General features: G+C 45.1%; 98 protein-coding genes, 2 tRNA genes, 1 pseudogene and 1 riboswitch (1 of these 102 running past the window's edge). Of the genes and pseudogenes, 61 read left to right on the top strand and 40 right to left on the bottom strand.

Annotated features, from left to right (window positions below):
- Positions 1-57 precede the first annotated feature (57 nt).
- Positions 58-675: an SPOR domain-containing protein gene (locus MWG72_RS03695; RefSeq protein WP_004281265.1), complete on the bottom strand. Its 618-nt coding sequence runs from the start codon at positions 673-675 to the stop codon at positions 58-60.
- 262 nt (positions 676-937) lie between these two features.
- Positions 938-2728 (bottom strand): arginine--tRNA ligase, encoded by a 1791-nt coding sequence (gene argS, locus MWG72_RS03700; RefSeq protein WP_005094951.1) that lies wholly within the window; start codon positions 2726-2728, stop codon positions 938-940.
- A gap of 259 nt (positions 2729-2987) precedes the next feature.
- Here argS and MWG72_RS03705 point away from each other — a divergent pair, with 259 nt between their 5' ends.
- Positions 2988-3275 (top strand): DUF2798 domain-containing protein, encoded by a 288-nt coding sequence (locus MWG72_RS03705; RefSeq protein ID WP_004647201.1) that lies wholly within the window; start codon positions 2988-2990, stop codon positions 3273-3275.
- An 88-nt stretch (positions 3276-3363) separates the two neighbouring features.
- Here the strand turns inward: MWG72_RS03705 and MWG72_RS03710 are convergent, their stop codons facing one another.
- The 3 genes from MWG72_RS03710 to MWG72_RS03720 are packed head-to-tail and all read right to left on the bottom strand — an operon-like array spanning position 3364 to position 5820.
- Positions 3364-4665: a DUF445 domain-containing protein gene (locus MWG72_RS03710; protein ID WP_168730599.1), complete on the bottom strand. Its 1302-nt coding sequence runs from the start codon at positions 4663-4665 to the stop codon at positions 3364-3366.
- Positions 4666-4676: 11 nt separating this feature from the next.
- Complete coding sequence (locus tag MWG72_RS03715; RefSeq protein WP_004647203.1) at positions 4677-5228, bottom strand: CC0125/CC1285 family lipoprotein; 552 nt, start codon at positions 5226-5228, stop codon at positions 4677-4679.
- A gap of 52 nt (positions 5229-5280) precedes the next feature.
- On the bottom strand, positions 5281-5820 hold the full coding sequence (locus MWG72_RS03720; protein WP_213686577.1) for a DUF924 family protein: 540 nt from the start codon (positions 5818-5820) through the stop codon (positions 5281-5283).
- A 211-nt stretch (positions 5821-6031) separates the two neighbouring features.
- On the opposite strand from MWG72_RS03720, the gene gshA reads away from it, so the two are divergent.
- Both gshA and MWG72_RS03730 read left to right on the top strand, forming a co-directional pair.
- Positions 6032-7609 carry a glutamate--cysteine ligase gene (gshA, locus tag MWG72_RS03725; protein ID WP_247143251.1) on the top strand — a complete coding sequence of 526 codons (1578 nt, stop codon included), beginning with the start codon at positions 6032-6034 and terminating at the stop codon, positions 7607-7609.
- A 19-nt stretch (positions 7610-7628) separates the two neighbouring features.
- Positions 7629-8156, top strand: a complete 528-nt coding sequence (locus MWG72_RS03730) for a disulfide bond formation protein B (RefSeq protein ID WP_247143252.1) — start codon at positions 7629-7631, stop codon at positions 8154-8156.
- 53 nt (positions 8157-8209) lie between these two features.
- Here MWG72_RS03730 and MWG72_RS03735 read toward each other — a convergent pair whose 3' ends face one another.
- Positions 8210-9541, bottom strand: coding sequence for a GPI inositol-deacylase (locus tag MWG72_RS03735; RefSeq protein WP_247143253.1), 1332 nt, complete (start codon positions 9539-9541; stop codon positions 8210-8212).
- Between the two features lie 246 nt (positions 9542-9787).
- Here MWG72_RS03735 and MWG72_RS03740 point away from each other — a divergent pair, with 246 nt between their 5' ends.
- The 7 genes from MWG72_RS03740 (at position 9788) to urtE (ending at position 18232) form a co-directional block, all read left to right on the top strand.
- Positions 9788-10381 carry a YqiA/YcfP family alpha/beta fold hydrolase gene (locus MWG72_RS03740; RefSeq protein ID WP_247143254.1) on the top strand — a complete coding sequence of 198 codons (594 nt, stop codon included), beginning with the start codon at positions 9788-9790 and terminating at the stop codon, positions 10379-10381.
- Position 10382: 1 nt separating this feature from the next.
- Positions 10383-12263 (top strand): DNA topoisomerase IV subunit B, encoded by a 1881-nt coding sequence (parE, locus tag MWG72_RS03745; protein ID WP_247143255.1) that lies wholly within the window; start codon positions 10383-10385, stop codon positions 12261-12263.
- Between the two features lie 360 nt (positions 12264-12623).
- The gene (gene urtA, locus MWG72_RS03750) at positions 12624-13904 is read left to right on the top strand and encodes an urea ABC transporter substrate-binding protein (protein ID WP_004729110.1); all 1281 of its coding nucleotides are present in this window, start codon (positions 12624-12626) and stop codon (positions 13902-13904) included.
- A gap of 94 nt (positions 13905-13998) precedes the next feature.
- Positions 13999-15630 carry an urea ABC transporter permease subunit UrtB gene (gene urtB, locus MWG72_RS03755; RefSeq protein ID WP_247143256.1) on the top strand — a complete coding sequence of 544 codons (1632 nt, stop codon included), beginning with the start codon at positions 13999-14001 and terminating at the stop codon, positions 15628-15630.
- A 4-nt stretch (positions 15631-15634) separates the two neighbouring features.
- The gene (gene urtC, locus MWG72_RS03760) at positions 15635-16708 is read left to right on the top strand and encodes an urea ABC transporter permease subunit UrtC (protein ID WP_247143257.1); all 1074 of its coding nucleotides are present in this window, start codon (positions 15635-15637) and stop codon (positions 16706-16708) included.
- A complete protein-coding gene (gene urtD, locus MWG72_RS03765; protein ID WP_005250261.1) occupies positions 16705-17523 on the top strand; it encodes an urea ABC transporter ATP-binding protein UrtD in 819 nt (272 codons plus the stop codon). Before urtC ends, urtD begins: the two co-directional genes overlap by 4 nt.
- A 10-nt stretch (positions 17524-17533) precedes the next feature.
- Complete coding sequence (urtE, locus tag MWG72_RS03770) at positions 17534-18232, top strand: urea ABC transporter ATP-binding subunit UrtE (RefSeq protein WP_247143258.1); 699 nt, start codon at positions 17534-17536, stop codon at positions 18230-18232.
- A 401-nt stretch (positions 18233-18633) separates the two neighbouring features.
- Here the strand turns inward: urtE and MWG72_RS03775 are convergent, their stop codons facing one another.
- The 3 genes from MWG72_RS03775 to MWG72_RS03785 form a co-directional block, all read right to left on the bottom strand.
- Positions 18634-19356 (bottom strand): hypothetical protein, encoded by a 723-nt coding sequence (locus tag MWG72_RS03775; RefSeq protein WP_247143259.1) that lies wholly within the window; start codon positions 19354-19356, stop codon positions 18634-18636.
- A gap of 172 nt (positions 19357-19528) precedes the next feature.
- Positions 19529-20041, bottom strand: coding sequence for a GNAT family N-acetyltransferase (locus MWG72_RS03780; protein ID WP_243474489.1), 513 nt, complete (start codon positions 20039-20041; stop codon positions 19529-19531).
- An 80-nt stretch (positions 20042-20121) separates the two neighbouring features.
- On the bottom strand, positions 20122-20847 hold the full coding sequence (locus tag MWG72_RS03785) for an outer membrane protein OmpK (protein ID WP_247143260.1): 726 nt from the start codon (positions 20845-20847) through the stop codon (positions 20122-20124).
- A 1005-nt stretch (positions 20848-21852) separates the two neighbouring features.
- Between MWG72_RS03785 and MWG72_RS03790 the strand changes: the two genes are divergently transcribed.
- The 4 genes from MWG72_RS03790 (at position 21853) to dsbD (ending at position 25526) form a co-directional block, all read left to right on the top strand.
- Positions 21853-22218, top strand: coding sequence for an HPF/RaiA family ribosome-associated protein (locus tag MWG72_RS03790; RefSeq protein ID WP_247143261.1), 366 nt, complete (start codon positions 21853-21855; stop codon positions 22216-22218).
- Positions 22219-22345: 127 nt separating this feature from the next.
- Positions 22346-22888, top strand: coding sequence for a hypothetical protein (locus tag MWG72_RS03795; RefSeq protein ID WP_004647221.1), 543 nt, complete (start codon positions 22346-22348; stop codon positions 22886-22888).
- A 21-nt stretch (positions 22889-22909) separates the two neighbouring features.
- Positions 22910-23665, top strand: coding sequence for a transporter (locus MWG72_RS03800; protein WP_004281287.1), 756 nt, complete (start codon positions 22910-22912; stop codon positions 23663-23665).
- 19 nt (positions 23666-23684) lie between these two features.
- Positions 23685-25526: a protein-disulfide reductase DsbD gene (gene dsbD / locus MWG72_RS03805; protein WP_247143309.1), complete on the top strand. Its 1842-nt coding sequence runs from the start codon at positions 23685-23687 to the stop codon at positions 25524-25526.
- 1 nt (position 25527) lies between these two features.
- On the opposite strand, the gene MWG72_RS03810 is transcribed toward dsbD, so the two are convergent.
- On the bottom strand, positions 25528-26751 hold the full coding sequence (locus MWG72_RS03810) for a GGDEF domain-containing protein (RefSeq protein WP_247143262.1): 1224 nt from the start codon (positions 26749-26751) through the stop codon (positions 25528-25530).
- Positions 26752-27091: 340 nt separating this feature from the next.
- On the opposite strand from MWG72_RS03810, the gene MWG72_RS03815 reads away from it, so the two are divergent.
- Positions 27092-27661, top strand: a complete 570-nt coding sequence (locus MWG72_RS03815) for an FMN-dependent NADH-azoreductase (protein WP_247143263.1) — start codon at positions 27092-27094, stop codon at positions 27659-27661.
- A gap of 62 nt (positions 27662-27723) precedes the next feature.
- Here MWG72_RS03815 and MWG72_RS03820 read toward each other — a convergent pair whose 3' ends face one another.
- A complete protein-coding gene (locus MWG72_RS03820) occupies positions 27724-28635 on the bottom strand; it encodes an alpha/beta hydrolase (protein WP_005105341.1) in 912 nt (303 codons plus the stop codon).
- A 155-nt stretch (positions 28636-28790) separates the two neighbouring features.
- Between MWG72_RS03820 and MWG72_RS03825 the strand changes: the two genes are divergently transcribed.
- Positions 28791-29228, top strand: coding sequence for a DUF2147 domain-containing protein (locus MWG72_RS03825; protein WP_005105342.1), 438 nt, complete (start codon positions 28791-28793; stop codon positions 29226-29228).
- Positions 29229-29301: 73 nt separating this feature from the next.
- Here MWG72_RS03825 and MWG72_RS03830 read toward each other — a convergent pair whose 3' ends face one another.
- Complete coding sequence (locus MWG72_RS03830; RefSeq protein WP_247143264.1) at positions 29302-29652, bottom strand: Spx/MgsR family RNA polymerase-binding regulatory protein; 351 nt, start codon at positions 29650-29652, stop codon at positions 29302-29304.
- 473 nt (positions 29653-30125) lie between these two features.
- Entirely contained in the window at positions 30126-30944 is an 819-nt protein-coding gene (locus tag MWG72_RS03835; RefSeq protein ID WP_247143265.1) for an exodeoxyribonuclease III, read from the bottom strand.
- A gap of 40 nt (positions 30945-30984) precedes the next feature.
- Here MWG72_RS03835 and pyrE point away from each other — a divergent pair, with 40 nt between their 5' ends.
- Positions 30985-31635 (top strand): orotate phosphoribosyltransferase, encoded by a 651-nt coding sequence (gene pyrE / locus MWG72_RS03840; RefSeq protein ID WP_004281297.1) that lies wholly within the window; start codon positions 30985-30987, stop codon positions 31633-31635.
- 461 nt (positions 31636-32096) lie between these two features.
- Here the strand turns inward: pyrE and MWG72_RS03845 are convergent, their stop codons facing one another.
- Positions 32097-32306 (bottom strand): cold-shock protein, encoded by a 210-nt coding sequence (locus MWG72_RS03845; RefSeq protein ID WP_004281299.1) that lies wholly within the window; start codon positions 32304-32306, stop codon positions 32097-32099.
- A 546-nt stretch (positions 32307-32852) separates the two neighbouring features.
- Here MWG72_RS03845 and MWG72_RS03850 point away from each other — a divergent pair.
- Positions 32853-33185, top strand: a complete 333-nt coding sequence (locus MWG72_RS03850) for a hypothetical protein (protein WP_005105347.1) — start codon at positions 32853-32855, stop codon at positions 33183-33185.
- A gap of 171 nt (positions 33186-33356) precedes the next feature.
- Here MWG72_RS03850 and MWG72_RS03855 read toward each other — a convergent pair whose 3' ends face one another.
- The 4 genes from MWG72_RS03855 to MWG72_RS03870 form a co-directional block, all read right to left on the bottom strand.
- Positions 33357-34304, bottom strand: a complete 948-nt coding sequence (locus MWG72_RS03855) for a copper resistance protein B (protein WP_005250305.1) — start codon at positions 34302-34304, stop codon at positions 33357-33359.
- Positions 34291-36057, bottom strand: coding sequence for a copper resistance system multicopper oxidase (locus MWG72_RS03860; RefSeq protein WP_247143266.1), 1767 nt, complete (start codon positions 36055-36057; stop codon positions 34291-34293). Before MWG72_RS03860 ends, MWG72_RS03855 begins: the two co-directional genes overlap by 14 nt.
- Positions 36058-36098: 41 nt before the next feature.
- Positions 36099-36521 (bottom strand): hypothetical protein, encoded by a 423-nt coding sequence (locus MWG72_RS03865; protein ID WP_005267669.1) that lies wholly within the window; start codon positions 36519-36521, stop codon positions 36099-36101.
- 124 nt (positions 36522-36645) lie between these two features.
- Positions 36646-36846, bottom strand: coding sequence for a DUF3565 domain-containing protein (locus tag MWG72_RS03870; protein WP_005250311.1), 201 nt, complete (start codon positions 36844-36846; stop codon positions 36646-36648).
- 143 nt (positions 36847-36989) lie between these two features.
- Here MWG72_RS03870 and gshB point away from each other — a divergent pair, with 143 nt between their 5' ends.
- A complete protein-coding gene (gshB, locus tag MWG72_RS03875) occupies positions 36990-37940 on the top strand; it encodes a glutathione synthase (RefSeq protein ID WP_247143267.1) in 951 nt (316 codons plus the stop codon).
- Between the two features lie 50 nt (positions 37941-37990).
- Here gshB and MWG72_RS03880 read toward each other — a convergent pair.
- Positions 37991-39191: pseudogene (locus tag MWG72_RS03880) on the bottom strand (MFS transporter).
- A 427-nt stretch (positions 39192-39618) separates the two neighbouring features.
- Between MWG72_RS03880 and murG the strand changes: the two are divergent.
- The 7 genes from murG (at position 39619) to lpxC (ending at position 47736) form a co-directional block, all read left to right on the top strand.
- Positions 39619-40725, top strand: coding sequence for an undecaprenyldiphospho-muramoylpentapeptide beta-N-acetylglucosaminyltransferase (gene murG / locus MWG72_RS03885; protein WP_247143268.1), 1107 nt, complete (start codon positions 39619-39621; stop codon positions 40723-40725).
- Between the two features lie 3 nt (positions 40726-40728).
- Entirely contained in the window at positions 40729-42177 is a 1449-nt protein-coding gene (murC, locus tag MWG72_RS03890) for a UDP-N-acetylmuramate--L-alanine ligase (protein WP_155861660.1), read from the top strand.
- Positions 42178-42234: 57 nt separating this feature from the next.
- Positions 42235-43164, top strand: a complete 930-nt coding sequence (locus MWG72_RS03895; protein ID WP_004729157.1) for a D-alanine--D-alanine ligase — start codon at positions 42235-42237, stop codon at positions 43162-43164.
- 2 nt (positions 43165-43166) lie between these two features.
- Positions 43167-44021, top strand: a complete 855-nt coding sequence (locus MWG72_RS03900; protein WP_247143269.1) for a cell division protein FtsQ/DivIB — start codon at positions 43167-43169, stop codon at positions 44019-44021.
- Between the two features lie 70 nt (positions 44022-44091).
- Positions 44092-45354 carry a cell division protein FtsA gene (gene ftsA, locus MWG72_RS03905; protein ID WP_005245712.1) on the top strand — a complete coding sequence of 421 codons (1263 nt, stop codon included), beginning with the start codon at positions 44092-44094 and terminating at the stop codon, positions 45352-45354.
- A 159-nt stretch (positions 45355-45513) separates the two neighbouring features.
- Complete coding sequence (ftsZ, locus tag MWG72_RS03910) at positions 45514-46707, top strand: cell division protein FtsZ (protein ID WP_247143270.1); 1194 nt, start codon at positions 45514-45516, stop codon at positions 46705-46707.
- Positions 46708-46833: 126 nt separating this feature from the next.
- Entirely contained in the window at positions 46834-47736 is a 903-nt protein-coding gene (lpxC, locus tag MWG72_RS03915) for a UDP-3-O-acyl-N-acetylglucosamine deacetylase (protein WP_004647241.1), read from the top strand.
- A 99-nt stretch (positions 47737-47835) separates the two neighbouring features.
- Here lpxC and MWG72_RS03920 read toward each other — a convergent pair whose 3' ends face one another.
- Complete coding sequence (locus MWG72_RS03920; RefSeq protein WP_247143271.1) at positions 47836-48276, bottom strand: DciA family protein; 441 nt, start codon at positions 48274-48276, stop codon at positions 47836-47838.
- Between the two features lie 107 nt (positions 48277-48383).
- Here MWG72_RS03920 and MWG72_RS03925 point away from each other — a divergent pair, with 107 nt between their 5' ends.
- The 10 genes from MWG72_RS03925 (at position 48384) to recJ (ending at position 61991) form a co-directional block, all read left to right on the top strand.
- Positions 48384-49067, top strand: a complete 684-nt coding sequence (locus MWG72_RS03925) for a M23 family metallopeptidase (RefSeq protein WP_004281322.1) — start codon at positions 48384-48386, stop codon at positions 49065-49067.
- Positions 49068-49395: 328 nt separating this feature from the next.
- On the top strand, positions 49396-52098 hold the full coding sequence (gene aceE, locus MWG72_RS03930) for a pyruvate dehydrogenase (acetyl-transferring), homodimeric type (protein ID WP_180180807.1): 2703 nt from the start codon (positions 49396-49398) through the stop codon (positions 52096-52098).
- Between the two features lie 2 nt (positions 52099-52100).
- On the top strand, positions 52101-54110 hold the full coding sequence (locus MWG72_RS03935; RefSeq protein ID WP_247143272.1) for a 2-oxo acid dehydrogenase subunit E2: 2010 nt from the start codon (positions 52101-52103) through the stop codon (positions 54108-54110).
- A 127-nt stretch (positions 54111-54237) separates the two neighbouring features.
- Positions 54238-54379: riboswitch (yybP-ykoY riboswitch) on the top strand.
- Between the two features lie 72 nt (positions 54380-54451).
- Entirely contained in the window at positions 54452-55027 is a 576-nt protein-coding gene (locus MWG72_RS03940) for a TMEM165/GDT1 family protein (RefSeq protein ID WP_005250339.1), read from the top strand.
- Between the two features lie 184 nt (positions 55028-55211).
- The gene (locus MWG72_RS03945) at positions 55212-56009 is read left to right on the top strand and encodes an oxygen-binding di-iron domain-containing protein (RefSeq protein ID WP_005250340.1); all 798 of its coding nucleotides are present in this window, start codon (positions 55212-55214) and stop codon (positions 56007-56009) included.
- Positions 56010-56105: 96 nt separating this feature from the next.
- Entirely contained in the window at positions 56106-56471 is a 366-nt protein-coding gene (locus MWG72_RS03950; protein WP_004281330.1) for a YkgJ family cysteine cluster protein, read from the top strand.
- Positions 56472-56695: 224 nt separating this feature from the next.
- Positions 56696-58162, top strand: coding sequence for an IMP dehydrogenase (gene guaB / locus MWG72_RS03955; RefSeq protein ID WP_004281332.1), 1467 nt, complete (start codon positions 56696-56698; stop codon positions 58160-58162).
- Between the two features lie 123 nt (positions 58163-58285).
- Positions 58286-59617, top strand: a complete 1332-nt coding sequence (glmM, locus tag MWG72_RS03960) for a phosphoglucosamine mutase (RefSeq protein ID WP_247143273.1) — start codon at positions 58286-58288, stop codon at positions 59615-59617.
- Positions 59618-59631: 14 nt separating this feature from the next.
- Positions 59632-60288 carry a pyridoxamine 5'-phosphate oxidase gene (gene pdxH / locus MWG72_RS03965; protein WP_044111354.1) on the top strand — a complete coding sequence of 219 codons (657 nt, stop codon included), beginning with the start codon at positions 59632-59634 and terminating at the stop codon, positions 60286-60288.
- Positions 60289-60290: 2 nt separating this feature from the next.
- Positions 60291-61991, top strand: a complete 1701-nt coding sequence (gene recJ, locus MWG72_RS03970; RefSeq protein ID WP_247143274.1) for a single-stranded-DNA-specific exonuclease RecJ — start codon at positions 60291-60293, stop codon at positions 61989-61991.
- A gap of 52 nt (positions 61992-62043) precedes the next feature.
- On the opposite strand, the gene MWG72_RS03975 is transcribed toward recJ, so the two are convergent.
- Both MWG72_RS03975 and MWG72_RS03980 read right to left on the bottom strand, forming a co-directional pair.
- Entirely contained in the window at positions 62044-62775 is a 732-nt protein-coding gene (locus tag MWG72_RS03975) for a putative porin (protein WP_247143275.1), read from the bottom strand.
- Positions 62776-62950: 175 nt separating this feature from the next.
- Positions 62951-63730, bottom strand: a complete 780-nt coding sequence (locus MWG72_RS03980; RefSeq protein WP_004647252.1) for a putative porin — start codon at positions 63728-63730, stop codon at positions 62951-62953.
- A gap of 500 nt (positions 63731-64230) precedes the next feature.
- Here MWG72_RS03980 and prfB point away from each other — a divergent pair.
- The 5 genes from prfB to MWG72_RS04005 all read left to right on the top strand — a co-directional run bounded on the left by prfB (position 64231) and on the right by MWG72_RS04005 (position 69196).
- Positions 64231-65326 (top strand): peptide chain release factor 2 gene (gene prfB, locus MWG72_RS03985; RefSeq protein WP_101627160.1). Its coding sequence is split into 2 segments (ribosomal slippage): positions 64231-64302 and positions 64304-65326, totalling 1095 coding nucleotides; the frame shifts between segments, so codons are not numbered across the junction.
- Positions 65327-65473: 147 nt separating this feature from the next.
- Positions 65474-65773, top strand: a complete 300-nt coding sequence (locus MWG72_RS03990) for an ArsR/SmtB family transcription factor (RefSeq protein WP_004281346.1) — start codon at positions 65474-65476, stop codon at positions 65771-65773.
- Between the two features lie 15 nt (positions 65774-65788).
- Positions 65789-66874 (top strand): alkene reductase, encoded by a 1086-nt coding sequence (locus MWG72_RS03995; RefSeq protein ID WP_005261558.1) that lies wholly within the window; start codon positions 65789-65791, stop codon positions 66872-66874.
- An 82-nt stretch (positions 66875-66956) separates the two neighbouring features.
- Positions 66957-68237: a 3-deoxy-D-manno-octulosonic acid transferase gene (locus MWG72_RS04000; protein WP_247143276.1), complete on the top strand. Its 1281-nt coding sequence runs from the start codon at positions 66957-66959 to the stop codon at positions 68235-68237.
- 245 nt (positions 68238-68482) lie between these two features.
- The gene (locus tag MWG72_RS04005) at positions 68483-69196 is read left to right on the top strand and encodes a 16S rRNA (uracil(1498)-N(3))-methyltransferase (RefSeq protein ID WP_005250352.1); all 714 of its coding nucleotides are present in this window, start codon (positions 68483-68485) and stop codon (positions 69194-69196) included.
- On the opposite strand, the gene MWG72_RS04010 is transcribed toward MWG72_RS04005, so the two are convergent.
- Positions 69170-70150 (bottom strand): mechanosensitive ion channel family protein, encoded by a 981-nt coding sequence (locus MWG72_RS04010; protein WP_004281355.1) that lies wholly within the window; start codon positions 70148-70150, stop codon positions 69170-69172. The genes MWG72_RS04005 and MWG72_RS04010 overlap by 27 nt on opposite strands.
- Before the next feature lie 106 nt (positions 70151-70256).
- On the bottom strand, positions 70257-70835 hold the full coding sequence (locus MWG72_RS04015; protein ID WP_005250357.1) for a DUF805 domain-containing protein: 579 nt from the start codon (positions 70833-70835) through the stop codon (positions 70257-70259).
- A 269-nt stretch (positions 70836-71104) separates the two neighbouring features.
- Here MWG72_RS04015 and acs point away from each other — a divergent pair, with 269 nt between their 5' ends.
- Positions 71105-73051 carry an acetate--CoA ligase gene (gene acs, locus MWG72_RS04020; protein WP_005250359.1) on the top strand — a complete coding sequence of 649 codons (1947 nt, stop codon included), beginning with the start codon at positions 71105-71107 and terminating at the stop codon, positions 73049-73051.
- A gap of 130 nt (positions 73052-73181) precedes the next feature.
- On the top strand, positions 73182-74363 hold the full coding sequence (locus MWG72_RS04025) for an acyl-CoA dehydrogenase family protein (protein WP_247143277.1): 1182 nt from the start codon (positions 73182-73184) through the stop codon (positions 74361-74363).
- Between the two features lie 60 nt (positions 74364-74423).
- Here MWG72_RS04025 and phrB read toward each other — a convergent pair whose 3' ends face one another.
- The 3 genes from phrB to msuE all read right to left on the bottom strand — a co-directional run bounded on the left by phrB (position 74424) and on the right by msuE (position 77854).
- Complete coding sequence (gene phrB, locus MWG72_RS04030; RefSeq protein WP_247143278.1) at positions 74424-75833, bottom strand: deoxyribodipyrimidine photo-lyase; 1410 nt, start codon at positions 75831-75833, stop codon at positions 74424-74426.
- A gap of 147 nt (positions 75834-75980) precedes the next feature.
- Positions 75981-77093, bottom strand: a complete 1113-nt coding sequence (sfnG, locus tag MWG72_RS04035; protein ID WP_247143279.1) for a dimethylsulfone monooxygenase SfnG — start codon at positions 77091-77093, stop codon at positions 75981-75983.
- Positions 77094-77119: 26 nt separating this feature from the next.
- The gene (gene msuE, locus MWG72_RS04040; RefSeq protein ID WP_247143280.1) at positions 77120-77854 is read right to left on the bottom strand and encodes an FMN reductase; all 735 of its coding nucleotides are present in this window, start codon (positions 77852-77854) and stop codon (positions 77120-77122) included.
- Between the two features lie 373 nt (positions 77855-78227).
- On the opposite strand from msuE, the gene MWG72_RS04045 reads away from it, so the two are divergent.
- Positions 78228-78878, top strand: coding sequence for a response regulator (locus MWG72_RS04045; protein WP_004281370.1), 651 nt, complete (start codon positions 78228-78230; stop codon positions 78876-78878).
- Positions 78879-78967: 89 nt separating this feature from the next.
- Here MWG72_RS04045 and MWG72_RS04050 read toward each other — a convergent pair whose 3' ends face one another.
- On the bottom strand, positions 78968-79729 hold the full coding sequence (locus tag MWG72_RS04050; protein ID WP_247143281.1) for a hypothetical protein: 762 nt from the start codon (positions 79727-79729) through the stop codon (positions 78968-78970).
- Positions 79730-80139: 410 nt separating this feature from the next.
- Positions 80140-83631 (bottom strand): hybrid sensor histidine kinase/response regulator, encoded by a 3492-nt coding sequence (locus MWG72_RS04055; protein WP_005108125.1) that lies wholly within the window; start codon positions 83629-83631, stop codon positions 80140-80142.
- A gap of 182 nt (positions 83632-83813) precedes the next feature.
- Between MWG72_RS04055 and MWG72_RS04060 the strand changes: the two genes are divergently transcribed.
- The 4 genes from MWG72_RS04060 to MWG72_RS04075 all read left to right on the top strand — a co-directional run bounded on the left by MWG72_RS04060 (position 83814) and on the right by MWG72_RS04075 (position 88959).
- Complete coding sequence (locus MWG72_RS04060; protein ID WP_004281374.1) at positions 83814-84146, top strand: DUF485 domain-containing protein; 333 nt, start codon at positions 83814-83816, stop codon at positions 84144-84146.
- A 1-nt stretch (position 84147) separates the two neighbouring features.
- On the top strand, positions 84148-85854 hold the full coding sequence (locus tag MWG72_RS04065; RefSeq protein ID WP_005261570.1) for a cation acetate symporter: 1707 nt from the start codon (positions 84148-84150) through the stop codon (positions 85852-85854).
- 245 nt (positions 85855-86099) lie between these two features.
- Entirely contained in the window at positions 86100-86816 is a 717-nt protein-coding gene (locus tag MWG72_RS04070; protein WP_039902516.1) for an ion channel, read from the top strand.
- 172 nt (positions 86817-86988) lie between these two features.
- On the top strand, positions 86989-88959 hold the full coding sequence (locus MWG72_RS04075) for a BCCT family transporter (RefSeq protein ID WP_247143282.1): 1971 nt from the start codon (positions 86989-86991) through the stop codon (positions 88957-88959).
- A gap of 68 nt (positions 88960-89027) precedes the next feature.
- Here the strand turns inward: MWG72_RS04075 and omp33-36 are convergent, their stop codons facing one another.
- A complete protein-coding gene (omp33-36, locus tag MWG72_RS04080; protein ID WP_257220113.1) occupies positions 89028-89942 on the bottom strand; it encodes a porin Omp33-36 in 915 nt (304 codons plus the stop codon).
- A gap of 1118 nt (positions 89943-91060) precedes the next feature.
- Between omp33-36 and MWG72_RS04085 the strand changes: the two genes are divergently transcribed.
- Positions 91061-92767, top strand: a complete 1707-nt coding sequence (locus tag MWG72_RS04085) for a GGDEF domain-containing protein (RefSeq protein WP_247143283.1) — start codon at positions 91061-91063, stop codon at positions 92765-92767.
- 122 nt (positions 92768-92889) lie between these two features.
- On the opposite strand, the gene MWG72_RS04090 is transcribed toward MWG72_RS04085, so the two are convergent.
- From MWG72_RS04090 to tenA, 4 genes are all read right to left on the bottom strand, one after another.
- Positions 92890-93720 (bottom strand): AbiJ-NTD4 domain-containing protein, encoded by an 831-nt coding sequence (locus tag MWG72_RS04090; RefSeq protein WP_180185355.1) that lies wholly within the window; start codon positions 93718-93720, stop codon positions 92890-92892.
- Between the two features lie 115 nt (positions 93721-93835).
- Complete coding sequence (gene uvrA, locus MWG72_RS04095) at positions 93836-96667, bottom strand: excinuclease ABC subunit UvrA (RefSeq protein ID WP_247143284.1); 2832 nt, start codon at positions 96665-96667, stop codon at positions 93836-93838.
- Between the two features lie 181 nt (positions 96668-96848).
- Positions 96849-97217 (bottom strand): hypothetical protein, encoded by a 369-nt coding sequence (locus tag MWG72_RS04100; protein ID WP_004729209.1) that lies wholly within the window; start codon positions 97215-97217, stop codon positions 96849-96851.
- Positions 97218-97439: 222 nt separating this feature from the next.
- The gene (tenA, locus tag MWG72_RS04105; RefSeq protein WP_247143285.1) at positions 97440-98111 is read right to left on the bottom strand and encodes a thiaminase II; all 672 of its coding nucleotides are present in this window, start codon (positions 98109-98111) and stop codon (positions 97440-97442) included.
- A 222-nt stretch (positions 98112-98333) separates the two neighbouring features.
- On the opposite strand from tenA, the gene MWG72_RS04110 reads away from it, so the two are divergent.
- From MWG72_RS04110 to MWG72_RS04135, 6 genes are all read left to right on the top strand, one after another.
- Positions 98334-99422: a DUF475 domain-containing protein gene (locus tag MWG72_RS04110; RefSeq protein WP_004647275.1), complete on the top strand. Its 1089-nt coding sequence runs from the start codon at positions 98334-98336 to the stop codon at positions 99420-99422.
- Positions 99423-99575: 153 nt separating this feature from the next.
- Positions 99576-100940 (top strand): MFS transporter, encoded by a 1365-nt coding sequence (locus MWG72_RS04115; RefSeq protein WP_035340698.1) that lies wholly within the window; start codon positions 99576-99578, stop codon positions 100938-100940.
- A gap of 51 nt (positions 100941-100991) precedes the next feature.
- Positions 100992-101579: a single-stranded DNA-binding protein gene (gene ssb, locus MWG72_RS04120; RefSeq protein WP_005245776.1), complete on the top strand. Its 588-nt coding sequence runs from the start codon at positions 100992-100994 to the stop codon at positions 101577-101579.
- 315 nt (positions 101580-101894) lie between these two features.
- Positions 101895-102458 (top strand): alkyl hydroperoxide reductase subunit C, encoded by a 564-nt coding sequence (ahpC, locus tag MWG72_RS04125; RefSeq protein WP_005105379.1) that lies wholly within the window; start codon positions 101895-101897, stop codon positions 102456-102458.
- Between the two features lie 619 nt (positions 102459-103077).
- Entirely contained in the window at positions 103078-104385 is a 1308-nt protein-coding gene (locus tag MWG72_RS04130; RefSeq protein WP_153566912.1) for an FAD-dependent oxidoreductase, read from the top strand.
- 3 nt (positions 104386-104388) lie between these two features.
- Positions 104389-105237, top strand: coding sequence for an SAM-dependent methyltransferase (locus MWG72_RS04135; protein ID WP_247143286.1), 849 nt, complete (start codon positions 104389-104391; stop codon positions 105235-105237).
- A 76-nt stretch (positions 105238-105313) separates the two neighbouring features.
- On the opposite strand, the gene MWG72_RS04140 is transcribed toward MWG72_RS04135, so the two are convergent.
- The 3 genes from MWG72_RS04140 to MWG72_RS04150 form a co-directional block, all read right to left on the bottom strand.
- A tRNA-Thr gene (locus tag MWG72_RS04140) sits at positions 105314-105389 on the bottom strand.
- A 204-nt stretch (positions 105390-105593) separates the two neighbouring features.
- Positions 105594-105821 (bottom strand): hypothetical protein, encoded by a 228-nt coding sequence (locus MWG72_RS04145; protein WP_247143287.1) that lies wholly within the window; start codon positions 105819-105821, stop codon positions 105594-105596.
- Positions 105822-106281: 460 nt separating this feature from the next.
- Positions 106282-106372, bottom strand: a tRNA-Ser gene (locus MWG72_RS04150).
- A 122-nt stretch (positions 106373-106494) separates the two neighbouring features.
- Between MWG72_RS04150 and MWG72_RS04155 the strand changes: the two genes are divergently transcribed.
- Positions 106495-108375 (top strand): potassium transporter Kup, encoded by a 1881-nt coding sequence (locus MWG72_RS04155; RefSeq protein ID WP_247143288.1) that lies wholly within the window; start codon positions 106495-106497, stop codon positions 108373-108375.
- Positions 108376-108456: 81 nt separating this feature from the next.
- Here the strand turns inward: MWG72_RS04155 and MWG72_RS04160 are convergent, their stop codons facing one another.
- A complete protein-coding gene (locus MWG72_RS04160) occupies positions 108457-109110 on the bottom strand; it encodes a hypothetical protein (RefSeq protein ID WP_004278668.1) in 654 nt (217 codons plus the stop codon).
- Positions 109111-109374: 264 nt separating this feature from the next.
- Here MWG72_RS04160 and MWG72_RS04165 point away from each other — a divergent pair, with 264 nt between their 5' ends.
- Both MWG72_RS04165 and MWG72_RS04170 read left to right on the top strand, forming a co-directional pair.
- Positions 109375-110457, top strand: coding sequence for a DNA/RNA non-specific endonuclease (locus MWG72_RS04165; protein ID WP_247143289.1), 1083 nt, complete (start codon positions 109375-109377; stop codon positions 110455-110457).
- 79 nt (positions 110458-110536) lie between these two features.
- Positions 110537-110782: a hypothetical protein gene (locus tag MWG72_RS04170; RefSeq protein WP_005250397.1), complete on the top strand. Its 246-nt coding sequence runs from the start codon at positions 110537-110539 to the stop codon at positions 110780-110782.
- A gap of 277 nt (positions 110783-111059) precedes the next feature.
- On the opposite strand, the gene MWG72_RS04175 is transcribed toward MWG72_RS04170, so the two are convergent.
- Positions 111060-112070 carry an AraC family transcriptional regulator gene (locus MWG72_RS04175; RefSeq protein ID WP_247143290.1) on the bottom strand — a complete coding sequence of 337 codons (1011 nt, stop codon included), beginning with the start codon at positions 112068-112070 and terminating at the stop codon, positions 111060-111062.
- 108 nt (positions 112071-112178) lie between these two features.
- On the opposite strand from MWG72_RS04175, the gene MWG72_RS04180 reads away from it, so the two are divergent.
- Positions 112179-112823, top strand: a complete 645-nt coding sequence (locus MWG72_RS04180; protein WP_247143291.1) for a sterol desaturase family protein — start codon at positions 112179-112181, stop codon at positions 112821-112823.
- Between the two features lie 285 nt (positions 112824-113108).
- On the opposite strand, the gene hisF is transcribed toward MWG72_RS04180, so the two are convergent.
- The gene (hisF, locus tag MWG72_RS04185; protein WP_004647284.1) at positions 113109-113867 is read right to left on the bottom strand and encodes an imidazole glycerol phosphate synthase subunit HisF; all 759 of its coding nucleotides are present in this window, start codon (positions 113865-113867) and stop codon (positions 113109-113111) included.
- A 113-nt stretch (positions 113868-113980) separates the two neighbouring features.
- Between hisF and MWG72_RS04190 the strand changes: the two genes are divergently transcribed.
- Complete coding sequence (locus tag MWG72_RS04190) at positions 113981-114928, top strand: homoserine kinase (RefSeq protein ID WP_004647285.1); 948 nt, start codon at positions 113981-113983, stop codon at positions 114926-114928.
- Between the two features lie 27 nt (positions 114929-114955).
- Positions 114956-115343: the 5' portion of a DUF1294 domain-containing protein gene (locus MWG72_RS04195; RefSeq protein ID WP_004278661.1), read on the top strand. Its footprint extends 239 nt past the window's final position; 388 of the gene's 627 nt are visible here — the first part of the coding sequence; its start codon is at positions 114956-114958; its stop codon lies off the right edge, out of view.

Genomic DNA, 115343 nt, shown 5'->3' on the forward strand with positions numbered 1-115343 from the left:
CGCAAGGGAGAGGTTCAAAAAAAAGCGCCATCAGGCGCTTTTTTTATTTCTAGAAATTTACCGTTTCACGACGATGGAATCGATCCCGCTATTCTGCAAGGTTTGCTGTGCGATAATTGCAGCTTCTGCAGAATCATAAGGGCCTGAAACCACGCGATACCAGACTTTGCCATTTTCTACACTGCGTACCACATCGGCAGATAAACCATTGAGAATAATTTCGGCGCGGCGGGCATCGGCCTGATCTGGGTCATCAAAGCTGCGGACTTGCAGAATATAACTGGCCGGAGCGGCAACAGGCGCTTCACTGGCTTCTAAGCCAGGCTCAGTTGTGGTCGCCTCAGGTGGAGCTACTTCAGGTCGAGGCGCTTCTACAATTACTACCGTATCCTGATTTTTGTTTTCAGGGACGGCCTGTTCAGGAATAGGCGTCACTTGTTGCTGTGGTAACAGGTCATAAAAACGGTAATCTTTATTGGTATCTTCTTCTTGGACAGATTCAGCACTTGTTTGAGTTTTCGGTTTGACCGGTTCCCATGGCTTCCAGAGCATCAGTGCCATTAAAAAACTTAACACGATTAAAATGATCACGAGTGTGCCGAGCCAGGTTGGAATAAGTGGCTTTTTAGGCTTATTCGGTCTTTCAGATACACCGCGCTGCGTTTTTCCAAACACTTGGGATTTTCCTCTTATTAATCGGGACATATAGAAAAGGCATAACAGCAGTTATGCCCCTACTATCACTTCATCCTATGTGATCAGGATACAAAAGTCATCCTCTAGATCACAAATCACACAGAATTTTAATTTATCTGTATCTTCAAGCACATAGCTGAAGTTACAAAATGTCTGCTCAGCAGATAAACGGCAGTGTTTTGCTTACATGCTCGCTTCGAGCCTAGCTCTCGCCTTGCGAGCATGCAAAACAGTGTTTTGCTTACATGCTCTCAGGAGCTGACACACCTAAAAGTTCTAAACCGTTACGCAGTACCTGACGCACGTTCACTGATAACAATAAGCGTGCTTGGGTCAATTCAGCATCATCACCGAGTACTTTATTGTCGTTGTACCAGCCGTGGAACAAGGCTGCCAGCTCTTTCAGGTAATTACCGATTTGATGTGGTTCATAGCTGTTTGCAGCACGGACCAGAATTTCCGGATAGGCCGCTAGTTTGGCCAGGATTTCAGTTTCAGCATCAAGCTCCAGCTTAGCCGCCAAATTACGTGCTGCTGTAGCATCAAAGTTGACATTGGTAGACGCTGCTTTTTCTAACATACGACAGATACGGGCGTGTGCATACTGGATGTAATACACTGCATTGTCCTTGCTTTGTGACACAGCAAGATCCAGGTCAAAATCAATGTGCTGTTCAGACTTACGCATTACGTAGTAAAAACGTGCAGCATCATTGCCAACTTCTTTACGCAGATCACGCAAGGTCACAAACTGGCCTGAACGGGATGACATTTGTACCATCTCGCCGCCACGCCATAGGCTCACGAACTGAACCAGAAGAACCGTTAATTTTTTCGAGTCATAGCCCAGCGCATCAATGGCCGCTTTTACACGTGCGATATAACCGTGGTGATCTGAACCCCAGATATCGATGATATCGGTATAGCCACGTTGTAACTTGTTCAGGTGGTAAGCGATGTCAGACGCGAAGTAAGTGGTCTGACCATTACGACGTTTCACGACACGGTCTTTTTCATCACCGAATGCAGTGGATTTGAACCAGATGTTGCCATCCAGTTCATACAGGAAACCACGCTGATCTAAGGTCTGTAAGGCTTCTTCAATTTTGTCTGTCAATGATTCTTCGCTGAACCATTGATTGAAGGTTACACCAAATTCGCCTAGGTCATCTTTAATATCATCTAAGATAGCTTTAAGCGCGGCTTGCAAGAATACGCGGTAGCCTGTGCCAATTAACGCTTGTGAATTAAAGATCAAACCATCGATGTGTTTTTCTTTATCGCCAGACAATATGACTTTATTGCCATCTGCATCTAATTCAGCTGCAAACTGTACATCTTCAGGCACGTTTTTATACACGTCAGCCACAGGACGTACATAGGCGTCGCCATCCTGATCAATAATGCTTTGCGCGATTTCTTTAACGTAGTCGCCTTGGTAGGCATTTTTTGGGAACACCAGTTCCTGACCCGTTAATTCTAGGTAGCGCAGATAAGTCGAAGTCGCCAGAATGTCCATTTGACGGCCAGCATCATTGACATAGTATTCGCGATCGACTTTTGCACCGGTCGCTTCAAGCAAGTTCGCAACCGTCATGCCATACGCAGCACCACGACCATGACCTACGTGCAGGCTAGAGGTTGGGTTGGCAGACACGAATTCAACCTGAATACGTTTATCCGCATTGACCTGGGTACGACCATAAGTCGCCTGTTGTGCCTGGATTTGATCAAGGACTGCAAAGCGCTGGTCAGCATTCAGGAAGAAGTTAATAAAACCAGGACCGGCAATTTCTGCCTTGCTGATATCTGCCACTTCAGGCAGGGCAGCAAGAATTTTTTCCGCTAAATCACGTGGCTTCATACCCGCAGCTTTCGACGCGATCATGGCAATATTCGACGCAAAGTCACCATGGCTTCGGTCTTTGGTACGCGTCAAATTACTTGTATTGTTCCAGTCAGATGGGAGTACGCCTTGTGCCTGTAAAGTGTGCACTGCATGATCGAGAGCTGCTTGTATTGCCGTATTCATAATCAGTCGAAAATAGAGATCGCAGAAAAACAGCAAATATAGCAAATTTCAGGCTGTTTAGGTAAAAGCATTTCTCGGGAATAAAAAGTGGAGGATCACTTCGTCAGAAGTTTTTGACTAAAGAAAGGGAAAATCAACGGATTAATCCCGTGAAAATAAAACCAGTTTTTAGCTCAACATTTCAGATGAAAAAAACAATGCTTCACCGTACAGAATTTGGCTTATATTAGTCATCTGAAAACAGTAAAAAGAGCATGTCGTGGCTGCATCACAACGTCCGACCATTATCGGTCATATTCCTAAACTCCCTGCAAAATGGGCATTGATTATTGTGCCTTTTATCCTGTCCTGCCTGATGAGTGGCATCATTTCCATGATCAATATGCTGCGCAATCTTGGCTGGATTGATGGATTTATGGCACTCTGGTTTCATAACTGGATGATTTCTTGGGCGATTGCTTTTCCGATTGTGGTGACCTTATTGCCATTCGTACGCAAATTCACTGGGCTATTGGTCGATATGTCCGGACCTCAGCCACCCAAGTGATCATTTTTTAAATCTTAAATTTGATCTGGCTGGAGTCAATTCTTGGATATTTTAAAAGTCGGGATGTATGGGACGAATAGCGTCATCTTTAAATTAAATGCTCTACCGCCGCCCGGATAATCCCAAGTACCAGACCGATACAGGCACCGACCACGACTCCATTGACCCGGATCATATGCAGGTCGCCGCCGACTTCATTTTCAATCTTGTCGATCATCTCGCTTGAATCCCATTCGTGAATGCGCTCGCTGATAAAACGAATCACTTTTTCACTATACTGGTCACTCAGGTCAACCGCGATTCCGCTGAGACGTTTATTCAGCAGCTCACGTACCGAGGCATTCGAGATAATATTTTCTCCGACCTGCTGGATGGCAATTCTAAGATTTTCCGCAATCCCCGAATCCGGTTTTTGCAAGTCAGCCTTGATCGCATCACATAAAATCACCACCGCACCGCTGATAAAATTCAGCACTTGTGGGCTATCCAGTAAGGCATCTTTGGTTTCATTCAGACGCTGGCTGGCTTCACTGTCATTATCCGCCAGCTGTAACATCCAGCTATGTCCCATGCTCTCAATTTTAAGTCGCCATGGATGATCTGGATCGGCCAGCATGGCTTCAACGCGCCCGATCACGGAATCAATACTGCGTTGCTGCACGTCAATCCCGATCCAGCTGGCGCCTTTGGCCAGTTTCCACACGCCCATTTCCTTAAACAGGTTGCGGGTCAGCTCGCGGGTTTGTTCCGGATGCGAGGTCATCCAGGCATGCACCACATCCAGTCCTCGCTGTAGCACATCCTGATGGAAATCATTGTCCAGAACGGCATGCAGCATTTCACTGGCCAGAGTATTGATCTGGGTATTTTTGACCCATTGCACGCTGTTGCTCTGGATAAATCCGGCAATCTGTTCCTGTCCCACAAATTCAAAGATTTTAGGCACCGTCTGTTGAATGACCTGAGTCACTTGGGCATTGTTTTGTGGATTGGCCAGCCAGCGTCCTGCAGCCAGACTCAGGTCGGTACTGTCCAGACTGCGCTGTACAATTTGCGGAGAAAGAAAATTTTCCTGCACAAAACGGCCCATCGACTCTGCAATACGGGCCTTGTTACGTGGAATGATTTCGGTATGGTCACGTAAAAACTTGGGAATAGGCAATCTGCCAAAAGGGTTACGAAACAGTACGGTAATCGCATACCAATCCGCCAGACCACCGACCACACCCGCTTCTGCCGAGAGCATCAGAATATGAATGAGCCAGACATATTCGGGTAGCAGTTTGGCTGCAACCATCAATGCCAACCAGATCAGTACGGCGACCACCAGGGCGATGGTCGCGAAACGTTTACTGCGTTGTAAGCTCGGGGAGATACGCTCTGTCTGCATAGATCATCCTGTCAGGAGGGATTGGCCGGTTGCGGTTGCAGCACTGCACCGGATGGACTTAAACCATATTTAGCCCCAAGTGACTGTAAAATCAAGCGGGCATCAAAGGCATCTTGAGGCGCCTGATTGGCCTTGAAGCATTCAATGGTATAAGCCACCTGGGCAGGATCCAGAGTCACGGTATAAGGACGGTCATAGAATGGGTCTGGCCAGAATCCCGGATATCGGCGGTAATACCCGTAAGGATAAAAGCTTGGCGCCGGATAGACGATGGCTTGCCGTGGAGGTTGCTGGGTGCGGTTACTTGGATCATTCAGTACCCTGAAGAATTGAAAACCATTTTGTACGGTAGTCTGTGCGGCTTTGAGCAGGGTAATTTCTTCAGCTGTGCCAAAGCTCATATTGGGACGGGCCTGAAAGCTGATACGGTAAGTGTTGCTATTGAGGGGAGTGGTACTGTAGCGACCTAACTGATCAAATGTTAAGGGCTTTGAGGGTGTGGTTGCACAGCCAGTCAGGCTGATGGCAGCAATCATACTCAATCCCAGTAGCATGTTTTTCATGTTCGATCTCCTGATGCAATGATCCAGTTCAGACAGCCGGTCTTAAAAAATCTTAAAAACTGCTATCGGGCTGGGTCAGGAAAGTAAGTTCTTCATTGGTCGATTCACGACCCAGGATTTGGTTCCGATGCGGGTAACGTCCAAAGCGGTCAATAATGACTTTATGCTTTTTCTCGAATTCCAGATTGGTCGGATTGCCCAGACGCTGAAACAGTTTTAAGGCGAATTCATGAATCAGTTTGGATTCGCTGTGCATAAATGGCATATACAGAAAGGCACGCTGTTCCGGACTGAGCTGTTGATCTAGATTCAGGCTGATGGTTTCCTGAGCCAAGGCCAGTGCCAGACTGTCTTGGGCAAAAGCTTGGGGAGAATCACGGAATAAATTTCGTGAAAATTGATCTAGCACAATAATTTCGGCCAGCCGACCTTCTGCTGTTTTACGCCAGCCCCAAAGTTCAGCCCGGGCTGCCTGCTGATGGGTGCTCATGAACTGCTGCGCAATACTTTGGTCGAATTCATGACTTTGGCTAAACCATAAGGGCTGGCTGTCCGCATGAAACCAGAAGTCTAAAATATCTTGATAATTCATAATATTTACAATTCATTAGCATCTATTTGTTAATAAAATCACAAATTTTCCATGTCTTATAGAGGAAGTTTGTGTTAAAAATTTGCCAAATTAAAAATCAATAGTTTGCCTGAAAACTAGGCAGCCTGTCATGTGCCGGCACGAAATCACGTTATACTGATTAAACCGATGATTTTAATTTAATAATTTAGCCCCCTTAAGCGAGATTGTAATGAGTCAACCTGAATCGACTTCCCAAAATGTGTTACCGACCTGGGTCGAGTCGTCACTCATCAAAGGCATGCTGCGTGGTATCGAGCGTGAAAGCTTACGTATGCAAAGTGATGGTTTCCTGTCACAGGCAGCGCATCCTCGTGCCTTGGGTTCAGCCTTGACTCATCCACATATCACCACGGACTATTCTGAAGCATTGATGGAGTTTATTACTCCGCCACAAGACAGTATTAAAAAGGCGCTGGACTATCTCAGCGATATTCATGCAATTGTACATCGCCATCTGGAAAATGATGAAAAGCTCTGGCCTTTGTCGATGCCGTGTATGCTGGACAGCCGCGATGACAGTATTCCGCTGGCACAGTATGGCAGCTCGAATATCGGTTTATTTAAAACCTTGTATCGTCATGGTCTAGGTGTGCGTTATGGCCGCCGTATGCAGACGATTTCAGGTGTGCATTACAACCTGTCTTTCCCGGATCATCTGTTCGAGGCCTTGCAACAGCAGGAACAGGACGAGGCGCTGCAAGCATTGAGCTTGCAGGATTATCGCAGTCATCGCTATATGGGCCTGATCCGTAACTTTATTCGTCTGACCCCACTGGTGATGTTCCTGATCGGGGCCAGTCCGGCGGTCTGCCAGTGCTTTATGACTGGCCGTGATCATTTCTTGCTGCCATTGGTCAAAGGTACCTTGTATTCGCCTTATGCGACTGCACTGCGTATGGGACGTTTTGGCTATCAAAACTCTGCGCAGAAACAGCTCGGTATTCATTACAATAATTTGCAGGACTATCTGGACGGACTGCAAAAAGCCGTCAAAACGCCGTATAAACCGTTTAGTCGTCTGGGACTAGATGATGCCAATGGTCAGCCGATCCAGATCAATGATCATGTGCTACAAATCGAAAATGAATATTACAGTCTGGTGCGCCCGAAACAGGTGCCACTCGCGGGTGAAACCCCGTCGCAGGCACTGGAAAATCGTGGGATTGCCTATGTCGAGTTACGTGCCGTCGATGTCAATCCCTATAGCCCGATTGGGATTAATGAAGATACGGCCGGCTTCCTCGAAGTGGTAGCTTTGTACTGTTTATTGCAGGACAGTCCGGCGCTCCTCAGCGATGAACAGGATATCATTGAGCAGAATCAGGCCGAGGTCGTGAATCGTGGCCGTGCGCCAAATGCGGCAATTATGGAAAATGGTCAGTCTTATCCGATTGAAGACTGGTGTGCCATGCATTTACAACGTATGCATCCTCTGGCCAAGCTGTTAAATTCGGCCTATGACACCACCTTATATACTGATGCTCTAAAAACCATGATGATCCGGGTTGATGAAGTCGATGCCACCTTGTCTGCCCTAGTGGTCGGGGATACGCGTGAACAGGGCAGTATGTGGCATTTTGGCCAACATCTGGCCCAGCAACACAGCAGTGTCTATGAAGCGCATCAGCTCAGTCCGGAAACACTGGCTTATTTTGAAGAAATGTCACAAAAGTCATTGCAGCAACAACAGCAACTCGAGCAAGATAGCAGCGTCAGTTTTGCTGATTATTTAGCCCAATATCGATAAAAAAATAAGAGGATTCACCATGCAATGGGGTTATCGCTTCGTGAGTGGTATGTTGTTTCTGGCTGCTGTCATCGGCATGGCATTTGCCTTATATCTTGAGCATGTACAAGGTCTGGCGCCTTGTCCGCTCTGTGTGTTTCAGCGTGTTGGATTAATCGGACTCGGGATCATCTCACTGATCGCATTCCTGCATAATCCTGCATCCAATCTCATGAAGCGGCTATATGCCTTGCTGGGTTCGCTCAGTATTTTGTGGGCTGTGGGCGTGGCTGCACGTCATGTCTGGCTACAGAACCTGCCACCGGATCAGGTGCCGAGCTGTGGTCCCGGTCTGGAATACTGGCTGGAAACCCTGCCGATGCAGTCTGTACTGCAACAGGTCTTAAATGGTTCAGGGGAATGTGCCGCGATTGACTGGACCTTCTTGGGTCAATCCTTGCCTGTCTGGTCTTTGATCTTTTTCAGTATTTTATTGCTGATTAGCCTGTGGCAACTACTGCGTAAATATAAAAAGGCACCGGTTAAACGACTCAGAGATAAATATTAATTCCGTATTTAATAAAAAAGCCCTCAATCGAGGGCTTTTTTATTTGCTTCAGTTTAGGTCAGGGCTATGCCTTCCAGACTGTCCAGATCCATCACATATTCATGAATCTGATCAAAGGCTTCATCTTCTACACTTGGATAGAACCAGCGCGCCACCTGCTCGGCCACTAGCGGATGATACTGAATTTCAAAATGGTTCAGGCCGTAAAAAATCGCCTTGTTTGCATCGGGGACTTTGAGCTGGAAACGCGGATTGGGATGCTCGCCCAAAGCACTTTTAATACTGACCAGATAATCACCAATTACATGTAAGGTCTTGTTTTTTCGGTTTTCAAACTCGATGGTACCGGCGACCAGATAGGTATCGATATGCGAGGGAATTGGGGCAGGTTTACGGTGATCATCCATAAAGCCGATCCGTAGCGGATTATGCTCCCAGTCATCATCCCGGACGCTGCCATGGCGTAAATCCAGAATACCGTTACTGCGAATATTGACCAGATGGCCAAGCAACCGGATCAGTGGAAAATGTCCGAGTTTGTCCTGCAAGCTAAAACCAAAACGTTCCAGTACCGCACCATGATGCGGTGAACCCATACAGACCAGATTCTCCACCATGTTGACCCAGCTATACACATTCTGCTTGCCATAGAACAGTGCGCTGCGTGACACCAGTCCACCCATGCTATGGCCGATCAGGTCAATACTGGTAATTCTAGGATTGCGAACAACCAGATCCTGTAAGGTATTCGCCAGACTGCGACCATTGGCAGAAATCCGGCGTCCAGTATTGTAATTCAGGTAGAGCATGGTATTGCGGTCGCGCTGCGCCAGTAATTTTGCCCCAATGCCTTCATATTTGCGATTTGACCAGTCGAGATGGTTCATGCATAAGCCATGTACAAACAAAGTAATACGACCGCTTAGCTCACCTTTTTGCAGCGAGCCATAATGGTCATAGATCACCATCGGCAGGGCTAGAGGGTTTTGATATTTCAGCAGATAATCCCCGATAATGCCATTTAAGACACTGACCAGAAAATGCAAGGAAGGTGTCAGCGGTTTATTATGCAGTTTAGGAAAGCGTTCAATAATCTGGCGCAAAGCAGGGGCAATCAGGGTATTGCCGTAATGAAATAGCATGTCATAAGACATTTGATAGAGCCGCACAATCGACGGAATATTCTGAATTTTTTCAGAATTATTTTCACTTAAACCGAAAATACTCATTAAAATTTCGCGTTGAATACTCTTGATCAGCTCCTGGATCACATCGTTAAAGCGCATCGTCACCAGCTGCGCCAGACCTTCCAGTACATCGGCCTGACTCGGCGGGGTCCGATCCCATCGACAATAGGTTTCATGTAACGGTGTCAAACTTGGCATCTGATCCTGTCCTTTCAATGAGCCGCATGTGGTGCCATCTTTCTTTTTAAAGAACTTCGCGGTATAAATTCTTTTTCTTGTTGAGTTTCCTGATTTTGAGGGCCTCAGCTTAAAATAACGAGAATGAGAGAAGATTTTGAGCTTTTTTGTCAGACAATTTAAGCAATTAACTGGTCTTATAACGTAGTGTACTTCACATTATTTAAATTAAATTTTGATGATTGATGGGTTTTTTGTTGGTAGTTCATGAATATCATTTATTTGCATGGTTTTAAGAGTAATTCGAACTCGATCAAGGGGAAATTGCTGCAACATTACTGTGCAAAGTATCCTGAAATTCAGGTACATTTACCCGATTTAAACATGTCACCGAAGGCTGCCATTGCGTATGTTTCTGGCCTGATTGAATCGATGCATGATGTGGCGTTACTGGGCAGCAGTCTCGGCGGATTTTATGCGACACATCTGGTCGCACAGCATGCTGTGCCTGCTGTACTGATCAATCCGGCAATGCGACCATGGCAACTGTTTCGTGAACTGTTTGACGAGCAACTGCCTTATCAAGTCCATCCGAACTGGTGTCTGGATGAGGCAGATCTGTTACAACTGCAGCAATTGGCCCTGCCTGTTGCACAAGATGCAGACAAAATACTGGTTCTGCTGCAACAAGGCGATGAAGTTTTGGATTATCGTGAAGCACATCGTTATTATAGTGCTGCGCATCCCCCTGCAATGCTGATGACTGAAGCGCATGGCAGTCACGGGATGGATGATTTTGCGGAAAAAATTCCGTTCGTCTTACAGTTTTTATTGGACTGCATAAAAAAGGAAACCGAATAACGTGTCTCAATATACGGCTCAATCTCTTGAAGTTTTATCTGGTTTGGATCCGGTCCGTCGTCGTCCGGGCATGTATACCGATACTTCTCGTCCCAACCATTTGGCACAGGAAGTGATTGATAATGCTGTCGATGAGGCACTGGCAGGGCATGCCAACAAGATTACCGTCACGGTCTATAAAGATGGTTCTTTATCAGTCGAAGACAATGGCCGTGGTATGCCGGTGGATATTCACCCTGAATATGGCCAGAGCGGTATTGAAATTATCATGACCAAACTGCATGCCGGCGGTAAGTTCAGCACCGATAATTACCAGTTTTCCGGTGGTTTGCATGGCGTCGGGATTTCAGTGGTCAATGCGCTTTCGACCCGTGTAGAGGTCGAAGTTCAGCGTCAGGGTAACCTGTACAGAATGGCCTTTGAAAATGGCGAACCGGTTGCACCGCTTGAAGTGCTGGCAGGTAAGGCACCGAAACGGGTATCAGGAACTACGGTACAATTCTGGCCTGAAGCCAAATATTTTGATTCGCCTAAATTTGCCCTCAAAGCGTTAAAACATAATCTCAAAGCCAAAGCTGTTTTGGCGGCGGGTTTACAGATCAATTATGTTGATCAGATCAATGATGAAAAAATCACCTGGCAATTTGAAAATGGTCTAGTCGACTATTTAATGGATGAGTTGGAAGACCGTGAAATTATTCCGGCACCAGCTTTTGTCGCCACAGGTGACGCAGAGCGCGCCAGCGCAGAATTTGCGATTTGCTGGAATGTTGAAGGTGGTGAAAGCGTCCAGGAATCTTATGTCAACCTGATTCCAACCGCACAAGGTGGAACCCATGTGAATGGTCTGCGTTCAGGTGTCACCGATGCGATGCGCGAGTTCTGTGAACTGCGTAATTTGCTGCCGCGGAATATGAAACTCTCTGCCGAAGATGTCTGGGACGGCGTCAACTATATCCTGTCGCTGAAATTTCAGGAGCCGCAGTTCTCGGGTCAGACTAAAGAACGTCTGTCGAGCCGTGAAGCAGCAGGGATTGTGCAGAATATTGCCAAAGATGCCTTTGCATTATGGTTGAACCAGAATTCTGACATCGCCATGCAACTGGCAGAAATGGCCATTTCCAAAGCCGGTCGCCGTCTCAAAGCAGCGAAAAAAGTAGAACGTAAGAAAATTGTCGCGGGTCCAACCTTGCCGGGGAAACTGTCGGACTGTGTAGGCCATGATCTGGATCAGTCAGAACTGTTTATTGTGGAAGGGGATTCTGCGGGTGGTTCGGCCAAGCAGGCGCGTGATAAGAACTTCCAGGCGATTATGCCAATTCGTGGAAAAATCCTGAATACTTGGGAAGTCTCTTCTGACGAAGTTCTAGCATCGCAGGAAGTACACAATATTGCGATTGCCATTGGCGTTGATCCGGGTTCGGATGACTTGTCTGAACTGCGTTATGGCAAGGTCTGTATCCTGGCGGATGCCGACTCGGATGGTTTGCATATCGCGACTTTGCTGTGTGCCTTGTTTGTGAAGCATTTCCCGACTCTGGTAGAAGAGGGGCATTTGTATGTCGCAATGCCACCATTATTCCGTATTGATGACAACAAAGATGTGCACTACGCTTTGGATGAAGATGAGCTGAATAGCATCCTGAAAAAATGCAAAACCAAGAATCCGCAAATTACCCGATTCAAGGGGCTGGGCGAGATGAATGCCAGCCAGTTACGTGAAACCACACTTGATCCAAACACGCGCCGTCTGGTGCAACTGGATCTGGATGATGCTCATCATACTGCAGGTTTATTGGATAAACTTTTGGCGAAAAAACGTGCCAGTGACCGTAAAGACTGGTTAGAACAAAAAGGTAATCTGGCAGATTTGGTGGTTTAAACTATCGAATTTAAGCAATAAAAAATCCCGCAAGCGCGGGATTTTTTTGTTTTAAAACAGTGCAAAAATTACTCAAGATGCTGCACTTTATTTGTACATCATCTTCTATCTCACTTCTGCTATGTTTTCATTGCTCTTTGCGCGACCTACTTAGAGTTAAGCTCGGATACAGCATTTAAATACAGGTTTAATTCTTTTTAGTATTACTAAATTCATGATTCATAATATAAATGATGAAATCTGTTAAATTAAAAATTTTTATTTTTTGAAGCCTTGGCACAGAAATTGAATCACTCCATCCAGATGTACAACAAGACAAGCATGAAAAATGCACCATTATAAAGTTTGGAGAAAAATCTGATGTTCCAACGCAATTTATTTTCAAAAAGTATTTTAGCCGCAACCATGGCAGGGGCTGTTGCATTAACGGGGTGTTCAAAATCTGCTGAAAAAGCAGAAGCCCCGGGCGCAGAAAGCAAAGTCGCAGACAGCGGCGACACGATTAAAGTCGGGATCCTGCATTCATTGTCAGGCACGATGGCAATTTCTGAGACCTCACTGAAAGATACGGCCTTAATGGCGATTAAGGAAATCAATGATAATGGTGGGGTACTGGGTAAAAAACTGGAACCTGTGGTGGTCGATCCAGCATCTGACTGGCCACTGTTTGCAGAGCAAGCACGTCAGCTGATTACCCAAGACAAAGTCGCGGTAATTTTCGGTGCATGGACGTCGGTGTCACGTAAATCTGTCTTACCAGTGGTTGAAGAGCTGAATGGCTTATTGTTCTATCCCGTACAGTACGAAGGCCAGGAACAATCCAAAAATATTTTTTATACCGGTGCTGCGCCTAACCAGCAAGCCATTCCAGCCGTGGAATACTTGATGAGTGAAGAGGGCGGTAAAGCGGAGCGTTTTGTTCTGCTCGGTACAGACTATGTTTACCCACGTACCACCAACCAGATTTTACGTGCTTTTTTAAAGTCTAAAGGCGTGGCTGATGCGGACATCATGGAAGAGTACACGCCATTTGGTCATAGCAACTATCAAACCATTGTCGGCAATGTGAAAAAATTCGCAGCTGGTAAAAAGACTGCGGTGATCTCGACCATCAATGGCGACTCGAATGTGCCGTTCTATCGTGAATTGGGTAATCAGGGCATTAAAGCCTCTGATATTCCCGTCATGGCGTTCTCGGTGGGTGAAGAAGAACTGCGTGGTATTGACACCAAGCCATTGGTCGGTCATTTGGCGTCATGGAACTATTTCATGTCAGTGAAGAATCCGGTCAATACAGAATTTACCAACAAAATGAAGCAGTATGCAGTGGAATTCAAACTGCCGAATGCAGACAAGCTCGTGACCAATGACCCAATGGAAGCAACTTATGTCGGGATTAACATGTGGAAGCAAGCCGTTGAAAAAGCAGGTTCTACAGAGGTCGATAAAGTCCGTGAAGCGATGGCAGGTCAGGAATTCAAAGCCCCATCCGGCTATACCTTAAAAATGGATGCGACGAATCACCACTTACACAAGCCAGTCATGATTGGTCAGATTCGTGGCGATGGACAGTTTGATGTGGTCTATAAAACGCCACAAGCCATCCAGGCACAGCCTTGGAGCCCGTACATTCCGAAATAACAGCTATCTTTTGCCTGCCACAGCCGTGGCAGGTGTCCTCTGATTTTTTTCTTACTCTCCACGGAAAATTTCCAATGGAATAGGGGTGAATATAATGAATATTCGCGTGAATATCGCCGCTATTTTTCTGGTATTTGTACAGGTTATTTGTGTGCAACTGGTATCAGCAGAACAATCCTCAAATAGCACTGCATTGACTGCAGCAATACAACAAGATGCAATCCAGCAATTTGTGCAAGGTGATTTTGCCCAGCGCCGTGCTTTACTGAAGCAATGGCCGGGCAGTATCGAACAGCTAGATCAGCTTGCAGAATATGTTGAAAACGACCAGCTTTATAGCGATTCTCAAGGACAAACCTATATTTTAGAAGCCGATGATCAGTTGCTCAGTTATCCAAGTTTAGATGCTGTTGCAGATTGGCCAAGCGACCTTGCACAAGTCACTTTGGTGAATACCTTGCGTAAAGCATTGACCTTTGGTTTGGCACAAAGCAAGTTGAAGTCGGATGATGCCTCTGAGCGTTTAGAAGCGATTGATATTTATGAAAGCAATCTTGCGGAACTTGATATAGCACATATCAATGCGCTGTATTTAAAAGAACAAAACAATAAAGTCAAAGCCCGTTTGGCACAACTGAAAGCGCGTCTGGATTATGAAAACTCAGATGTGCTCGTCAAAATTCAAGCCGCAAAAATTTTACAAGATTCTAATCGTCCTGATGTCTTGGCGATGATCGACAATGAGTTGTCACAGCCGAATATCCATTCTGAGCTGAAAGCGGCTTTGCTTGAAGCGAAAAACAGTATTAAAACCCGTATTCAAGCCAGTGAATGGACAGGACATTTATTTTCAGGTTTAAGTACCGCCAGTATTTTGTTGCTTGCTGCACTCGGTTTAGCCATTACTTATGGTTTGCTCGGTGTCATCAATATGGCGCATGGTGAGCTCATTATGATTGGCGCCTATACTACTTATGTGGTGCAAAGTCTGTTTAAAAGCTATTTGGGTAGCTATGTCGAGTGGTACTTAATCGCCGCTATTCCTGCGGCATTCTTGGTGAGTGGACTGATCGGTATGTTGATTGAACGTACCGTGATTCGTCCATTATACGGTCGTCAACTTGAAACCTTGCTTGCAACCTTTGGGGTCAGCCTGATTCTGATGCAATTGGTACGCATGACTTTTGGTGCGCAAAATGTCGAAGTTTCTAACATTTCCTGGCTGTCAGGCGGGATCTCGATTACTCCAAGCTTGATGCTGCCCTATAACCGTATTGCGATTATTGTCTTTACTATTGCAGTGCTTTTGTTGTTGGTTTACCTACTGAATAAAACCCGTTTTGGCTTGTTTGTACGTGCGGTGACGCAAAACCGTCAAATGGCGCGAGCAGTCGGTATTCGTTCAAGCCGTATCGACATGATGGCCTTTGGTTTAGGTTCAGGTCTTGCAGGACTAGCCGGATGTGCTTTGGCACAAGTCGGTAACGTCGGGCCGGATTTAGGGCAAAACTATATTATTGATGCCTTCTTGGTTGTAGTAGTCGGTGGTGTAGGTCAGGTGTGGGGTGCAGTCCTTGCAGCGCTTGGTCTGGGTATTAGCGGTACAGCCTTGGAAATTGGCATTGGTGCGGTACTGGCAAAAATTATTCTCTTGGTGCTTGTGATTTTGTTTATTCAGAAACGTCCACAAGGTTTGTTTGCCATCAAAGGCCGTTTTGTGGAGTAAGCACATGAAGATCACACAATTATTATCCGACAAACCGCATAGTGGCATTGCGATTGCCGTGTGCTTTGCCATTTTATTGGCATTGCCATGGTTACACCTGTTACCTGCCGATTCAACCCTGCATTTATCTGCGTATTGGGTCACCCTGATTGGCAAAATCATGTGCTTGGCCTTGGTCGCTTTGGCACTCGATTTGGTGTGGGGTTATGCCGGCATTTTAAGTTTGGGGCATGGTTTGTACTTTGCCCTTGGCGGTTATGCCTTTGGCATGTACCTGATGCGCCAGTCTGCAGGGGATGGTATTCCTGACTTTATGCGCTTCCTGAGTTGGACGGAAGTGCCATGGTTTTGGGTGGGGACTGAATACTTCCTTTGGTCACTTGCCCTTGTGGTGTTAGTACCGGGCATCATTGCCTTTATTTTTGGTTTCTTTGCCTTCCGCTCGAAAATTAAAGGCGTGTATTTCTCGATTATTACCCAAGCCATGACTTTTGCCGCTGCATTACTGTTCTTCCGTAATGAGACCGGCTTTGGTGGCAACAATGGCTTTACCGGTTTTAAAACTATTTTAGGTATGGATATTACTTCCGCATCGATGCGGGCAAGCCTGTGCTTTATCACGGCGTTGGTGTTGTTGCTGTGCTTTATCGGGTTACGTCATTTGATGAATAAACCTTATGGCCGTGTGTTGGGGGCGATTCGTGACAGCGAAAATCGTCTGCAATATTTGGGCTATCGCACGCTTTGGTACAAGCTCTCTGCTTGGGTGCTTTCTGCGGTTATTGCAGGGATTGCAGGCGCGCTGTATGTGCCGCAAGCAGGCATTATTAATCCAAGTGAAATGAACCCGGTGAACTCGATTGAAATGGCAGTTTGGGTGGCAGCGGGTGGACGTGGCACACTGATTGGCCCACTAATTGGTGCAGGCATCATTAACGGGGTAAAAACCTATTTTACTTCGGCTTATCCTGAAGCATGGCTGTTGATTTTGGGTGCGTTATTTATTGTGGTGACCATCTTTCTGCCAAAAGGCATTATTGGTCTGTTTGACCGTTTTAAAAAGGAGCGTAGCGAATGAGCGAGATCCTACAACCGCATGGTGGTCATGCTTCTGAAGGCTATGGTCGCCCAAAAGAACAAGGCGCGGACTTTACCCATGGCATTGCATTGTATCTGGAAAAAGTCAGTGTCTGGTTTGATGCCTTTCGTGCCCTAAATGATTTATCGCTGTATATCGAAGAAGGGGAATTACGCTGCATCATTGGACCGAACGGGGCGGGGAAAACCACCCTCATGGATGTGATTACCGGTAAAACGCGACCAACCGAAGGCACAGCATTTTTTGGGCAAAACTACGATTTAGCCAAAATGAGCACTGAACAAATTGCCGAAGCAGGCATTGGGCGTAAGTTCCAAAAACCGACCGTGTTTGAAAATTTCACCGTCATGGAAAATCTGTTACTTGCTGCACCCAAAGACAAACGGGTGAAAAAGAGTTTCTTTAGCAAACTCGATCCCGATGCACAAAATGCTTTGGATGAATCATTGACGCAGATTCGTCTGCAAGAGTTCATTAATAAACCTGCTGGCTTGCTGTCACATGGTCAAAAGCAATGGTTAGAAATCGGCATGTTGCTGATGCAACGTCCAAAACTGATTTTGCTTGATGAACCTGTAGCAGGCATGACCGATGCCGAAACCGAACGCACGGCGGAGCTGTGTTTAGAACTCAAGAAAAATCACACCCTCGTTGTGGTCGAGCATGACATGAGCTTCATTGACACCATTAGTGAAAAAGTCACGGTACTGGCGCAAGGGGCAATTTTGGCAGAAGGCACATTGGCAGAAGTACAAGCCAATGAAGATGTCATTGAAAAGTATTTAGGGCGTTAAGGAGCTTGCGATGTTAGAAGTCAAAGACGTCAATCAATTTTATGGTGGCAGTCATATTTTACGTGATGTGTCGTTGACTGCACCTGTGGGTGAATGTTCGGTGGTGCTTGGACGCAATGGGGTGGGGAAAACCACGCTCCTTAAATGTCTGATGGGTATTTTACCGATTAAATCCGGACAGATTTTGCTGGATGGTAAAGACATATCCAAGCTCGGTCCTGAACAGCGTGTACGTGAAGGTTTGGCTTATGTGCCACAAGGTCGAGATATTTTTTCAACGCTGACGGTGGAGGAAAACATTCTCATTGGTATGGCGAAATTTAAAGGAGCAAAGACACGCAAAGTGCCTGAGCATTTGTATGAAATTTTCCCTGTCTTGGAGGAAATGAAGCACCGCCGTGGAGGAGATTTGTCCGGTGGGCAGCAGCAGCAGCTTGCCATTGCACGTGCACTTGCTTCTGAACCGCATGTGCTGATTTTGGATGAACCGACTGAAGGCATTCAACCATCCATTATTAAAGACATTGGCCGGGTCATTCGTAAACTGGCGGATGGTGGTGAGATGGCGATTGTGCTGGTTGAGCAGTTTTATGACTTTGCTGAAGAACTTGCCGATGGTTATACCGTGATGGCACGTGGGCAGGTTGTGGCGCAAGGTGTGGGCAGTGAAATGCCGGAGAAGGGAATTCGGGAGTTGGTGGCGATTTAATGCTTTTAGCTCCTTCTCTTATGGGAGAAGGCGGGGGATGAGGGCTTATCTTTATTTACCTCTCCCTAACCCTCTCCTAGAAGGAGAGGGAAAAAGCCCCCCTGAGCAAGATATAAGCACTGCTTTATATCGAAGCGTAAGAAAGGGAGGTTTGGAGGGATTAGATTTTAAATCTCCTCTTACGAAGCAGAGCTTCTCATCTCTTAAAGAGAGAGGGGAATTTTCTTTTTGGAATAATGGAGGGATTAGATTTCTGTATTTTCATCCCAAAGGAAGTACATACCAAATTTTCCAGTTCTAAATTCACCGCCTATCGCTTTGCCCGTATCAGCCATATTTCCCCTATAATATTTTGAATATTATGTTTGTTATAGGGTAATAAGATATCGCTGAATCAGCAATCACTCAACCTTTAAATACATGCCATCCGCCGAGACATTATGGCCAAAACCGCAAGACATTGGATTGTTGCTATTCACTACAATCTGTTGTCCAATTTGAGCGTTAAACTGAAATTTCAAATCAATTTTGCAATTTTCTACGCTGTAATTGGCCTGAGCTTTATTCAGCGACATACGGGTTAAAAATTCTCCCATATTTGGTCCATAAATCAGACTGCGTAAACCCATATAGAGTCCATTAAACTCAATCTGGTAGGCATTAGAAGCTGGTTTAACTTCCATCGTATTCCACTGACCAAAACCTGCATAGCGGACATATTTTCCTGCAAAATTCTTCGGTTTTTCTGGTGCAGGTAACTGTTTTAGATTGAACTGGCTGGCTTTAGTATTCGGAAAAACGGAAAACCAGGCGCGTGCCCATTGCGGCTTTCCAAGCTTGGCATAACTTAAGCCAACATTATTAAATGCCGTGGTGATATCACGCTCAGAAAAAGCTGTAACGCCGTCTTCTACATTCATCGCACAAAAAGATGACCAAGCGGCTTGTTGCTCAAATTGCGCTATAGCCTTTTGATATTGTTTTTGGTCGTAGAATTTCTTGCCATTATTTGCATAGCTTTGCACTTTGCTACAGCCTGAACGGAGCTCTTTTTCAAAATATGAATCAGCAAAAGTGAGCATACTTAAACTTAAAAGACCAATAGACAATAGAGATTTATACATGGTGTTATTCAGTATGATTTTTAGCTGAATAAAACATAGCCGCTCGTATAAGTAAATAGAACTTGTGCTTATTAAACTGGATAACAACCAAATATCGTGATGGCCAAGTATTAAAAAGCTGAAGAGTAGTGTCCAGAAAGCAGTTCTGAAATAGTTTTAAACTAAGAATGAATCAAGCTTGATCCAGATTGAGTTGTAAGAGTACCAAATCACGCCATTGCCCAAACTTCTGTCCGACTTGCGGCATATAGGCAGTTTGAACGAAGCCCAGTTTTTCATGCAGACGAATCGATGAGTTGTTTTCAGAATCAATCGCCGCGACCATGATATGCAGTTTCTGTACTTGAGCCTGTTCAATTAAATATTGCAATAATTTAGAACCCAAACCTTGCCCTGCATAATCTGGATTTAAAAAGATGGAATGTTCTACCGTCTGTTGAAAGCCCTGAATACTACGAAACTGATCATAACAGGCATAGCCAGCAACGACTTGATTTTGAGTATCTTCAACCACAAAAACCGGGAAATTCTGATTTTTAAGCTGTTTAAACCAGATTTTGAAATAGTTCAAATCAAAGGCTGTTCTGTTCCAGGTCGCAGTACCATAGAGTACTTCCTGATTATAAATCTTGAGGATGGTTTCAAGATCATGTTCGGTCGCAGGTCGAATATCAAAATCAGGCATATTCTTGTTCTAGTAGAGGTGAGCTGAAATCACAGTTTAAAAAAAGCAGAACCGGAGTTCTGCTTTCGATCATACATCAATTAGAAATGATATTTCACAAGTGCGCTGACATTGTTTTCATCTTGATTTTTAAGACCAAACTTATTGTTCCACACTGAATGTTCAACACCGAGGTATAAACGGGTATCTGGAGAAATGTGTTTGCCCGCATTCCATTTCCACTGTGTAGTCCAGTTTAACTCGCTTGCTTGAGCGTCTTTTTCAGCAGTTGACCAATCAAGGAAGCCATCTACAAGAAAATCTTCAGCACCCAGTTTAAATGGCACACCATAGGTAAGCGTCATTTGATAATCGTCTTTATTGCCAAACACTTTTTCATTGTTTGCACGATAAAGATTTAAGCTTGCATATTGAAAGTATGGGATATCAAGGTCAAAGCCCACGCCATATAGGAAGTTATCAGCATTATCTGAACCTTCCCACGTTGTTGAAATAAGCACATCTTTCACTGGACCAAAGGCAAGTTTTTGGCCTGTAACTTCGCTTAAGCTTAAACGTGGTGATAACTCAAAGTACGTACTTTTAACATCATCGCCACCGCGCAGACGATCCATAAAGAAGAATACATCTGCATATTTAACTTTTGCAGCATATTCAATAGTTAAAGTAGTTTGCTGATCGTCTACAACTTCATAGTTTTCACCATAAAGACCTGTAACGCTAAAGTCCTGCCAAACTGGTTTTGCTTGAGCAAATGCTGCAGTTGAAGCCAATGCACAAAGTGCCGCAAGTTGTGTAAATTTCATTTAAATCTATCCCCCCGAGAAAGCAGAATAAGCATACAGATTAATAAGTAAAAATAAAGTTAAAAGTGATCGCTGACTTAAATATATTTCAGCCCCCATGAGTTGAATGAAGACGATCATCTTCCTCAATTTTCATTGCCTTTCGCTGATGATTTTCTAAAGCATTATTTTTTAAATAAAGTTGAATATGTAGTGCCTTAAAAGGCTGAATGTATAACTAAAAATATAAAATCACTTCAATTCACGATGATTAACTTAGAAAATCAGTAAAAATAGGGGGAGATACAGATTGTTTAGTAATTAATTTGGGCCTGAGGCTGAACAGCTTTGTTCTGTTTGTGTACTGAAGCTACTTTTAAAATCTCAAATAACCCTCGTTTTATAAGCCTATTCTCGGCATCGTAAAATAAGAGGGATCGGTCTTATATTTCATTAAAAAAATTATTTTGCAGGTTGTTATTTTAAAATGACGAAGGAGTATTTTCCTGGTTCTGCACAAGCAACTAAACAATGATAAAGCATATTATCTCTTCAGGACTGTAAGGCTGACTAGACGCTGATCTTATAAGAAAAATTATTAGATAAAAGTGAGCTAATTTCCATAAAAAAATACTTTTAATTTCTCTTTTTTTAGGTTTTCTGGTCGAGTGTTATTTAAGCGATTTATCGGTCTGGCTTAAAAAACATTTCAAACTAAATTGTGTGAAGAGTTGCGCAATTGCTGTTTGAAAAATCCTCCTTTTTTGACCTGAGTAAGCAGTTGTCACAATGGATTATTCTTTTGCTAAAAAATCAAAATATCACTTGCATATTTCCCAGATACAGCCGATATTCAAGATATAAGGACACGATTCTGCAGACTCAAAAATGTGTTCATCATTCAAAATGGAGGGTGTGATTCCAATCATTTGAAGAAGTGAAATGCGATGCGAAACAGCAAGCTACAAATGTGCCAAGATAAAAAATTTTGCACTCAAAAGTTACAAAGATTGAGGATGGTAATATATGAATATTGAACTTCGTACCGATAACCACATTCAGAATAGTGATCGTTTAATTACTTATGTACGGGAAGAATTAAATCAAGAATTCCAGCGCCACAGCGAACGTATTACCCATTTTTCAGTCCATCTCAGTGATGAAAATGGCGCCAAAGGCGGCGATGACGATATTCGTTGTATGATTGAAGCGCGTCCTGCAGGCTTGAAACCTGTCGTAGTCAATCATCGTGGCCATAATGTCGATACTGCGATCCATGGTGCAATTGACCGACTAAAACGTAGTCTGGAACATGTGATCGAGAAAAAAGACAATGTTCGTCCTGGTGCTCTCGAACTAGCAGACACAGATACTGCGGATATCGGAGACTAAGCCGAACCGATTTGAAAAAGCCCTGCGGGGCTTTTTTCGTATTAAACAAAAATATAGTTATGAGAAGCACAACAAATCCTGCTTTATTCGGCATAATAGTCGAAAACGAATCAAAGTGAGCTCCATCATGTTAACTGCGCAACAACAACTTTTTGTGCAAGCACTCGAAGAATTAAATCTGGACCAGGTCAAACAGCTGCTGGCAGATGGACTCAACCCGAATTTTATTGATCATGACAAAGGCCCGGTGATTTCGGTCTGGTCAGATGGCCTGTTTAAATGGTGGGAAGAAGTGTGTGAGCTGTATGAAGCCGGAACACCACTTTCAGAAGAGGAGAAACAGGCACGTTTGGCGGTACATTTACAAATTCTGGAAGAACTGATCCAGGCCAAAGTGAATCTGCATTTGTGGGATGCAGAAGAAATTTATGGTCCACTCTGGGATGCCGCAAGTGCCGCATGCGCGCCAGCTGTACAGCGTTTACTGGATGAAAAAGTTGATCCAAATAGCAAAGATGAAGATGGCATGACTATTTTATCTTCAATTAGTGATCTATTCTTTGATTGTGATTTTGATGAAATCAACTGGTCAGAAGCCTTGGATGAAGAAAAACAGACGCTAGAACTGCTTCGCAAGCATGGCGCAAAAATGACCAAAGAACTCAGTTAAATTTTAATAAAGAGCTCCAACATGACAACATTAAAAACCTTGGGTTTGATTGCACTGGCCGGTTGTAGTGCACAGCTTTTCGCAGCAGATTTTGAATTTGATCGACCAGGTGAGGGTCTCAGTACTGGAATTACTCCAGTCGGAAATGTCGCTTGGGAGCAAGGCTTGCCTACAGCGCGTTATAGCAAGTCGGGCGATCAGACCGCGACCACACTCAGTGCAGATATGTTGTTACGTACCGGACTCAGTGATGATCTGGAATTGCGTTTAGGTTGGGCTGGCCCGACCTGGACCCAAGTGAAATCCAATGGCCAGACCGAAGAAGATGATGGTCTGGGCGATGTTAGTATTGGTCTGAAAAAGGCCATTGATTTGGATGATGACAAACTCAGTATGGCTTTGCTGGCCGAAGCCATCATTGCAACAGGCAATGCCGGTTTCACCAATGAAGAAGATATTTACAGCCTAGGTTCTGTCGTGTCGTATCAATATAATGACTTGGTCAGTACCGCATTGACCATGCGTTATGAATGGCAGGACAGCAACTGGGCAGTGTCTGCGATTCCTTCTCTAGGCTACCGCATTACTGATCGCTGGTCAGGTTATTCTGAACTGATTTACCGTAAAGCTGAAAGTGTCGATAATCAATACGCGCTCGGTACCGGGGTTATGTATGCCTTAAACGACCGTGTCCAATTGGATGCGAATGTCGGTGTAGATCTGGATGGTGCAGATCGAAGTTACTTCTCAGGCTTAGGTTTCTCTGTGCTGTTCTAAGTTATTCAACTCACAGATGATGAAATACTCGCAGTTCCCGACCTGGGGGAAAATGCTTGCCCCGGTTATTTTGGGAAGCACCTTGTTCAGCAGTCCTGCTCAGGCGGAAACGGCATTGTTGTCTGCCGAGCAGGCTTTTCCTGTGAGCGTGATCTCCACCAGTCAGCAGCAGGCTGAACTGAGCTGGCAGATTCCGGACAACTATTATCTGTATCAGCATAAAATTGAAGTTTGGCAGGGCAACCAGCCGGTATCGTTTGAGTTGCCACCCGCTGAAGATTTGTATGATGATAACTATGGACATACCCAGGTTTATTATCAGCAGTTAAAGTTTCAGATCTCGACTCAAGCGGGGCAATCCTATCAGGTCAGTTGGCAAGGCTGTGCCAAAGACCGGATCTGTTATCCGCCACAAACCATTCAGTTCAAGACCGATTTGTCCGGTCTGGTGCAATTCGAAGCTGCCGGATCAGGAGCAAAGCGTTTACTTGATCTGAATACTTCATCACTGCAACACAATACCCTGTTTAATACAGTGGATTCCTCAGAACCTACAGCAGATGAAATCTCTGCATCAGCCAACACACAAACTGAACCTTATGCAGCACAAGACCAGAAATGGTCAGCCCAGTTGCTTGAGCGCTCTTTGGGCTATGGGCTTTTACTGTTCTTCGGCTTGGGAATTTTACTGGCTTTCACCCCGTGTTCCTTGCCGATGCTGCCAATTCTGACCTCGTTGATCGTACGTGACAGTAAAGGTCTGAAAGCCTGGATGATTGCACTGACTTTTGTCAGCAGTATGGCCGCTGTCTATGCAGTACTTGGCCTAATTGCGTCTTCAGCTGGTCTGAACTTCCAGCGCTGGTTGCAGCAACCGGGAACCCTGATCGCATTTAGCATCCTGTTTGTCCTGTTTGCGCTGAATCTGTTTGGCCTGTTTGAAATCAAATTGCCGCAACGTCTGGTTCATCGTCTGGATCGGGCACAGGCCATGCAGCAGGGAGGTAGTCTGGTCAGTGCCGGCGTTATGGGCATGATTTCGGCGCTTTTGGTGGGACCATGCATGACCGCACCGCTGGCAGGTGCATTATTGTTTATTTCCCAGACGCAAAGTCAGTGGCAGGGGGCTTTACTGCTGTTTACCCTGGGTTTTGGAATGGGGACGCCTTTATTACTGGCCAGTATTCTGGGTGCACGGATTCTGCCTAAAGCCGGGCACTGGATGAATCAGATCAAAGTGCTCTTTGCCTTTATCATGCTGGCACTGGCGCTGTATTTTATTCGCCCACTCATTTCAGAAGCGGCTTTACAATGGTTATCCTTAGCTTTGGGTATGACCTTCGTGGCTTATGTGCTGTTCCGGATTTTCTGGCATCGTACCGGTTTGAGATGGCTATATATCCTGTGTCTAGTACTGGCCGTGCCTTATATTGCTTATAGTCAATATCAGCACAGTCAGCGTTTTTTTGTGGAGCAGGCGAGCACAGAAGCCAACTGGCATGTAGCACGTAGTGCAGCAGAATTTCAGCAGATTTTGGACAGGGCACCACAAGGGCAAAAGATCATTATTGATGTCTATGCCGACTGGTGTATCGCCTGTCAGCCGATTGAACATCGTATTTTAAAATCTGCAGCGGTGCAGCAGGCGCTGGCGCCATATTTCCTGATCAAGCTGGATTTAAGCCAATATAATGCCTCTCATCAAGCGCTGTTAAACCAATGGGAAATTCTCGGGCCGCCAACGTATTTATTCTTGAATGCGCAGCAGCAGGAAATTCGTGGCTTGCGTTTGACCGGTGCCTTTAGCGAGGCAGAATTGCTGGCACAACTGCAAGCGCTGGCTCAAAGTGAAAATCCATAATCTAGTTCTTAAAAAAAGCTGAACCCGTTGAAGAAACCTGCATCTGTACTGGCGCCGGTTCAGCATAGGCTTTGACCAGATTACGTCCACCGGCTTTAGCCTGATAAAGCGCCTGATCGGCCTGACTCAATAACTGCTGCGGGCGTAATTCCGCGCTAGAAATGGCAATCCCGAAACTGGCTGTCACCGGAATCAGCTCACCCTCATCACTGAAAATCTGCAATTGCTGAATGGCGATACGGCAGCGCTCAGCCACTTGTTCGGCTTTTTCCAGACTGGTATTTTTAAGCACTAAAATAAATTCTTCCCCGCCAAAACGGCCGACTACATCACTTTCGCGCAATTGCTGATTCAGCACGGCACTCACTTCGACTAAGGTTTCATCGCCCTTATGATGGCCATAGTGATCGTTAATTTTCTTGAAATGATCCAGATCTAATAACACTAAAGCATAATTTGGAGTGGCTGCGGCATTCAGTTTATCCAGACATTGGTTGATACTACGGCGGTTAAACAGATTGGTAAGCGGATCGATCTGGCTCAGCTGTTTGATTAGCTGCTCGCGATGCCGCCACTGACTCAGCAGAATCTCGAATAACACCATGCAGACGGCCAGAATTGGCAAAATGAAATACAGCATCGATAACAGCCAGAAACCATTATAGAAAAGCTTGTCATCGATATTAAATAGCGGTGAATAAGGCAATTGATGACTGAAACTTAAATAGGCACATCCGCCCAGAAAAATGGAGGCAGGAATCAGCATGCTATACACCAACGTGCGATGAAACAGTACTAGACCGACCATAATTAAGCAGACGTAAGCGGTAGTAGCGACTGGACTGATCACACCGACGACATAGGCATCCCGGCATAGCGAAACCACAAAGGTGCCGACTGCCAGATAGGGCAGATAACGTTCCACCAGACGGTTGCCCTGAAATTTATAACAGGGATAAATCAGCACGGCTAAAATCAATAAAAAACTGCCGTTTAGCACGACTTGTGAATGAACCCGTTCAATCTGTACATATTGCCAATACTCCGGATTGAATAAAACAAACAGATCCCAGCCGAGCCAGGTCAGATGTACACCGCATCCCAAGGTCAGCATCAAGATGCATTTCTTCAGGATACGCCAGTTCATCACGACTTCATCTTCGACCAGATATTTCTTGATTCTGTGTCTTAGCACTTTTTCTAATACAGGCGATATTCGCTTCATGGTCCCGGTCTGACTTTAATTGTTATGGCAGATTTTTTAAGACTTATTGGATATTTATAGCTTTATTTACACAAGATAACATAAGTTTGAATGCTTGATAAACAACAATATTTAAAACATTTTTGTGATTTAGTTGATACCTCATCTGCTCAGTCTTTGCCTATAGCGCAAGCGATCTATGCGATACCAAAAGGTTCTAATCAAAATTAAAGAGGTTAAGAGGTATACAGTTTTGTTCTAAATTCAGGATGATGTGTTTTATTTGTGCTAATTATTTCAATATGGTCAATCGTTAAAATGGCTGCATTGTTAGAAACAACCAAAGATAAAGAGCGAAGCCATGAAAGTTTTACAGATTGATTCCAGTATTTTAGGAGATGCTTCTATTTCGCGTCAGTTGACTCAGGCTGTGGTGGAACAACTGCAGCAAAAATATGCTGAGGCCATTGAAGTTGAGTATCTGGATCTGGCTGCACAGCCTATTCCTCATCTTACCGCCGAAATTTTAATGGGCCAGAATGCAGAACAAACGGCATTGGGCGAGGAAATTTTAGATCAATATTTACAGGCTGATGTCGTGGTGATTGGTGCAGCGATGTATAACTTCGGTTTGCCATCAACCCTAAAAGCCTGGATTGACCGGATCTGTGTCGCGGGACGTACTTTTAAATATACCGAACAAGGTCCTGTGGGTTTGGCGGGCAATAAGAAAGTGTATATTGCCAGCAGCCGTGGTGGTGTCTATGGCGAGCAAAGCCCGGCTGATTTTCAGGAGGCTTTCCTGAAAACCGTGTTTAACTTTACCGGTGTGAATGATATCGAAGTGATTCGTGCTGAAGGAGTGAACATGGGCGAAGCGGTTAAAGCCCAAGCATTGCAAAATGCATTGCAGCAAGTTCAGGCCATTTAAAACCTAAAACCTCTTTTCAAAGGGTCAGCTACGGCTGACCTTTTTTATATGCTAAATCATGCTTAATCTCGGTCCAGACGATGGGCAAATTCTGCAAGATCGGTCAGGGCCTGTTTGGCTTCATCGAACCAGGCACTGAACATCTGGAAGTTGTGCCACATGCCGGTATACAATTTAAATTCGACCTCGACACCTGCCTGTTCCGCTTTTTCTTTAAAACGACTAGCATCATCCAGCAGAATTTCCTTGGAACCTACCTGAATATGAGTCGGTGGCAAGCCAGTTAAATCGGCGAAAAAAGGGGAAACTTCTGGATCACCACGATCAATCGAACGCGGCACATAATATTCAATCCCGGTTTGAACTGTTTCCAGAGACAGTAGGGCATCATGCTTCTGGTTATAACGTAAAGATTCACTGGTCAACGTTAAATCCAGCAGTGGAGACAGCAGAATCAGACCGCTGACCTGTGGCAGACTTTCCTGCTGTATTTTGAGTGCCAGCGCCAAGGCCAGATTGGCCCCGCAAGAATCACCGGACAGAATGATATCTTTGGCCTGAACACCTTGATCCAGCAGCAGATTATAGACATCAAACAAGGCTTCTAATGCTTCTGGATAGGCAGATTCGGGTGATAATGGATAATCTACATGCAGCACCTGCATCTGGGTTCGAGCTGCAATTTGAGTCATAAAGGCACGATGGGTATTTAAAGAACCTAAGTAAAATGCGCCGCCATGAATATGAAAAATCAGCTGGGTCGATTCCTGCTGCGGCTTAATTTCTTCCGCGCGCAGTCCGGCCAATCGAAGCGAGCGAATCTGTACCGTTTTATCCTGAGGAAAAAGTTTGCACATCTGTTCCAGTGCAATGCGCATCGAACTCGGTGGAAGACTGAATCTGCTCGGGGCACGAATGGCCGTTTTTAAAAAGCTTTCTGTAATTAATTGTTTCGTTAGCGGGCTTATCTTCATCTTCCTTCCATCTTTTTGTGCTTTTATTGATCGTATAGATTATTTACCAACCATATTTACAAGGTTACACTAAATAGTCACACCTAAAAATTGAAAAATTGTTGTGACTTTTTAATACTACATGGGTCTATTTCAGACTAAGGAAATGAAGAAAAATGAAAAAAATAGCGCTTACGTTAGGACTACTAGGCTTATCTGCATTGGCTAATGCCGCGGATCCTTTAAATGGCACGGTATGGAAAACCATTGATGATAAAACCAAGCAGCCTAAGGCCATGGTTAAATTCACTGAACAAAAGAACGGCACTTTGTCAGCCAGTATTCAGTCTGTGTTAACTCCAGGTGAAGAAAATGCCTGCAAGAAATGTGAAGGTCCATATCACAACAAATCTCTGAAAGGCTTGACTATTGTTAAAGGTCTGAAAAATGCTGGTGGTACCAGTTATGACAGCGGTTCGATTCTTGATCCGCAATCTGGTAAGACCTATAAGTTAAAAGGCCAGCTGGCAGATGGTGGCAAGAAACTTGAACTGCGTGGTTTTATCGGCGTAGCGGCATTGGGTCGTAACCAGACCTGGATTCGTGCCAACTAATTTATTTTAAGCAGATATACAAAAGCCTGACCGATGTCAGGCTTTTTTTATGAGTGTTATTCAATATAAGATATTAGCCGGCTAAGCCACGATAAACTGTTTCATCAAAACCAGCAATAAACCCTATAGAGGTCGCCAAGATTGGACGTTTGATTAAACTGGTATGGGTGGTTAATGCATTAATTAGGGCATCTTCACTCGACAGGGCGGTCTGTTGCTCTTCTTCACTGAGTTTACGCCAAGTAGTGCCTTTCTTATTCAGAACCACATCTTGACCCAAGGCATCCAGCCAGGTTTTGACGGTTTCAGCATCGATGCCCTGTTTTTTATAGTCATGAAATTCATAACTCAGACCTTGCTCCGTCAGCAGATCAAAGGCCTTCTTCATCGAACTACAATTTTTAATTCCGTAAATTTTTAACATAGCTGCCATCTAAAAAATTTAAATCATGAACTAGCTTAACTAAATTGGCAGCAGCAGACCATGCAAAAGCAAATGAAAAAAAGGAAAAAATTTTAAATAGCAGAAAAGTCATGTCATCAAAATGACATCAAGCAGCTTTAATATGAGCAGCAAGAAAAAGAACAATCTAAATAATAAGAAAAATAAAAATTTGGGAATAATAGAAATAGAAAACCCGCATTTAATCATCCTGATCATGCGGGTCTCAATCCAACGTCCAATGTCACATCCATGCAAAACAAGCTAAATCTATAGTCTGTTTTATTTTCGTCCTACGGCGTCCTGTCCTTATGTTGTCGTCCTGACATGTCCTTGTGCCGTAGCGCTATAATGCTATGTTATTACATTAAGATAAACCCAAAAAATACGTCATGTCATGTAAGAGATAAGCCTTAATTGAGTGAACGTATGTTCACTCAATTAAATAATGAAGATTATAGTTTGTAGTCGATAATCACGGGGGCATGGTCGCTAAACCATTGTTCTTTATAGACCCAGGCATTAATGGTGCGCTCTTTCCAGTCCGGAGAGCAGGCATGATAATCAATCCGCCAACCAACATTCTTGGCACGCGCCTGTCCACGGTTTGACCACCAGGAGTATAATTCGGCTTCTTTGCGGACTTCACGGAAAGTATCGACATAACCAAGCTCATCGTAGATATGATCTAGCCAGGCACGTTCGTGCGGTAAACAGCCCGAGGCTTTCTGGTTACCCGACCAGTTTTTAATATCGATACGTTTATGCACGATATTGTAGTCACCGCAGACAATTACCGATTTATTTTCATCGCGCCACTGTTTCAGGATTTTTGCGTATTCTTCCAGAAAGTGATCTTTACGCGCTTGTGCTTCATCGCCTGATGAGCCGGAAGGTAGGTACAGGGAACAGATCTGTACGGTTTGTTCTAGACCCAAGTCAAATTCAGCGGCAATAAAACGGCCTTGTGAATCGGCCAGTTCAAAACCCAGGCCATCAGTTAAAGACACAAAAGGCAGACGGCTATAAATGGCCGTACCGGCATAACCCGGACGTTCGGCAGGAAACAGGTGCGTGTACCAGCCTTCAGGCTTGAATTTATCGGTCCACTGCGCATGCGTGATCCGGCTTTCCTGTATGCAAATCACGTCGGCATCCGACTGTTCCATCCATTCCAATAGACCTTTGGTGACAGATGAGCGTAAGCCGTTGACATTAATTGAAACGACGCGAAGAATTTTTTGATCACCTGGATAGCTACTCTTTGGTATCATGCGCAAGTCTTACCTTAATTAATGGATTTAGGAGCACCTCATGTCAACGCCAGCTCAGTTTAACCCGCAAGCTTTTATCGAACTCGCATTATCACGCGGTGTGCTTAAATTTGGTGAGTTTACTTTAAAATCGGGACGTGTGAGTCCCTATTTTTTTAATGCGGGTCTGTTAAATGATGGTGAAGCCTTGACACTGCTGGCTTCTGGCTATGCTGCAAAACTGACTGAATGTGACCATGTTGAAGTGATTTTTGGCCCTGCCTATAAAGGTATCCCTTTTGTAGCAGCGACCGCGGTGGCTCTGTCGCAAAATCATGGAGTAAGTGTGCCGTGGGGTTTTAACCGTAAAGAAGCGAAAGATCACGGCGAAGGTGGTGTACTGGTAGGTGCTTCGGTTGCAGGTAAAAAAGTCTGGATCATTGATGACGTAATTACCGCAGGAACGGCGATTCGTGAAGTCGTCACCATCCTGAAAAATGCCGGTGCCCAAATTGCCGGTGTACTCGTGGCGCTTGATCGTCAGGAAAAAGGTCAGGGTGATTTATCTGCGATTCAGGAAGTACAGCAAGAGCTTGAGATCCCTGTACATGCCTTAATTACCATGAAAGATTTAATGGATTATCTGGAAGCGAAAGGCGACCTAGAAGCTTTGGCAAAAATGGAAGATTACCGTGTTAAATACGGGATCTAAGCCTGGATTGGCATAGAAAAGGAAGCTTGAGCTTCCTTTTTTTATAGATACTCGATTTTCTAAGCATTTGAAATTTATTATCTCTGTCTATTCTTGTAAGCATTGGCTTACATCGATTCCAGCACTTTGCGGCTGTTTTGAATAGTGGAAATTTCCTATGATAGCTTTAACAGGAACAGGAGGTTCCACACAAGAATAACAATAGATAAATACAAGGAAAGTAAGGTACGACAGGAGTTATACCAAGCGAACGCATACGGAAAACCCCTGGCAGATGCCAGGGGTTTTTCATTTCTATTTCTTTATAGAGTAACGCTTACAACAGCAATGATTCAGAACATGATTCTTAAAAATTCACTGTTAATGAGCTAAATAGAGGAGTAGAAAACCTTTCACCAAAATTATGAATCTTCAGAGCTAAAAAAGCACCTGAAGGTGCTTTTTCTTATTGCTGTGCTAAATTATAGCGCAACGATATTGATCGCATTTGGACCTTTTTGACCATCAACCACGCTAAAAGAAACGCGCTGACCTTCAAACAAAGTTTTGAAACCAGAACTGCTGATTTCTTTAAAGTGTGCAAAAACGTCAGGACCTGATTCTTGTTGAATAAAACCAAAACCTTTAGTTTCGTTAAACCATTTTACTGTACCGGTAACTGTAGTAGACATAATATAACCTGTTAAATTTTAATAATTTTAGTCATGCAAATGACTATGGATAACTTGGAAAAACAACAAGAATTGAAATAAAGATCTGAAAAAACTGAGGATTATAAATAATACTGCGGCACTTAAAGAAGCTTAACTAAACAACGCTTTTTTCTAGTTAAAGACAGCATAGCCTAAATCAGAAAATATTCAAGTTTTTTATATTTATTATTTATTTTTCTTATAAAAGTAGCTAAATTCTTGTTTTTTAAAGCATTTCAAGCTGATTCGCTTGAGCTTTATCATTTGCATTTAAGCTTTAGCGAAGCTAAACAATAAATACACGTTGTGTTTGTGTTACTTTATGTTAATCAAAATCGTTCAGTACCCAGCAAGATTTTACTAAGTCAGTGTATTTTATAACTTTGGGTAAATTAGTATTTGTAGTTTTAAGATAGTTATCGTCATTGTTTGTGTATAAAAATCCACCTATATTAAAATTCAATTGGAAAAATTAACTATAAGAATTTCTTGATTTTAATTTAAAACCAAATACGAGTGAGTCTCATGGATTACTGGAACAGTGTGTTACTTATATCCATCATCACCATGGTTGGACTGGCCATGATCATCCTGTTCGTCGGATGTAAAATGTGGAAGAACTTGGTGGTCACTTTACTGATTGCCACCTTGATTGGTTTTCTGATTGTATGTGCAATCAATTTTGTTTTTGGCGATCGTCTTCAATTTCTATGGGGTGCCCCTGAGACTGGCGATAGCAATTTTATGCTGGAAATGGGGCTGATGAGCCTGTTAATTGGCGGCGTGAGTACCTTTATCATTATGTTAGGCACTTTGGTGGCTAAAAGTAACAGTAGAAATCAAGGCGATGAAGACTAGTTTTTCGCAAAATAACAAGTCTCTTAATGAGTGGGAAAGTGCAGAAAAGCATCGCATGTACAGTTCATAGGCTTAAAAAATCTTTCTCAGTCAAATGTATAGTGCCATAGCGCTACGGGACATGAATGGCGTTTCACATCCCGTAGCTGCATAATTTTCTGTATCAAAAATTTAGAACATCATTCTTAGACCTGCACCATAGATCCAGCCTTTTTCTGAATCAGAACTTTGCTGCCAGGCTGTCTGTTGGTTGCCTTTGCTGTATTCATAACCGACTTCCAGATAAGGCATGAGCTTTTTGCTCAGTTCATAGCGTGTTTCCAGACCCAAGGTTGCATGACTAAGGCCGGTTTTTTTCGCATTCGCTGCCTGATCATTCAGGATGACATCCAGTTCGACAAAGGGCTGCATAATCAGTTTCTGCGTCAATAACAGGTCACGCTCTGTTTCCAGTTTTAATCCGACAAAGTCATCTTCACCGACATAAACATGAGCATCCGTTTCGAAAAAGTAGGGGGCCAGGCCATGTAGCCCAAATACTGCATCGAAGCGCTCGTTCTGCTGTTGTGTAGCAGGCTCGGCTAAATTTTCCTGTCGATAGCGCACCCCGGTCTGCACATCCCAGAAATCGGAAATATTTCGGCTATACAGCACTTTGGCATCATATTCGGCCTGATGCGATTCATGTTTGTCGGCTTCTAGCTTGAGGAAGATTTTATTTTCATCCGTGCCAATTCTGGCTTGGTTCTTGGACTTGAATGCCCCATTTCCCTCTGAACTATGCTGCCATTTCTGGTCCAGAATAATCTGGCTATAAATCTGTGCACCATGTTCTTTACGATGATCATGTTCGCTGGCAGAACTGACTGAATTTTGTGGTGTGCTCGGCGCATGCGGTTGATGTGATAACTTTGGTGGTGGTTGATAAGATGCAGCATCTACTGTTTCAGTATGCTGTGCGTGGTCATCAGTCATGTTTTGCATGGCATGATGTCCGCTATGATGCTGATGTTCATTATGACCCGTATGCTCGCTAGAAGCTGCCGCAAAAACACTCAGACTGCTTAGGGTAAGTGCACTGCTGAGCACTGACTTTACAAAAAGATTAGTGATGTGCATGGCTTGCTCCTTCAGCTGCTGCTGGTTTTGACGGCATTTTTTGTGAAGAAGGGTGAGATGCTTGATCATCATTCACATGCGCCACAATCAGCTTGTTCATCATGCCAGCACTCATGTGATAGAGCAGATGGCAGTGAATCGCCCATTCTCCCAGTTCATCTGCTGTGAGCAGGGTGGTCACCGTTTTCCCGGGCGGCACAATCACGGTGTGTTTATTTGGCATATTTGCAGCAGACTGACCATTTTCCAGCTGCATAAACATGCCATGCAAATGCATCGGATGTGCCATCATGCTGTTATTGATAAATTTCAGCCGGATCCGCTCGCCATATTTCACCTGAAGTGGCTCGGCATCACTGAATTTTTTACCATTCATGGTCCAGATGTAGCGCTCCATGGTTCCACCCAGACGAATCACCAGTTCACGTTCTGCTGCGCGGGTATCAGGTTGTGGTGTCAGGGCTTTGAGGTCTTGATATTGCAAGGCTTTGTGCCCTGCAGGCGTAGACATATTGGCCCAGCCCTCAACCGGCTGATGAGGCTGATTGGTTCCGGACATGGCATTATGACTTGCATGCATGTCGTGCTGGGCATGTTGATCATGTTCACTTGTGGCAGTCTGCATGGTCTGACTGCTGTGTGTGTCATGTGACATGTCATGTTGTTCGCCATGTCCCATATCTTCCATGGTCAATAAGGCACGAGGGCGCGGTGTTGGTAATTGAACCGGAGCCGGGGCTTTACTTGAATCAGTTGCCTGATGCAGACTGCCAATGGCAAAGCCTGAGCGGTCGATCGATTCTGCTTCAATCTGGTAATGCGCTGCAGTGGGTTCCACAATCACATCATAGGTTTCAGCGGTTCCGATACGGAATTCATCTACATTGACCGGCTGCACCGGTTGTCCATCGGCACTGACCACGGTCATTTTCAGCTGGGGAATACGCACATCGAAAAACGACATGGCAGAAGCATTGATGAAACGCAGGCGGACTTTTTCATTGGGCTGGAAATGGCCACTCCAGTTTTGTTGCGGCGTTTTTCCATTGACCAGAAAGGTATAACCGGTAACATCGGACAGGTCGGTTTTCAGCATACGCATCTGGCTCCACATCTTGCGATCTGACCAGGTGGCCTTGAGACCGTCACGTTTCACCTGCTTAAATACATCGCCCACGGTTTCGCGCTGGTTCTGATAATATTCGGCCGATTTTTTTAAATTGTTCTGAATCTGCTGGCTGCCCTGTTCGTGAAAATCCGACAGCATCACCACATAATCCCGCTCGGTTTGTTCATGTGGAGGTAGTAATGTCTGTGCTTTGGGGCGAATCACCAATGCGCCATAGAGGCCATCCTGTTCCTGACCTTTGGAATGTGCGTGATACCAATAGGTGCCGTTTTGACGAACCTTGAAGCGATAAGTAAAAGACTGTTTCGGTTTGATCCCCTGAAAACCGTTAAATCCGGGGACACCATCCATCAGCCCGGGCAGGAGGAGGCCATGCCAGTGCAGCGAGGTATCCTGATTGTTCAGGTTGTTTTGTACATGAATGACTGCATCATCACCTTCTTCAAATTCCAGCAAGGGTGCAGGGAATTTTCCGTTTACAGTGATACGCTTGACCGTCTTTCCGGTGAGATTGATCGGGCTTTCATCAATGACCAGATGATATTCTTTTACGGCTGCAAACAAGGCAGACGACGAGATGAGACCGAAGCCCAGACACAGGCTTTGACTGATTTTAAGCAACATAACTTAATCCTTAATGAATAAAAAAATTTAAAAATTCAGGATCAAGCTTTGGGTGGGCGCAGGATTTCTTGCCAGTAACCGGCAAGGTGCTGGGCATGGTAAGCAGGGAGGAGGGTTTTTTCCGGATAACCGTGATCAGGCACGCTTAACTCGGGCGTTGTAATGGGCAGGCTGGTGACCAAGTTCTGGCAGGCCATAGTGCCACAATCCAGACAATCTGATGACTGCTGGGTGCTGTCACTGACACAGTCCGGCTGAATCAGTTCCTGATCTTGATGATGATCAGTCTTATGCAGCGAGTGAGAAGCAGAGGGTTTTGTCATTTCCAGACAATGAGGATTCGTTTTTTCAGACGGCATAACCAGATGCATGGTGTTTGCAGATGCGACAGACACACTGCTCCAGCCTATGGCAAAAACCACAAGCATCACCAACCAGATCTGTTTGACGAGCCGTATGAGCAAAAGTACACCCTGAAAAAATGCGCTTCATGTTTGAGCAATAAAAGCATAAACGCAGTAACTCAAATTAGCAAATTCTGGACAAGATTATTTTTTAGGTCACCTACATACTACTTTTTTCATAGGTTCAGGTTTCAGTTTCGCACTTTTCGCATTTTCTACAGTCTAGCAGCATCCCGAGTTTTTCTTTACGTCCTTGCTCGGTCATCACCCATGGGCGATTTTGCCAGGGCGGGGTATGCCGCACATGCTGGCCATGTCCGCAGGCCAGTTCTGCAACCCAATGCTGTTCCTCATCCAGGTGAAAACCGATAATGGCCTGTTGCATGGCATACCTCCCTTGAGCTCAAATTGCCTGAGCATCTATCTAAAAACCTATACAAAATAAGTCATGCAAAATCACCATAAACAAAAGAATCCACACAAGCTATACTCCTTGCCAAGTCATTTTTTGAAAAAGAGCAGAGACACATGCGCGTACTTGTTGTGATGGATCCCATTGAAAATGTAAACCTGAAGAAAGACTCGACCATGGCCATGCTGTGGGCAGCAGCACGTCGCGGGCATGAACTCGGTTATGCATTGCAGCAAGATTTATATATCGATCAGGGCAAGGCCTTTGGTCTGATCGCGCCGTTACAGGTATTTGAAGACTACGACCATTATTATGAACTTGGCGAAAAACAAAAAGAGTCGATCGCTGCTTATGACGTTGTCTTGATGCGTAAAGATCCGCCTTTTGATATGAACTTCGTCTATACCACTTATATTCTGGAGCAGGCAGAGCGCGAAGGGGCATGGATCATCAACAAACCGCAAAGCCTGCGTGACTGTAATGAAAAACTGTTCGCGACCCAGTTCCCGCATCTGCAAGTTCCGACCTTGGTGACTTCACAGCAAAGCCTGATCCGTGAATTTCTCAAAGAACAGGTCGATGTGATTGTAAAACCGCTGGATGGTATGGGTGGCACCGGGATTTTCCGTCTGTATCAGGACGGGATCAATATCGGTTCAACCATTGAAATACTGACCAATAATGGTACCCAGCCGATTATGGCGCAGCGTTATATTCCGGAAATTGTCGAAGGCGATAAACGCATCCTGATGATTAATGGCGAGCCAGTGCCATATTGTCTGGCCCGTATTCCGCAAAATGGTGAAGTGCGCGGTAATCTGGCCGCAGGTGGCCTAGGCGAGGCACGCCCCCTGACTGAAAATGACAAAGCCATTGCGGCAAAAGTAGGGCCGTTTCTCAGAGAAAAAGGTCTGGTCTTTGTAGGGCTGGATGTGATCGGAAATTATGTCACGGAAATTAATGTGACCAGTCCAACCTGTATCCGTGAAATTGATACGCAGTTTGGCATCTCGATTGCGGATGATCTGTTTGCCGTGCTGGAAGCTGGTCAGGCCAATCAGGTTTAAAGGCAAAATCAGGTGAAAGAAGAGTCTGCTTGCAGGCTCTTTTTACCTTTTTATTTCGGGTAACGCTTAAATAAATATGCCGTCATTACCATGCCCAGCATCGAAAGGCAGACGGTGATAATGGCAAGATTGGCCCAGTATTGGGTGGCAGATATCAGCGCAGCGCTCAGGGTCGGTATAAAAAACTGTGCGCAGGCTGAAATTTGTAAAACCAGACCCACACTGGCCGCTGCTGCATAGGCGCGTGGCGCATAGTGCAGGGTAATCGCAAAAACAGTGGTCGGGATCATCCCGCCAATCAGTGAAAACAGCACGGCACTGACAACCTGCAATTCAAATGAGAGCTAGGAATTTGCGGCAAATACCAGACAACTGCTACAGAGCATTGCCACAAATCCGGTACTCAATAAGGTGTGCGGTCTATAACCCTGTTGCAGCAACATGCCTGCGCCAAAAGTGCCCCCAGATTGGCCAGCACGACCATCGAGACCAGCATCCCTGCACGTTTTAAGTCCAGCCCCTGTTCAACATACAGTGTAGGCAGGAAGCCCGTGACAGTAATCCATTGACTGGTATAACAGGCGAAAATAATCGCCAGACAGATAATGGGAGGATGGGTCAGGGTAATTTTAACAATCTGCCAGAATGAGGTATTTCCGTAGTTGCCTGGGAAAAGTCGGGCTGTGTTATCAGGACAGGTTCAATATTTAAATATTGTTTGATCATGCCAGCAATGATAAGGCACAGGCAGCCCAAAATGGCCCAGATCGTTTGCCAGTCCAGATATTCAAGCAGGAGAGGAATCATCAATACGGCCAGACTGACACCCACCCCCATATAGGAACTCCAGAGTCCCATCTTGAAATTCAGTGTTTCAGCGCGGCTGGTACGTTTTAAAATTGCAGGCGCGCACAAGGAGATGGTTAAAAATCCGATTCCTTCCATAAAACGCAATACATATAAAGTGGCAGGTTGCGTAATCCAAAGCCCAGCAAGACTGCTCAGCCCTAAAATGATTAAGGCCATGATCAGGCAGCGCTTTAATCCCATTTTTTCCGAGAAGGCGCCAATGCATAGCGCAAACAGCATTCCGGCGGCCTGCATCAACGCTAATGAAAAACCAGCCTGGGTAAAACTCAGGTTTAAATCCTGTTGCAACACAGGAATCACGGCCGAAAGTTTGCCGACATGGATCGCAGCCAGATAACCGGCCAAGATAATCCATACATCACGACATGAGATTTTTGACATCTATCCGAACTGAGTCCATTTAAAGCATCTGCTTGTACATCAAGCATCATTCATATATAGATATAAATAGCATGAAACTTTTATAAAATTGATAGGATTTAAGCCTAAGATTATCGGCCAATGATAATAAGAGAGGAGGTGAACGGGAGAAAACGGAAGACCGCTGTAAATAAAGCGCTCTTCGTGGCAAAGTTATTGATAATATAATGAAAAGTGAGTTTAAAATTGGTATGATGCTTCACTTAAGTCTAAGGAAAAGTGCAGACCTTATAAATAAAACGAGTCTAAACTTGAAATTTGCGTGAAAAAAACAATTAAAGCCTTGTTGAAATAAAGTAAATAAACTTTCATGGCCTGAGGTTTGTGATTACAATTGATTACTTAAATCAGATTTCCTGCTCCATTTTTAGTATTGAAGAATTAAACCGTGACCGATGCTCAGCAAAAACAGCCTAAACATGTCATGATGATGGCCGCAGGTACAGGTGGACATGTGTTTCCAGCGTTAGCTGTTGCCAAAGATTTACAACAAAAAGGTATACAGGTTTCATGGTTGGCCACGCCCGTAGGCATGGAAAACCGCCTGTTAAAAAACCAGAATATTCCCATTTATCAGATTGATATTCAGGGTGTGCGTGGCAATGGTTTTGTGCGTAAAGCCTTGGCGCCTTTTAAAATTATGAAAGCCACCTTAAGTGCCATGAAGTTCATGAAACAGCTCAAGGTCGATGCCGTCGCCGGCTTTGGTGGTTATGTAGCCGGGCCGGGTGGTCTGGCTGCGCGTATTTTAGGTATTCCGGTGCTGATCCATGAGCAGAATGCAGTCGCCGGTTTTACCAATACCCAATTGTCGCGTGTGGCAAAAACAGTGTGCCAGGCTTTCCCGAATACTTTTCCGGCCCAGGAAAAAATCGTCACCACCGGCAATCCGGTACGACAGGAAATTAGCGAAATTTTAAATCCGTCCTGGCGTTATCAGCAGCGTGACAAGGCTGGATTGTCTTTACGTATTCTGATCGTTGGCGGGTCCTTGGGGGCGCAAGCCTTAAATGAACGGGTTCCGGAAGCCTTAAAGCAACTGAATGTACCTTTAAATGTCTATCATCAGTGTGGGCAAAATCATGCCGAGGCGACACGGGCACGTTATGAAAATGCACCGGCCAATCTGCAAGTTGAAGTCCAGCCCTTTATTGAAGATATGGCCAACGCCTATTCTGATGCCGATCTGGTGATTTGCCGTGCCGGTGCATTGACCGTGACTGAAATTGCCACTGCCGGGGTCGCTGCGATTTTTGTGCCGCTGCCAAGTGCGGTCGATGATCACCAGACGGCCAATGCCGGTTTCCTGGCCAATATCAATGCGGCAAAGATTTGCCCGCAGGCCACTATGACCCCGGACAGTTTAAAAACCTTATTAGAGCCGATGCTGAATCGCCAGCTGTTAATGGAAATGGCCGTGAAAGCACGCCGCCAGGCTCAACCCGATGCGACTCAACATGTGGTCCGTTTAATTCAAGAATTATCATCCGAGTAAACTATGTCTCCAGTAACCCCAGCTGAACAAGCGAAAAAATTAATCAAAGTGCCGGAAATGCGCCGTATCAAACACATTCATTTTGTGGGGATCGGTGGCGCAGGCATGTGTGGTATTGCGGAAGTGCTGAAAAACCAGGGCTATAAAGTTTCCGGTTCAGATATCAAGGCATCCAATACCACCGCACAGCTGGAAGCGAATGGCATTAAAGTCTATATCGGGCATACTGCAAATAATATTAAGGGCGCCAACGTGATCGTGGTCTCTACCGCGATTGATAAAGAAAATCCGGAAATTAAAACCGCGATTGAAAACCGTATTCCTGTGGTTCGCCGTGCGGAAATGCTGGGTGAACTGATGCGTTACCGTCATGGTATTGCCGTTGCCGGTACGCATGGCAAGACCACGACCACCAGCCTGATCACCTGTATGCTGGCTGAAGAAAATATGGATCCAACCTATGTGATCGGTGGTTTACTGAACCGTACCGGTATGAACGCAGCCTTGGGTGCCAGCCGTTATATCGTGGCCGAAGCTGATGAATCAGACGCCTCTTTCCTGCACCTGGAACCGATGGCTGCCGTGGTGACCAATATTGATGCCGATCATATGGATACCTATGGCGGTAGCTTCGATGTCCTGAAAGATACCTTTATCCAGTTCCTGCAAAAACTGCCATTTTACGGCTTGGCCGTAGTCTGTGGTGATGATGCCAATATCCGTGAAATCATGCCGCGGATTGCACGTCCGTTACTGACTTATGGTTTTAATGAAGACAATGACATCCGCGCAGTAGATGTTGATCAGGATGGTATGCAAACCCACTTTACCGTATTGCGTAAAGAGCGTGAGCCATTGCGTGTAACGGTCAACCAGCCAGGTTTGCATAATGTGCTGAATGCCCTGGCCGCGATTGGTATAGCAACCGATGAAGGCGTGTCTGATGCTTCAATCTGCCGTGCACTGGAAGGTTTCAGTGGTGTGGGTCGCCGCTTTGAGGTTCAGGGTGAGTTTGCGATTGAGGGCGGTGACGTGAAATTGGTGGATGACTATGGTCATCATCCAAAAGAAGTCGAAGCGACGATTAAAGCCGCGCGTCAGAGTCATCCGGACCGTCGTTTGGTAATGATGTTCCAGCCACACCGTTATAGCCGTACCCGTGACTGTTTTGATGATTTTGTGGAAGTGCTTTCTACTGTAGACCAGTTATTGTTGCTGGATGTTTATCCTGCCGGTGAAAAACCGATTGTCGGGGCGGACAGCCGTACTTTGGCCCGCAGCATTCGTCTACGTGGCGAAGTCGAGCCGATTCTGGTTGATGCAGCGGACGGCAACCTGAATCAGATCATGAGAAAAGTATTGCAAGCAAATGACTTGTTATTAACCCAGGGCGCAGGTAATGTTGGAGCAATCTCAGTCGAGCTTGCGCAAAATCACTTATATATAAAATAGTCATCTTGCATGACTGAATTGAATTGACCAGATTGAAAAAAGTTTAAGGATATAAACGTGTCAAATGCTTCAAAATTCGGAAAAGTTGCCGTGTTGCTTGGTGGTAAATCTGCAGAGCGTGAGGTTTCTCTAGACAGTGGTACGGCGGTACTTGAGGCATTAGTGCGTTCAGGGGTTAATGCGGAAGCGTTTGACCCGCAGGAGCGTAGTGTCACAGAACTGGTAAATTATGATCGTGCTTTTATTGTATTGCATGGACGTGGCGGGGAAGACGGCCAAATTCAGGGTGCACTGGAATGGTTAAACGTGCCGTATACCGGTACCGGTGTACAAGGTTCTGCGATCGGCATGGACAAGGTCAAGACCAAGCAGGTCTGGCAGGGTTCGGAATTACCGACAGCGCCGTATCGTATTGTCACCAAAGATTCTGATGCGACCGACATTGTTAATGCTTTAGGCTTGCCTTTGATTATCAAGCCGGTGCATGAAGGTTCCAGTATCGGCATGAGCAAGGTCGAGAAAATTGAAGACTTTGCCGAAGCGATTACCAAGGCAACTGAACATGATGCCGTGGTGATGGCAGAAAAATGGATTACCGGCCGTGAATACACCATTGTGGTTTTAAATGGTCAGGCGCTACCGGTGATTCGTCTTGAACCGCCTCAAGATGTTGCCTTCTACGATTATGAAGCGAAATATCAGCGTAATGATGTGCAATATGGCATTCCATGTGGTTTAAGTGAAGCTGAAGAGCAGCAGTTAAAAGCCTTGAGTTTGCGCGCATTCCAGGCAGTCGGTGCCAGCGGTTGGGGCCGGATTGATGCCATGCAGGATGAACAGGGCAACTTCTGGTTGCTTGAAGTGAATACCGTGCCGGGAATGACCAGTCATTCACTGGTGCCAAAGGCGGCAGCTGCAGTCGGTTACAGTTTTGATGAGCTGTGTGTGGCGATACTGGAACAGACCTTGACTGGTTCGGCACACTAAATATGGCTCAACTTCCTGTTTCCATGCGCCGTAAACGTGCTGCGATTACTTCAATTCACGACAAGCCGCCAACACGCAAAGAAAAGCTGACCAATTTTGGTGGCTGGTTATTGTTGTGTATTGCGCTACTGGTGCTGGCCTTTGGAATATTGGGCTTATATAAAGTCATGACCAATAGTGACGTGGCAGAGCTGGGTGTCGTGGGTACGCGCTCGGTTGCTGAACAGCGTCAGGTCATGCAGTATGTGTCACCGATTGTGACCGAAAACTATTTTACTTCGGATTTGGAAGCGATCCGTGATCGTACCCTGGAATTGTCCTGGGTAGATCGGGTCGTGGTGTCCCGAGCCTGGCCAAATGGCATTCGGGTGCGGGTGATGCCGCATCATGCGATTGCGCGTTGGGGAACGGGACGTTTATTGAGTGACAGTGGTGTGATTTTCACGGAAGTCACACCCAAGAATTATCAGGCATTACCGTTACTACATGGGCCGGCGAGCCATGCAGAAACCATGATGCGTCGTTATAATGAAATTAATCAATTATTTTTGCCACAAGGCATTCGTCTAAAAGAATTATATCTCACCGAGCGAATGACCTGGTTTATGCAGTTTGATTCGGGTTTAAGAATAATTGTGGATAAAGATCAGACCATGAGCAAATTACAACGCCTGAGCCATCTGTCTCAGAGTGATTTGAAGCCGGTCTGGTCTAAAATTTCGGCCATCGACCTGCGTTATCGCAATGGATTGTCGATCCAGTGGAAAAATTCAATTCCGCCTAAAATTGTAAATGGACATTTTATTGTAACCATTGATGACACGGGCGTTGAGAATAAGGTAACAGTAAAGCCATAATGACCGGCTTTAAAAAATAGAGGCATTTAAAGCCATAAATCTAACAAACACGTAATGGTAGTAGTGAATAATGAGTGAAGCTGTTCCCTCGGTTGTGGCGATTGACATTGGGACACACAAAGTTTCAGTTTTGATTGGCAAGGTACACGCGCCAGACAATATCCAAGTGATTGGTATGGCCACCGCTCGTAACCGAGGCATGAGTAAAGGGAAAATTGTCAGTCTCGATAAAGTTATTACTGCAATTAAAAATGCCGTTCAAGAAGCAGAAGATATGGCGGAATGTCGTGTACATTCTGCCTGGGTCTCTATTCCAAGTGCCGAATTAAAAAGCTTTTATGCTTCAGGTCGTACCTCGATCGACAATAGCGAACATGCGATTACCACCAGTGAAGTGGTGCGTGCACTGGAATTGGCCAAAGCCAGTCATTTGACTTCAGATCATTATCTGGTCAGTGCTGTACCTCTGGGTTTTGAGCTGGATGATTCACCGGAATGGGTGCTAAACCCGATTCGTATGTCGGCACATAGCATGACTGGGCATTATCATCTAATGATGCTGCCGATTAGTACCATGCAAAATATTGATCGCGCCCTGAAAGGTGCCAATATTGGCGTGGAAAAAATGGTGGTGTCGAGCTTGGCCACCGCCGAAGCCAGCCTGCTCAAAGACGAAAAAGAATATGGCGTATGCTTAGTAGATATAGGTGCCGGCACGACCAATGTTGCAGTGTATGTGGATGGTCGTCTAGCCTTAACCCATACCTTCCAGCGTGGCGGTGAACATGTGACTCGTGATATTGCAGCAGTATTGCAAACCACAACTGAAGAAGCTGAACGCCTGAAATTATTGTATGGCTGTGTCGACCTGAAAGTGGTCAAGCCTGACCATATGATTCAGTTCCAGGGCATTGATGGACCACAGACCATCAGCCGGATCGAGCTGACCGAAATCATCATGGCGCGTTATGAAGAAATTCTGGGTCTGGTGCGTGATGAACTGGTAAAAAATGGTGCCCTCCAGGGCTTGTATCATGGTGTGGTATTGACCGGTGATGCCAGTCATATCGAAGGGATGGTGAGTTTTGTTCGCCGTACCATGGGAGTCTCGGCACATTTAGGTAATCCGCCGACTCAGGTGTATGCAGATGAACAACATCAGGCTGCTTTACGTCGCTCACAATATAGCACTGTGGCGGGCTTGCTGATGTTTAGTCAGAGTGATACCCAGGACACGATTGTGGAACAGGATGATGTAGAACGGTTGTCATTGGCCAAGCGGGTCAAAAGAGCCTTGTTTGGCTTTAATGACACCTTGAAATCAATCTTTTAAGTCGATTTTTATTGTGAATATTGTTGGGAAGATGTAGTTAATCCGGCTTGTACTTGACAAGTGAACGCATGAGCAGCATTCTTAAAAACAATTTTATTAAGATTAAGGCAGTATACGGGCTTAGTGACTGCCAATTATGAATTAGGAATTTTATAGGTCATGGCCTCATTTGAATTTTTCGAAGACGATCATAGCGATAGCAATGGTCAAGCCCGTTTCACTGTGTTTGGTGTAGGTGGTGCGGGTGGTAATGCTGTACAACATATGTTGCAGTCCGATATCCAGGGCGTAAAGTTTGTTTGTGCCAATACGGACAAGCAGGCATTGGATCGCATGGAAGCCGAATTTAAAATTCAGCTGGGCGAGCAAAGTACCCGTGGTCTGGGTGCAGGTGCAAATCCGCAAGTCGGCCAGACCGCAGCAGAAGAAAGCCGTGAACTGATCCGCCAGCAGCTTGAAGGGACCGATATGGTCTTTGTTACTGCGGGTATGGGCGGTGGTACCGGTACCGGTGCAGCGCCAGTCGTGGCTGAAATTGCGAAAGAAATGGGTATCTTGACCGTTGGTGTCGTGACCACGCCATTTAACTTTGAAGGCAAACGCCGTCTACAGTCTGCTGAAAAAGGCATCGAAGCTCTTGAGCAGCATGTAGACTCATTAATCATCATTCCAAACCAGCGTCTATTGAAAGTCTTCCGTGATATTTCAATGAAAGATGCATATAAAAAAGCGGATGATGTTCTACTGAATGCAGTACGCAGTATTTTTGATTTGGTAGTCCGTCCTGGCCATATCAACCTTGACTTTGCTGACTTAAAAACAGCCATGAGCACTCGTGGTTATGCCATGATGGGTGTCGGTCTGGGTCGTGGTGAGAACCGTGCACGTCAGGCTGCTGAGCAGGCAATCCGTAGTCCATTACTCGACAACGTGACTATCATGAATGCCAAAGGCATTCTGATCAACGTGACTGGTGGCGATGACGTGACTTTCGGTGAAATTGAAGAAATTACTGATGTCGTGAACCAGATTGTCGATTTAGATGAGGGTCAGGTGTTCTACGGTACCGTTTTTGATCCGGATGCGCGTGATGAAATCAGCGTGACTGTGATTGCAACAGGTTTAACCCGTCATGCAGCGGATTCAGTTGAACCGACCAAACGTACTAATGTACAGGCAACTCGTCCAGCAGCAGTTGCACAGGCTGTGGTGGAAGATGATGATGTACCGGCAATTCAGCGTCAGCAACATGAAACAGGTGCAGCAGCGAATCCAGCAGCAACTTCAGTTTCTAGCCCGCGCCCAACGCCAATGAGTATTCAGGATTATCTTAAGAATCAACAGCGTAAATAACATGTAACATCATGTGTTTAGCTGGATTAGACAGGAAAGGTGGCTTTTAAGCCACCTTTTTGTTTTTTATCAATGGCCAAATATGCTAACGTATAGCGGTTTTATAGATGAACAGATGATAAAAGCATGTTGAAACAACGTACCCTGAAACGTGTCGTGAAAGCGAGCGGAATCGGTCTTCACAGTGGGCAAAAAGTCATGATTAACTTTGTGCCGCACCATGCCGATGGGGGAATTGTGTTTCGTCGTATTGACCTGAATCCGCCGGTGGACATTCCTGCCGATGCCATGTTGATTCAGGAAGCCTTTATGTGCTCGAACCTGGTTCAGGAAAATGCCAAAGTAGGCACCATTGAACATGTCATGAGTGCGATCGCTGGTCTGGGCATTGATAACCTAATTATTGAAGTATCGGCTTCTGAAGTGCCGATTATGGACGGCAGCGCAGGTCCGTTTATTTACCTGTTAATGCAGGGTGGTTTGCAAGAACTGGATGCTGCTAAAAAATTCGTCAAGATTATTAAACCGGTTGAAGCACTGATTGATGACAAACGTGCCATTTTTAGCCCACATGAGGGCTTTCAGCTGAACTTCACCATTGATTTTGATCATCCTGCCTTTAAAAAAGAACATCAGTCTGCCAGTATCGATTTTTCTACTGAAACCTTCGTTTATGAAGTCAGTGAAGCGCGTACCTTTGGTTTTATGAAAGATCTGGATTATCTCAAAGCCAATAACCTGGCGCTGGGTGCCAGTCTGGAAAATGCCATTGGTGTGGATGAAACTGGGGTCGTTAATGAAGAAGGTTTACGTTTCTCGGACGAATTTGTACGTCATAAAATTCTGGATGCCGTGGGTGATTTATACCTGCTCGGACATCAGATTATTGCCAAATTTGATGGTTACAAATCTGGACATGCCTTGAATAATCAACTTTTACGCAATGTGAAAAGTGATCCAAGCTGCTATGAAATTGTAACATTTGATGACGAAGCTAATTGTCCAATCATGTATGTGAATGTGACATAAGTCATTGTGTTTGTGTCTTTATGTTTTTGTTATTGCTTTAATACTGTGACACACATCACATAATGTTTGCTTTTAAATTTATTACATTTGATTGCGATGTTACTTTTTATTGCTTGCCAAACGTAGTAAAGCTTGGCTAAGCTTAGGGTCGCTTATAAAGTCAGCAGCACTACGAAGTAATTCCTGTGTTTCTGCATTTAAGGCTCTTTCAGGTGTTGCTGAAACAGGTGATGTTTGCGAAGGATTCCGCAAGCAAACTTGAAGTTTAGTGAGATCTCTTAATTCATTTATTTGAGAGAGTTGTGAAATGTATTGCTTTTGAAGATAGGCCAATTGACTGATCATGGCCTGGTTTTCACCAGTAATCGTTAACACACCATTTTGATAGCAGACAACCTGCCAGAGTTCCGGTTGGGGCAATAGCGGTTGTACGAGTTTCGTAAGTTTCTGCCAGGCAGCGACTTGTGATGAGAGAAACGAAAAGTTTCCTGTTTTTATCTGTTTTCTTGTTTGTTGAAAAACGTTGACAGGTTCCGACATACATAATTCCTACATATTTATGTCTTAATCTTATGCGCTTCTTTTAGTGGATATCAAGGATAGAGATCTTCAAGAAACTCGATTAAAGCAGTTTAGAGAGGTTTTTTATGCATATGCGACGTATTTTGTTGGCATTTTCTTTATCAGTTTCAGCGGCTTCGGTTGCGTTCGCAGATTTAGTCAATCTAAATCAAGAAAATGGTTCAACAGATCGTATCGAGCAATTGACGCGTACTCTGGCACAGGGTGCATATACTCATCCAGATGATATCGATATTCCAGCACAGACTAAATTAAATGTTCAGCTTCGTGAGAAACCGGTTGAACTAAACAATCGTACGCTTGCTCAGAAGTATGCCAATACTTCATCCAACAAAGCGGCAGCAAACAGTGCTTATTCTTGGCTAATTTCTCATCCTTTACCTAATTCTCGCGTAAGTTCAAATTACGGTGGCCGTACCATGAGTGGCCGTGCTGAAAATCATTCAGGCCTTGATCTTGCAGCGCCAAGTGGTACACCAATCTATGCAACAGGTCCAGGGATTGTGACCAAATCAGGTTGGGGCACAGGTTATGGTCAATACGTTGAAATCAATCATGGCAATGGCTATTTAACGCGCTATGCCCATGCTTCACGTCTTATTGCACGTGTGGGAGAGCAGGTGCAAGCAGGTGATCATATTGCCAACGTCGGCTGTACTGGTCGCTGTACCGGTCCACACTTGCATTATGAAGTAGTAAAAGACGGTCAACGTAAAAATCCATCCACTTATTTGGCTATGTTACCTTAAGTATAGACCTGAATAACAAGATGCATCTCTATACATAAAAAATCTCCGATAAGCATTTTAAAGCGTTTAAGCTGAAGGCTCTTCAAGTCAACTTGAAGGGCTTTTTGTTTTATCGCTTTTAGATATCATATTATCACCAACTATTATAATGATTGTATAATAAATCGCCTTTATTGACTATTTTTTGTTATGTAGTGTAATTATACGTCACCCATCATTTAGTTCCTAAATAGTACTGCTAAATCGCATTCAGCTAAGGCCATACCTGCAGAGGTCTTAAATATGGTACATATAAGACATTAGATTAGGCTTTTAGGAACTGTAGATTATGGCGTTTTATGGCGATACAGACGCGCAAGAAACCCAAGAATGGCAAGATGCATTTGACTCTGTTTTGCAGCACATGGGCACTGAGCGTGCAGCATTTTTGTTAGAAAAACTTTATCAACGCGCAATTGCAAAGCATGTTCCTATCCAGCGTTTAAATACTCCCTACTTAAATACGATTTCTGTTGAAGAACAACCTGCAATGCCAGGCGATCAGGATATGGAGCGTCGTATTCGCGCGCTGATCCGCTGGAATGCCTTGGCAATGGTATTACGCGCGAATAAAACCGGTGATGATCTCGGTGGTCACTTGGCGAGTTTTGCTTCTTCCGCAACCCTTTATGATGTGGGCTTTAACCACTTCTTCCGTGCCAACAGCGATAGCTTTGGCGGCGACATGATCTATTACCAAGGTCACTGTGCACCGGGTATTTACGCGCGTTCATTTTTAGAAGGCCGTTTGACTGAAGAGCACCTGAATAATTTCCGTCGTGAAGTAGGTGGTAAAGGTTTGCCATCTTATCCGCATCCTTATTTGATGCCGGACTACTGGCAGTTCCCGACCGTATCGATGGGTCTGGGTCCAATCATGTCAATTTATCAGGCACATATCCAAAAGTACCTGATGAACCGTGGCCTGATTAAAGAAGAAGATCGTAAGGTTTGGGCTTATCTGGGTGATGGTGAGATGGACGAGCCGGAAAGCTTGGGTGCAATTTCTCTGGCAGGTCGCGAAAAGCTCGACAACCTGATTTGGGTAGTGAACTGTAACTTGCAACGTCTGGATGGTCCGGTACGTGGTAATGGCAAGATCATTCAGGAACTTGAGTCATTATTCCGCGGCGCAGGCTGGCGTGTGATTAAAGTTGTGTGGGGCCGTCATTGGGATCCACTACTGGATAAAGATAAATCCGGTGCACTGAAAGCAGTGATGGAAGAAGCGGTCGATGGCGATTTCCAGCGTTACCAGGTAAAAGGTGGTGCTTACGCGCGTGAAAAGTTCTTCGGCAAATATCCAGAAGCAGCTGAGTTGGTTAAAGACTTAAGCGACGAAGATATTGATAATCTGAACCGCGGTGGTCACGACCCGTACAAAGTCTTTGCTGCTTATGCCGAAGCATGTACGGCCAAAGGTCAGCCGACCGTGATTCTGGCAAAAACCGTGAAAGGTTATGGTTTGTCGGAAGAAATCGAAGCAGTCAACAAAACTCACCAAATCAAGAAGATGCAAATCAATTCTTTGAAATACGTGCGTGACCGTTTCAACCTTCCTTTCACTGATGAACAGCTTGAAGAAGTACCGTTCTACCGTCCAAGCGAAAATTCCCCTGAATTGAAATATATGAAGGCGCGTCGTGAGGCGCTAGGTGGCTACCTGCCTGCACGTCGTAAGGAAAGCGAACAGCTGGCGATTCCTGGACTTTCAGTATTTGATTCGGTCTTGGCCGGTTCAAATGGTAAAGAACAATCCACCACAATGGTGATGGTGCGTTTAATCTCTGCACTTCTTAAAGAGAAAGCGATTAAAGACCGCGTTGTTCCAATTGTTCCAGATGAAGCCCGTACTTTCGGTCTGGAAGGTATGTTCCGTCAGCTCGGTATTTATGCCGCGCATGGCCAGAAATATACTCCGGAAGACCAAGAACAGCTGATGCATTACCGTGAAGCCAAAGACGGTCACATGTTGCAGGAAGGGATTAACGAAGCCGGTGCGATGAGTGCATGGGCAGCGTTGGCGACCAGTTATTCAACCAATAACCTGCCAATGATTCCGATGTATATGTACTACTCGATGTTTGGTTTCCAGCGTATCGGTGATATTGCCTGGGCAGCAGGCGATGCACAGGCACAAGGCTTCTTGCTGGGTGCAACTGCAGGTCGTACTACACTGAACGGTGAAGGCTTGCAGCATCAGGATGGTCATTCACACATCTTGGCTAATACCATTCCAAACTGTGTTTCTTATGACCCATGTTTCGGTTATGAATTGGCAGTGATCGTGCATGACGGTTTACAACGTATGTATGTGAACCAGGAACGTGTGTTCTATTACCTGACCGTGATGAACGAAAACTACGAGCATCCGGAAATGCCAAAAGGTGTTGAAGAAGGCATCAAGCGCGGTATGTACCTGCTTGAAGAAGATGAAAAAGCCACTGTTCAGTTACTGGGCTCAGGTGTGATTCTGCGTGAAGTGATCAAGGCAGCGAAGATTCTTCGTGAGGAATATCAAATTCATTCAAATGTCTACAGCGTAACCAGCTTCAATGAACTGGCACGTGACGGTATGGCATGTGAAGAATACAACCGCTTGCATCCGCTGGCTGAAGACGTAAAAGAAGCATGGGTATCGAAACAGCTTCGCGGTACTGAAGGTATCGTCGTGTCTGCAACCGATCATATGCGTGCTTATAGCGAACAGATTCGTGCTTATCTTCCAGATGGCCGTCCATTCGTAGCATTGGGTACTGACGGTTATGGCCGTTCAGATACACGTGCCAACTTGCGTAGTTACTTCGGTGTTGATGCTGCCCATATTGTGGTGGCAACTTTGAAAAAACTGGCAGATGAAGGTGAAGTTGATGCGCGCCTGGTAAAAGATGCGATCTCGACTTTCGAGCTTGATACAGATCGTCCAGTGGCTTGGGCACCGCAAGAAACCCCATGTGTACATGCTGTTGCTGACTACAAAGAGGAGAACTAAGCATGCAAATTACGACTCCTGATATTGGTGTAGATAAGGCAACAGTGGCCGAAATTCTGGTCAAAGTCGGTGATACGATCGCGATTGATGACAGCATTGTATTGCTTGAATCTGATAAAGCCTCTGTTGAAGTGCCTAGCACTTCAGCAGGCGTGGTAAAAAGCATTCTGGTCAGCCAGGGTGATGAAGTCGCTGAAGGCGCGGTACTGATTGAACTGCAAGCTGAAGACGGTAGCGCCGATGTGGTCGAGCCACAGCAAGCAGATGCCTCACAAAAAACTTCAGAAAATACTCCGACTTCATTGCCGGATCAGGAAATCATGCAGGAACTGGCTTCACATCAGCCTAAAGCTTCTGCTGCTCCTGAGGCTCAAGCGAGCTCACAGGTGGTTGATGTACAAATCCCCGATATTGGTGTAGAAAAAGCTACTGTAGGGGAAATCCTGGTCGCTGTCGGTGATGAAATCGAGGTAGATCAAAGTATCGTAGTGGTGGAATCAGACAAGGCGACTGTTGAAGTGCCAAGTACGGTTTCCGGCACGGTGGAATCCATAGAGATTAAAGAAGGCGATACCATTAAAGAAGGTGTGGTCATTCTGAAAGTGAAAACGGCTGTTTCGGCAGCGTCAGCACAGCCAGAACCACCTCAAGCACCAGTTGCTCAAGCGGCGGCCCAAGAGAAAGCAGTTGAAGCACCACAAACGTCAGCAGCACCTGCAGGTAATGTTGAAGTGATGGTGCCTGACCTGGGTGTAGACAAGGCGGCTGTGGCTGAAATTCTGGTTCAGGTCGGAGATACGGTTGAAAAAGATCAGAGCATCATCGTGGTAGAATCAGATAAAGCCACTGTTGAAGTGCCAAGCACTACAGCTGGCGTGATTAAAGCCATTCATGTTGAGCTGGGTCAAAATGTCTCTCAAGGCATTGCACTGGTGACAATTGAAGCTGAAGCGCAAGCAGCTGCTGCACCTGTCGTAGCCAAAGCAGAAGCACCGAAAGCAGCAGAAGCACCAAAAGCAGCCCCGGCACCTGCTGCATCTTCTACTCAAACAGTCACGACGTCGGATAATGCTGACAAGCTGACCAAAGAGCAGAATGCCGCTAATTCTAAAGTTTATGCCGGTCCTGCGGTGCGTAAACTGGCCCGTGAACTGGGCGTCGTGTTGGCAGACGTCAAAGCATCTGGCCCACATGCGCGCGTCATGAAAGAAGACCTGAAAGCGTATGTCAAAACGCGTCTTACTACGCCACAGGCGGCTCCTGTAGCCGCTGCTGCTCAAGTCGCAGGTCTGCCAAAACTGCCAGACTTTAGCGCTTTTGGTGGTGTGGAAGAGAAAGCCTTGACGCGCTTGCAACAAGTGTCTATTCCACAGTTGTCGCTGAATAATTTCATTCCGCAAGTGACCCAGTTTGATGCAGCAGATATTACGGAACTGGAAGCATGGCGTAATGAACTGAAAGGCAACTTCAAGAAAGAAGGCCTGAGCCTGACCATTATGGCGTTCATCATCAAAGCAGTTGCGCACTTGTTAAAAGAAGAGCGTGAGTTTGCTGGTCACTTGGCCGATGATGGTAAGTCAGTATTGCTACGTAACGAGATCCATATGGGTATCGCGGTCGCAACGCCAGATGGTTTGACCGTGCCTGTGCTGCGTCACCCAGATCAGAAGTCAATTAAACAGATTGCCACTGAGCTAGGAATCTTGGGTCAAAAAGCGCGTGACAAGAAATTGTCGCCGAAAGATCTGCAAGGTGCGAACTTCACTATCACTAGCCTAGGTTCAATTGGTGGTACAGCATTTACGCCATTGGTGAACTGGCCGCAAGTGGCAATTCTGGGGATTTCTCCTGCAACCATGCAACCGGTTTGGAATGGTGAAGGCTTTGATCCACGCTTGATGCTGCCGCTTTCATTGTCCTACGATCACCGTGTGATCAATGGTGCAGATGCTGCTCGTTTCACCAACAAGCTGACCAAGCTGCTCAAAGATATCCGTACTTTATTGATCTAAAAAATCATGTATATGCCCTTTATTCTCTCTCTGGGAGAAAGACAAAGAGGGTGTAAAGAGAAAAACCCTGCTTCGGCAGGGTTTTTTGCTGCTGCATTGAAAAATAATCTATTTGATTCTATACTTGGCGCACTTCATTGGGGAGTAGCCGCCTTTTGCGCAAAGCAGAAGGGTGATGGTCAACATATTTGCTCAACCGAGCATGGTCATCATAGCAAAGAACCAAGTCAGCTTTTCCAAGCTTTCTTTTGTTGGCAAGACCTTTGATTTACCACTCTGCAGATTTTGGCTAGCAGGAGCGGTGAGTCATTGGTATTGGATGCTAGCCAGAGAAAAACCTCATGTATGAATTCCTACTGTCGACTGCAATTGTAGCGCTGGCTGAAATGGGTGATAAAACCCAACTGCTTGCTTTGCTGCTTGCTGCACGTTTTCGCAAACCTGTTCCTATTTTATTTGCTATTTTATTGGCGACGCTGATTAACCACGGCCTTTCTGCGGTATTGGGACAATGGGTGACCACGGTGATTGGGCCGGAGGTGCTACTGTGGATCGTCTCGATTGGCTTTATCGCAATGGCCGTCTGGATGCTGATTCCGGATGAACTCGGGGATGAAAATGCCAGTATCAATAAATGGCAAAAATTCGGGGTCTTTGGCGCAACCTTTATTTTATTCTTTCTGGCAGAAATCGGTGATAAAACTCAAATTGCCACAGTTGCACTGGCAGCACGTTTCGACAGCGTATTCTGGGTCATGCTGGGGACCACTTTGGGCATGATGCTGGCCAATGCACCTGCAGTGTTTTTGGGAGATAAGCTGGCGAACAGATTGCCGATCAGCCTGATTCATAAAATTGGTGCGGTGATTTTCCTGGTGATTGGTGTCGCGACCCTGGCCCAACATTATTTCTTTTAAATTATAAAATAATAAATTACATGAATCCTGAGCTAAAAACTCAGGATTTTTTATGGTTAAAATTCTCTCAAAACCTTGATAAATAGTGTGATATGGCTAGTTTTATTGATTGTAAGTTTGATAAATTCCTTATATTTTATACGGGTATAAAAACGTTATTTTTATTATAAATTGGGGAATTTACATGGTTTTTGAGCGCACCACATCGCAAGTCCTGTTTGATAATGGGACACATAAATGCATCAGTTTTACCAGTCTGGTCAAAGGTGAAGGCGTTCAGGCAAACCAGTTTTTGATTATTGATCATGAGCGCGCAGCGGTACTCGATCCGGGTGGTGATTTAACCTATGTGCCGCTGACCATGGAACTGAATAAATACACCCGCTTGACCCATCTGGACTATGTCATGGCTTCACATCAAGACCCGGACATTATCACTTCCATGCCGCGCTGGCTGGTATATACCGATGCCAAAGTGGTGGCATCCAAGCTGTGGGCGCGTTTCTTGCCGCACTTAAACTCGGCCTTTATGAGCGACCGGATGAAAGGCAACTGGCTGGACCGTCTGGTGGAGCTTCCGGATCATGGTCAAATCATTCCACTGGGCCAATCTCATATTGTGGCGGTACCGGCGCATTTTCTGCATTCGGTAGGGAATTTCCAGTTTTATGATCCGATTGCCAAAATTTTATTTTCAGGTGATATGGGTGCGTCCATGGTTGAAGATGCCGCCAAGCCACTGGAAAACTTTGCCGCGCATATCCCAAAAATGAAAAGCTTCCATCAACGCTATATGTGCAATAACAAGGTGATTCGTCTCTGGGTGAAAATGGTACGCAGCATGGAAATCGAGATGATTGTGCCGCAGCATGGCACACCATTTATCGGCAAAGAGCAGATTACCCAGTTTCTGGACTGGATTGAAACGCTGGAATGCGGCACTGACCTGATGGATGAAACGGTTTTTACCTGTCCTGAATAGTTCACACAAAAAATAATTTTTTTCTTGTGTGGAAAAACAACATTTTTTATATTTCTTCTCCAAAAAACTTTTTTTGATGACGAGAACTTATAAGAAATGTTGTCTCAAGTTCCAAAACCGGATGCGTGTTTAAGCTGCGGGGCGTGCTGCGCCTATTTCAGGGTTTCGTTCTATTGGGCTGAAGGTATTCATATGCCTGAGCACTATACCGAACCTGTGACAGCAGTCTATTCATGTATGGCTGGAACCAATCAAAAAGATCCACGCTGTATCGCACTTGATGGCACCATCGGCCAGCAGGTCAGCTGCGGCATGTATGAGCAGCGCAGTTCATCCTGCAAAGAAGTGCAGATTGCCGATGATCAATGCAACAAGGCACGTGTTGCACACAATATGTTGCCCTTTGTCCAGATTGAAACTGATGAAGCTGACAATGATGACAGTTTTGAATATGTCAGCTAAATCCATCCAAAGCAGAGCTTAGGCTCTGCTTTTCACTCCATTAAAATGATCGGGGTATATTTAAAATAGGGAACTTCATTATCAGAGGTATTATTGATACTGTTTTAGCACCCACATAGATCTGCGTGTACAAAGCTTGAATAAAAAAATAATTTTGCAATTGCAATGAAATTTAAGCCGATATTTGTTTATAATAGTGCACGGAAATTACCAGTGAGACTGTTATGTTGACCATCGTTCAAGACGCGTTAACCTTCGATGATGTCCTATTACTCCCTGCCTATTCTACTGTTCTTCCAAAAGATGTCTCCCTAAAGACACGTTTAACTCGTGGCATTAACCTGAATATTCCTCTTGTATCCGCAGCAATGGATACGGTGACTGAGTCCCGTATGGCAATTGCAATGGCGCAAAATGGTGGTATCGGTATTTTGCACAAGAACATGGATATCGCTGTTCAGGCTGCAGAAGTGCGCCGTGTGAAAAAATTCGAAGCGGGTATGGTTAAAGACCCGATTACAGTCACTCCTGAGACCACAGTACGTGAATTGATTGCGCTGACTCAAGCCAATAATATCAGTGGTGTGCCTGTTGTGAAAGACGGCAAAGTGGTGGGTATCGTGACAGGTCGTGATACACGCTTTGAAACCAATCTTGAGCAGCCAGTCAGCAATATCATGACTGGTCAGGATCGTCTGGTGACAGTTCGTGAAGGCGAATCGAAAGAAAATATCCAAGCTTTATTGCAACAGCACCGTATTGAAAAAGTATTGGTGGTCAACGATCAGCAAGAGCTGAAAGGCTTAATTACGGTAACCGATTTCCGTAAAGCTGAATTGTATCCAAATAGCTGTAAAGATGACCTGGGTCGTCTGCGTGTTGGTGCTGCTGTCGGTACTGGTGCAGAAACGCCAAGCCGCGTAGAAGCCCTGGTTGATGCAGGTGTGGACGTGATTGTAGTCGATACTGCACATGGTCATTCTGCGGGTGTGATTGAGCGTGTACGTTGGGTTAAGGCCAACTATCCACAAGTTCAGGTGATTGGCGGTAACATCGCAACAGGTGATGCTGCGCTGGCGTTGCTTGATGCAGGTGCTGATGCCGTTAAAGTTGGTATTGGTCCTGGTTCAATCTGTACCACGCGTATTGTGGCGGGTATTGGTATGCCACAAATCTCTGCAATTGATTCTGTTGCCAATGCGCTGAAAGATCAGATTCCTTTGATCGCGGATGGCGGTATCCGTTTCTCTGGCGATATGGCTAAAGCGATTGGTGCGGGCGCGAGCACGATTATGGTTGGTTCATTGATGGCCGGTACTGAAGAAGCACCAGGCGAAGTTGAATTCTTCCAGGGCCGCTACTACAAGGCTTATCGTGGTATGGGTTCATTGGGTGCCATGGCAGGTGCGACAGGTTCTGCTGACCGTTACTTCCAGGACTCCAAGGCTGGTGCCGAGAAGCTAGTTCCAGAAGGTATTGAAGGTCGCGTACCGTACAAAGGCCCAATGGGTAATATCGTACATCAGATGATGGGAGGCCTACGTTCTTCGATGGGTTATACCGGTTCTGCGACAATTGAAGACCTGCGTCAAAATGCTAAGTTTGTGAAAATCACTTCTGCCGGTATGTCGGAGTCACATGTACATGATGTGACCATTACCAAAGAAGCACCAAACTATCGCGTGGGTTAATCTCCCGTGATTTAAAATTTTAAAAAGCCGTCATGCAAATGACGGCTTTTTTATTTTGGTGTAAAGTGTGACTCAAGGAAAAAAATGGGTGATATCAATCATCCGCTAAGAAGTGAGATAAAGATGAGTTATTTTGGTACGGATGGTATTCGTGGAAAGTTTGGCGAATTGCCGATTACCCCTGAGTTTGCCCTGAAACTGGGATTTGCAGCTGGTAAAGTTTTAAAACGTCATAGTAAAAAATCCAAACCATTGGTGGTTCTGGGTAAAGATACCCGTTTGTCGGGCTATATCCTGGAAGCTGCCTTGCAGGCAGGTTTAAATGCCGCCGGCGTTTATGTTCATCTTTTAGGTCCACTACCGACACCGGCGATTGCTCACTTGACCCGTGCCTTGCATGCCAGCTTGGGTATTGTCATTTCCGCTTCGCATAACCCGTATTTTGATAACGGCATTAAGTTCTTCTCTGCAGAAGGCAAAAAACTGCCAGATGCTTTACAAGACGAAATTAATCAGGAGCTTGAAAAAGATTTTGTGATTGAAGACACGGCGAATCTGGGTAAAAGTATCCGGGTTAAAGATGCTAATGGTCGCTATATTGAATTCTGTAAATCGACGTTCCCGTATCATCTGGATCTGAATGAACTTACCATTGTGGTGGATTGTGCCAATGGTGCAGCCTATAACGTGGGACCTGCGGTGTTCCGTGAACTGGGCGCACGTGTGATTGCCATTCACAATGAGCCAAGCGGTTTGAATATTAATGAGGGCTGTGGTTCAACCCATCCGGAAAGCTTGCAACAAGCCGTGATTCAACATCAAGCGGATTTGGGTATTGCCTTTGATGGGGATGCTGACCGTGTGGTTCTCGTAGATAAAGCCGGTAATCTGATTGATGGCGACCATATTCTTTATATTCTTGCGACTCAAAGCTCGAAAAAACCGGCAGGTATCGTCGGTACCTTAATGAGCAATATGGCGCTGGAACTGGCGCTGGAAAAAGCTCAAGTGCCGTTATTACGTGCCAAAGTCGGCGACCGTTATGTATTACAAGGTCTGGAAGAAAATGGCTGGGTAATTGGCGGTGAGCCTTCTGGTCATATTCTGACTTTAGACAAGAGCACCACAGGCGATGCCATTATTGCAGCCCTGCAGGTTTTAACCGTGATGGTTGAACAGAAAAAAGCCCTGCATGAACTTGTGGCTGACTTTAAACTGTTGCCAAATGTCCTGGTCAATGTACGTTTAAATGCCATGTTTGACCCTTATTCAGTGCCTGAACTGGCAGCTGAATTTGAAAAAGCCGAACAGCAGCTTAAAGGTCGTGGCCGTTTATTGATTCGTAAATCCGGCACAGAACCTGTCATTCGTGTGATGGTCGAAGGTGATGATCTGGTCGAAGTTACCACACTTGCAAACAGCCTGGCAGATGCTGTGCGTGCCAATGCAGCTTAACGGGAACATAGATAATGAGTGATCTGATCAAGGATCTAAGTGAACTACGCCTGAATTATGAAAAAGGCGAGTTACAGGAACAGCAAGTCAATCCGAATCCGCATATGCAGTTCTTGCAATGGTTTAACCATGCAATGGAAGCAAAATTGCACGAGCCCTATGCCATGTCGTTGGCAACAGCCAATGCACAAGGCCGTCCGCATGTGCGTACGGTATTGCTGCGTGGAGCGACTGACGCAGGGTATGATTTTTATACCAACTATGATAGTCAAAAAGGTTTAGATCTGGCTAAAAATCCTTATGCCGAACTGTTGTTCTACTGGCAGGATCAGGAACGTCAGATTCGTATTTCGGGTCGTGTAAAGAAAATATCGGAAGAAGAATCGACCGACTATTATCATAAACGTCCACGCGAAAGCCAGATTGCCGCGCATATCAGTACCCCGCAAAGTGGCATCGTGGCTAGTCGTGAGGAATTGCAGCAACGTTTTTGGGATTTGCATACCCAGGTTGCCAATCAGCAACAGCTGGACAAGCCGGTATTCTGGGGCGGTTATCGTCTCGAACCCGATTATTATGAATTCTGGCAGGGTCGTCCGAACCGTTTGCATGACCGTTTAAGTTATCGCAAAACCGATGCCGGCTGGACTTTAGAGCGCTTAATGCCATAACCATGCAAAAACTGGAAATAAAACAACGTCCATTGCTGACACGCCCTGAAAATTTACCGGGCGTCCCTGCATTTGTGGCCGAGATTCTGGCTCGTCGTGGGGTGGAATCCGAGCAGGAACTTGAGCTCAAGCTGAAGCATTTGCTGGCACCGACCATGAAAGGCTTGCCTGAAGCCATTCAATTGATGGATCAGGCGATTGATCATGGCCAGAAAATCGTGATTGTCGGCGATTATGATGCCGATGGCGCGACCAGTACTGCACTCATGGTGCTGGCACTGCGCGATATGGGCGCCAATGTTGAATATCTGGTACCAGACCGTTTTAAATATGGGTATGGATTGACGCCCGCAATTGCAGATCTGGCCTTTGTCAATTTCACGCCTGATTTACTGATTACCGTGGACAATGGCATTTCCAGCCATGACGGAGTAAAACAGGCGCAGGATCATGGCATGCAGGTGATCATTACTGATCACCATCTGACGACCAAGCCGACACCAAAAGCCGAAGCCGTGGTCAATCCCAATCAGCTCGGTTGCGACTTTCCAAGCAAAGCACTGGCCGGGGTCGGGGTGGCTTTTTATGTACTGGCCAATCTATCTACTCATCGCAAGAAACTTGGAAAATCCTCTACGGTAATTACCAATTATCTTGATCTGGTGGCACTCGGTACTTATGCCGATGTCGCGAGTCTGGACTATAACAACCGGATTCTGGTCGATGCAGGGTTGAAACGGATCCAGCAAGGGTTATGCCGAGCAGGAATCAGTGCGCTACTTGATATTGCAAAGCGTGATCCTGCTGGTCTGAAAGCTCAAGATTTGGGCTTTGTTTTAGGCCCACGGATTAACGCGGCTGGACGCATGGAAACCATGGATATCGGGATCGAATGTTTGCTGGCTCCTGATCTGACAACTGCTTATCCACTGGCTGAACAGCTGAATCAGCTCAATGTCGAACGCCGTCAGGTGGAAGGTAAAATCAAGCAGGAAGCCTTGCTTGAGCTGGATAAAATCCAGTGGGATGCCACTGAACTACCTGCTGCGTTGATCATGTTTGAACAGCATTGGCATCAGGGAGTGATCGGGATTGTAGCAGGGCGTTTAAAAGAGCAGTTCCATCGTCCGAGTATTGTTTTTGCCGCGGATCAGGATGGGATTCATATCAAAGGTTCGGCGCGTTCGATTGAAGGTATTCATATTCGTGATGCGATTGAACAGGTGGCAGAGCAATATCCTCATTTAGTCAGTCATTTTGGCGGACATGCAGCAGCAGCAGGTTTAACCCTGAAAAAAGAAAATTTCGCTGAGTTTAAGCAGGTCTTTGAAGCACTGATTGGTGTGATGGATGAGGATTTATTCACTGCGACTTTATGGACAGATGGAGAGTTGCCAGCTTCTGCTTTTCAGATCGAAACAGTCAATTTATTGCAGAATTTAAGTCCATGGGGGCAAAAATTCCCCCAACCGATTTTTGATGGTGTGTTCAAAATCATGGACTATCGCTGGCTTAAAGATGTGCATCTTAAGTTACGTGTGGCGTTGGAGAATGGGCAGGTCGTGGATGCGATCGCTTTCAATGCAGCGGATAAATATGACTTTGACCCGATGAAAGATACACGATTGGTCTATGAGCTGGATAAAAATGTATTTAATGGCAATATCAGCTTGCAAATGCGGATTATCCATTTAGAACAATAGGCCATAAAAAAACCGCTCGAGTGAGCGGTTTTTTTGCTTTTAATCGGAGAGATTAGAAGCGGTATGCTGCACGAATGCCATAAGTATTGATGTCATCAGCAAATGCTATGTTACCTTCAAGGCTTACTTGTTGACTCAAGAATTTCTTAGCACGAATTTCAAAAGTATCTTCATCATAGCCGTTATCGATATAGCCAAGACCCACGTTTAGGGTAGGGTCGAGGTAAAGATCGGTACCAAGAATGAAAGCTGTTTCATCAGCAAAGCGTGCACCAGCTTCAAAGTTCATGTCGTACTGGCCTACTTTGGTTACGTATTTACCACGTACAGTTGCGTCTGTGTCGTCGCCATTATCTGCCAGACCAACTGCTAATAAAAGACCAGGTGTAGGTAAGTAACCTACTTCTGCAGCGAAAGTGGTATCATCAAATTCGCCATCATCAAAATAACCAACTTGACCATTTAAGTAAAAATCAGTGTTAGGAACAAAATATTCAACACCAACATTTAAGTTAGTGAAATCATATAAATCAAAGTCAGTGTAAGCAAGCGATGCATTAATATTACTTGCACGGTTTAAAAATGCAGCTTCATTTAATGGAGAGCCTTTAACTTGTACCGGAGCAAAGTAGTAAGCACCATCAACTGCAAGTGTATAACCATTGTCAGCACCATCAATGTCAACATCGTGGTAAGCAACAGTACCCCCAACTTCAGCTTGGTAAGCATGTGCAGTTCCCAGGCCAGCAAGAAGCGCTGTAGCAAGAGCAAGTTTCTTAAGCATTTAGATTTCTCTCTTTGTTATAAAAATATGACTGTTTGATGAACAGTTGTAACAAATTGTACAGTTTATATTCGCCCCGTCAATGTGCAAAAATACCTAAATGCTTGTTAAGAGTGCAATAAAAAAACCCATCCGAGGATGGGTTTTCTATGAATGACTAATTTTTGGTTTTAGATTAGAAGCGGTACTTCGCTGCTACACCAAAGGTATTGTAGTCATTGTTAAACTGTTCGCCAAAGCCGACACGGCCTTCTAAGCTCACTTGCTGGTTAATGAACTTACGTGCATTGATACCAAATTCGCTCTTGTCGGTAATATCATTATTGTGATAATCAGCACCGACACTCAAGGTTTTGTCGATGAAATAATCTGCTGCCAGATTGTATTCATCTAGATCACCAAACGCTGCACCTGCTTCCAGGTTGATATCTTTACCATTGCTTAATGTCGTCACATATTTAGCACGAAGTGTTGGATCTACGCCATCATCATTGTCGTTATCCCAACCTTTCACACCAGCCGCAATCAATAGACCTGGCGCTGGCAGATAACCGACTTCAGCTGCATAGGTGGTTAAATCATTTTCTAGATCATCATTGTCTTGCAGATCATGGCCATTGACGTTACCGCTTAAGTAGAAGTCAGAATTCGGTACGAAGTACTCTGCACCTACGCCATAACGATGCGCTTCAGAATCACCAATTTCATTATATTGATATTGCGCACTCACGTTGCTAGCACGATCAAGGAATGCTGCTTCTGCTAATGGTGCATTACGTGTTTGAACTGGATTGAAGTAATATGTACCATCAACGCCGAAAGAACCGCTAGTTCCACCGTTGTCAGGATCAACCACTCCTGCTGATGCACCAATTTCTGCTTGGTAAGCATGTGCTGCTGTACCAGTCATTGCTATTGCTGAAAGTAGTGCCGAAGCAATCGCTAATTTTTTCATGGTTACTACCCCTCAAATCGTGAGTTAAAAACATTACACTTTTTGTTACAACTTTCAGTCTAGAGCAATTCCAAAGATCGTCAATCAAAGGAAAGTTACAGTAATGTGAATAGCGTAATCTTGTGTAATTTTTGCTGAACAAGTGACTGAATAATAAAATTAAATTTATAATGTAGTGTTTTATTAAAAGTGTGTAGATATTGTGGAATCTATTGAATTCGCTGATTTTTTATACAGACCAATAAGAAATCCTAAATTATAAAATCAATTGCAAAATTATATTTCGGTCATAAAACGGGGCTAAAAAGCCGATAAAAATTTCGGATAAAAAGACGCAAAAGAGTCTATGAGATGTTGAAAATTGGATGAGGGAAATACAGGTCTAAATGCTCAAGACATTCGAGCCTTAGACTGAATGGATCGTTAAAATAGCGGAAATAGACTGTGCTATAATATCGGGCTAAGAATTTTGTGCCTAATTTTGATTGAGAGTAATTCACGTGGAAATTAATCCGTATCTAAACCAATTAAAAGACTTAAACGAACGTGGTCAAACACTACGGGGGTATCTTTGACTACGATCTGAAAAAAGAGCGTTTAGAAGAAGTCCTGCGTGAATTAGAAGATCCAACCATCTGGAATGACCAGAGTCGTGCCCAAGCGATGGCCAAAGAGAAAGGCGAGCTTGAAAATGTATTAAATGTGCTGGATCGCTTAAGTACCCAGCTTGAAGATGCACAGGCTTTGCTTGATCTGGCGGTTGAAGCGGATGATGAAAGCTTGCTAGAAGATGTACAGGCTGAACTGAGCACGGCTGAAGAAGAACTGGCCAAGCTTGAATTCCGCCGTATGTTCAATAATCCGATGGATCCAAATCCTTGCTATCTGGAAATTCAAGCTGGTTCAGGCGGTACAGAAGCACAGGACTGGGCGTCTATGTTGCTACGTATGTATCTACGCTGGATTGAACGTCATGGCTTTAAAGCAGAAGTGATGGAAGAATCTGATGGGGATGTTGCCGGGATTAAATCTGCGACGATTCGTGTGGAAGGTGAGTACGCCTATGGCTGGTTACGTACCGAATCTGGTGTACACCGTTTAGTGCGTAAGTCGCCCTTTGACTCGGGCAACCGTCGTCATACCTCGTTCTCTGCCGTGTTTGTGTCACCGGAAGTTGATGACAATATCGAAATTGAAATCAATCCGTCCGATGTTCGTACCGATACTTATCGTGCATCAGGGGCGGGTGGTCAGCATATTAACAAAACAGATTCTGCCGTGCGTTTAACCCATGCACCGACCGGAATTGTGGTGGCCTGTCAGAACCAGCGTTCACAACATGCCAACCGTGACCACGCCTGGAAGCAGTTACGTGCCAAACTTTATGAGCTCGAGATGAGCAAACGTAACGAAGCGGCACAAGCACTGGAAGATTCCAAGTCTGACATTGGGTGGGGTAGTCAGATCCGTTCTTATGTCCTGGATGATTCACGTATTAAGGATTTGCGTACAGGTGTGGAAAATTCCAATACTGGCGCAGTTCTGGACGGTGATCTGGACAAATTTATCGAAGCAAGCTTGAAACAGGGCTTGTAAGAAGTTGTTTAAATAGCTGGCGTAACCAAGCTTGTACAGATTGTGACTCTTATATCTAAATTATTCGATATATAAATCGTAAAAATACGATATAATGGTCGCAGATGCTGAATAAAGTTTCGTTGCGCCACTGATTGTGATGTGCCTATGGACCTTGATCTAATTTTTAAAGCCTTAGCCAATCCGACCCGTCGACAAATTCTGGAGTGGTTAAAATCTCCGGAGCAATATCTGTCTGCGGAAGAGTGTGGTGGCTTTCAACGTGGGGTCTGTGCAGGTCAAATTGAACGTTTGGGCCAGGTTTCCCAGTCCACCATGTCCAATCACCTGTCGGTGTTACAGCAGACTGGCCTGATCACTGCGACCAAGCATGGACAGTGGTCATATTTCTCCCGCAATGAAACTTTGATTCAACAATTTATCGAACACCTACAACAACACCTTTAACAGGTGGGAGTAACGATGGCTGAATTAAATTCTCCTTTAACGCTCGGTGCGTTAGAGCTTAAAAACCGTGTCATCATGGCGCCGCTGACCCGTAACCGCGCAACTGCTGATCGCGTTCCAACCCCAATGATGGTTGAATACTATGCGCAACGTGCAAGTGCTGGCCTGATTATTTCTGAAGCCACAGTGATTTCTGAAGAAGCCAATGGCTATTTAAATACTCCAGGATTGTTTACCGATGCTCAGGTCGAAGGCTGGAAAAAGGTTACTCAAGCGGTTCATGAGAAGGGCGGTCTGATTGTTGCCCAGCTTTGGCATGTTGGTCGTGTATCGCATCCGGATCTGTTAAATGGTGAAACACCAGTCTCTGCAAGTGCAGTACAACAGGCGGGTCATGTCAGCTTGTTACGTCCAAAACGTCCATACGTTACGCCACGTCCTTTGGAAGTTTCTGAAATTCATGCCATTACCGAGCAATATAAGCAAGCCGCGATTCGTGCTAAAGAAGCCGGTTTTGATGGTGTTGAATTACATGCTGCCAATGGTTATCTGATTGACCAGTTCTTGCAAAGCAAAACCAATCAGCGTGAAGATGAATACGGCGGTTCAGTGGAAAATCGTACACGTTTCCTGCTAGAAGCAACTGATGCACTGATTGAAGTATGGGGCGCAGATCGTGTAGGGGTGCATTTTGCGCCGCGTTGTGATGATCATGACATGGGCGACAATGATCCACGTGAAACATTTGGCTATGCCATGGAGCAGCTGGGTAAGCGCAAGATTGCCTTCTTCTTTACCCGTGAATATCTGGCAGAAGACAGTATTTCTGAATATATGAAACAGCGCTCAAATGGAGTGCCTTATATTGCCAATATGCAACTAAGTCGTGAAGATGCCATTGAATTACTGGCTTCAGGCAAGGCTGATGCGGTGGCTTTTGGTAAGGCGTATATTGCCAATCCGGATCTATACGAACGTCTGCTCGAAGATGCGCCGCTGAATGAACTGAAGCTGGAAAATATGATCGGAACCAATGTCGCGGAAGGCTATATTGATTATCCGACATTGGCTGAAGCAGAAGCTTTAACTACAGTAGAATAATCTAAAAATGAGCCACATTGATTAACATGTTGATGTGGCTCTGCTATATTCTGCCCATTGAATCTTTGGACAGGGGCGCAATGTGGCCACTCCATTTTGGTATAACGCAGCCTTGGCGCTGGTTAAACCCTTATATCAATCGCGTATCCGTAAACGTGCGACCGATCCTGAACAATTACAACAAGAACTGACAGAACGTTTCGGCCCGTTTCAGCCACCCAAAAACCTGCATGCCATCTGGTTTCATGTGGTGTCGGTGGGTGAAACCAATGCTGCCCAACCGTTAATTGAACATTATTTAAAACTTGGCCATCCGGTGCTGGTCACCAATACCACCAAAACCGGTCAGGCACGCGCTAAATCACTTTTTTTAAAAGCGCCTTATCTCGATTTGTTTCAAGCCGTGTATTTGCCTGCTGACCAGAAAACTTTAATTCGTGAATTTTATCAAAAATATCAGCCGAAACTTTTATTGCTGATGGAAACTGAACTTTGGCCGAATCTGCTGGATCAGGCACCCCAGTTTAATGTGCCAAGTGTATTGTTGAATGCGCGTCTGTCCGAAAAATCCGCCAAAGGCTATGCCAAGGTTAAAGGTTTGTCCCGTGGCATGCTCAAGAATTTAACTGGTCTTTTGGCACAGGATACAGCCACCCAGCAACGTTATATCCAGTTGGGAATCGCAGCTGAAAAAACCCAAGTTTTGGGCAATATCAAATTTGATATTACTGCGCCCGAGCGCTTTATTCATCAGGCAGATCAATTGAAACAGGAGTGGCAGTTAGGGGGGCGAAAGATCGTCACGTTAGCTAGTACTCATGCTCCTGAAGAAAAAGAAATTCTGAGTGTTTTAAAAGCTGCTTTAGAAGCTGATCCATATTTGGTCTGTATTGTGGTACCGCGCCATCCGGAACGTTTTGATGAGGTGTTCCAAGCTGCACAGTCTTTGGGATTGAAAATCCAGCGTCGAAGTCTAGGGCAACATATTAAAGCAGATACCCAGGTTTATTTGGCCGATTCGATGGGTGAAATGTGGCTTTGGTATGCTTTGAGTCAGGCATGTTATGTGGGTGGTTCTTTAAATGAACCAGGTGGTGGACATAATATTTTGGAGCCGATTGCGCTGAATGTGCCGACTGTTTTAGGCAAAAACTATTTTAATTTTCAGACTATCGTGGATGAGTTCGTTCAGGCAGACGCAGTCGCAGTGGTGCAGGATGCCCAGCAGGCTGCAGAGGTATTACTGGAACTTTTGCAAGATCAGGTTAAGGCGGAAATCTTGAATGCGGCAGCGCAGCAAATTATGCAGTTAAATACGGGATCGCTTGCCAAGCATATTCAGGTGATTGATCAGTATTTATAATTTTTGGTCATTCCCTCATTTATCATGTTTGATCGAAATATTCATTCGTAGGGGATACCTACTTTTCAGAGATGAAAAGTAGCAAAAATCTTTTGTATCACTGAAGGGATGTCCTTATCCCTCAGTGATACGGGCGGCATCCCTGCCACCAATCGTGATAGCTGATTGTAATTATAGTCTGGTCAGAAACCTTATTTTTTTCATCTTTTAACTCTTCACTTCTTATTTTTTTGAACTTGATCATTATGAATATCGTCCTGCTTGATCCACGTCAAACCGAAGCTGAATTCTGGTCGATTAGCTCAACTAGGCAACTGGAACATCTGCAGCAGCATCTACAAATTCAAGTGGGAGATACTTTAAAAGTCGGAATTCGGGAAGGTCAGCGTTACCTGACGGAAATTGTCGAAATCTCTGAAAAAGCAGCGCGCTTGAAACCACTGCAAGAAGAAGCGGTTCCAGAAAAATTGCCAGTGACTTTAATCGTCGCCTTGCCACGTCCGAAAGTGCTGCGCCGTCTGATTATGGATAGTGTCACTTTGGGCGTTGAAAAAATCATTTTACTGCATAGCTATCGTGTCGATAAAAGCTATTGGCAAACTCCATTTTTACAGCAGTTAAATCATTATATCGAGCTGGGACTGGAACAGGCAGGCGATACGGTTGCTCCGAAAATCGAGCTGTATAAACGCTTTAAACCCTTTGTTGAAGATATCTTGCCGGGTTTGATTAGTGCGGATGGTCCGGCTTATGTGGCACATCCTTATGCAGAGCAAGCGATGCCTTTTGCGATTGAGCATCCCTGTACGATTGTTATTGGTCCGGAGGGTGGATTTATTCCATATGAAGTTGATTTACTCATCAAAAACGGCTGCCAGGCTGTGAGTCTGGGCAACCGTATTATTCGTACAGAAACTGTGATTCCTTATGTTTTAGGTCGACTGTTTAGCACGTGCTGAAGCTTCTTCATTGCCTTCGCCACGATAGACTTTGACTTCCTGTACCGGATAAGGAATCGAAATATTATGCTCAGCAAAAGCCTGAATCACCCGTTCCTGCACCGCACTGATTGAAGTTCCGGTGCCGGTTTCAGTGGTATCGACCCACCAGAAAGCTTTTAGGGTAATAGAAAAGTCAGCCAGCGCCGTTACGTTGACACTAAAGCCTGGCTGGCTCAGGATGGTTGGATCTTTATCTAAAATAGCGGTGATCAGGTCCTTGGCTTTCTGGATGTCATCTTCATAGCCGATGCCCACCACGAATTCGCAGCGGCGACGGGTATAGGCGGTATTGACTGTGACCGCACTGGTGTAGACCGTGGCATTTGGAATCACGATACGGCGGCCATCTGGTGAGCGTAAAAAGGTCGCACGAATCTGGATATCTTCAACGGTACCTTCCATGCCATTCACGATAATGTCATCGCCAATCTTGAACGGTTCACTGAGCAGAATCAACACGCCAGAGAGCAGGTTCTGGAAAATATCCTTGAAGGCAAAACCGATCGCGACCGAACCAATCCCGAGGGCACTCATCAGCTGACCTGGGGTAAAGCCAGGAACAGCAATCACCAGTCCAATCAGAATACCAAAGAAAATAATAAAGGTACTGCCGACACGGTTGAGTACCAACACCAGATTCTGACGGGTATAAGAGCGGTTTTCCAAAGTTTTACGTACGAAAAACTTGAAGACTTTGGAGAGTAACCAGAAAATCGTAATTACGATCAGTGCGATACAGAAATAAGGCACACGTTCCCAGAAACCTTCCATGATCTTGTCAATGGTGCTGTAGGCATCATTATACTTGGCGGTATGTTCAATCACGGTCTGGGTCGTTTTCTCAGTTGCCTGATGTAACAACTCCGTGGTGCCCTCAGTTACCTGGCTTAAGGTATTGTTTTGCTCTGCCACAAAAATTCCACAATTCAAATTTCGCCTATTTTGCCTGATGTTCAGCAAAAAATTAATAAGGACTCGAAGTCACCAGTAGATAATTTTAAAAATAACGGCGCTGTTGTTAAAAGTATTTGGTGGTTTTTTGCATCATTTCCGTGGGGGTAGGGGTTTGTTCTTCACCGCTCATATAACTGAATAAAGCGATAGATCCCAACAAGCTAAGCAGGGTCAGGATAATCATCAGCCAGGCCAGAATTTTTTCCCAGAGCAAGGTCATCCGTGCCGGACCATACTGATTAGTGCCTCGATCGCCCGAACCAAAAACGATATAAAGCCATACAAAAATGTTTACTAGCGGCAGCAAAAATAATAGCGCCCACCAGCCACTGCGGTTCATATCATGCAAACGGCGAACGGTCACCACTAAAGCGAAATACACATAGACCAGAACCATGGCCAGTACAACAATACTGGCCAAACCTTGCAGTGAAATCAGCCAGTTGGGATCCATGGAGTGGGTAGAAATATTCACAATATCAATGCTGAGACCCAGTGCGATACTGCCAAATAAAAAAATGAAATACAGAAATGCCGACCAGGCAATAAAGCTCAAGCGTCCGAAGCGGCCTTTCATCGAAAGGGGATGATCCGATGCAGGCAGCGCAGGCGGGCTAAAGTAGGGAGATTCAGGCGATTTCATAAAGCGTATCCTGCTAAATCAGATGAAATAACCACAAGCGGTCAATTTTATTTTTAAGGGCTGTGCTACAGATCATACACATTTGCGCAGAAGATTCTGTACTGTAAGTTGTGGTTTATTTTGATTGAATTTGTATAAATAATCTACGACGAAAGCATGATTGCCGGATTTGAAATAAGCAGGCCATACTGCCATTATGCATAAAAAACAATCAACAACGCAGCATTAACCTCTCGTGATGAGATAGAACAAAATCAAGGAAGTGACCTATGCAAGAGATCTATCCAGTACCCGAAGAATTTAAAAAAACAGCACGTACGCTCGAAGACCAGTACTTTGAACGTTATCAATATTCTATAGAACAGCCAGATAAATTTTGGGCAGAACAGGCGCAACGTCTGGACTGGATCAAGCCCTTTACCCAAGTCAAAAATACCAGCTTTAACAAAGACGATTTTAAAATCGAATGGTTTGCCGATGGTCAGCTCAATGTCAGTGCCAACTGTCTGGATCGGCACCTGAAAGAACATCCTTATAAACCGGCCATCATCTGGGAAGGGGATCATCCTTCGCGGCACAAGATTATTTCCTTTGCCGAGCTGCATGATGAAACCTGCCGTTTTGCCAATGTGCTGAAGAAAAATGGCATCCAGAAAGGCGACCGGGTCATGCTGTATATGCCGATGGTTTCTGAAGCTGCGATTGCTATGTTGGCCTGTGCCCGGATCGGGGCGGTGCATTGCGTGGTATTTGGTGGTTTCTCGCCAGATTCTTTGGCCAGCCGGATTGAAGACTGTCAGGCGAAAATGGTGATTACTGCGGATTCCGGCATGCGCGGCGGTAAGGCCATTCCACTGAAAGCCAATGTCGATGAAGCACTGAAACTGGCGGGTACAGACTCGATTCAAAATGTAATGGTGGTACACCGCACCGGTAACCCAATTGAAATGCAGGAAGGACGTGATCTGTGGTATCACACGGAAATTATGTCAGTGAATGACATCTGTCCACCCGAACCGATGAATGCCGAAGATCCGCTGTTTATCCTGTATACCTCAGGTTCCACCGGCAAGCCCAAGGGCGTGATGCATAGCACCGGCGGTTATCTGACCTATGTGAATTGCACCTTCCGTGAAGCATTTGATATCAAGCAGGATGATGTATTCTGGTGTACCGCAGATGTGGGCTGGATCACCGGGCATTCCTATGTACTGTATGGGCCACTCTCGAATGGGACCACCACCGTGATGTTTGAAGGTGTGCCGCAATATCCAAGCTGGGCGCGTACTGGACATATTGTTGATAAGCATAACGTGACCATTCTCTATACTGCACCGACCGCGATCCGCGCCATGATGCGTGAGGGCGATGCTTTTGTACGGGAAAGTGACCGTAGCAGCCTGAGAATTTTAGGATCGGTCGGTGAGCCAATTAATCCGGAAGCCTGGAACTGGTACTACACCGTGGTCGGTGAAAGCCGCTGTCCCGTCATCGATACCTGGTGGCAAACCGAAACTGGCGGTTTTATGATTACGCCCTTGCCGGGTGCGACTGATTTAAAACCGGGTTCTGCGACACGACCTTTCTTCGGCGTACAACCAGCTATTGTCGATGCCGATGGCAAGGAACTGGAGGGTGAAGCTGAGGGAAATCTGGTGATTAAGGATTCCTGGCCGGGTCAGATGCGTACCATTTGGGGAGACCCGGAGCGTTTTATTGAAGCTTATTTCTCTACCTATCCCGGTACTTATTTTACCGGAGATGGGGCGCGTCGCGATAAAGATGGTTATTACTGGATTACCGGTCGTGTCGATGATGTCCTGAATGTATCCGGACACCGTTTAGGTACTGCAGAAATTGAAAGTGCACTGGTGGCGCATGAATCGGTAGCAGAGGCCGCTGTAGTCGGTATGCCGCATGATATTAAAGGTCAGGGAATTTGTGCCTTTGTGACCTTACAGGCTGATGTTGCCAGTTCAGATCAATTACGTGGAGAACTGGTCAGCTGGGTACGCAAGATTCTCGGGCCAGTGGCGACTCCCGATGCCTTGCACTGGGCACCGGCATTGCCGAAAACCCGTTCCGGCAAAATCATGCGCCGGATATTGAGAAAGATTGCAGCCGATGAGCTGGATAGTCTCGGAGATACTTCGACCCTAGCTGAACCGCAAGTGGTGGATCATCTGATTGCAGAGGTACAGCGTAATAACGCTTAAATTTAAGCTTTTCCAATACCGGCATCCCGCCGGTATTTTTATATCAGTCATAAGCTCTGCATGCTTTCGGATATAGGTCAGTACCCTGATCTGCTAAGCTGTTTCCATGCTGAATATAGGTCCAAAAACAATGAATATACGACAATCATATCTCGATCAGTTGCCCTTAGAGATTGCCCGGCAACTGGCTGAAACTTTCGCCCAGACTGCAGCAGAACGGGATAAACAGGGGGAGAATCCCAAAGCCGAACGTGACCTGATTCGCCAGAGTAGCTTGCTTGGCCTGTCTATTCCGAAGCACTATGGTGGTCAGGGTGCCGACTGGCAGACCATTTTTAGCACCATTCAGACCATTGCCCAAGTCGACAGTTCATTGGCGCATGTCTATGGCTTTCATCATTTGCTGATTGCGACCGTGCAATTATTTTCCCAATCGGAACAATATGGCCCGTGGTTTGAACAGACTGCCCAAAATAATCTATTCTGGGGTAATACTCTAAATCCGCTGGACCATCGCACCACAGTTACAAAAGTTTCAGAAAACGAATATATTTTCCATGGTGATAAAAGCTTCTGCTCAGGTTCGATTGATTCGGATATGTTGCTGTGTTCAGGTTATGACGAAGCAGGAAAATTACTGATAGGAGTGATTCCTACCTGGCGAGAGGGCGTGAGCTTTCTGGGCGACTGGAACAATATGGGCCAACGCCAGACCGACAGCGGTGGCAGCCATTTTGAGCAGGTCAAAATTCATGAAGATGAATTGCTGTTAAATCCAGGCCCACTGAGTACGCCATATTCCAGTCTACGGCCTTTGATTGCCCAGCTGATTTTCGTGCATCTGTTTTTGGGCGTGGCAGAAGGGGCATTTGAAATCGCCAGACAGGGTGTACAGACCCAAAAAGCCTGGTCCAAATCACTGGCAGAAGATGCAGTGAATGATCCTTTTACCCAGAAGCATTTTGCCGAGTTCTATATACAGCTAGAAGGCGTACGGTTGCTAACAGCTAAAGCGGTTCAAACTTTACAAGTAGCATGGGATGAGGGGAGTAATTTAACAGCTGAGCAGCGCGGTGAAGTCTCGGTTGCCATTGCCACAGCTAAAATTGCCGCAACCAATACCTCTCTTTATATTACCCAGAATATTTTCCAGGTGATGGGTGCGCGGGCCACCACGGCCAAGCTCAATCTGGACCGTTTCTGGCGCAATGTCCGCACCCAGACTTTGCATGATCCGATCGATTATAAATATCAGGAAGTGGGGGAATGGGTGCTGACTGGAAAAATGCCTGATCCGAGTTTTTATTCCTGATCTAAAAATAAAACAGCCTCTTTATCGGAGGCTGTTTTATTCGGGATGAAAAATTTGGTTTTAAATTTGCTTAAACGCTTCAATCGCTCTTACACGAGAGGCTTTTAAATCCACGATCGGTTTTGGATAATCCAGTTCAAGATCCGGATTTTTGGCATAGGGTTCATGAATAGATTTAGCATCCAGATGCCCCAGTTCCGGCACCCAGCGGCGAATATAATCCCCATTCGGATCAAACTTCTGTGACTGGCTGACCGGATTAAAAATCCGGAAATAGGGTACGGCATCCATGCCAGTCGAAGCACACCATTGCCAGCCGCCATTGTTCGCTGCCAAATCGCCATCAATCAGCTGCTGCATGAACCAGCTTTCTCCCAAGCGCCAGTCTATTAGCAGGTTTTTACACAGGAACATTGCAGTAATCATGCGCACCCGGTTATGCATCCAGCCAGTAGCCTGCATTTGCCGCATACCGGCATCGACAATCGGAATCCCGGTGTGTCCTTGTTGCCAGGCAGCCAGATCTTCAGGTGCATTACGCCACTGGATATTATCGGTATTTTCCTTAAAAGGCCGATGTCTGGATACACGGGGAAAATCAAACAGGGTATGCAGATAAAACTCGCGCCAGAGCAGTTCATCCAGCCAGGTCTGCTGACCGATATCATCAATCTGGAAATAACCGTCCTTAAACAGGATCTGCATACATTGACGGATCGAGAGAATACCGATATTCAGATATGGTGACAGGCGGCTGGTACCATCGACTGCAGGTAAATCACGCTCGGTTTTATAGTGAGCCATTTTCTCCTCGATAAAATCATCGAGCAGCTCTAAGGCAGCTTGATCCTGCGCAGGCCAGAACTGGGCAACATGATCGACCTTATAATCAACTGCAAATTTTCCCAGATCAAAGCTGGTCAGTTGAGCTGGTAATTCAAGCGGATCTTGAGGCTGAATGGCAGGATAGCAGCCCGGTATATCCTGAATCAGTCGCTCATAGCACTTTTTCTTGAATGCGCTATAGACCTGATAGGGTTGATTGGACTGGTTGCGGATACTGGTCAGTGGAAACAGGCTGCGATCATGATACAGCTCGACCCGGATCTGCTGCTGTTCCAGCATCTGCTGTACCTGTGCATCACGTTGTAGTTCATTCACACCCACTTCAATATTGGCATGTAGCGTATCAATCTGCAGTTTTTGGCACAGGCTTAGCATTTCGGCCGGCAGGTCTTGCCATAAGGGAACATTTAAAATGATTAATGGAATATTCAGCTGCGCTAACTGCTGCTTTAAAACATCGAGGCGGCGCAGATAAAAATCGATTTTAATCCGGGCATCCTGATGCAGCTTCCATTGTTCGGGAGAGAGAACCAGTAGGGCAACACAAGGCTCTTGTTGAGTGGCATGCCAGAGCGCGGCATGATCATGAATGCGGAGGTCTTGACGAAACCAGATCAGTTGCATTGTTCAAATTCTTGGAAAGTCGTTAGTGCAGAATTTTAAGGAATTGATGGTCTTAAACCTAGCCAGACAACAATTTTATCACATAAAAAAATCCCCCAAGCCGAGCCTTGAGGGAGGGAGTGAATCTGCTGAGATTTATTGGAAGGATTATACGGGCTCAGCTTCTTCTTGCTGCACAGGCGTTGCCTGTTGTGCTTCAAGCTCACGGACCAAAGGCAACACCTTCTGGCCAAAATATTCGACTTCTTCAATAAAGTGCAGGAAGCCTGACAGAATCAAATCTACGCCAACTTTTTTCAGTTCGATAATCCGTTCAGCAATCTGCTGCGGTGTCCCGATCAGATTAGTGCGGAAACCATCATTGTATTGCACCAGATCTTCAAAGGTGGATTGGGGCCAGTTGCCTTCACCTTCCTGACTTGCTGCGCCGGCTTCACGGGTGGCTTCACCAAAAGATTTCACCGCCTGCACATTGGTCTTGCTAATAATTTCCTGCAATACGGCCTGGGCTTCTTCTTCGCTATCCCGTGCAATCACAAAGGCATTTACACCAATTTTCACCGAGTGGTTGTTGGCCTTGGCTTTTTCACGAATATCATCGATCTGTTTTTTCAGTTCTTCCGGGGTATTGCCATTGGTAAAGTACCAGTCAGATACACGGGATGCCATATCACGTGCTGCCCGGGAACTGCCGCCCTGAAAGATTTCAATATGCGGTTTTTGTAACGGTTTAGGACTTAAGGTATAGTCTTTGAATTGATAATATTTACCGTCAAAATTAAAGTTGTTCTGGATCCAGACCCCTTTCAGGCTACGGATAAACTCTTCCGAACGGGCATAACGCTCGTCATGTTCCGGCCATTCTTCACCAATCGCATCAAACTCACCACGGAACCAGCCACTGACCACATTGATCGCGATCCGGCCATTGCTCAGATGGTCAATCGTCGCCAGTTGTTTGGCAGCCAGTGCTGGCTTCCATGGGCCCGGCAGAATCGCGGCAATGACTTTCAGGCGTTCTGTTTTGGCCAGAATGCCATGACTGAAGCTGACCGATTCATGCTGGTTTTCTGCATTATAGCCGGCGGTAAAACGGATCTGGGTCAGAGCATAGTCAAAGCCTGCCTGTTCAGCCGTTTGTGCCAGACGCACGTTATAGTCATAGCTCCAGTCGGTACGTTGTTCGATGTTACTGACCACCAAGCCGCCACTGACATTCGGTACCCAATAGGCAAATACGATATTTTTATCATTCGACATATTCATCACCCTTTGCAATGCTGTGTTCAAGCCACTTGAGTCTTTGGTGCTTTCTTACTGTGCAAGCGCGATTCTGCGGCATCCAGACTTGGTACGGCTGCTGAAGGCAATACTTCTTCTTGTTCGATCTGCTTGTTAATGCCCAGATTTTGACTGGCTTGAATGGTTTTTTCTTTAACGACTTCAGCACGTTGTCCTTTGGTCGGCGCCCATTCAAGAATCGGCAAGGCACGCGCCACAGCCAGGGTAATCCGGTCGCGGAGCAATTCACTGTGAATGGTATATTCAGGGGTGAAATCGCGGTCGGTGGCATAGACCCCAATCGGTAAAGTCTGTGCCTGAAAGAAGCTGAATAAAGGACGCAGTTGATGTTCAAGCACCAGCGCATGACGGTCACTGCCACCAGAAGCTGCCAGTAATACCGGAACATCGACCAGCGCCGTTTGCTCAACAAAGTCAAAGAAATGCTTGAACAGGCCGGTAAATGAAGCGCGGTACACAGGAGTGCCAACAATCAGCGCATCTGCGGCTTCTACTGCTGTCAGATCATTCTGAACGCGTTGCGGCAACTGATTGCGATAAATCGCGCCGCCCAAGAGCGAACCAATTTCACTAAATTTAATGAAATGCACATTGATTGGTGTCGCTTCCCCAAGCTCATCCAGAATGGCCTGAACCAAGGCTTCGGTTTTTGAGGGGTGATTTAAACCGCCAGATACGGCAACAATATTTAAGGGTTTTTGCGCATTAAAATTAGACATATTTAGAACCTGAAAATAGGGTTAATCTCGGAATGACCCTATTAATCACGATTCAGCGAAGGGCTGTAAAATAACGAAAAGCTGAAAAGTTATCTAATTTTACGATATACGACAAAGGCTCGATTCTTAAGGAGGTTTTGCATTTAAGTAATTGATATTTATATTTATATTGAATAAAGATAAGCTTTTTCAGTGAGGAATAAATGATATATAAAAAAGTGATGAGAATTAAACAATTATTGCAATAGTACAAAAATGGGCAATTTTGAAGAAAAACTGCATATTATTTTAAAAATTGTAGTGTCTTGCATATCCTTAACCGGGTTGTGTGGTTAGAATAGGGACTACCGTGCCAAGATCTCTCACGTTGCCTATGAATATTTTAATCGTTGATGATCATCCACTATTTCGTCATGCCTTGATTCAAGCTGTACGTTATAGCCTGCCACAAGCCCAGATTCATGAAACTGCGGCAGTCAATGAATTTTATGAACGTCTAGAAAATGGCCCTGAGCCTGATCTTGTGCTGCTGGATTTAAACCTGCCGGGCGCTTCCGGCTTTTCTGCCCTCGTGCATGTCCGCGCACAATATCCGTCTTTACCGATTATTGTCGTGTCTGCACATGAAGAAGTCAGCATCATCCAGCGTGCGATCGCGCATGGTGCGATGGGCTATATTCCTAAATCTGCCCACCCAAGCCATATCGGTGAAGCGATTCGTGAAGTGCTAGAAGGTGAAATCTGGTTACCGCCAAATCTGCCGGCCAATATGAATTTTGATCCGCGTGCTGCCGATGAAACGGCTTTGGCAGAACGGATCCAGTCTTTGACGCCACAACAGTTCCGGGTATTGATGATGGTGGCTGAAGGTTTATTAAACAAGCAGATTGCTTATGAACTGGATGTATCAGAAGCGACGATTAAAGCGCATGTGACTGCAATCTTCCGTAAGCTTGGCGTACAAAACCGGACACAAGCGGTATTGGCCATTAATGCACTGAATATTGAAGACCGCAAAATGTAAATTCTGCATATACGAATTGAAAAAGACCTCCTTGGAGGTCTTTTTTTATGGGCAAAATCTGCAAAATTGAGTGCAAAGGCCTGAATCAGCTAGGCGATATAATCCTGCTTGCGGGTGAAATCATCACAAAACAATGGATTTAAGGCACATTGCAATTCGTCAATCTGCTCTTCGGTGACATAACCTTTCGATTTCAGATATTCCGCCACGCGATCATCACGCAGACTCAGGAAAGTCGCATCATAAACACCGAGATCGACAAATAGTGCTGCAGTTTCCAGACTGTTAAAACGATCCAGATAAACTTCATTGTCATACATCAGGAAGACATGTTCGTCGCGCGTATTCGGATCGACATGTAAACGCTGCGCCAGCTCATGTGGGCAGGTTTTGATAAATAACAGATCAGACAGCTCATCAAATTGGCTGGTGTCCAGACAATCTTCTTCATTTTTGACTTTACCCAGCCAGGCCTTAAAGACCAGTACCGCGCCACCACGCAGCAACATGCTCCAGATCTGATGACGGGTTTTTGCTGGAAGGTCCTCTGTTTCAGCTTCTAAAGACTGAATCAGCTTGTCTTCCTGTTCAGCAATCTTTTCAAATAGTCCCAGACCTTGCGGCTTGTAGGCATAAGGTTCAAAGACATCAAAATGTAATTCATCAAAGACTTGCAGTGCCAGGGGTACTGCACTCTGATACAGCGTTTCCAGTGCCTGATACTGGGCATCATTCAGCTTGCTGTATTTAAAGATCTGTGTCCAGTCAATGCTTGGCAATAAGGCGTTGGCGCCATATTGACGGTGAAACTGCTGGGTCTGATTCAGGCCCTGGTTTTGATCTATGTTCATGTGAAGAACTCCGATATGCAGAAATAGATCAGCGACCAAAAAAATTAAGGCTACATGAGATGGAAACTGATCGTTTCTTATTCCTCTATTTTTAGAGCCAAGTACAAGGGATAAAAATACGACTAAAGTTATAGTAGTGGAAAATTACTCTTTAATTTTTATTAAAAACAATAAGATAATTAATTGTAACTAAGTGTACACATGTGCATTAATACATTCGTCAGTTTTTGCCATAGTGAATTAAAAAATGAGCATTTTGGTCAATTTATTCAGCTGTATTTTCGGCATATTTGCTGCTTTTAGCACATTAGAATAAATTTTATGCAAGCTAGGTAAGTTTATGTGGCAGTTGAGTATAAAAAATGCCCATTTCAGGGGGTGAAATGGGCATTGATCAGATCGTTATCTACTTAGGAGTCGGAAATTTTCAGTCCAGATAACCATGAACGTAATGAGGCCGGTTTCAGCGGTTTTTTCAGCAGAACAATGTTTAGCTCTTTTAGACGTTGCGGCAATTCCGGATCGGAATCGGCGGTAATCAACGCGACCGGAATATCCTTCGAACGATGTTCCAGAATGAAATCCAGACCGATCTTGTCCTGATTCAGATGTTGATCCACCAGCCAGACCTGAATATTTTCCTGCTGAATCAGCATGGCTGCTTGTTCAGGTTCAGTGGCTTTAAACACCTGATAACCCCATTTGGTCAATAAGGTCGACATGCCTTCCAGAATGGTTTCATCATTATCCAGACATAGAATCTTAAAGGCTTTGCTCTTTAAAGGTACGGCCTGAACCGGTGCTGCGACCACTTTCGGTGCTTCGATCACAGGCACTTCAATCATAAAGCAGGAACCTTTACCCAGCGCAGAAGACACATGTACCGGATAGTCCAGCATGCTGGTCATGCGTTGTACGATCGCCAAACCTAGGCCCAGACCCTGTTCACCCCAAGGCGAGGTGTGGCCGCAACGTTCAAATTCCTGAAACAGTTTGATGCGCTGTTCTTCGGCAATGCCCGGGCCAGTATCCCAGACGCCAATACGGATATGATTCGGTCTGCTGCTCGAACGTAATACACCGACCACCACTTTACCTCTGGCAGTATAACGCAACGCATTGCTGACAAAGTTCTGGATAATGCGGCGAATCCATTGTGGATCGGTATCAATCCAGAACTGTGCATCATGCACACTGAACTTGATACCACGCTGTGCAGCGATGGATTTGAACTGGAGTTCCAGATCGCTGAGCAGGTCATGCAGCGGATAAGCCTGACGTTTCGGCTGAATGGTGCCGCCTTCCAGTCGGGCAATATCCAGCAGGGCAGACAACATGCTTTCTGCACCATGCAAAGCACGATCCAGTTGTTGTAAGGTCTTGCGGTCTTCATCATTCTGCACGCTTTGTTCGAGTGCGGTACTGAACAGGCGCGCGGCATGCATTGGCTGCAACAGGTCATGACTGGCGGCTGCAATGAAGCGGCTTTTTGACATATTGGCCTTATCGGCCTGTTCACGCGCCAGTTGCTGCTCGGACAATGCATCGGCCAGCTGCTGGGTACGGTCCTGAACGCGGGCTTCAAGCACGGCTTCATTTTCACGGAAGGCAGTAATATCGGCGAAAGTGGTAACGAACCCGCCGCCTTCGATCGGATTGCCGCGCATCTGAATGACGCGGCCATCTTTACGAATCCGTTCAAATTCATGGGCACTGCCGACCTGCATCCAGTGAATCCGTTTCCGTACATGTTCTTCAACCGAGCCCGGGCCACATTCACCACGTTCAGCGTTATAACGGATCAGGTCTGCGATTGGACAACCGACATAGACAATATCGGTCGGATAATCGAACAGTTTCAGATATTGATTGTTCCATGCGACCAGACACATGTTTTCATCGACTACGCTGACCCCTTGGGTCATGTGATCAATCATGGTCATGATCAGGTTCTGATTAAAGCGTTGCCATTGCGAGGCCTGATCGAGAATATTGGCGACCTGACCCAATGCCAAACCATTATTAACCATAGCTGTGGTCAACAGGGTACGTGCCGAGGCTGCCCCGATAGTCCCCGCCAGATATTGCTCAGTGAAACGCCACCACATGCCATTGGCACTGCTGTTTTCATTCAGTTCAACACTGTTTTGGGTACAAAACTGCTGGAAAGCGCGTGTGGTTGGGCCTTCGCCGGTAATGCGTTTGGCCAAGGTAATCAGATCGCCGACTTTTAAACGGGCGACATCCTGATGCGAATAGCTGACCTCGGTAGAAGGACTCTGCGAGGGTAGTGGCTTGGTTTCATAATAGAAGAAACTTTCGGCCTGAATCTGTTCGGCAATACTCGGACGGAAAATACGGGAAATCCAGATATACAGCAGGGTATTTAAGCCCAGTGCCCAGACTACTCCATGCGTCAGCGGATCAAAAGACTCAAAACCAATCAGGGCTTCCGGTCTTAACCAGTTCCAGCCAAAAGGACCTTGATTCAGCAAGCTTTGGCTAAAGCTGCTATAGGCTTCGGGCAGGCTGCGCAAAATGGTCGGAAACAGCAGGGTATAAGCCCACAAGGCAAAACCGGTCAACAGTCCGGCATAGACACCCTGTTTACTGCCGCCACGCCAGTACAGGCCACCAATTAATGCTGGGGCGAATTGCGCCACCGCACTAAATGCCAACAGACCAAAAACCGACAACTGGTCAATATCATTAAAGAAATTGAAGAACAGGAAGCCCATCAACATCACGCCCAGGATACAGACCCGGCGAGTAAATTTCAGCACCAGCGGCAAGCGTTTGTCATGCCGGGAAATCAGCTTTAAACGCCACAACGCCGGCATGATCAAGTCATTGCTGAGCATGATTGACAGTGCCACAGAAGACACCAGCAGCATCCCGGTAGAGGCAGAAAAACCGCCTAGGAAAGCCAATAAGGTTAACCAGTCCTGGTTATAGCTAAGTGGCAAGGACAATACCGCCACATCTGGAATGGCCAGATATTGCGGTGCAGCATGTAGTGCCCAGCTGGCAATGGGAATAATCGCCAAGGTAGTCAGAATCAAATAGACCGCGAACCAGCGTCGCGCACCACGAATATGTTTTTCATCACGTAGCTCAACCACCGCCACATGGAACTGGCGCGGCAGGCAGATAATCGCCAGTGCCGCCAGCAGGGTCTGAATCCAGAAACTTTGTGGTACGCCAAACAGTTGCACATCATGAAAAGTGGTACTGATATCGCTACTGATCTGTGCCAGATTTTCTGGTGCTTCAAACATAAAGAAACAGGCAACTGCCAACAGGGCGAAGAGTTTGACAAAAGACTCAAATGCCACGGCCAGCATCAACCCGCCATGCTGTTCAGTATTGGCAATCTGCCGGGTACCAAACATCATCGCCAGTATCGCCAGAACCCCAGTCAGAAACAGCACGCCATTGGTCGTGCCGGTTACACCTGCGGAAGGTTCCAGAATGACGGCGGCACTCAGGGCAATCGCACGTAACTGCAAGGCCAGATAAGGCACAATCGCTACCACCGCCAGAATGGTCACCAGCGAGGCGAGGGGACCACTTTTACCATAGCGTGCTGCGACAAAGTCAGCGATCGAAGAAATGGCATGATGCTGGCGTACCCGTCCCAAACGGCGCCAGATATCGTAGCCCACAGCCACGAAGAGCAGCGGGCCCAGATAGATCGGCAGGAAAATAATGCCTTCACGTACTGCTGCACCGGTGGCCCCGTAAAAGGTCCAAGAGGAACAGTACACCCCTAAAGTTAAACTGAACAATAACATGCGCCCACGGGTACTCAGCCGGCTGGCATGTTTTTCCCCGTAGAAAGCGCAGATAAAGAGTAATGCGATATAGAGGGCGAGTACCCCTATGATGAGCCAACTGTTCATATAGCCTGATGTGTACTGAGCATGCCGCTATGATAACGCATCGTGAACGCTACAGTTTAAATTGATCATTTTTAACGACCAAAGTCTAAATTACAAGCACCTACGATTATTGTTAACTTGCAACAGTGATAATTCGAATTAAAAAATAGGCAGCCCAAGGTTGGGCTACAGGAGTAGTAATTATGGATGAGGTACAAGTAGATCGTATTCTACAAAATCCAAAATTCAAGGAAATGGTCCGCAAGAAAAGTATGCTCAGCTGGACGTTGACCGGCATTATGCTATTTGTCTATGTGGGTTTCATGTTGCTGGTTGGTTACAACAAAGAATTTCTATTGTCTTCAATTTCAGGTGGTGTGACCACGTGGGGTATTCCACTTGGTCTAGGTATCATTGTCCTGTCGTTTATCTTGTGTGGTGTGTATTCCTACATTGCCAATAACAAACTTGATCAATTGACTGAAGAAGCAATCCGTGAAGTCGAAGCGATTGCGCATGAAAAAGGACACCACTAAGATGAAATGGAATTCTCTTATTGCCCTGGCGACCACGACAGTGGCTTCAGGCGTTGCATTCGCTGGTCCCGATCTGGGTGCAGCAGAACAGCAGGCGACCAACTGGCACGCGATTATCATGTTTGTGATTTTCGTAGGTGCTACGCTGTTTATTACCAAATGGGCAGCAAAACAAACCACCAATACCAAAGACTTCTATACTGCCGGTGGCGGTATTTCCGGTTTCCAGAATGGCCTGGCGATTGCCGGTGACTATATGTCAGCTGCATCGTTCCTGGGTATTTCCGCGATGGTATTCCTGTCCGGTTTTGATGGCTTGCTGTATTCACTGGGTTTCATGGTGGGCTGGCCGATTGTATTGTTCCTGGTGGCAGAACGTCTGCGTAACCTGGGTAAATACAACCTGTCAGACGTAGTGTCTTTCCGCTTGCAGGAAAAACCGGTACGTACCTTGGCTGCTTTAAGTTCACTAGTTGTGGTCGCGTTCTATCTGATTGCACAGATGGTGGGTGCAGGTCAGCTGATCAAACTTCTATTCGGTCTGAACTATAACATTGCAGTCGTGATCGTTGGCTTGTTGATGATGGCCTACGTGATGTTCGGCGGTATGTTGGCAACCACTTGGGTACAGATCATCAAGGCGGTGATGTTGCTGTCTGGTGCAACCTTTATGGCATTCATGGTTATGAAAGGTGTGGGCTTCAGCTTTACCAACATGTTTGAACAGGCGATTGGTGTCTACTCAAAAGTACATGACTTGAGCCTGACAGATGCGACCAAAATCATGGGTCCGGGTAGTCTGGCATCTAATCCGATTGATGCGATTTCTTTAGGTCTGGCATTGATGTTTGGTACCGCAGGTCTGCCACATATTCTGATGCGCTTCTTCACAGTAAAAGATGCCAAAGAAGCGCGTAAATCAGTCGTAGTTGCTACAGGTTTTATTGGTTATTTCTACCTATTAACCTTCATCATTGGTTTTGGTGCGATTCTATATGTATCGAACAACCCGCAATTCCTTGATGTTGCGAAAATGGCTGTGACTGGCAAGCTGGAGCTGGTGGGTGGTAATAACATGGCAGCGGTGCACCTGTCTGATGCAGTGGGCGGCGACCTGTTCATGGGCTTCATTTCTGCAGTTGCATTTGCCACGATTCTTGCGGTCGTTGCTGGTTTGACCCTGTCAGGTGCTTCAGCAATTTCGCATGACTTGTATGCCAACGTTTTGAAGAAAGGCCAAACCACGCCTGAATCTGAACTACGTATGTCTAAAATCGCGACTTTAGGTCTTGCGATCTTCGCAATGATTCTCGGGATTCTGTTCGAGAAACAAAACGTAGCCTTCATGGTCGGCCTGGCATTCTCGGTTGCGGCATGTGCCAACTTCCCGGTACTGGTATTGTCTATGTTCTGGAAAGGCTTGACGACACGTGGTGCAGTTATTGGTGGTGTTGCCGGTCTGGTAACCGCAGTAACCTTGATTGTGCTGTCTAAAGCAGTATGGGTCGATACTTTGGGTATTTCTGATACGCCAGTGAACCCGTTCAATGGTCCTGCAATCTTCGCGATGCCATTGTCATTCTTGTGCTGCTGGTTGTTCTCTGTGACGGATAATTCGGCACAGGCTCAGGCAGAACGCAAAGCCTTTGATGCCCAGTTTGTACGTTCACAAACCGGTATTGGTATCTCAGGCGCATCGGATCACTAAGATCTGCGCTACGCTAAAAAAGCCCCGTCAGGGGCTTTTTTTATGGAGATATAATCAAGCTTTCTCTTTAGCATAAACGCCGTATTGAATTGAGATGGCTGGATTTGTGCAGCGTTATTTCAGTAATTTTCATACAAATCGCATATCTGCAAGCGGATTTAAGCGTGCTATGTTAAAAGCTGCTAACAATAACAATGTGTTCCCTACATGACGATAGTAACAAGAAGAGCAACAAGAAGGGCATTATGAAGCAATCTCTGCAACAGTTCTGGAACAGCTTTACCCATTTGCCTTCGGCATGGCTGTTGTGCCTGCAATTGCTGATCCTGATCTTGTCGGTATTGAGTTATGAAAGCGTGTCTTATCGGGCGGGAACCTGGGTGCTGGGTGTTCTGGTTTTGCTGGTGATTGCCAGAGTCATTCGCCAGACTCCAATGTTTACCATTTTAGGACTCAGCTTTGTCGCCGGTGCAATTTTCTTTTCCTCTCTGATTGTGCTGGGATTGCGTTATACCTGGATCCATGTCACCGCCCACCTGTTTGAAGCTGGTGCTTATTTTAGTGCAGCCTATGGCCTACTGCGTTATATGTTTCATGACCGTTATCTGACCAAGGATGAACTCTTTGCCGCTGGCGCAGTATTTACCTTGCTGGCCTGGGGCTTTGCCTTCCTCTACAGTATCTGTCAGCTGCTGGTGCCGTACAGCTTTTCAGACCCCGATCTGCAAGCCTATCAACCCTGGCTGGATCTGATTTTTCTTAGTTTCAGTGTGCAATCTGCAACAGGACTGTCTGATATCATGCCGGTCAGTCCGGTCGCACGGATGCTAGCCATTATCCAGATGTTTGTCGGGGTGATGTATCTGGCGCTGATTGTATCCCGCTTAATTGCCTTGCAATATATCGCACGTCTACCGCATAAAAAGAACGTGAAAAATAGAGAAAACCCGCCTGGGCAATGAGACTCATCCTTTTATTGTATTTGTTACAGTAACTTAACGGCTTTATTTTGTGTCACATCCTAAAATAGCAGGAGATCTAGCTCCCATAGACTGAATCTGTCTGATCATTTTGACCTTACCAATAATTATTTGACGCTGTTTGTCGATCCAATTTTTAAAAAATGGAGGATGTATGCCTTCCACAAAACCATCCTGTTTTGCCAATATCAATCCAAATGTTTTTATCAGTACTGTCGCCATTATTGCGATATTTTTAGCGTTGGTCGTATTTGCACCCGATGCTTTTTCAGTTTTTACCCAGCAACTGAACCAGTGGATTACCACGTCCTTTAGCTGGTTCTATGTATTGTCGGTGGCGATATTTATCATCCTTCTGGCTTATATTGCCCTGTCGGATATGGGCAAAATCAAACTGGGGCCCGAGCATAGTCAACCGAAATATAGCAGTGCCTCCTGGTTTGCGATGTTATTCACCGCAGGCATGGGGATTGGCCTGATGTTCTTTGGTGTGGCCGAACCGGTGATGCATTATGTTACGCCACCTGCCGGTGAACCGGAAACTGTACTGGCTGCACAACAATCTATGCGGGTCACCTTTTTCCACTGGGGCTTACATGCCTGGGCCATTTATACGCTGGTTGGCCTATCGCTAGCTTATTTTGCTTACCGGCATCAATTGCCTTTAAAAATTCGTTCGGCCTTATATCCGCTGATTGGTCAAAAGATCTATGGTCCGATTGGAGATGGCGTCGATACCTTTGCCACTATTGGTACGGTATTTGGTGTGGCCACCACACTGGGTTTTGGGGTCACACAGATCAATTCAGGCTTGAATTACCTGTTTGGTGTTGAACAGGCACCTAGCACTCAGGTGATTCTGATCATTGTCGTGAGTACCATGGCAGCGACTTCCGTATTTTTTGGATTAGATAAAGGAATTAAACGTTTATCTGAACTAAATTTGGTGCTTGCACTGCTGTTGCTGATCTTTGTCTTTGTGGCAGGTCCGAGTATTTATCTGTTACAGACGACTATTCAGAATGCCGGCCAGTATGTCTCTAATCTGTTTAGCATGACCTTTAATCTGTATGCCTATCAGCCAAGTGGCTGGATTGGCGGCTGGACCATCATGTACTGGGCCTGGTGGATTTCCTGGTCGCCATTTGTCGGGATGTTCATTGCCCGGGTCTCGGAAGGGCGCAGTATTCGTGAATTTATCGTGGGTGTATTGCTGATTCCGACCGGATTTACCCTGATCTGGATGGGTTTTATGGGCAATGCCGCGCTGTATAGCATTATGCATGAAGCCAATACCAGCTTGCTAGAAGCAGTTCAGCGTGAGTCATCTGTGGCTCTATTCGAATTTTTAGCTAATCTGCCTTTCAGCTCAGTGACCAGCATCATTGCAACTTTACTGGTCATGCTGTTCTTTGTGACTTCTGCCGATTCAGGGGCATTGGTGACTGATTATCTGACAGCGAAAAGTGATAATTCACCGACTTGGCAGCGTCTGTTCTGGACCGTACTCATGGCTTTATTAGCCATCATCCTTTTGCTGGCCGGTGGCTTAGAGGCCTTGCAATCGGCCACGATTATGAGCGCTTTGCCATTTACATTTATTATGCTGCTGATGTGTTGGGGATTAATCAAAGCCCTACATCTGGATGTCACCAAAATGCATGCACTGCAAGCCGCACGGATTACCCCGCGTGCGATCCAGAATCCACGCAGCTGGCAACAGCGCTTAGGCCTGATCATGCATTATCCGCATACTCAGGAAGAGGTGCAGCAGTATATTCACAATACGGTGAATAAGGCATTTCTCAGCTTTCAAAGTGAATTGAAACGGCGCCGATTACATGTAGCGATTAGCCCGCTAGAAGACGGTATACAGCTCCGTGTTGATCATCAGGATGAAATTAATTTTATCTATCAGGTCAATGCCACTCAGACTTTAAGTCCAAGCTTTATGGCTGAACTGGAGAATGCGGGAGTAGATTCCTATCAGGCAGAAGTCTTTTTAAGAGAAGGTGGGCAGGGTTATGATGTGATGGAGTGGACGCAAGAAGATCTATTGCAGGATATCATTGATCAATATGAACGTCATTTGCACTTCTTAAGTCTGGTACGTACGCCTGAGTAAACAGAGTCATAAAACAATAAAAAAGGACGCAATATGCGTCCTTTTTTGATTCAGAATCTAATCAGAAATTAGAAACGGAATTTGGCATTTACGCCGATCGTTTGAGTATCACGAACTTGAGCAGTTTGCGCAAGATTTGCTTCGTAGTTAGCATTTACATAAGATGCGCCAACTGCAACAGCAGGAGTAATGAAGTAGTTTACGTTCGCGCCCCAAGCTTTGTCTGGAGAACCAGCAAAGCTAGATTCCATATAAGAAGCACCAACGCTTAACTGTGGGTTAAGGAAAAGAGTTGTACCTAAGTTGTAGGCAGTATCTTCACCATAAACTAAACCGCTTTCAAAACCAATTGACATGTTAGTACCGTCGATTGCACCAACGTATTTAGTACGTGCAGTGATCGCATCTGTCTTATCAGCAATTGTTGCAGATTCAAGAGCAGCTTTAGCAACGCCGTTAGACACAATATTGAATGCATCTAAAGAAGCTTGGTCAGCAACGCTGGTATAACCAACAGCAACTAAGAAGTTAGGAGCAACTAAAGCACCAAGTTCTAATGCATAACGGTCGCCTTGATCGTCAGTTGCGTTAGCAGTTTTGCTATCAGCAATGGTATGGCTATAAGAAGCGCTTGCATAAACAGGCACAACTGAAGTTGGAACGTAAGCTTCACCTTTTACGCCGTAAGTATGATTTACAGTACGTGAACGTCCAGCTTCTTCTTGACCGTTTTCGCCATAGCTATACGCTAGAGCAACATTAGAAGCTTGGTTCAGGAAAGCAGCTTCAGCTAAAGGACCTTTAGAAGCGTCTACATCTTTGAAGTAGTAAGTACCTTGAACAGCGCCAGTGAAGTCTTTGTCATTTGCAGTGTTGTCGATGTACTCTGACTGACCTTGAACTTCGAATTGATATGCTTGAGCACCGGTCATCGCTAATAATACAGCAGTGGCTAAACCTAGTTTTTTCATGATATTTACCATTTTGTTACAAAAGATGTACAACATAAAACGTATTGTATTGTAACAATTTATTAAGTCAATCCAATTCGAAATCGCTATTTTTTTAAGCTAAATCATTGTATTAATTTTGTGTAAAATTCAAGTATTAGGCTCCGAAGCTATTTTATATAAAAACTCTTGTATAACAAAAATCTAGACTTTAAATATAGAATCGGGACTAAAGATTAAGGAGAAATTATGTTGTTATTTTAATCAATTAATACGATTAATTATAATATATTTATCTATTAAAACAATTAATAATAGGTGAGTTAATTCATAAATGTGTCAAGAAGTGCAAAATGTCTGGCGCATCAGGTCTTTGATTGGATTGCTTGATTTTAAAGCATCATCAGCTTGGATCTTAGAATAGGTGTCTGTTTTTTGAGCTAAATGGGCATGTTTTATAATCTTGACTGGAGCAATCGGCTTTACATTTTGAGGGGAATTTTACATAATATGAAAATCAAGTTAGAGTTCACACTTTTATAGTGATTTAGCCTGATTCTCCACAATTTTTTGTTTTATCGCCCAGCTTTCCCCAAGGTTGGGCTTTTTTTTGTCCAGCATTTTTTATTTCGGATCATTCCGTTTCTGAAAAACCTTTAATTAAAAAAGATGATAAGAAGAAATATTATAATAATTTTAAGCACCAAAATAGTGCATATTAAAAAGTAAAAATGTAGGTCTAAAATTCAATAGCTAAAAAAAACCCCAATTTTCATAGAAAATCGGGGTTTTTTCGCCAAAATTTGCGGGTAAACTAAAATATCTGCTGAGGAATAATTTAACTCGCCCTAATGCGGTGCATTATGCACCTATTTGTTGCAGGTGTAAATAGTGCAGAAAGCAAGTTTTTATATTTTTTTAGCTGCTTAAATTCCCTTGTTTTTGTAAGAATTTATAGAGAGCTATGGTCACGAAAACCTGCATTAAAGGTTCAAATGAACCAACTTAAGTATCTGAAAAATAATAGATGATAAAAATTCATTAAAAACATAAGTGAAGTAAGACTAAACGCTTTAAGACCATCCTGTTTTATTTGTATAATAATCAATCTATTTAGCTTTGCTTGTCATATTGGGGCGTAATACAACAGCATGAATACCTTACGCTCTGAGTGGATCAGTAAACGTTTGTACTGGTCGATGTCGATTATTATTTTATGTTTACTTTGCATCTGTATTCCCTTAATTGTGAGTAGCAGTCAAAGTTATTTAAAATCCAGACAAACTTATCAACAATTGAATGCCTTACAGCAGGTCGCTGATCTGGCGAATAAAATTTCGCGTGAGCGTGCGCCTGCCAATAAAGCCATGTCCAGTTCGGTGCAGGAATTTGCCCAGCATCAGCAAGAGTTAATCAGCTATCGTCAACAGGTGGATCGGCAATTGTCCCAGACCGCGGATGTCTTGACGGAGGTCGGGTTTAACAACCTGAGTCAGCAACTTTCACAGCTTGAAAATAGTTTGAAAAAAGGACGTGCACAGGTTGATGCCTATACCCGGATGCCACGTCAGCAACGCAGTGCGCAAGAGCTTGATCAGGCAATTCTGGCCATGTTTGCTGCCTGGGAAAGTTGCCGTGAACTTTTGCGTGACGTGGCGGTGGCTTCAGATAGCTCGTCCACCCCTCTGAATAACTATATCAGCCAGATTCTATTTTTATCTGATTTGCGCGATCAGGCGGGGCGGGTTGCCTCGTCCGTCATGGCGCATGTGACATTTGAAACGCCGCTCCCGACTGAAAATATTACCCACTCTTTACAGACCCAACATCAGGTACGTTATTTGTGGGCCTTGATTGATACCATTCAACCTGTTCAAGATAAGACTGAGGAATTCATCCGTTTACATCGGCGGGTAGAAACGGAGTTTATTCAGCAGGGCTTACCCATTGTGAGTGAGCTGATCAGTGACAGTCTGGAACAACGTGACTACCGTTTGAGCGGAACAGAGCTGACTGAAGCGATTGTAGATAAATTTGCGACTGTGGTGGATCTGCAAACTTACCTGCTGCAATACAGCAGAGATGCGGCTATTCAAGAAATGAACAGCAATATGCAGCGTTTGATCTGGAGTGTACTGGTATCGCTGATTTCATTACTGACCGCGATTTCAACCATGATTTTTGCACGTAAACAGGTATTCCTGCCGCTGATTCAGGCACGCCGCATGTTGTTGAGTTTGTCTAAAAACTCGGGTCGTCAAAAAATTGATATGCGGCTGCGTGAAGTGAATCATTCTGATTCTTTATTCGCTGCCATTCAGAAATTGCAACAGATGTTGCAAGAACGTGATGCGCTGGAATTCCGTTTAAAGAATATTGCTCATTCCGATTCCTTGACCGGATTATCCAACCGTTTCGCGCTGGAAGAATATATCCGTTTTATGGAAAATCAGCCGGGTCAACTGAGCCAAACCTGTTTGATGATTATTGATATTGATCATTTTAAACAGGTGAATGATCAATATGGGCATATTATTGGCGATCAGGTGATTCAACTGGTGGCCGAACGTTTGCAAGCCAATGTCCGTGCTACAGATTTGCTGGTGCGTTATGGTGGTGATGAATTTCTGGTACTGATTGAAAATATCCAGATGGAACAGGCATTGGTTGTGGCCGATAAAATCCGGGCTGAAGTGGCTGAGCGTCATATTGTGACTGCAGCAGGAGACGAGATTCAGATTTCGGTCAGTATCGGGGTTGCCATTGGTGCCGTGTCTTGGATGGCTTTATTGTCAAATGCAGATGATGCTTTGTTTGCCGCAAAAGCCAAGGGACGCAATGCGGTGGCTGAGGTTTAGTTCAAAAGACTGCTTTCTCTACTTTTGAATTGCACAAAAGTAGCAAAATGCCTTTGTTCGACTGATGCTAAGTCCCTTTAGCACAGTCGAACGGGCGACATCCATGTCGCCAGTCATGTGGTTTAATTTTGATGGTCTTTGGTTTTTTCGATGAGATAGTTAATAAAATTTGTGCAGGCAACAAGCATAAATTTGGCATCGATATAAGATAGATTTGATTCATGAGGTGATCCATGTCGGATACCATTTTCATCACATGTATATGCGTACAACTTATTTAAGCTTTCCATTAAATTAGGATGAAAAGCATATTTGGTTCTGAGTTTTGGAATTGCTTTTCCTAAAGTAATTGAGTCATCTTCAAGAGTTTTCTTTGCTAAACCTTCTACAGCACTAATAGCTTCTTGCATTGATTTACTATAGTTAGGATTCTGTCGATCAGACATCAGTTTTAAAGCTTGGTTAAGATGTTGCTGAATACCTGAATATGGTTGCGAATTTTTTAAAGCTTCTTCAATGGATTGAATTTCTTGTTCTGAAGTGATTTCTGTAATTTGTTGATTAATAATTCGGTAGGCCGAGTTCTCTTGATCTAATATCTTGTTAATCTCCTCAATAAATATTTTCTGTAGTTCAGAATATTCTTCGCTATACAAAATAATAATTTCTTCAATTAAATCGTAAATACCGAACCATTCTTCTTGTAAGAAAAATCTTTTAAGCTGATTAACTGCTTCATTGGGAGGAAACGGAAATACATCAGTTTGTTGTTTATAAAAATCTCGCCAAATCAAATGAACTGAGTAACTGAAAAAGTTAATGTCACTCAAATAATAGGTATAAAAGTTATCATATATACATGACCAAATTCTATTTTTTAAATCCTGATTTATCGATTCTTTCTGAATAATCTCACGAACTGGTTTATATCCATATCTTTCTGAAAAGCGCATTTTCTTCCCCCAAACAAATTTAAGAATATATTTATTTTTTTAATTCACCCTAACCCTCCTTTATGAAAGGAGGGTATTCTTCCTCTTTATCAAAAAGGAGGCTAGGGGAGATTCCTTATTTCAATAACGGCTTTAAGAACCGCGCGGTATGCGAAGTCTTACTCTTTGCCACTTCTTCAGGCGTACCTTCCGCGATAATCATACCACCACCTGAACCACCTTCAGGACCTAAGTCCACGATCCAGTCCGCAGTCTTAATCACATCCAGGTTATGCTCAATCACCACAATGGTATTGCCCTTGTCACGGAGCTGATGCAGGATATCCAGCAATTTGGCAATATCATGGAAATGCAGACCCGTGGTCGGTTCATCCAGAATATACAGGGTTTGACCGGTATCGCGTTTGGCCAGTTCACGTGCCAGTTTGACACGCTGCGCTTCACCACCGGAAAGCGTGGTCGCAGACTGACCCAGACGGATATAGCCCAAACCGACCTGATGTAATGTTTCCAGACGACGGTGAATGACAGGAATTGCATCAAAGAAATGCATCGCATCCTCAACGGTCATCTGCAACACATCAGAAATATTTTTGCCCTTATAGTTCACTTCCAGCGTTTCACGGTTATAACGTTTACCATGACAGGCATCACAAGGCACATACATATCTGGCAGGAAATGCATCGCTACCTTGATCATGCCGTCGCCTTCACAGGCTTCACAGCGCCCACCTTTCACGTTAAAGGAGAAACGACCCGCGGCATAACCACGTGCTTTGGCTTCCTGAGTTTGGGAAAACAGCTCACGAATCGGGGTAAATAGACCGGTATAAGTCGCCGGATTAGAACGTGGGGTTCGTCCAATCGGACTCTGGTCAATATCGACGACTTTGTCAAGGAACTGCAAGCCATCAATCGATTCAAATTTTTCCGACGTTAAGGTGGTTGCACCATTCAGCTGGGTTGCCGCCAAAGGTAACAAGGTCCGGTTAATCAAGGTCGATTTACCCGAACCAGATACCCCGGTGACACAGGTCATAATGCCCAACGGAATGGTCAGATCGACTTTTTTCAGGTTATGCCCGGATGCCCCCATCAGCTTGATCTGTTCCTCAGGCTTAGGCGGTTGAATCCGTTTTTTCGGGACTTCAATTTTTAACTTGCCAGATAAATATTTTCCGGTCAGCGAGTCAGGATTGGCCAGAATTTCATCATAAGTCCCTTCGGCAATCACATGCCCACCATGCACACCGGCACCCGGACCGATATCAATAATATGATCGGCGGCACGAATCGCATCTTCATCATGCTCGACCACCAAGACGGTATTGCCCAGATCACGCAGACGGATCAGGGTCTGTAACAGACGGTCGTTATCACGTTGATGCAAACCAATTGATGGTTCATCCAGCACATACATGACGCCCATCAAACCGGCACCGATCTGCGAGGCCAGACGAATTCGCTGCGCTTCACCACCAGACAGAGTTTCAGCTGAACGTGACAGGCTGAGATAGTTCAGGCCGACCGAAACCAGAAAGTGCAGACGTTCACGGATTTCCTTGAAAATCTTGTCAGCGATTTCACCACGTGCACCTTCCAGATGAATACCTTGATAATAGCTTTCAGCATCGCCAATCGACATACGGGTAATGTCAGCAATGGTCTTGTCCAGAATTTTCACGTTACGCGAAATTTCATTCAGACGTGAACCATCACAGGCATCACAGGCAGCATTGGATAAATATTGCGCCAGATCATCACGGACATAATTACTTTCAGTTTCACGATAACGGCGTTCCAGATGCGGCAAAATTCCTTCAAAAGGAATGACCCGATTATGGCGACGACCACGCTCATCGATATAGCTCAGATCAATTTTTTCTTTGCCGGTGCCGTACAGAAATTTTTTCTTGGTATCGGCATCCAGTTCATTCCACGGCGTTTCTAGCGAAAAACCGAAATGCTCGGCGACTTTCTGGATCATGCTGTAATAGTAAGGACGCTGACGGTCCCAACCACGAATCGCGCCTTGGCTAACGCTGACCTCAGGATTAGGAATCAGTTTGTCGGCACTGAAATGGCTGCGGGTCCCTAGACCATCACAGACCGGACAGGCACCAAAAGGATTGTTGAATGAAAACAGGCGTGGTTCCAGTTCAGCCACTGCACGGTCACATTCCGGGCAGGAGTGTTTGGCTGAAAACACACGATCGTTATGCTCGCCCTTCATCCAGGATAAAATCGCGATATCACCGCCGAGACGTAACGCGGTTTCAAAACTTTCGGCAATACGGTTACCCAGATCGTCACGAACCTTAAAGCGGTCGACCACCACTTCAATGGTATGTTTTTTCTTTTTATCCAGCTCAGGTGGCGGATCAATTTCCATGATCTCGCCATCCACACGGGCGCGGACAAAACCCTGACTTTGCAGCTGTTCAAACAGCGCTGTATATTCACCTTTACGTTCACGCACCACCGGTGCTAACAATAACAGCGCAGTGCCTTCTTCCAGTGTTTTGACTGCATCGACCATTTCAGTGACCGTTTGTGCCACCATCGGCAGGTCATGTTCTGGACAATAAGGCGTTCCGACCCGTGCATAGAGTAGACGTAAATAGTCATAAATTTCAGTAATGGTGCCTACAGTAGAACGTGGGTTATGGCTGGTAGATTTCTGTTCAATAGCAATCGCTGGACTCAAGCCTTCAATCGAATCCACTTCCGGTTTTTCCATCTGGGAGAGGAACTGGCGGGCATAGGCAGACAGCGATTCCACATAACGGCGCTGACCTTCGGCATATAAGGTATCAAAGGCAAGCGAGGACTTTCCTGAACCAGACAGTCCCGTAATCACCACAAACTTGTCGCGTGGTATATCAAGGTTCACATTTTTCAGGTTATGGGTACGTGCGCCTCGAATACGGATGTGGCTTTGGCTCATGCAAGGATCCTAGAATATTCATCAAAAACCCTTATATGATACCGGATGAAAAATGTTCAAGTGCAAATAAAAGTATTTTAAACGTCAAGTTATGTCGGTGATTGGTCAATTCATCACAACATTAACAAACGCAGTAGTCGATTGCCTAAATATTCACAATGATCATGTACAAGGCCAATACCTAATAAGCCATTGCATAATGGCGTTCAAAGATAGACTCGATCTCTTCAAAGCAGCGTTCACGTGACACATCATGATGCAGACGTGCATAAAAATTGACTTCATTTTCCAGAATGTGCAGGAAGTCCTCATAGTCTTTTTGGAAAAAATCCAGGTCGAGCAAATCGTTACGTCGCGCCTGATGACAGCGATACTTTTCAATAAATTTCAGCAGATGTTTCTGGATATGCGTGTTGGTATGGTAAATCAGATAAGTCGCTGCCGAGCTACAATCTGGACAGCCTTGTTCCAAATAGATTTCTTCATTATTGAGCCAGCAACATTGCAGGGTAAAAAATGCCCGAATCGCTTCGGTGCCTAAAGTGTGCATATCATCTGCCTCTTTCCGGGATTGATTTTATTAATTGATAATTATTCTCAATTATTGTTCGGCAATTTGGGGCTTATAGCTAGGTCTAGCGTACCGGCCAGTTCTATCCTTGTTTTTTTCAGACTAAGCCGTTTTTATGATCGGTTTATGACAGTAGAAATTTTTTGATCAGCTATAACCAAAAAGCCCTGTCTTAAACAGGGCTTTTTTTATTCGTCCGTCTTATTCATCCAGACCAGGCCACTGGCGTTGCTCAAAGGCACTGTCCCAGAACAACCATTCCAGACGGGCCGCATGCGTATAAGCTGCATGCATTTTTTCTAGTGTATCGGCATCAACACGCGCCGCAACACGGTCAACGGTCGCAATCACATTCCGCACCGCAGTGTGGAATTCCTCTCCTGAATAGGTATCCACCCAGGCTTGATACGGATTATTCGGCGCAGAGTTGTCGACAATATCTTTGCCAACTTCGGCATAAATCCAGAAACAAGGCAGCAACGAGGCCAGCACCACCGGGTAGCTTTCTGACCAGGCGGTCGAAGTCAGATAAGAGGTATAGTGATGACACGCCAGAGTCAGCGGGGTATTTTCAAACTGCTCTTTGCTAATGCCGAAATCCTGCATAAAGCCATCATGCAGGCTACGTTCCACCACAATCGCAATTTTGGCTGCCTCGGTAAACTGAATTACATCGTCCGCTTCAAAAGCTTTGGCGGCACACACGGCCAGTGCACGGCCATAGGCCAGTAAATAATGCGCATCCTGAATCACATAATGACTAAAGGCTTCGCGGCTTAAAGTACCTTGCGCCAGTTGCTGATTAAAGGGCAGGGCCAGGGTCTTCTGATAAAGTCCGAGATTACGTTGCCATACCTCTTGTGAAAAACTCATGCTGAAAATCCTTCGCAGTTCAAGTTAAACCATGCGGCACTATAGCAAAGATCGGGCTGTTTAAAAGATCGGCAAATTTTAAAAACAGAAAATAAGATAAAACAGCTCAGGAAGTGCTTTGGTTTATGCGCTAAAAGTTTCATAATTAGCTTAACTTTTCCTATTCGTATTGCTGCTCTCTCGCAGCCATACATTTATTTAATTTATCCAAGGTCGTTGTGTATGTTGAAACATTTTGGTTTCTCGATTGCATTTTCGATCGTGTGTCTTGGTTTGTCTGCGTATTGGGGTTATACCCATGGTCCTGACGCAGGCCTGCAAACCATGCTCACAGCGCTGACCATTACCGCTATTCTGGCGATTATGGAAGTGTCGTTGTCCTTTGATAACGCGGTTGTCAATGCCTCAGTCCTACGGGGTTGGGATCATTTCTGGAAAATGCTGTTCCTGACAGTCGGTATTCTGATTGCAGTCTTCGGGATGCGCCTGATCTTCCCGGTGGTCATTGTTGCAGTGACTGCAGACCTGGGCTTTATGGAAGTGGTACGTCTGGCCCTGAATGATCCGAAAGAATATTCAGCACGTTTAATGGCACATCATCCTGAGATTGCTGCTTTTGGTGGTGCTTTCCTGTTGATGGTGTTCCTGAACTTCTTCCTGGATGAAGAAAAAGATACGCACTGGTTCAGACGGGTGGAACGCCGTCTGTCTAATTTGGCCAATGTGCCGGCAATGTCGGTGTTTATTGCACTGGTGGCCTTGTTAATCATGGCAGCCAATGTCGATGAAGCTAAGCGTCTGGCAGTGACTATGGCGGGGATCTGGGGCATCGTGATTTATATCGGGGTGCAGGTTCTGAGCCATATGCTCGGTGGTGAACCGGAAGTCGATGAAGAAGGTAATGCCATTCGTCATGATGAAAACGGCGTACCAACGGGTGTAGTGAAAGCCGGTATTGGTGGTTTCCTCTATCTAGAAGTCCTGGATGCCTCTTTCAGTTTTGATGGCGTGATCGGTGCCTTTGCGATTACCTCAGACGTGGTCATCATCATGCTTGGTCTGGCAATTGGTGCGATCTTTGTCCGTTCAATGACGATTTATCTGGTTGAGCAGGGCACATTGGATGCTTATATCTACCTGGAACATGGTGCGCATTATGCCATCGGTGCACTGGCTTTCATTATGATTGCCAGCGGAACCGGTCTGCATGTGCCAGAAGTGGTAACCGGTCTGATCGGTGTAGCCTTTATTGTCTGGGCAGTATTTGCCTCGATTCAATACAAAAAGCGTCAGGCGGCTTTAGACAAATAAAGCGCTGTTCCTGAATAAAAAGCGTAGCTCCGGCTGCGCTTTTTTGTTTTTAGATTGGCATCATCTTTATTTCAAATAAAATTCATGTCTTATTAATGAGCTGAATGTCCTATAATCTGGGCTCCAGATTAATTAACCCAATCGCCATAATTTATGATGAATGCTTTAGAACGTCGTTCAACCTTTGCCCTGAGCAGTATTTTTGCACTGCGCATGCTGGGGTTGTTTATGATTATCCCGGTGTTTTCTGTGGCAGGGCAGGCATATCAATATGCAACACCTGCACTGATCGGTTTGGCGGTCGGGGTCTATGGTCTGACCCAGGCTTTATTGCAGATTCCATTCAGCCTGATTGCCGACCGTTACAGCCGTAAGCCACTGGTGGTTTTAGGGCTGCTACTATTTGCGCTGGGCGGTGCAATTGCGGCCATGTCGGACACCATTTATGGCGTGATTATCGGCCGAGCGATCGCCGGTGGTGGTGCAGTATCTGCTGTGGTGATGGCGTTGCTGGCAGATGTCACCCGTGAAGAAAACCGCATGAAAGCCATGGCGATGATGGGCATGAGTATCGGCCTGTCTTTTGTGGTGGCCTTTAGTCTGGGGCCCTGGCTGACGGGTCTGGTGGGTATCTCTGGGTTGTTCTGGGTGACCACGGTGATGGGGCTAGCGGCGATTGCCATGCTGTTGATGGTGCCGAAAGTCACGCGGCATCATAAAAACTTTCAGCAGGGCTATCTGGCTCAGCTGAAACAGGTGATCAAAATCGGGGATCTGAATCGTCTGCATGTGTCGGTTTTTACCCTGCATTTATTGCTCACCGCGATGTTTATCTATGTACCTTCGCAGCTGATCGAATTTGCTGATCTGCCACTGTCCAGTCATGGCTGGGTATATTTGCCGCTGTTGGTGCTGAGCCTGTTTTTTGCTTTTCCAAGTATTATCCTGGCAGAAAAATACCACAAAATGCGCGCGATTTTTCTGGTGGCCATTACTGGCATTATTCTGGGCCTAATGGTGATGGCATTTGGTTTTGAATCCAAATATGTCTTGCTGATTGGTCTAGGGCTGTTCTTTATTGCTTTTAATGTGATGGAAGCCTTGTTGCCGTCCTGGTTGTCGAAAGCGGCACCGATCCAGTCCAAAGCCACCGCAATGGGCGTAAATGCCAGCAGCCAGTTTTTAGGGGCGTTCTTTGGCGGTATGATTGGCGGACAATTATTACTGCTGAACAATACCTCGATGGGCTGGAGTATCCTGACAGGGATTGCGATAATCTGGCTGCTGATGAGTTTTGGCCTGGCACAGCCACGCTATCTGTCATCGCTGGTGTTGCGTTTGCCGGAAAGCAGACAAACTGACGAATGGACTTCTCAGCTTTTGGCGATTCGTGGTATTGAAGAGGTCGTGGTGATGTCTGAACAGCAAGTTGCCTATGTAAAAGTCGATAAACAGCAGATTGATGATGCTTCGCGACAACAATTAACGCACTTGTTAGGTAAAGAGGTAGCCATTTAAGCATAACTCTTATAAAGTAAAATACAGAAATATATAGGAAGTAAACGGCAAATGCGTGGTGTAAATAAAGTTATTTTAGTGGGTACTTTGGGTAAAGATCCGGAAACCAAAACTTTTGCAAATGGTGGCTCTCTCACTCAATTCTCTATCGCAACCAGCGATTCGTGGACAGATAAAAGTACCGGTGAACGTAAAGAACAAACGGAATGGCACCGTATCGTGTTGCATAACCGTTTAGGTGAAATTGCGCAGCAATATCTTCGTAAAGGCTCAAAAGTATATATTGAAGGTTCATTACGTACCCGTCAGTGGACTGACCAGAATGGTCAGGAACGCTATACGACAGAAATCCGTGGTGAGCAAATGCAGATGCTGGACTCTAGCCGTCCTCAAAACGATCAGGGCGAGAGCAGCTTTAACCAGCCACGCTTTAATAACAATAATCAGGCGAACAACAACCAGGGTGGTTATGGCAATAACCCGCAATCAGGTTATGGTTCAGCGCCACAGCAAGGCGGTTTTAGCAACAACCAGGGCGGCGGTTATGGCAACAATAATCCGAGTGGTTTTGCGCCAAAATCTGCACCTGCTCCAACAGCAGCACCTGCAGCAGATCTAGATGATGACTTACCATTTTGAGATGTAGGTCAAAAAGGTAAATCATCATTAAAACCCACCTGAATACGGTGGGTTTTTTATGTCTTGAAGATTGGTATTAAGTTTGTATAAGCCCATGATTTATTAAAATATTAAGAAGTGTTAAAGCATGGCATTATTTTGATCAGAACAGCTCTGCATCGAGAAAATAAATAAGATGAACAATACTGATAGAAATTTATGATCTAAAAAAGCGATCATTTTTATAAAAACTTGCGGTTTTACCTATTTTGAAATTTTTCGTATTCTAGCTTCACAAGATAAGCAATCCCAGAAATAAGCCAGAGGAAATATCTCATGAGTTTAATCAATACTGAAATCAAATCATTCAATGCAACTGCTTACCACAATGGTCAGTTCATCGAAGTTTCTGAGCAAGACTTGAAAGGTAAATGGTCAGTGGTGTTTTTCTATCCTGCAGATTTTACCTTTGTTTGTCCAACTGAATTAGGCGATCTTGCTGATCAGTATGCTGAATTCCAGAAAATGGGTGTGGAAATCTATGGTGTGTCTACCGATACTCATTTCACCCATAAAGCTTGGCATGATACCTCTGACGTGATTGGTAAAATCCAGTATCCATTGATTGGTGATCCAACCTGGACTTTGTCTAAAAACTTTGAAGTACTGATTGAAGCTGAAGGTCTGGCAGATCGTGGTACTTTCGTGATTGATCCAGAAGGTAAAATCCAGATCATTGAAATCAACGCGGGTGGTATTGGCCGTGATGCGCAAGAGCTTCTTCGTAAAGTGAAAGCTGCACAATATGTACATGCGCACCCAGGTGAAGTTTGTCCGGCGAAATGGAAAGAAGGCGAGGCAACACTTGCTCCATCAATCGACCTGGTGGGTAAAATCTAATTCAAACCTAATTCTTTGAAGCAAAAAATCCAGCACAAGTTGCTGGATTTTTTATTTTTTAGTTTAGAGATTTATGAATTCTAGACAAAAACATCATGCCATTTGATTTCTATTTGAGAACAAAATGAGGATTGAGGAATTCACTCTATGCTTTTTAAACGGCTTATAAGAGGCAATAAAGTAAGCTCAATACCATGTTGCATGATCAACCAGGCCTGAAAACAAAGAAGCCTCTGCTTTCGCAGAGGCTTTTATTTTATAAGGCGCTGTAGTTTCTTGTCGTTTTAAACAATTTTCGCATAAACGCATCTGAATGGAACCGGATGAATTTATGGTTTTCTTATGCTGCGAATCATAGGTATTTAAAAAGTATTTGTCAACCAAGGATTATAAAAATGGTTAATTAAATTATTTGTTTTTAAAGCGAATTTTCAATTTTTTAGATAAAAATATGAATAAAATCTTAGATTTGATGGAATTTTAACTAAGGCAGAAAAATGAATAAAAAGCAGGTGAAATTGAACAAAAAGGCCTTTACGAAAAACATATATTCTGGAAGATTTTAATAACCTGTTTGATTGGCGCATGGTACATAATTTCTGTAGTTTTTCAATGACGGATGATCAGTTTGGATATCGCAGTAATTGGTAGTGGCATGGCCGGACTGGCTACAGCCAGAATTCTCCAGGACGCAGGGCATCACATCACGATTTTTGAAGCACTTCCAGGTCGCGGCATGGACAGTCATAGCCTTGAATTTGAAGGGGGCCTGATTGACGCACCTTTACGTGTGATGAATCCCTATCTGTGGAAAAACACCCTGAGTCTGGCCACGCATCTGGGCATTAAAACTTATCCGGTGCGAACCTATATGGCCTGCAGCTGGTTATTTGAAGATAAAACTGAAACCTGGCTGACCACATCGCGCAGCCGAATTGGCAATATCCCGATTATCAATAACCGTAAAGGCCTGCAGCAGTATGGCTGGCGTCTGGTCAAAGGCCTGTTGCAGTTAAAAGTTGCATTGACCAAATTCTTTAAATCGAAAAATCAGGACATCAGCCTGGCAGAATTTATCAACCGCAACGAGATTGAAGAAGTATTCTGGCATGGTGCGGTGATGCCGGTGCTATATACCATCTGTACCTGCAATCCGAAAACCATTGGTGAATGGCCAGCTAAACCGTTGTTAATTTTTCTGCGTCAATTGACCGATGGTGATGCGTTACTGCGTTTGCAAGGCGGTACACCGGCGCTTGTCGACAAGCTGATAGAAGGCATTCAGATTGAAGACGGTTCAGCAATTACACTGGTACAAGAGCAGGGCGATCAGGTCAAAGTTGAAAATGCGGCCGGTTATTCAAAACTGTTTGACCGGGTGATTGTCGCGACCCCGACCACCAAAATTGAGCAATTTCTGGATCCGGTACAGTTTGCCAGTGAAATTGAATTATTGAAGAAATTCAAATTCGAACAAGGCGAACTGGTGATTCATACCGATGCCAGCGTGATGCCGCCAAAACGTAAAGACTGGGCCGTACTCAGCTATATGATGGACCGTAAATTTACTCGTCAGCAATTTACCGTGTGGCTTAACTCGATTGAACCTTCTTTGGTTGGCAAGTCGGCCGTGTTTCAGACCTGGCGTCCGGTAACCGAGATTGATCCGAAGAAAGTGATCAAATCGGTAATGCTGACACGTGCAGTCGTCGATTCTAATACGGTGGCACTGAATAAGGAATTGCAGCAACGTCATCTGGATGCCAACCGTAAGGTCTTCTTCTGCGGTTCATGGTCATGTGACGGTTTGCCGATTCTGGAATCGGCAGTGACCTCAGCGATGAAGATTGCAGAAATCTTTGGTGCGCCTTTACCATTTCAGGGTTTAAAACCTGTGGTTGAGGTTGCTCCGCAACTGGGTTATTAATCCATGCAATGGCTTCAGGCACTGCGTCAGCATCTTCCCCAGCACAAGTATGCAATTGATGCCGCTGTGTTGGGCGATCACGCGCAATTGCCCTGGAGCAATTTAGGGTATTGGCAAGCCGGTCAGCAGGATTATGCGGCTGCCTGTCGTATGCTGGCCGATCACCTTGCGCAAACTGTAAATTTAAATTCAAAAGATAAACTGCTGGATTTGGGCTGCGGTCAGGGCGCCAGCTTGCTGCACTGGCAGCAACATTATCAGGTGCAATATCTGGCCGGGGTTGAGCTGCAGGCTGCCTGTGTGGCTAATATTCAGCAACATTTGCCAGAACTGAATGCCATTTATCAGGCGTCATTTTTGCGTTTAAAAGAATTGCTGTTTTCCCAGCGTTTTGATGTGGTGCTATGCCTAGATGCGGCTTATCACAGCTCTGTGCCTGTATTCTTGGAGCAGGTCCGCAGTGTTTTAAATTCAAATGCGCGGATTGGTTTTCATCATCTAGTTTTGTCTGAGCGCTGGGAAAATTTAAATGCATTACAACGGCGTAAATATCAGTTTTTATTGAAATTTGCCGATGTGAATTTAAAAGATTTAATGACAGTGGGTGCATTATATGCCTGTCTGGATCGTTTTGAATTTAAAAATATCCAGATTCAGGATCTGTCCGAGCCGGTATTTTCAGGCTTTGCGGATTATGTGCAAAAAACTTTGAATTCAAAAGCATCAGATGATCAGGCTCAAGGTTCAAAACTGGATCATTTTAAAATTCAGATGACAGCGAAACTATGCCGAAAATTATATCAGGAAGGGATTGTGAGATATGTGCAAGTGACGGCACAATCGAAGCACTAGAAAGTGCAAGAAGACTCAGCTGAAAATACCAAAACCCAGAAACATCAAAGCCTCACTAAAAAGCGAGGCTAAGATATGGTGCCGGCACACGGATTCGAACTGTGGACCTACTGATTACAAGTCAGTTGCTCTACCAACTGAGCTATGCCGGCATGGTGGAGTGCATTTTACAGATTTTTTTTGGTCACGCAAGCCAAAAAATAACCGTTTAAACTGTTTCGGCAGGATTTGTTTATTTTGACCCGATGGATGAAAAGTTCTGTTTTGGGCTATGCGCAAAGAAATCGCCCATATGTGAAGATATGGGCGAGGGTGAAAGCACAGGATTGGTTCTGGATATGAGTCGGTTATAAGGTTTATCTGTTTTTCAGGATGCGATCTAATTCTTGTGCACATTCCTCTAAAGTAAAGGCCATATCAAACTGCATTTGAGGTTTGAGTTCTTGAGCGAGGCTTCTCCACTGTTCGATGAGTCTCAAGGCTTTTTGAATTTTATGTTTATTGATGTCCTTGGCAATAGTTGGGGTATAACCGCCACGTTTTGCATTTTTAATCTGTTTGACATAGTTTGCGCTGTTATTCATGTTCGCTCTCCGAATAGCAGTGTATCTATTTTTTAACTTCAAATTTGAATGGCTCGGTTCACTTGGTTATTTCTTTCTATCCTGTGGTTTTTATTCTCCTTTTAGTTGATTTATAAGCAACATAACATAGCTTTGATGACAATAAAATTAAGCTATTTCTGTGCCAGTTTTTTGTTTGAACACATAAATAAAAACCTGAAATGAATGGCGTACAGAAACTGCACAATTCATCAGTTTTTTGGCTGATGAAAAATGAAGATTTTTAAAAATAGAATTGAGCGTAAGTGTTGTGTTGCAAAAGATTTTTATGAACGAGGACTGGTATTAATTCAATGCCTTTGCCTAAGGCGATAGATAATAATATTTTAAGATCTAAGCAGATAATTTTTTTTACTGATGGGATGATGGATAAAATTAAATATAAAAAAACCCGAATCATGTGATTCGGGTTTTTAAATTCTGGCGGTGAGAGAGGGATTCGAACCCTCGAAACGCTATAAACGTTTACACACTTTCCAGGCGTGCTCCTTCAGCCACTCGGACACCTCACCATAGGCCGAGGATAATAGCGAAAAAAACCAGCTGTGCCAAGCTGAAACAATTGATTTGCAGAAAAACTTTTAATGCGGTGCTATGATTCGCAAAAATGCTTGTTAAAAAACGAAGACAATATATGCAAAGCACTGCACAAAAGGCAGCTCTCCCAGTGATTACACTGGCTGCGCTTGGGGTCGTTTTCGGAGATATTGGTACCAGTCCGCTCTATGCACTGCGCCAATGCTTCCTCACCGCACACCTCGCCATTAGCGAAGCTTCTGTACTCGGCATCCTGTCCCTGATTTTCTGGTGCATGATGCTTACCATCAGCTTTAAATACGTCATGGTGATCATGCGTGCCGATAACAACGGCGAAGGCGGGATCATGTCACTACTGGCATTAAACCTGCGTACCACACGAATCTCTGATCAAAAGAAAATATTCCTGATCGCTTTGGGTTTTGTCGGCGCATCGCTATTTTTCGGTGACGGGATTATTACCCCGGCAATCTCCGTGCTCTCAGCCATTGAAGGCCTGAGTATTGCCACACCCATTTTCAATCAGTGGCTGGTGCCTTTATCCATCGGGATTTTGGCCGGACTGTTTATGGTTCAGCGACACGGCACAGCCACGATGGGCAAGTTTTTTGGACCTTTAACCATGCTCTGGTTTTTGTCGATTGGCGGTTTTGGTTTGTGGAGCATCATCCAGACCCCGTTTGTACTGTGGATGGTGAATCCCTACTGGGCCTATCATTTTGTGGTCGATCAGCCCTATGTGGCTTTTCTGACCATGGGGGCGGTGATTCTGACCATGACTGGGGGTGAAGCGATTTATGCCGATATGGGGCATTTTGGCCGTCTGCCGATTCGTCTGGCCTGGTTCATTATTGTCTTGCCATGTTTATTGCTGAATTATGCCGGGCAAGGCGCCTTGTTACTGCGTAGTCCTGAAGCACTGGCGAATCCTTTTTATATGCTGCTGCCCGACTGGGCCTTATTTCCGATGATTGGACTGGCGACTGCAGCGGCGGTGATTGCCTCACAGGCGGTCATTACTGGGGTATTTTCTATGGTCAATCAAGCCATTCAATTGCGTTATTTGCCGCGCCTGTCAGTCAAGCATACCTCTGCATTGGAGCGTGGCCAGATTTATCTGCCTTTCATTAACTGGATGTTGTTTATCTCGGTGCTGATCCTGATTTTACTGTTTGAAAATAGTGCCAATCTGGCCAGTGCTTATGGCGTTGCGGTGACCATGACCATGCTCTGCGGCACCATTTTGATCTCGATTCTGGCCTATGGCTTCTGGCGTTGGCCGGTCTGGAAAGTAGCGTTATTTGCTGTACCATTCCTGGCACTGGATTTAGTCTTTGTGGCCTCAACGTCCTTGAAAATCGCTTCGGGTGGCTGGGTGCCAATTCTGATTGGTGCGGTACTGTTTACGATTCTCATGACCTGGAAAGACGGGCGTTCGTTGGTACTGAACCGGCTGGAACAGGATGCCTTGCCGATTGATCTGTTTATTAAAAGTATTTCGATGGGGGAAGGCACCAAGTTTGTGCCAGGCGATGCCATTTTCCTGACCGGTACACCAAATATTGTTCCGCATGCCATGTTGCATAATATTAAGCACAATAAGGTCTTGCATGAACGCAATATCATGTTGACGGTGATTACCCGGGATATTCCTTTTGTTGACAGGCAGGACCGGATTGAACTGGAAAAACTGAGTGAGCATTTTTACCGGGTGTTTATCTATTATGGTTTTAAGGATCAGCCGAATATTCCGGAAGCTTTACAACAGGCCTATGAGCAATGGGATTTTGAATATGACCTGATGCAGATCAGTTTCTTTATTTCACGTGAACGGATTATGCATACTGTGGGTGAGGGCATGGCACCGTGGCGGGAAAAGCTGTTTATTTCTATGCAGCGCAATACCAGTCCGGTCAGTGATTTCTATCAAATTCCACCCAACCGTGTGGTCGAGCTGGGCACCCAGATTCAGATGTAAATAAAATAAAAAGCATAAAAAAAAACCAGAGGCACACTCTGGTTTTTTTATGAGAGAAACAATAAATAAATGAGTTTCAGATTATTGTTCGAGTTCTACCGCAGCCGGCACTTCAGGTGCAGCATTCAAAGGTTCTTCCATCAGTACTGGCTCTGCATCAGATTGAGCTGCAATTTCAGTTTGTTCATTGCTCACATCTGCTTCAGTCACAGCCGCTTGTTGCTGTGCTTCAGGCATCGGTTGTTCTGAAGCAATAGCTGCTTGCTGTTGCTCTTCAGACATTGCTGGTACAGCTGCTTGTTGTTCTTCCAGTGTTGGTTGTTGTTGAGGCGTCGTCATAGACGTGCTGGCTTCTACTTCTGATTCAGTGGCTGGTTCAACCAGATTGGCCGGCACCTCTGCTTCATTCATACCTGGTTCTGTGACAGGTGGTTGAGGAGAAACAGTGCCTGAATTTGGTGCCTGAGTCATTGCTGGATCATTGGGCATTGGTGCCTGTGTGTTTGGCATGGCTGGTTGCGGTGCTGCTGCACGCGGATCGACCAGACGAATCTGACCAGAGTTCACCAAGCTTTCTAAAGAGGCTTCCTGACCATTCACCTTGGTACTAATTTTAGCTTTAGACAAGCTTTCAAGTGTTTCACCTGGTTGAACCGGTGGCTCAGCAAATGCAGCTACGCTGATCACACTTGTGAATAATCCTAAACCTAATGCTTTAGAGAGTTTGGAATTCATGATTGACACCATTGCTAATAATTGTACGAATTGAGATAGGCCGTTAGCTTTACATACTCAATCCACTGGGCCAAACAAAGCTACGCAAACACCGAGAAACCTCATTTAAAAAGAAATAAAATTAGACAGTTTGTTACAACTAGCCGGGGTTTTAGATACTTATTGTTTATTTAGTAAACGAATGGTAGGGCCAAGATATACTTCACTTATACAGCTTGTTAAGCTCGGTCAAAATCTGTATTGATCTAAAAAGTACGTGTAAGAATGGCCAAGAAGCAGCGTAAATCCAAGAACTCTTTTTCTCAGTTTTTAAATGATAATAGTATTAAAGTCATTCTGGGCGTGGTGGCTTCGAGCAGCTTCGCCATCGCTTTTGGTCAGGAAAAAATCAGTCAGTGGGTGTCACTATCCTCTTCCAGTGATTCTGCCTGTCTGAACCAGTTTTATCGGGATGTGCCGCCATATTTGATGAAAGACAGCCTGAAAAAAGACAGCTATTCGCTGTGTTTTAATGGCTTTAATGTCGGTTATTCCGGGGTATCTAAAACGCCACTTTGGGTTGCAGAAGCCTTAACGCCAGCACGCTTAAGCCAGAAAATTCCCCGTGAAGATAATTTTCATGAAGAAGATCGGGTCAGTGCGAAGCATCGTGCCACATTGGCGGATTATCGTGGTTCAGGTTATGACCGCGGTCATATGGCGCCGAATGCGGATATGCCTAACAAGGCCGCGCAGTCTGACAGTTTTTCACTGGCCAATATGGTGCCGCAAGCGCCCAAGAATAATCAGCAAGTCTGGCGAGAGCTGGAAGAAGCCACCCGTGCCATTGTGACCAAGCAGAAACAGGATGTTTATGTGGTGACAGGGCCGGTCTTTGCCGGGAAGAAGCTGAAAACCATTGGCAATGGCGTGATCGTGCCAACCGCGGTCTATAAGGCGGTTTATATGCCGAAAACCGGTGCTATTGGTGCTTACTATGCACCGAATGACAATTCACTCAAAGTGCGTATTGTCAGTGTCTGCTATCTGGAAGAACAGCTTGGAATTAACCTGTTTCCGCAGCTTACCGAAGAGCAGAAACGCAATACCTATAAGCTACCACTGACCGGAAATGCCGTAAAAGCCAACCAGAAAATTGAATACTCCAACTGGGATGCAGAAAGCCAGTGTGCCGAAGAGGTTTCTGAAGAAAACCTGCAGGCATTACAACGCGAGTTTAAGTCTTCCGGTTCAGGCAGTTCGACCTCCTCAGCGACTGGTGGCGCGATAGACAACGCGACACAAGATGCCATCGTAAAACAGCTGATTGATGCCTTGTTGCAATATATTTTGCAGCTGTTGAAATAAGCTTGCTGAAAAAACCAGGATTCGGGTAGCATCGACATCAGACGTTCATTGAAAAATAACAAAGACAGGTGAAGAGGATATGTTTAAAGCGTTTGAAAATGGCAGCGAATCCCATGCCATTCATGATCTGACTTTGGAAAATGATCTGGACTGCGTCAGCGTGTATGGTAACTTGCAAATCACCAAGGATCAGCAGGGACTGAAAGTGGCCAAAGCCTTGCAGGCTTTTTTGAATGATGTGGTGCAACAACTGGAAAATACACCGGATTTGCCAGAAAAAATTCAGCGTGATGACCTGGATGAAATTGAAAATCCATTTTTATAAGCGTTTTTAAACGCGATGATCTGCATGTTCCATGTAAAACATGCAGAAAAATAGAATCTAGAAATCATGGCTTTTTAGATGGCTTTTATTGAAAAGCCTAATTTTTTTGCTCCCGCAATATCTCCAAACACCAGCCAGAACGTGCCGAGCAATTCGCCAAGATATTTATCCATATTTTAAGCCCTTACTTTTATATTTATCATCAGGTCATAGGGGGAAGGGATTTAAGTCATGAACGCTGCTTGAAGCCCGTATATCAAACCAACATGCTGGTGGTTTAAGCAGCTGACATATTCTGTTGGCGCCACTGCTGCGGCGTTAGTTGGGTCCATTGCTTAAAGGCACGCTGAAACGCACTCTGTTCAGAATAACCGAGTAACATGGCAGTTTCCTGCAAACTCAAGTGCGGATCTTTCAGATATTGCATAGCCAGCATGCAGCGAATCTCCTGCATACATTGCTGATAAGTTTTGCCCTGTTTCTGCAAATGGCGTTGTAACTGACGCACGGAAAAATTCATCTGCTCGGCAATATGTTTGATCTGGAACAGGTTTTTTTGCAGGCCAATTAGAATCGCCTGTTGCAGCTGCTGATCTACCAGAGTGGAGTACGGGAATTTTTCTAATAATGCTTTGGCCTGTTGCATCAGCAGTTTTTGCAAGGTCTGGTCGCCCTGTTTCAGTGGTCTGGACAGTTCACTGACATGCATCAATACCTGATTTTTGGCTTGAGAAAAGCGGACTTTACAGCCGAAATATTGCTCATAAAGTGCAATATTTTTAGGCATTGCATGCTGGAAATGCACTTCATATAACTGAACCCCGTGCGGGTTCTGAACATTGGCTTTTACGAATTCCGTCATTAGCGCAATCGCGATTTCATCGGTCAGTTGGGTATTCAGATGAAAGGGAACTTCAACCCAGCCAATCGACAGATAATCGCCTTGCCATTGCAGCTGAAGTGGGCCGCCATCATAAATCAGACGATGATAATCATGATAGCGCATAAAGGCTTCACCCAGGGTCTCACTTGAGAGGGCCAGATAGCCAATAATACCGAGGTGTTTAGCTTCAACCAGTTGGGCGATTTCCAAGCCTAAAGCCGGTCGTTGCAGCTGTTGATCAAGTGTTGTTAACAGATCACGCCACAAGGCGAAATCAAAGCGTTCCAGATTTTGAATGGCCAATAATTTCTCAGGGACTTCAAGCTGTTTCAACTGATAATAGTCCAAAAGTAAATGTCCTAAACCACCGTATACTGAACCTACGTAGTTTTTTAGAACCAGCATTTTTAATTCTTTTATTTTGTCGTATTTTGTCAATCATATTGAATATTTTGGTCAATATCTAGTCTTTTATTTAGCCTATATTAAAAATAGACCAAGAGGTAAAAGATTATGTGGAAAGGTTTTCTGGCAGGACTTGTCGTCGCAAATGGATTTGAATGGTTTGCACATAAATATGTATTGCATGGTGTTCACCGGCCGGGACAGAGCCGTTATAGTCCGGTACCCGAGAGTATGCGCTCACACTGGGAGCATCACCGGATTGTGCGAAAAACGGAATTTTCCGATTTCGGCTATGTAGAAGGACTGGACAACTGGCGTACCCGCAATGAAATTGCCTCATTGGCAGTCGTCGCGACCGTTTTTGGACTCAGTTTTTATCCTTTTTCCAAAGGTATGTCACTGGCTGCCTTATATGGTGCAGGCAACTATTATTATTTACATCGCCGGGCTCATCTGGAGCCGGAATGGGCCAAAAAGAAATTGCCCTGGCATTATGATCATCATATGAATAGTAATCAGGATGCCAACTGGTGCGTCACCAAGCCCTGGTTTGATTATCTGCTCGGTACCCGTGTGATTTCCTCGGCAGATTTGCAGGAACAGAATCCTTTAGGTCTGAGCTTGCCTGCACCGATCTCGAAAAAACTCAACCGCTGGGCAGAACAATATTTTCCGGTTAAATCGGCCGATGCTTCCTCTAAAATGACAAAAAATACGGTAATGAAGCAGTTAAATACGCAGGTTATGGAGTAAAACAGGGCTTTGTCGTGATTTGTCAATAAAATACGATTGTATTGTCAATATTGTCCTGCGGATTTCACTTATATTTGCTCCTGTCGGTGAGCAAAGCCTCATACTGATAATGTTTCTGGGTGTAATGAGTTATTTTGAATACCAAGTGCTGTAGTCTTATCTTGGTTTTATAAGGAGTCGAAAGACTCCTTTTTTTGTCCCGTATTTGCTGTGTTGTTTTATTTAAGGCATAAAAAAAGAGTGTTTATAAAAACACTCTTTAATCAAATCATCATCTAAAACGGCTTAGAGGCGCATTTCAATGCCTTGGGCTGCCATATAGGCTTTGGCTTCCGGAATGGTGTGCTGGCCAAAATGGAAAATTGAAGCTGCCAGTACTGCATCAGCACCACCATGGATAATGCCGTCCGCCAAATGCTGTAAATTACCCACACCACCAGAAGCAATCGTCGGTACCGTGACGCGGTCATTGATGGCACGCATCAGGGCAATGTCGTAACCGGCTTTGGTGCCATCGGCATCCATCGAAGTAATCAGTAATTCACCTGCGCCGAAGTCAGCCATTTTCACAGCCCATTCAATCGCATCAATCCCGGTTTCTTTACGGCCACCGTGGGTGAAAATTTCCCATTTGTGGTCGCCAGTTTTTTTGGCATCAATTGCAACAACGATACACTGTGCGCCAAAGCGTTGAGACGCTTCCTGCACAAACTCGGGATTATAAATCGCAGCCGAGTTGATGCTGACTTTGTCTGCACCGGCATTGAGTAATAGACGGATATCTTCGACTTTACGTACACCGCCACCGACAGTCAGGGGTACAAAAACCGATTCGGCCATGCGTTCTACTGTACGATAAGTGGTATCGCGTCCATGATGTGTAGCGGTAATATCAAGGAAAGTAATTTCATCGGCACCTTGTTCATTATAACGGCGCGCCACTTCGACCGGGTCACCCGCATCACGAATATCAAGGAACTGGACACCCTTGACCACGCGGCCGTTATCCACGTCCAGACAAGGAATAATACGTTTAGCTAGCATAAATTTTTCCAATTATTACAGCCGATTATGAAACTCACCCACGCAAGCGCTACACCTTGGCAGATGGAAACGGTATTCTAGCAAAATTATGTAAGTTTTTTCGCAGGTTTTCTATGTCGGTTTATACCACTTTGACTTTAAAGGAAGTTCAGGATTTTGCGGCGCCTTATGGTTTAAAGGTGATTGATCTGATTCCCATTCAAGGCGGTATTCAAAATACCAACTACTTTTTAGTCTGCGAAGACCAGCAATATGTGCTGACCGTATTTGAAGATATGGATGAACAGGCAGCAGGTGAGCTGGTTCCTGTTTTAGAACATCTGGGTCACGCCGGGTTGGCCGTTCCAGTGCCTTTATCCCATTCAGGCAAAGCCATTCACAGTATTAAAGATAAACCGGCACAGATTGCACCACGCCTGATGGGTGAACATCCGATGCCATCTACCGTCGCGCAGGTTGAAGCGATTGCAGTGGCTCAGGCGAAAATGCATGTGGCACTCAAAGACTTTAAATTAGAACGTAATTTTGTGCGTGATCATGCCTATTGGCTGGCCGTTTCTCAAGAGATTAAACCAAGTTTAAGTCCGGCAGATAAAGTCTTGCTCGGTAAATTATTAGGTTTATATGAGGCGTTGACGGCGGTATATCCGGATCGTCCACGTGGTTTCATTCATTCGGATCTGTTCCGGGATAATACCTTATTTGATGGCGATCAGCTGAATGGCATTCTGGATTTTTATGAGCTGAATAAAGATGAGTGGTTGTTTGATATCGCCATTACGTTAAATGACTTCTGTACCGAATATCCTGACGTAATCTTAAACGAAGAAAAAGCGATTGCCTTTTTAAATGCCTATGAAACGATTCGTTCTTTAACCAGTGATGAACGCGCTTGCCTGGAATTGTATCTGGCTATGGCAGCAGGACGGTTCTGGATGATGCGTCTGCAGGTGGCTCAGCGTAATGCAGCATTAGGCCGTACCGGCGAAGATATTTTGCAAAAAAATCCGGATGAAATGCGTAATATGCTGATTGAACGCTTAAAATTCGTCACCGCTTAAACAATCAAATCAACAGGGATAGGGAATATGCGCGATCAGGGACGCTTAGTGGAATGGTTTGATGACCAAGGCTATGGTTTTATCCAGCCCAGTGATCCGGCCAAAGATCGCGTATTTCTGCATATCAAGGACTTTGCCAAGCCTGGGCCACGTCCAATCGTGGGCTGTGCGCTGGATTATCTGGTCATTCTGGATGAACGCGGCCGTTATCGTGCGCAGCAGGTGATGTACCTGAAAGCAGTACAAGCCAAAAGTCTGCAAGCAAAATTCAAACCCTCCAAGCCACAGCAGACACAGAAATTACAGCCGATGCAGATTGCCTGTGTGGCCTATATTCTTTTACTGGTGGCTTTGACCTTGGGTGGTTTACTGAGTGGACTGGTGTTGTTGCTGGTCAGCCTGATGAATGCGCTCA

It is taken from the genome of Acinetobacter lwoffii, from assembly GCF_022967985.1.
Classification (GTDB): Bacteria; Pseudomonadota; Gammaproteobacteria; order Pseudomonadales; family Moraxellaceae; genus Acinetobacter.

Excerpts from the sequence above, each read along its gene's own strand:
- argS (WP_005094951.1), bottom strand. The coding sequence starts at position 2,728 with ATGAATACGGCAATACAAGCAGCTCTCGATCATGCAGTGCACACTTTA.
- MWG72_RS03710 (WP_168730599.1), bottom strand. The coding sequence starts at position 4,665 with ATGCAGACAGAGCGTATCTCCCCGAGCTTACAACGCAGTAAACGTTTC.
- MWG72_RS03715 (WP_004647203.1), bottom strand. The coding sequence starts at position 5,228 with ATGAAAAACATGCTACTGGGATTGAGTATGATTGCTGCCATCAGCCTG.
- MWG72_RS03720 (WP_213686577.1), bottom strand. The coding sequence starts at position 5,820 with ATGAATTATCAAGATATTTTAGACTTCTGGTTTCATGCGGACAGCCAG.
- gshA (WP_247143251.1), top strand. The coding sequence starts at position 6,032 with ATGAGTCAACCTGAATCGACTTCCCAAAATGTGTTACCGACCTGGGTC.
- MWG72_RS03730 (WP_247143252.1), top strand. The coding sequence starts at position 7,629 with ATGCAATGGGGTTATCGCTTCGTGAGTGGTATGTTGTTTCTGGCTGCT.
- MWG72_RS03735 (WP_247143253.1), bottom strand. The coding sequence starts at position 9,541 with ATGCCAAGTTTGACACCGTTACATGAAACCTATTGTCGATGGGATCGG.
- MWG72_RS03740 (WP_247143254.1), top strand. The coding sequence starts at position 9,788 with ATGAATATCATTTATTTGCATGGTTTTAAGAGTAATTCGAACTCGATC.
- urtA (WP_004729110.1), top strand. The coding sequence starts at position 12,624 with ATGTTCCAACGCAATTTATTTTCAAAAAGTATTTTAGCCGCAACCATG.
- urtB (WP_247143256.1), top strand. The coding sequence starts at position 13,999 with ATGAATATTCGCGTGAATATCGCCGCTATTTTTCTGGTATTTGTACAG.
- urtC (WP_247143257.1), top strand. The coding sequence starts at position 15,635 with ATGAAGATCACACAATTATTATCCGACAAACCGCATAGTGGCATTGCG.
- urtD (WP_005250261.1), top strand. The coding sequence starts at position 16,705 with ATGAGCGAGATCCTACAACCGCATGGTGGTCATGCTTCTGAAGGCTAT.
- urtE (WP_247143258.1), top strand. The coding sequence starts at position 17,534 with ATGTTAGAAGTCAAAGACGTCAATCAATTTTATGGTGGCAGTCATATT.
- MWG72_RS03775 (WP_247143259.1), bottom strand. The coding sequence starts at position 19,356 with ATGTATAAATCTCTATTGTCTATTGGTCTTTTAAGTTTAAGTATGCTC.
- MWG72_RS03780 (WP_243474489.1), bottom strand. The coding sequence starts at position 20,041 with ATGCCTGATTTTGATATTCGACCTGCGACCGAACATGATCTTGAAACC.
- MWG72_RS03785 (WP_247143260.1), bottom strand. The coding sequence starts at position 20,847 with ATGAAATTTACACAACTTGCGGCACTTTGTGCATTGGCTTCAACTGCA.
- MWG72_RS03790 (WP_247143261.1), top strand. The coding sequence starts at position 21,853 with ATGAATATTGAACTTCGTACCGATAACCACATTCAGAATAGTGATCGT.
- MWG72_RS03795 (WP_004647221.1), top strand. The coding sequence starts at position 22,346 with ATGTTAACTGCGCAACAACAACTTTTTGTGCAAGCACTCGAAGAATTA.
- MWG72_RS03800 (WP_004281287.1), top strand. The coding sequence starts at position 22,910 with ATGACAACATTAAAAACCTTGGGTTTGATTGCACTGGCCGGTTGTAGT.
- dsbD (WP_247143309.1), top strand. The coding sequence starts at position 23,685 with ATGAAATACTCGCAGTTCCCGACCTGGGGGAAAATGCTTGCCCCGGTT.
- MWG72_RS03810 (WP_247143262.1), bottom strand. The coding sequence starts at position 26,751 with ATGAAGCGAATATCGCCTGTATTAGAAAAAGTGCTAAGACACAGAATC.
- MWG72_RS03815 (WP_247143263.1), top strand. The coding sequence starts at position 27,092 with ATGAAAGTTTTACAGATTGATTCCAGTATTTTAGGAGATGCTTCTATT.
- MWG72_RS03820 (WP_005105341.1), bottom strand. The coding sequence starts at position 28,635 with ATGAAGATAAGCCCGCTAACGAAACAATTAATTACAGAAAGCTTTTTA.
- MWG72_RS03825 (WP_005105342.1), top strand. The coding sequence starts at position 28,791 with ATGAAAAAAATAGCGCTTACGTTAGGACTACTAGGCTTATCTGCATTG.
- MWG72_RS03830 (WP_247143264.1), bottom strand. The coding sequence starts at position 29,652 with ATGTTAAAAATTTACGGAATTAAAAATTGTAGTTCGATGAAGAAGGCC.
- MWG72_RS03835 (WP_247143265.1), bottom strand. The coding sequence starts at position 30,944 with ATGATACCAAAGAGTAGCTATCCAGGTGATCAAAAAATTCTTCGCGTC.
- pyrE (WP_004281297.1), top strand. The coding sequence starts at position 30,985 with ATGTCAACGCCAGCTCAGTTTAACCCGCAAGCTTTTATCGAACTCGCA.
- MWG72_RS03845 (WP_004281299.1), bottom strand. The coding sequence starts at position 32,306 with ATGTCTACTACAGTTACCGGTACAGTAAAATGGTTTAACGAAACTAAA.
- MWG72_RS03850 (WP_005105347.1), top strand. The coding sequence starts at position 32,853 with ATGGATTACTGGAACAGTGTGTTACTTATATCCATCATCACCATGGTT.
- MWG72_RS03855 (WP_005250305.1), bottom strand. The coding sequence starts at position 34,304 with ATGCACATCACTAATCTTTTTGTAAAGTCAGTGCTCAGCAGTGCACTT.
- MWG72_RS03860 (WP_247143266.1), bottom strand. The coding sequence starts at position 36,057 with ATGTTGCTTAAAATCAGTCAAAGCCTGTGTCTGGGCTTCGGTCTCATC.
- MWG72_RS03870 (WP_005250311.1), bottom strand. The coding sequence starts at position 36,846 with ATGCAACAGGCCATTATCGGTTTTCACCTGGATGAGGAACAGCATTGG.
- gshB (WP_247143267.1), top strand. The coding sequence starts at position 36,990 with ATGCGCGTACTTGTTGTGATGGATCCCATTGAAAATGTAAACCTGAAG.
- murC (WP_155861660.1), top strand. The coding sequence starts at position 40,729 with ATGTCTCCAGTAACCCCAGCTGAACAAGCGAAAAAATTAATCAAAGTG.
- MWG72_RS03900 (WP_247143269.1), top strand. The coding sequence starts at position 43,167 with ATGGCTCAACTTCCTGTTTCCATGCGCCGTAAACGTGCTGCGATTACT.
- ftsA (WP_005245712.1), top strand. The coding sequence starts at position 44,092 with ATGAGTGAAGCTGTTCCCTCGGTTGTGGCGATTGACATTGGGACACAC.
- ftsZ (WP_247143270.1), top strand. The coding sequence starts at position 45,514 with ATGGCCTCATTTGAATTTTTCGAAGACGATCATAGCGATAGCAATGGT.
- lpxC (WP_004647241.1), top strand. The coding sequence starts at position 46,834 with ATGTTGAAACAACGTACCCTGAAACGTGTCGTGAAAGCGAGCGGAATC.
- MWG72_RS03920 (WP_247143271.1), bottom strand. The coding sequence starts at position 48,276 with ATGTCGGAACCTGTCAACGTTTTTCAACAAACAAGAAAACAGATAAAA.
- MWG72_RS03925 (WP_004281322.1), top strand. The coding sequence starts at position 48,384 with ATGCATATGCGACGTATTTTGTTGGCATTTTCTTTATCAGTTTCAGCG.
- aceE (WP_180180807.1), top strand. The coding sequence starts at position 49,396 with ATGGCGTTTTATGGCGATACAGACGCGCAAGAAACCCAAGAATGGCAA.
- MWG72_RS03935 (WP_247143272.1), top strand. The coding sequence starts at position 52,101 with ATGCAAATTACGACTCCTGATATTGGTGTAGATAAGGCAACAGTGGCC.
- MWG72_RS03940 (WP_005250339.1), top strand. The coding sequence starts at position 54,452 with ATGTATGAATTCCTACTGTCGACTGCAATTGTAGCGCTGGCTGAAATG.
- MWG72_RS03945 (WP_005250340.1), top strand. The coding sequence starts at position 55,212 with ATGGTTTTTGAGCGCACCACATCGCAAGTCCTGTTTGATAATGGGACA.
- MWG72_RS03950 (WP_004281330.1), top strand. The coding sequence starts at position 56,106 with ATGTTGTCTCAAGTTCCAAAACCGGATGCGTGTTTAAGCTGCGGGGCG.
- guaB (WP_004281332.1), top strand. The coding sequence starts at position 56,696 with ATGTTGACCATCGTTCAAGACGCGTTAACCTTCGATGATGTCCTATTA.
- glmM (WP_247143273.1), top strand. The coding sequence starts at position 58,286 with ATGAGTTATTTTGGTACGGATGGTATTCGTGGAAAGTTTGGCGAATTG.
- pdxH (WP_044111354.1), top strand. The coding sequence starts at position 59,632 with ATGAGTGATCTGATCAAGGATCTAAGTGAACTACGCCTGAATTATGAA.
- recJ (WP_247143274.1), top strand. The coding sequence starts at position 60,291 with ATGCAAAAACTGGAAATAAAACAACGTCCATTGCTGACACGCCCTGAA.
- MWG72_RS03975 (WP_247143275.1), bottom strand. The coding sequence starts at position 62,775 with ATGCTTAAGAAACTTGCTCTTGCTACAGCGCTTCTTGCTGGCCTGGGA.
- MWG72_RS03980 (WP_004647252.1), bottom strand. The coding sequence starts at position 63,730 with ATGAAAAAATTAGCGATTGCTTCGGCACTACTTTCAGCAATAGCAATG.
- MWG72_RS03990 (WP_004281346.1), top strand. The coding sequence starts at position 65,474 with ATGGACCTTGATCTAATTTTTAAAGCCTTAGCCAATCCGACCCGTCGA.
- MWG72_RS03995 (WP_005261558.1), top strand. The coding sequence starts at position 65,789 with ATGGCTGAATTAAATTCTCCTTTAACGCTCGGTGCGTTAGAGCTTAAA.
- MWG72_RS04005 (WP_005250352.1), top strand. The coding sequence starts at position 68,483 with ATGAATATCGTCCTGCTTGATCCACGTCAAACCGAAGCTGAATTCTGG.
- MWG72_RS04015 (WP_005250357.1), bottom strand. The coding sequence starts at position 70,835 with ATGAAATCGCCTGAATCTCCCTACTTTAGCCCGCCTGCGCTGCCTGCA.
- acs (WP_005250359.1), top strand. The coding sequence starts at position 71,105 with ATGCAAGAGATCTATCCAGTACCCGAAGAATTTAAAAAAACAGCACGT.
- MWG72_RS04025 (WP_247143277.1), top strand. The coding sequence starts at position 73,182 with ATGAATATACGACAATCATATCTCGATCAGTTGCCCTTAGAGATTGCC.
- phrB (WP_247143278.1), bottom strand. The coding sequence starts at position 75,833 with ATGCAACTGATCTGGTTTCGTCAAGACCTCCGCATTCATGATCATGCC.
- sfnG (WP_247143279.1), bottom strand. The coding sequence starts at position 77,093 with ATGTCGAATGATAAAAATATCGTATTTGCCTATTGGGTACCGAATGTC.
- msuE (WP_247143280.1), bottom strand. The coding sequence starts at position 77,854 with ATGTCTAATTTTAATGCGCAAAAACCCTTAAATATTGTTGCCGTATCT.
- MWG72_RS04045 (WP_004281370.1), top strand. The coding sequence starts at position 78,228 with ATGAATATTTTAATCGTTGATGATCATCCACTATTTCGTCATGCCTTG.
- MWG72_RS04050 (WP_247143281.1), bottom strand. The coding sequence starts at position 79,729 with ATGAACATAGATCAAAACCAGGGCCTGAATCAGACCCAGCAGTTTCAC.
- MWG72_RS04055 (WP_005108125.1), bottom strand. The coding sequence starts at position 83,631 with ATGAACAGTTGGCTCATCATAGGGGTACTCGCCCTCTATATCGCATTA.
- MWG72_RS04060 (WP_004281374.1), top strand. The coding sequence starts at position 83,814 with ATGGATGAGGTACAAGTAGATCGTATTCTACAAAATCCAAAATTCAAG.
- MWG72_RS04065 (WP_005261570.1), top strand. The coding sequence starts at position 84,148 with ATGAAATGGAATTCTCTTATTGCCCTGGCGACCACGACAGTGGCTTCA.
- MWG72_RS04070 (WP_039902516.1), top strand. The coding sequence starts at position 86,100 with ATGAAGCAATCTCTGCAACAGTTCTGGAACAGCTTTACCCATTTGCCT.
- MWG72_RS04075 (WP_247143282.1), top strand. The coding sequence starts at position 86,989 with ATGCCTTCCACAAAACCATCCTGTTTTGCCAATATCAATCCAAATGTT.
- omp33-36 (WP_257220113.1), bottom strand. The coding sequence starts at position 89,942 with ATGGTAAATATCATGAAAAAACTAGGTTTAGCCACTGCTGTATTATTA.
- MWG72_RS04085 (WP_247143283.1), top strand. The coding sequence starts at position 91,061 with ATGAATACCTTACGCTCTGAGTGGATCAGTAAACGTTTGTACTGGTCG.
- MWG72_RS04090 (WP_180185355.1), bottom strand. The coding sequence starts at position 93,720 with ATGCGCTTTTCAGAAAGATATGGATATAAACCAGTTCGTGAGATTATT.
- uvrA (WP_247143284.1), bottom strand. The coding sequence starts at position 96,667 with ATGAGCCAAAGCCACATCCGTATTCGAGGCGCACGTACCCATAACCTG.
- MWG72_RS04100 (WP_004729209.1), bottom strand. The coding sequence starts at position 97,217 with ATGCACACTTTAGGCACCGAAGCGATTCGGGCATTTTTTACCCTGCAA.
- tenA (WP_247143285.1), bottom strand. The coding sequence starts at position 98,111 with ATGAGTTTTTCACAAGAGGTATGGCAACGTAATCTCGGACTTTATCAG.
- MWG72_RS04110 (WP_004647275.1), top strand. The coding sequence starts at position 98,334 with ATGTTGAAACATTTTGGTTTCTCGATTGCATTTTCGATCGTGTGTCTT.
- MWG72_RS04115 (WP_035340698.1), top strand. The coding sequence starts at position 99,576 with ATGATGAATGCTTTAGAACGTCGTTCAACCTTTGCCCTGAGCAGTATT.
- ssb (WP_005245776.1), top strand. The coding sequence starts at position 100,992 with ATGCGTGGTGTAAATAAAGTTATTTTAGTGGGTACTTTGGGTAAAGAT.
- ahpC (WP_005105379.1), top strand. The coding sequence starts at position 101,895 with ATGAGTTTAATCAATACTGAAATCAAATCATTCAATGCAACTGCTTAC.
- MWG72_RS04130 (WP_153566912.1), top strand. The coding sequence starts at position 103,078 with ATGATCAGTTTGGATATCGCAGTAATTGGTAGTGGCATGGCCGGACTG.
- MWG72_RS04135 (WP_247143286.1), top strand. The coding sequence starts at position 104,389 with ATGCAATGGCTTCAGGCACTGCGTCAGCATCTTCCCCAGCACAAGTAT.
- MWG72_RS04145 (WP_247143287.1), bottom strand. The coding sequence starts at position 105,821 with ATGAATAACAGCGCAAACTATGTCAAACAGATTAAAAATGCAAAACGT.
- MWG72_RS04155 (WP_247143288.1), top strand. The coding sequence starts at position 106,495 with ATGCAAAGCACTGCACAAAAGGCAGCTCTCCCAGTGATTACACTGGCT.
- MWG72_RS04160 (WP_004278668.1), bottom strand. The coding sequence starts at position 109,110 with ATGAATTCCAAACTCTCTAAAGCATTAGGTTTAGGATTATTCACAAGT.
- MWG72_RS04165 (WP_247143289.1), top strand. The coding sequence starts at position 109,375 with ATGGCCAAGAAGCAGCGTAAATCCAAGAACTCTTTTTCTCAGTTTTTA.
- MWG72_RS04170 (WP_005250397.1), top strand. The coding sequence starts at position 110,537 with ATGTTTAAAGCGTTTGAAAATGGCAGCGAATCCCATGCCATTCATGAT.
- MWG72_RS04175 (WP_247143290.1), bottom strand. The coding sequence starts at position 112,070 with ATGCTGGTTCTAAAAAACTACGTAGGTTCAGTATACGGTGGTTTAGGA.
- MWG72_RS04180 (WP_247143291.1), top strand. The coding sequence starts at position 112,179 with ATGTGGAAAGGTTTTCTGGCAGGACTTGTCGTCGCAAATGGATTTGAA.
- hisF (WP_004647284.1), bottom strand. The coding sequence starts at position 113,867 with ATGCTAGCTAAACGTATTATTCCTTGTCTGGACGTGGATAACGGCCGC.
- MWG72_RS04190 (WP_004647285.1), top strand. The coding sequence starts at position 113,981 with ATGTCGGTTTATACCACTTTGACTTTAAAGGAAGTTCAGGATTTTGCG.